Origin of the sequence: Mumia sp. zg.B53 (genome assembly GCF_019550935.1) — a bacterium.
Classification (GTDB): domain Bacteria; phylum Actinomycetota; class Actinomycetes; order Propionibacteriales; family Nocardioidaceae; genus Mumia.
Genome location: NZ_JAHWCK010000002.1, coordinates 449,782 through 538,823, shown reverse-complemented (window position 1 = coordinate 538,823; position 89,042 = coordinate 449,782). Strand labels below are relative to the sequence as shown.

Annotated in this window: 92 protein-coding genes and 4 tRNA genes (1 of these 96 running past the window's edge); 34 read left to right on the top strand and 62 right to left on the bottom strand. The window is 70.7% G+C overall.

Features of this window, described 5'->3' with window-relative positions; all coding sequences use genetic code 11:
* The first annotated feature begins 144 nt into the window (after positions 1–144).
* Together KV102_RS13770 and KV102_RS13765 are read left to right on the top strand one after the other, a co-directional pair.
* Positions 145–402 (top strand): acyl carrier protein, encoded by a 258-nt coding sequence (locus tag KV102_RS13770; protein ID WP_220346597.1) that lies wholly within the window; start codon positions 145–147, stop codon positions 400–402.
* An 80-nt stretch (positions 403–482) separates the two neighbouring features.
* Complete coding sequence (locus KV102_RS13765; protein WP_220344260.1) at positions 483–1,028, top strand: hypothetical protein; 546 nt, start codon at positions 483–485, stop codon at positions 1,026–1,028.
* Between the two features lie 11 nt (positions 1,029–1,039).
* Here the strand turns inward: KV102_RS13765 and KV102_RS13760 are convergent, their stop codons facing one another.
* Entirely contained in the window at positions 1,040–1,537 is a 498-nt protein-coding gene (locus KV102_RS13760; RefSeq protein ID WP_220344259.1) for a DUF3145 domain-containing protein, read from the bottom strand.
* 161 nt (positions 1,538–1,698) lie between these two features.
* Between KV102_RS13760 and KV102_RS13755 the strand changes: the two genes are divergently transcribed.
* The gene (locus KV102_RS13755) at positions 1,699–2,364 is read left to right on the top strand and encodes an NAD(P)H-binding protein (protein ID WP_220346596.1); all 666 of its coding nucleotides are present in this window, start codon (positions 1,699–1,701) and stop codon (positions 2,362–2,364) included.
* 18 nt (positions 2,365–2,382) lie between these two features.
* Here the strand turns inward: KV102_RS13755 and KV102_RS13750 are convergent, their stop codons facing one another.
* Positions 2,383–2,649, bottom strand: coding sequence for a hypothetical protein (locus tag KV102_RS13750; protein WP_220344257.1), 267 nt, complete (start codon positions 2,647–2,649; stop codon positions 2,383–2,385).
* A gap of 96 nt (positions 2,650–2,745) precedes the next feature.
* Positions 2,746–2,820, bottom strand: a tRNA-Ile gene (locus tag KV102_RS13745).
* 64 nt (positions 2,821–2,884) lie between these two features.
* On the opposite strand from KV102_RS13745, the gene KV102_RS13740 reads away from it, so the two are divergent.
* Entirely contained in the window at positions 2,885–3,640 is a 756-nt protein-coding gene (locus KV102_RS13740; protein ID WP_220344256.1) for a PIG-L deacetylase family protein, read from the top strand.
* 66 nt (positions 3,641–3,706) lie between these two features.
* Here the strand turns inward: KV102_RS13740 and KV102_RS13735 are convergent.
* The 5 genes from KV102_RS13735 to KV102_RS13715 all read right to left on the bottom strand — a co-directional run bounded on the left by KV102_RS13735 (position 3,707) and on the right by KV102_RS13715 (position 8,639).
* A tRNA-Asn gene (locus KV102_RS13735) sits at positions 3,707–3,779 on the bottom strand.
* Between the two features lie 62 nt (positions 3,780–3,841).
* Positions 3,842–4,357 carry a hypothetical protein gene (locus KV102_RS13730; RefSeq protein WP_220344255.1) on the bottom strand — a complete coding sequence of 172 codons (516 nt, stop codon included), beginning with the start codon at positions 4,355–4,357 and terminating at the stop codon, positions 3,842–3,844.
* Between the two features lie 18 nt (positions 4,358–4,375).
* Positions 4,376–5,239 carry a sigma-70 family RNA polymerase sigma factor gene (locus KV102_RS13725; RefSeq protein WP_220346595.1) on the bottom strand — a complete coding sequence of 288 codons (864 nt, stop codon included), beginning with the start codon at positions 5,237–5,239 and terminating at the stop codon, positions 4,376–4,378.
* Positions 5,240–5,357: 118 nt separating this feature from the next.
* The gene (gene dnaG, locus KV102_RS13720) at positions 5,358–7,298 is read right to left on the bottom strand and encodes a DNA primase (protein WP_220346594.1); all 1,941 of its coding nucleotides are present in this window, start codon (positions 7,296–7,298) and stop codon (positions 5,358–5,360) included.
* A 54-nt stretch (positions 7,299–7,352) separates the two neighbouring features.
* Complete coding sequence (locus tag KV102_RS13715) at positions 7,353–8,639, bottom strand: deoxyguanosinetriphosphate triphosphohydrolase (RefSeq protein WP_308290335.1); 1,287 nt, start codon at positions 8,637–8,639, stop codon at positions 7,353–7,355.
* 138 nt (positions 8,640–8,777) lie between these two features.
* Between KV102_RS13715 and KV102_RS13710 the strand changes: the two genes are divergently transcribed.
* The gene (locus tag KV102_RS13710; RefSeq protein WP_220346593.1) at positions 8,778–9,755 is read left to right on the top strand and encodes an alpha/beta hydrolase fold domain-containing protein; all 978 of its coding nucleotides are present in this window, start codon (positions 8,778–8,780) and stop codon (positions 9,753–9,755) included.
* Between the two features lie 24 nt (positions 9,756–9,779).
* Here KV102_RS13710 and mutM read toward each other — a convergent pair whose 3' ends face one another.
* The 9 genes from mutM to KV102_RS13665 all read right to left on the bottom strand — a co-directional run bounded on the left by mutM (position 9,780) and on the right by KV102_RS13665 (position 17,969).
* Positions 9,780–10,631 carry a bifunctional DNA-formamidopyrimidine glycosylase/DNA-(apurinic or apyrimidinic site) lyase gene (gene mutM / locus KV102_RS13705; protein ID WP_220344251.1) on the bottom strand — a complete coding sequence of 284 codons (852 nt, stop codon included), beginning with the start codon at positions 10,629–10,631 and terminating at the stop codon, positions 9,780–9,782.
* A gap of 15 nt (positions 10,632–10,646) precedes the next feature.
* A complete protein-coding gene (rnc, locus tag KV102_RS13700; protein ID WP_220344250.1) occupies positions 10,647–11,483 on the bottom strand; it encodes a ribonuclease III in 837 nt (278 codons plus the stop codon).
* 10 nt (positions 11,484–11,493) lie between these two features.
* Positions 11,494–11,679: a 50S ribosomal protein L32 gene (gene rpmF, locus KV102_RS13695; protein WP_220344249.1), complete on the bottom strand. Its 186-nt coding sequence runs from the start codon at positions 11,677–11,679 to the stop codon at positions 11,494–11,496.
* A gap of 2 nt (positions 11,680–11,681) precedes the next feature.
* On the bottom strand, positions 11,682–12,269 hold the full coding sequence (locus tag KV102_RS13690) for a DUF177 domain-containing protein (protein ID WP_220344248.1): 588 nt from the start codon (positions 12,267–12,269) through the stop codon (positions 11,682–11,684).
* A gap of 125 nt (positions 12,270–12,394) precedes the next feature.
* Positions 12,395–12,877 (bottom strand): pantetheine-phosphate adenylyltransferase, encoded by a 483-nt coding sequence (coaD, locus tag KV102_RS13685; protein WP_220344247.1) that lies wholly within the window; start codon positions 12,875–12,877, stop codon positions 12,395–12,397.
* Positions 12,870–13,436 (bottom strand): 16S rRNA (guanine(966)-N(2))-methyltransferase RsmD, encoded by a 567-nt coding sequence (gene rsmD / locus KV102_RS13680; protein WP_220346592.1) that lies wholly within the window; start codon positions 13,434–13,436, stop codon positions 12,870–12,872. Before rsmD ends, coaD begins: the two co-directional genes overlap by 8 nt.
* The gene (locus KV102_RS13675; RefSeq protein ID WP_220346591.1) at positions 13,433–14,146 is read right to left on the bottom strand and encodes a DinB family protein; all 714 of its coding nucleotides are present in this window, start codon (positions 14,144–14,146) and stop codon (positions 13,433–13,435) included. Before KV102_RS13675 ends, rsmD begins: the two co-directional genes overlap by 4 nt.
* Positions 14,143–16,356, bottom strand: coding sequence for an ATP-dependent DNA helicase RecG (recG, locus tag KV102_RS13670; protein WP_220346590.1), 2,214 nt, complete (start codon positions 16,354–16,356; stop codon positions 14,143–14,145). Before recG ends, KV102_RS13675 begins: the two co-directional genes overlap by 4 nt.
* Positions 16,356–17,969: a DAK2 domain-containing protein gene (locus KV102_RS13665; RefSeq protein WP_220346589.1), complete on the bottom strand. Its 1,614-nt coding sequence runs from the start codon at positions 17,967–17,969 to the stop codon at positions 16,356–16,358. The genes recG and KV102_RS13665 overlap by 1 nt, the downstream gene beginning before the upstream one ends.
* A 126-nt stretch (positions 17,970–18,095) precedes the next feature.
* Here KV102_RS13665 and rpmB point away from each other — a divergent pair, with 126 nt between their 5' ends.
* A complete protein-coding gene (rpmB, locus tag KV102_RS13660) occupies positions 18,096–18,281 on the top strand; it encodes a 50S ribosomal protein L28 (RefSeq protein ID WP_220344242.1) in 186 nt (61 codons plus the stop codon).
* 115 nt (positions 18,282–18,396) lie between these two features.
* On the opposite strand, the gene KV102_RS13655 is transcribed toward rpmB, so the two are convergent.
* On the bottom strand, positions 18,397–19,365 hold the full coding sequence (locus KV102_RS13655; RefSeq protein WP_220344241.1) for a thiamine-phosphate kinase: 969 nt from the start codon (positions 19,363–19,365) through the stop codon (positions 18,397–18,399).
* Positions 19,366–19,506: 141 nt separating this feature from the next.
* Between KV102_RS13655 and KV102_RS13650 the strand changes: the two genes are divergently transcribed.
* A complete protein-coding gene (locus KV102_RS13650) occupies positions 19,507–19,743 on the top strand; it encodes an Lrp/AsnC family transcriptional regulator (protein ID WP_220344722.1) in 237 nt (78 codons plus the stop codon).
* A complete protein-coding gene (locus tag KV102_RS13645) occupies positions 19,722–20,204 on the top strand; it encodes a DUF3515 domain-containing protein (protein WP_308290334.1) in 483 nt (160 codons plus the stop codon). The genes KV102_RS13650 and KV102_RS13645 overlap by 22 nt, the downstream gene beginning before the upstream one ends.
* Positions 20,205–20,225: 21 nt before the next feature.
* Here KV102_RS13645 and KV102_RS13640 read toward each other — a convergent pair whose 3' ends face one another.
* Complete coding sequence (locus KV102_RS13640) at positions 20,226–21,350, bottom strand: D-alanine--D-alanine ligase family protein (RefSeq protein WP_220346588.1); 1,125 nt, start codon at positions 21,348–21,350, stop codon at positions 20,226–20,228.
* Between the two features lie 37 nt (positions 21,351–21,387).
* Between KV102_RS13640 and KV102_RS13635 the strand changes: the two genes are divergently transcribed.
* Positions 21,388–22,455 carry a PLP-dependent aspartate aminotransferase family protein gene (locus KV102_RS13635; RefSeq protein ID WP_220344239.1) on the top strand — a complete coding sequence of 356 codons (1,068 nt, stop codon included), beginning with the start codon at positions 21,388–21,390 and terminating at the stop codon, positions 22,453–22,455.
* 28 nt (positions 22,456–22,483) lie between these two features.
* Here KV102_RS13635 and KV102_RS13630 read toward each other — a convergent pair whose 3' ends face one another.
* Positions 22,484–23,485, bottom strand: a complete 1,002-nt coding sequence (locus tag KV102_RS13630) for an NAD(P)H-dependent glycerol-3-phosphate dehydrogenase (RefSeq protein WP_220346587.1) — start codon at positions 23,483–23,485, stop codon at positions 22,484–22,486.
* A gap of 5 nt (positions 23,486–23,490) precedes the next feature.
* A complete protein-coding gene (locus tag KV102_RS13625; RefSeq protein ID WP_220346586.1) occupies positions 23,491–24,261 on the bottom strand; it encodes a 1-acyl-sn-glycerol-3-phosphate acyltransferase in 771 nt (256 codons plus the stop codon).
* 32 nt (positions 24,262–24,293) lie between these two features.
* Between KV102_RS13625 and cofC the strand changes: the two genes are divergently transcribed.
* Together cofC and KV102_RS13615 are read left to right on the top strand one after the other, a co-directional pair.
* Positions 24,294–24,956: a 2-phospho-L-lactate guanylyltransferase gene (gene cofC, locus KV102_RS13620; protein WP_220346585.1), complete on the top strand. Its 663-nt coding sequence runs from the start codon at positions 24,294–24,296 to the stop codon at positions 24,954–24,956.
* 5 nt (positions 24,957–24,961) lie between these two features.
* Positions 24,962–25,153 carry a hypothetical protein gene (locus KV102_RS13615; protein ID WP_220344235.1) on the top strand — a complete coding sequence of 64 codons (192 nt, stop codon included), beginning with the start codon at positions 24,962–24,964 and terminating at the stop codon, positions 25,151–25,153.
* Between the two features lie 51 nt (positions 25,154–25,204).
* On the opposite strand, the gene KV102_RS13610 is transcribed toward KV102_RS13615, so the two are convergent.
* From KV102_RS13610 to leuC, 3 genes are all read right to left on the bottom strand, one after another.
* On the bottom strand, positions 25,205–25,990 hold the full coding sequence (locus tag KV102_RS13610) for an HU family DNA-binding protein (RefSeq protein ID WP_220346584.1): 786 nt from the start codon (positions 25,988–25,990) through the stop codon (positions 25,205–25,207).
* A gap of 194 nt (positions 25,991–26,184) precedes the next feature.
* Positions 26,185–26,784, bottom strand: coding sequence for a 3-isopropylmalate dehydratase small subunit (leuD, locus tag KV102_RS13605; protein ID WP_220344233.1), 600 nt, complete (start codon positions 26,782–26,784; stop codon positions 26,185–26,187).
* A 23-nt stretch (positions 26,785–26,807) separates the two neighbouring features.
* A complete protein-coding gene (gene leuC / locus KV102_RS13600) occupies positions 26,808–28,214 on the bottom strand; it encodes a 3-isopropylmalate dehydratase large subunit (protein WP_220346583.1) in 1,407 nt (468 codons plus the stop codon).
* Between the two features lie 105 nt (positions 28,215–28,319).
* Between leuC and KV102_RS13595 the strand changes: the two genes are divergently transcribed.
* Positions 28,320–29,039 carry an IclR family transcriptional regulator gene (locus KV102_RS13595; protein WP_220344231.1) on the top strand — a complete coding sequence of 240 codons (720 nt, stop codon included), beginning with the start codon at positions 28,320–28,322 and terminating at the stop codon, positions 29,037–29,039.
* A gap of 35 nt (positions 29,040–29,074) precedes the next feature.
* Here KV102_RS13595 and KV102_RS13590 read toward each other — a convergent pair whose 3' ends face one another.
* On the bottom strand, positions 29,075–29,776 hold the full coding sequence (locus KV102_RS13590) for a VOC family protein (protein ID WP_220346582.1): 702 nt from the start codon (positions 29,774–29,776) through the stop codon (positions 29,075–29,077).
* Between the two features lie 78 nt (positions 29,777–29,854).
* On the opposite strand from KV102_RS13590, the gene KV102_RS13585 reads away from it, so the two are divergent.
* A complete protein-coding gene (locus KV102_RS13585) occupies positions 29,855–30,076 on the top strand; it encodes a hypothetical protein (RefSeq protein ID WP_220344229.1) in 222 nt (73 codons plus the stop codon).
* A 39-nt stretch (positions 30,077–30,115) separates the two neighbouring features.
* Here KV102_RS13585 and KV102_RS13580 read toward each other — a convergent pair whose 3' ends face one another.
* The 11 genes from KV102_RS13580 to KV102_RS13530 all read right to left on the bottom strand — a co-directional run bounded on the left by KV102_RS13580 (position 30,116) and on the right by KV102_RS13530 (position 38,242).
* Positions 30,116–30,595 carry a methylated-DNA--[protein]-cysteine S-methyltransferase gene (locus KV102_RS13580; RefSeq protein WP_220344228.1) on the bottom strand — a complete coding sequence of 160 codons (480 nt, stop codon included), beginning with the start codon at positions 30,593–30,595 and terminating at the stop codon, positions 30,116–30,118.
* Positions 30,592–32,082 (bottom strand): DNA-3-methyladenine glycosylase 2 family protein, encoded by a 1,491-nt coding sequence (locus KV102_RS13575; protein WP_220346581.1) that lies wholly within the window; start codon positions 32,080–32,082, stop codon positions 30,592–30,594. The genes KV102_RS13580 and KV102_RS13575 overlap by 4 nt, the downstream gene beginning before the upstream one ends.
* A 76-nt stretch (positions 32,083–32,158) precedes the next feature.
* Positions 32,159–33,067: an SDR family NAD(P)-dependent oxidoreductase gene (locus KV102_RS13570; protein WP_220346580.1), complete on the bottom strand. Its 909-nt coding sequence runs from the start codon at positions 33,065–33,067 to the stop codon at positions 32,159–32,161.
* A 106-nt stretch (positions 33,068–33,173) separates the two neighbouring features.
* Positions 33,174–33,246, bottom strand: a tRNA-Glu gene (locus KV102_RS13565).
* A gap of 44 nt (positions 33,247–33,290) precedes the next feature.
* Positions 33,291–33,362 (bottom strand) — tRNA-Gln (locus KV102_RS13560).
* Between the two features lie 262 nt (positions 33,363–33,624).
* A complete protein-coding gene (gene gltX / locus KV102_RS13555; RefSeq protein WP_220344225.1) occupies positions 33,625–35,118 on the bottom strand; it encodes a glutamate--tRNA ligase in 1,494 nt (497 codons plus the stop codon).
* Positions 35,111–35,890: a fumarylacetoacetate hydrolase family protein gene (locus KV102_RS13550; protein ID WP_220344224.1), complete on the bottom strand. Its 780-nt coding sequence runs from the start codon at positions 35,888–35,890 to the stop codon at positions 35,111–35,113. The genes gltX and KV102_RS13550 overlap by 8 nt, the downstream gene beginning before the upstream one ends.
* A 57-nt stretch (positions 35,891–35,947) precedes the next feature.
* Positions 35,948–36,310: a YchJ family protein gene (locus tag KV102_RS13545; RefSeq protein ID WP_220346579.1), complete on the bottom strand. Its 363-nt coding sequence runs from the start codon at positions 36,308–36,310 to the stop codon at positions 35,948–35,950.
* Entirely contained in the window at positions 36,307–37,026 is a 720-nt protein-coding gene (locus tag KV102_RS13540; protein ID WP_220344720.1) for an isoprenyl transferase, read from the bottom strand. Before KV102_RS13540 ends, KV102_RS13545 begins: the two co-directional genes overlap by 4 nt.
* A gap of 62 nt (positions 37,027–37,088) precedes the next feature.
* On the bottom strand, positions 37,089–37,817 hold the full coding sequence (recO, locus tag KV102_RS13535) for a DNA repair protein RecO (RefSeq protein WP_220344222.1): 729 nt from the start codon (positions 37,815–37,817) through the stop codon (positions 37,089–37,091).
* A gap of 35 nt (positions 37,818–37,852) precedes the next feature.
* Positions 37,853–38,242 (bottom strand): helix-turn-helix domain-containing protein, encoded by a 390-nt coding sequence (locus tag KV102_RS13530; RefSeq protein WP_220346578.1) that lies wholly within the window; start codon positions 38,240–38,242, stop codon positions 37,853–37,855.
* 104 nt (positions 38,243–38,346) lie between these two features.
* Between KV102_RS13530 and KV102_RS13525 the strand changes: the two genes are divergently transcribed.
* Together KV102_RS13525 and KV102_RS13520 are read left to right on the top strand one after the other, a co-directional pair.
* The gene (locus KV102_RS13525; protein ID WP_220346577.1) at positions 38,347–39,234 is read left to right on the top strand and encodes an alcohol dehydrogenase catalytic domain-containing protein; all 888 of its coding nucleotides are present in this window, start codon (positions 38,347–38,349) and stop codon (positions 39,232–39,234) included.
* 36 nt (positions 39,235–39,270) lie between these two features.
* Positions 39,271–40,902: an MFS transporter gene (locus tag KV102_RS13520; protein ID WP_220346576.1), complete on the top strand. Its 1,632-nt coding sequence runs from the start codon at positions 39,271–39,273 to the stop codon at positions 40,900–40,902.
* Positions 40,903–40,952: 50 nt separating this feature from the next.
* Here KV102_RS13520 and leuA read toward each other — a convergent pair whose 3' ends face one another.
* Positions 40,953–42,668 (bottom strand): 2-isopropylmalate synthase, encoded by a 1,716-nt coding sequence (gene leuA, locus KV102_RS13515; protein WP_255560952.1) that lies wholly within the window; start codon positions 42,666–42,668, stop codon positions 40,953–40,955.
* 193 nt (positions 42,669–42,861) lie between these two features.
* Here leuA and KV102_RS13510 point away from each other — a divergent pair, with 193 nt between their 5' ends.
* The 3 genes from KV102_RS13510 (at position 42,862) to KV102_RS13500 (ending at position 45,244) form a co-directional block, all read left to right on the top strand.
* Positions 42,862–43,362: an NAD(P)H-dependent oxidoreductase gene (locus tag KV102_RS13510; protein WP_220346575.1), complete on the top strand. Its 501-nt coding sequence runs from the start codon at positions 42,862–42,864 to the stop codon at positions 43,360–43,362.
* A 34-nt stretch (positions 43,363–43,396) separates the two neighbouring features.
* Positions 43,397–44,248 carry a septum formation family protein gene (locus KV102_RS13505; protein WP_220346574.1) on the top strand — a complete coding sequence of 284 codons (852 nt, stop codon included), beginning with the start codon at positions 43,397–43,399 and terminating at the stop codon, positions 44,246–44,248.
* A gap of 84 nt (positions 44,249–44,332) precedes the next feature.
* On the top strand, positions 44,333–45,244 hold the full coding sequence (locus KV102_RS13500) for a septum formation family protein (protein WP_220346573.1): 912 nt from the start codon (positions 44,333–44,335) through the stop codon (positions 45,242–45,244).
* A gap of 13 nt (positions 45,245–45,257) precedes the next feature.
* On the opposite strand, the gene era is transcribed toward KV102_RS13500, so the two are convergent.
* The 7 genes from era to hrcA all read right to left on the bottom strand — a co-directional run bounded on the left by era (position 45,258) and on the right by hrcA (position 51,624).
* The gene (gene era, locus KV102_RS13495; RefSeq protein WP_220344215.1) at positions 45,258–46,175 is read right to left on the bottom strand and encodes a GTPase Era; all 918 of its coding nucleotides are present in this window, start codon (positions 46,173–46,175) and stop codon (positions 45,258–45,260) included.
* Entirely contained in the window at positions 46,172–46,528 is a 357-nt protein-coding gene (locus KV102_RS13490) for a cytidine deaminase (RefSeq protein ID WP_220344214.1), read from the bottom strand. The genes era and KV102_RS13490 overlap by 4 nt, the downstream gene beginning before the upstream one ends.
* Positions 46,529–46,551: 23 nt before the next feature.
* Positions 46,552–47,859: a hemolysin family protein gene (locus KV102_RS13485; RefSeq protein ID WP_220344213.1), complete on the bottom strand. Its 1,308-nt coding sequence runs from the start codon at positions 47,857–47,859 to the stop codon at positions 46,552–46,554.
* Positions 47,856–48,350 (bottom strand): rRNA maturation RNase YbeY, encoded by a 495-nt coding sequence (gene ybeY, locus KV102_RS13480; protein ID WP_220346572.1) that lies wholly within the window; start codon positions 48,348–48,350, stop codon positions 47,856–47,858. The genes KV102_RS13485 and ybeY overlap by 4 nt, the downstream gene beginning before the upstream one ends.
* A complete protein-coding gene (locus KV102_RS13475) occupies positions 48,331–49,323 on the bottom strand; it encodes a PhoH family protein (protein ID WP_255559410.1) in 993 nt (330 codons plus the stop codon). Before KV102_RS13475 ends, ybeY begins: the two co-directional genes overlap by 20 nt.
* Positions 49,324–49,441: 118 nt before the next feature.
* Positions 49,442–50,587, bottom strand: coding sequence for a molecular chaperone DnaJ (gene dnaJ / locus KV102_RS13470; protein WP_220344211.1), 1,146 nt, complete (start codon positions 50,585–50,587; stop codon positions 49,442–49,444).
* A gap of 17 nt (positions 50,588–50,604) precedes the next feature.
* Positions 50,605–51,624 (bottom strand): heat-inducible transcriptional repressor HrcA, encoded by a 1,020-nt coding sequence (gene hrcA / locus KV102_RS13465; RefSeq protein WP_220344717.1) that lies wholly within the window; start codon positions 51,622–51,624, stop codon positions 50,605–50,607.
* Between the two features lie 122 nt (positions 51,625–51,746).
* On the opposite strand from hrcA, the gene KV102_RS13460 reads away from it, so the two are divergent.
* On the top strand, positions 51,747–52,601 hold the full coding sequence (locus KV102_RS13460) for a DUF3097 domain-containing protein (RefSeq protein ID WP_220346624.1): 855 nt from the start codon (positions 51,747–51,749) through the stop codon (positions 52,599–52,601).
* Positions 52,602–52,613: 12 nt separating this feature from the next.
* Here the strand turns inward: KV102_RS13460 and KV102_RS13455 are convergent, their stop codons facing one another.
* From KV102_RS13455 to KV102_RS13445, 3 genes are read right to left on the bottom strand one after another with little or no spacing between them, the layout of a single operon-like run.
* Positions 52,614–53,666, bottom strand: a complete 1,053-nt coding sequence (locus tag KV102_RS13455) for an ABC transporter permease (protein WP_220346571.1) — start codon at positions 53,664–53,666, stop codon at positions 52,614–52,616.
* Positions 53,663–54,562 carry an ABC transporter ATP-binding protein gene (locus tag KV102_RS13450; RefSeq protein WP_220344209.1) on the bottom strand — a complete coding sequence of 300 codons (900 nt, stop codon included), beginning with the start codon at positions 54,560–54,562 and terminating at the stop codon, positions 53,663–53,665. Before KV102_RS13450 ends, KV102_RS13455 begins: the two co-directional genes overlap by 4 nt.
* Positions 54,559–54,951, bottom strand: a complete 393-nt coding sequence (locus tag KV102_RS13445) for a GntR family transcriptional regulator (protein ID WP_220344208.1) — start codon at positions 54,949–54,951, stop codon at positions 54,559–54,561. The genes KV102_RS13450 and KV102_RS13445 overlap by 4 nt, the downstream gene beginning before the upstream one ends.
* A 92-nt stretch (positions 54,952–55,043) precedes the next feature.
* Here KV102_RS13445 and hemW point away from each other — a divergent pair, with 92 nt between their 5' ends.
* Positions 55,044–56,270, top strand: coding sequence for a radical SAM family heme chaperone HemW (gene hemW, locus KV102_RS13440; protein ID WP_220346570.1), 1,227 nt, complete (start codon positions 55,044–55,046; stop codon positions 56,268–56,270).
* A 69-nt stretch (positions 56,271–56,339) separates the two neighbouring features.
* On the opposite strand, the gene KV102_RS13435 is transcribed toward hemW, so the two are convergent.
* The 5 genes from KV102_RS13435 to lepA form a co-directional block, all read right to left on the bottom strand.
* Positions 56,340–58,175, bottom strand: a complete 1,836-nt coding sequence (locus KV102_RS13435; RefSeq protein ID WP_220344206.1) for a long-chain fatty acid--CoA ligase — start codon at positions 58,173–58,175, stop codon at positions 56,340–56,342.
* Positions 58,176–58,326: 151 nt separating this feature from the next.
* The gene (locus tag KV102_RS13430) at positions 58,327–59,256 is read right to left on the bottom strand and encodes a TIGR01777 family oxidoreductase (protein WP_220346569.1); all 930 of its coding nucleotides are present in this window, start codon (positions 59,254–59,256) and stop codon (positions 58,327–58,329) included.
* Positions 59,253–59,909 carry a TetR/AcrR family transcriptional regulator gene (locus tag KV102_RS13425; protein WP_220346568.1) on the bottom strand — a complete coding sequence of 219 codons (657 nt, stop codon included), beginning with the start codon at positions 59,907–59,909 and terminating at the stop codon, positions 59,253–59,255. Before KV102_RS13425 ends, KV102_RS13430 begins: the two co-directional genes overlap by 4 nt.
* 77 nt (positions 59,910–59,986) lie before the next feature.
* Positions 59,987–60,487, bottom strand: coding sequence for a GNAT family N-acetyltransferase (locus KV102_RS13420; protein WP_220344203.1), 501 nt, complete (start codon positions 60,485–60,487; stop codon positions 59,987–59,989).
* Between the two features lie 6 nt (positions 60,488–60,493).
* On the bottom strand, positions 60,494–62,368 hold the full coding sequence (gene lepA, locus KV102_RS13415) for a translation elongation factor 4 (RefSeq protein WP_220344202.1): 1,875 nt from the start codon (positions 62,366–62,368) through the stop codon (positions 60,494–60,496).
* 93 nt (positions 62,369–62,461) lie between these two features.
* Between lepA and KV102_RS13410 the strand changes: the two genes are divergently transcribed.
* From KV102_RS13410 to rpsT, 3 genes are all read left to right on the top strand, one after another.
* On the top strand, positions 62,462–62,836 hold the full coding sequence (locus KV102_RS13410) for a YccF domain-containing protein (RefSeq protein ID WP_220344201.1): 375 nt from the start codon (positions 62,462–62,464) through the stop codon (positions 62,834–62,836).
* A gap of 101 nt (positions 62,837–62,937) precedes the next feature.
* Entirely contained in the window at positions 62,938–63,162 is a 225-nt protein-coding gene (locus KV102_RS13405; protein ID WP_220344200.1) for a DUF6458 family protein, read from the top strand.
* 210 nt (positions 63,163–63,372) lie between these two features.
* On the top strand, positions 63,373–63,633 hold the full coding sequence (rpsT, locus tag KV102_RS13400; protein WP_220344199.1) for a 30S ribosomal protein S20: 261 nt from the start codon (positions 63,373–63,375) through the stop codon (positions 63,631–63,633).
* Positions 63,634–63,707: 74 nt separating this feature from the next.
* Here rpsT and holA read toward each other — a convergent pair whose 3' ends face one another.
* The 4 genes from holA to KV102_RS13380 all read right to left on the bottom strand — a co-directional run bounded on the left by holA (position 63,708) and on the right by KV102_RS13380 (position 69,133).
* Positions 63,708–64,688 (bottom strand): DNA polymerase III subunit delta, encoded by a 981-nt coding sequence (holA, locus tag KV102_RS13395; protein WP_220346567.1) that lies wholly within the window; start codon positions 64,686–64,688, stop codon positions 63,708–63,710.
* Positions 64,689–64,731: 43 nt separating this feature from the next.
* Positions 64,732–67,101 (bottom strand): ComEC/Rec2 family competence protein, encoded by a 2,370-nt coding sequence (locus KV102_RS13390; protein WP_220346566.1) that lies wholly within the window; start codon positions 67,099–67,101, stop codon positions 64,732–64,734.
* Between the two features lie 5 nt (positions 67,102–67,106).
* On the bottom strand, positions 67,107–68,186 hold the full coding sequence (locus KV102_RS13385; protein WP_308290333.1) for a ComEA family DNA-binding protein: 1,080 nt from the start codon (positions 68,184–68,186) through the stop codon (positions 67,107–67,109).
* 89 nt (positions 68,187–68,275) lie between these two features.
* On the bottom strand, positions 68,276–69,133 hold the full coding sequence (locus KV102_RS13380; protein ID WP_220344195.1) for a DegV family protein: 858 nt from the start codon (positions 69,131–69,133) through the stop codon (positions 68,276–68,278).
* A 520-nt stretch (positions 69,134–69,653) separates the two neighbouring features.
* On the opposite strand from KV102_RS13380, the gene KV102_RS13375 reads away from it, so the two are divergent.
* The 8 genes from KV102_RS13375 to araA all read left to right on the top strand — a co-directional run bounded on the left by KV102_RS13375 (position 69,654) and on the right by araA (position 79,211).
* Positions 69,654–70,628 carry an ABC transporter substrate-binding protein gene (locus tag KV102_RS13375; protein ID WP_301021690.1) on the top strand — a complete coding sequence of 325 codons (975 nt, stop codon included), beginning with the start codon at positions 69,654–69,656 and terminating at the stop codon, positions 70,626–70,628.
* A gap of 79 nt (positions 70,629–70,707) precedes the next feature.
* Positions 70,708–72,288, top strand: coding sequence for a sugar ABC transporter ATP-binding protein (locus KV102_RS13370; RefSeq protein ID WP_255560947.1), 1,581 nt, complete (start codon positions 70,708–70,710; stop codon positions 72,286–72,288).
* On the top strand, positions 72,281–73,309 hold the full coding sequence (locus KV102_RS13365; RefSeq protein WP_301021688.1) for an ABC transporter permease: 1,029 nt from the start codon (positions 72,281–72,283) through the stop codon (positions 73,307–73,309). Before KV102_RS13370 ends, KV102_RS13365 begins: the two co-directional genes overlap by 8 nt.
* The gene (gene yjfF, locus KV102_RS13360) at positions 73,306–74,322 is read left to right on the top strand and encodes a galactofuranose ABC transporter, permease protein YjfF (protein ID WP_220346564.1); all 1,017 of its coding nucleotides are present in this window, start codon (positions 73,306–73,308) and stop codon (positions 74,320–74,322) included. Before KV102_RS13365 ends, yjfF begins: the two co-directional genes overlap by 4 nt.
* Entirely contained in the window at positions 74,319–75,347 is a 1,029-nt protein-coding gene (locus KV102_RS13355) for a LacI family DNA-binding transcriptional regulator (protein ID WP_301021687.1), read from the top strand. The genes yjfF and KV102_RS13355 overlap by 4 nt, the downstream gene beginning before the upstream one ends.
* Complete coding sequence (gene araB, locus KV102_RS13350) at positions 75,344–77,023, top strand: ribulokinase (RefSeq protein ID WP_220346563.1); 1,680 nt, start codon at positions 75,344–75,346, stop codon at positions 77,021–77,023. The genes KV102_RS13355 and araB overlap by 4 nt, the downstream gene beginning before the upstream one ends.
* Positions 77,020–77,718: an L-ribulose-5-phosphate 4-epimerase gene (locus tag KV102_RS13345; RefSeq protein ID WP_220344191.1), complete on the top strand. Its 699-nt coding sequence runs from the start codon at positions 77,020–77,022 to the stop codon at positions 77,716–77,718. Before araB ends, KV102_RS13345 begins: the two co-directional genes overlap by 4 nt.
* Entirely contained in the window at positions 77,715–79,211 is a 1,497-nt protein-coding gene (gene araA, locus KV102_RS13340) for an L-arabinose isomerase (RefSeq protein WP_220346562.1), read from the top strand. Before KV102_RS13345 ends, araA begins: the two co-directional genes overlap by 4 nt.
* Here araA and KV102_RS13335 read toward each other — a convergent pair.
* Complete coding sequence (locus KV102_RS13335) at positions 79,187–79,846, bottom strand: MerR family transcriptional regulator (RefSeq protein WP_220344189.1); 660 nt, start codon at positions 79,844–79,846, stop codon at positions 79,187–79,189. The genes araA and KV102_RS13335 overlap by 25 nt on opposite strands.
* 106 nt (positions 79,847–79,952) lie before the next feature.
* On the opposite strand from KV102_RS13335, the gene KV102_RS13330 reads away from it, so the two are divergent.
* Entirely contained in the window at positions 79,953–80,366 is a 414-nt protein-coding gene (locus KV102_RS13330; RefSeq protein ID WP_220344188.1) for a hypothetical protein, read from the top strand.
* On the opposite strand, the gene leuS is transcribed toward KV102_RS13330, so the two are convergent.
* The 3 genes from leuS to KV102_RS13315 form a co-directional block, all read right to left on the bottom strand.
* Complete coding sequence (leuS, locus tag KV102_RS13325; RefSeq protein WP_220346561.1) at positions 80,367–82,844, bottom strand: leucine--tRNA ligase; 2,478 nt, start codon at positions 82,842–82,844, stop codon at positions 80,367–80,369.
* Between the two features lie 168 nt (positions 82,845–83,012).
* Positions 83,013–83,297, bottom strand: a complete 285-nt coding sequence (locus tag KV102_RS13320; RefSeq protein ID WP_220344186.1) for a hypothetical protein — start codon at positions 83,295–83,297, stop codon at positions 83,013–83,015.
* 12 nt (positions 83,298–83,309) lie between these two features.
* Entirely contained in the window at positions 83,310–85,025 is a 1,716-nt protein-coding gene (locus KV102_RS13315; protein WP_220344185.1) for a sodium:solute symporter family protein, read from the bottom strand.
* A gap of 148 nt (positions 85,026–85,173) precedes the next feature.
* Here KV102_RS13315 and KV102_RS13310 point away from each other — a divergent pair, with 148 nt between their 5' ends.
* Positions 85,174–86,304, top strand: coding sequence for a sorbosone dehydrogenase family protein (locus tag KV102_RS13310; protein ID WP_220346560.1), 1,131 nt, complete (start codon positions 85,174–85,176; stop codon positions 86,302–86,304).
* A gap of 10 nt (positions 86,305–86,314) precedes the next feature.
* Positions 86,315–87,295, top strand: a complete 981-nt coding sequence (galE, locus tag KV102_RS13305) for a UDP-glucose 4-epimerase GalE (RefSeq protein WP_220346559.1) — start codon at positions 86,315–86,317, stop codon at positions 87,293–87,295.
* Between the two features lie 52 nt (positions 87,296–87,347).
* Here the strand turns inward: galE and KV102_RS19615 are convergent, their stop codons facing one another.
* On the bottom strand, positions 87,348–88,022 hold the full coding sequence (locus tag KV102_RS19615; RefSeq protein WP_220344182.1) for a TrkA family potassium uptake protein: 675 nt from the start codon (positions 88,020–88,022) through the stop codon (positions 87,348–87,350).
* 13 nt (positions 88,023–88,035) lie between these two features.
* Positions 88,036–89,042, bottom strand: the 3' portion of a protein-coding gene (locus KV102_RS13295) for a TrkH family potassium uptake protein (protein ID WP_220344181.1). Its footprint extends 337 nt past the window's final position; only the last 1,007 of its 1,344 coding nucleotides appear in the window; its start codon lies off the right edge, out of view; its stop codon occupies positions 88,036–88,038.

The window sequence follows — 89,042 nt, the reverse complement described above, 5'->3', positions numbered from 1 at the left end:
GTTGGTGTTGCCGCGATCCGCGCACCCCGCGCTGGGGGGTTGGGGGGGCCCCCTTGTAGAGTCGTCGGCCGCGTCCGCACCGGGCGCGGCCGACGATCCCGACCGGCGTCTCGTGCCGGTGCCACCCGAACCCCTGAGGTCACCATGCACGCGCCCAACGTCCCTGTGATCGACGAGCTCGCCGCGATCCTCGAGCAGATCGCACCCGGATCGACCACGGCTCCGCTCAACCCGTCGTCGTCGTTCACCGAGGACCTCGGTCTCGACTCGCTGTCCCTGGTCCAGCTGGCGCTCGCCATCGAAGAGCGTCTCGGTGTGCGTATCCCCGACGCCGACCTCGCGACGTTGCGTACGGTCGGGGACGCGGTCGCCTACGTCGAGCGGCGTCTCGCCTCCTCCTGACGCACCCCGCCCGACGGCCCCGTGTGTGGCCCCTCGTGTCGTTTGTCATGATGGAGACCGATCACCGAGGAAGGGCCTTGATGGATCTCAGCAGGGAGACGGCGGACGGCGCGCGCAATCGTCTTGTCCTCAAGATCGTGCTCGGGCTCGTCGCGGCAGGGATCACGATCGGGCTCCTCATGGGGATCGCGGGTGCCTCCGCGATGCGGGCGCTGGGGTTCAAGGCGGACGACGCTCCGGCGGAGCCGGCCGCAAGTTCTCCCACCACCACGCCCAGCGCACCGGACACGGAGCCGACGACACCCGCGCCGACCGCGCCCAGCGCGACGCCCGAGGCGACTCCGAAACCGAAGAAGGAGCCCGCGTTCCGCGCCAGCAGCAGCCGGGTCAGACCCGGGGAGCGCATCGAGTTCCGAGGCCGCGCACCCGGCCTCGGAGCAGGCGCCACCCTGACCATCCAGCGCAAGGGCGACGGCGGCGGGTGGTCGGACTTCCCGGTCCGCCTCGAGACCCGCAAGGGCGGAACGTTCTCGACCTGGATCGTGACGAGCCGGTCAGGGCGTTGGGAGTTCCGCGCGGTTGGTGACGGCTTCTCGTCCCCGTCCGCGACGGTAGAGATCGGCTGAGCGGGAGGCACTCAGCCGACGTGCAGCCAGCGAACCGGCGCCCCGTCCCCGGCGTACCGGAACGCCTCGAGCTCGTCGTCCCACGGACGACCGAGAAGCAGCGCCACCTCCTCCTCGAGTGCCGCGGCCCCCAGCTCGGCCTTGGCCATCGCCGCCTTCAGCCGCTCTTCGGGGACCATGATGTCGCCGTGGAGGCCGATCGCCGCGTGGAAGACGCCCAGCGACGGCGTGGACGAGAACCGCATGCCCTCGCTGCGCGCTGTCGCCTCCTCGGTGACCTCGAAGCGCAACCGGTCCCAGCTGCGCAGGGTCGACGTGAGCGTGGCCGCGAGACCGACCGGCCCCTGCCAGGACAGCTCGCAGCGGTAGGTGCCCTGCTCGGCCGGCTGCGGCGACCACGCCAAGGTCGCGGGCATGCCGACGACGCCTGCGACCGCCCACTCGACGTGTGGGCACATCGCCGACGGTGCGGAGTGAACGTACAGAACACCCCGGGTGGCGTTGCTCATCAGTGCCTCCTGGATCGAGATCCGCCTTCCCCAACGTCCTCGACGGCAGGCACTTCCCTCATTGTGCCGCATCGGGGGGCGACGCACCACGCCTGTTGTGGGTCGTGCCGCTCCGCGTGCAAGGATCGGATGGAACCGTCCCACGCTCGAAGGAGGATCCTGTGAAGGTCGCCATCGCCGGAGGACACGGCAAGATCGCCCTGCTGCTGGCCCGCCAGCTCACGGCAGCCGGTCACGAGGCCGTGAGCCTCATCCGCAAGCCCGAGCAGTCCGACGACGTCCGCGCCACCGGGGCGACGCCCGCGGTCCTCGACCTCGAGCACAGCACCGCGACGCAGGTCGCCGAGACCCTCACGGGATGCGACGCCGCCGTCTTCGCCGCCGGCGCCGGGCCCGGCTCGACCATCGAGCGCAAGTGGGCGGTCGACCGCGACGCTGCTGTCCTCCTGGCGGCGGGAGCGCAGCTCGCAGGTGCCTACCGCTTCGTCGTGGTGTCGTCGATGGGCGCGGGCGAGGGCGATCCCGACAGTGACGACGTCTTCCAGGTCTATCTCGCCGCCAAGGGCCAGGCCGACGACGCCGTTCGAGAGAGCGGTCTCGACTGGACGATCGTGCGTCCCGGCGGGCTCACCGACGACCCCGGCACGGGCCGGGTCGCGGTGGGCGACCACGTGGGACGCGGCACGATCCCGCGGGCGGACGTCGCAGCGGTCCTGGTGGCGGTGCTCGAGGCCCCGTCCACGGCACGCACCACCTTCGAGCTCATCGGGGGTGACGTCCCGATCGACGAGGCGTTGGCCTCGCTGCCGCCGGGCCCGCCGGTCTGACGAGGTCTCCGTCCGGCCTCAGCTGCGGATCGTCGCGATGGCGGAGACGACGTACTCGCGCGGCCGGCTCTTGCCGGTGAAGGCGACCCGCATGCTGCTGTCGTCATCACCCGACCCGACGACGGTCACGTCGTGGCTCACCGCGACGATCTCTCCGCCGCCCTCGGCGGCGACGGTGTCCTGCAGGCGAACCGACACCTCGGCCATGGCGGTCTGGATGCTCGTGCTGGCCGACGAGACGGCATAGACCAGAGCCGTGCCTGCAGCGGTCGGTTCGTTCGACATGGATCGCGTCCTCCGGCAGGGTGAGGGCCCATCTCGGGGCCGCGTTGGTCACGCGCGGACGTCGGGCGTGTTGGCGCACCACCCTCGCGTCGCACGTGGGGCGGGTGGGGCTCGAACCCACGACCTGACGGATTATGAGTCCGCTGCTCTAACCGGCTGAGCTACCGCCCCGGGAAGGACAGCCTAGTGCGGCGAGGGAGGGCGCGAACAGCCCGGACAGGCCTACGATCGCGGGATGACAGACCTCCAGCGCGACGTTCCGCAGGCGCTCGAACCGCTCGACGAGAGCTGGTCCACCGCGCTCGCCGTCGTGGCCCACCCCGACGACATGGAGTTCGGCGCAGCCGCCGCCGTGGCGCGCTGGACCGGTCAGGGCAAACGTGTCGTCTACTGCATGGCGACCGCGGGCGAGGCGGGCATCGACGGCATGGAGCCCGAGACCACGAAAGAGGTCCGGACCGCCGAGGAGATCGAGTCCGCCCGGATCGTGGGCGTCGACACCGTCGAGTTCCTCGGTCTCCCTGACGGGACGATCGAGTACGGCGTGCCGCTGCGTCGTCTGATCGCCCAGATGGTCCGGACCCACCGACCGGAGATCGTGATCACCGGCAACTTCGACCAGTTCTTCCCCAACGGCATCCTGAACCAGGCAGACCACATCGCCGTCGGGCGGGCGACCCTCGACGCGGTGCGAGACGCCGGCAACCGCTGGGTCTTCCCCGAGCCAGGGCTGGAACCCTGGGGAGGCGTGCGTCAGGTCTGGGTGTCTGGCTCGCCGGGCGCTCGCCACGGCGTCGACATCACTGACACCTTCGATGCCGGTGTGGCGTCGTTGCGAGCGCACCAGGCCTATCTGGACGGGCTCGGCTGGGTGGACTTCGACCCGGCGGCATTCCTGGGGAGCATGGCCGAGCCGGCCGGCGCCCTCATGGGCACCCGGTATGCGGCGTCGTTCGAGGTGTTCTCCCTGGGGTTCCCCGACGACGACTGACGGAGGCTCCGGGACACGAGAAAGCGGCCTGACTGCGGAAGTCTCCGCCTGTCAGGCCGCTGCTTGCTCCCCCGACTGGACTCGAACCAGTAACCTGCCGGTTAACAGCCGGCTGCTCTGCCAATTGAGCTACAGGGGAACGCCCCGAAGGCGCGACCGCTAGCCTACCAAGCACGTCGCGGGCCGCCCAAACCGGGGTCGTCAGTCGTCGGACGCGAGCCCGAGGTCGGAACGCACCACCGCCAGCGCTCGGGCGGTCGCCTCCTTGACCGCGGCGTCCTCGGAGGAGAGGCCCCGGTCGAGCAGGTAGGAGAAGGTGACCGGACCCTGCCGGGTCGGGGATCGCCGTGCCACCACCGTCACCGCGTCGCGACCGTCACCGACCCGCTGGTGCGCGCGAGCGAGGATGCTCGCATCGACGCGCTCCCGGGCCAGCTCGACCAGCCGCCCCGACCCTTCCAAGGTGACGACGTCGCGTCGCAGGGCTCCCTCGTCCGCGGTGAGGACGGTGACGGTGGACGCCTCGGCGTCCCACGCGAGCGACTCCACCCGCTCCCACGGGATGCGCCGCCGGTCACCGTCACCGAGGTCGAGGTGCAGGGCGGCGTCCGTGCCCAGCTGCCAGGCGCCACGTAGGTCTTGCTGGGCAGCGAGCACCCGCTCACCGTGCTCGCGGGCGATGTCACGGCGGACCTGGCGGGGCAGGGTGGGGGCCATGTCCCCCATCATCGACCATCACCCTCCGAGCCCGGACACGGCGGGATGCGTCCGCAGCGCTCGCAGCACGCGTCGCTCGGTCGCCCGGACCCAGGCGGTGGTGCGCCCGAGCTCGTCGGCCACGGCGCGGGCCGTACGAGGACCGCCTCCGTCGAGCCCGAACCTGCGCTCCACCACCTCACGGTCGCCTTCGGGAAGCGTCCTCAGCGCCTCACGCACCGCTGCCTCGGCGGTGAGGTCACGGCTGGCGGCCCCCCCGACCACGGCCACGTCGAGACCCGCGGCGTCGAGAGACACGACTGGGGCATCGGCAGCCATCAGGCGCTCGACGACCGACACCGCGAGGCCCGTCCGAGCGGCGATCGCGGCAGGCGCGGGCACACGTCCGGCCTCGTGGACCAGCGCCTCCGCCGCCTCGCGGCACGAGACCGCGTCACGCTCAGCCCTCGGAGGCAGGCGCACGGCACGCCGAGTGCTCATGCCGTCGGACACGTGGCGGCGCACCCATGCGACGGCGTACGTCGAGAACCGCGTGCCGTGTGAAGGATCGAACCGGTCGACCGCGGCGATGAGACCCAGCGTCCCCTCCTGGACCAGGTCACCGAGAGGCACGCCACGGTGCTGGTGGGACCGTGCGAGCGCCACCACCAGCCTCATGTTGGCCAGGACGAGGTGCGAGCGTGCCCGCAGACCGATGTCGACGGTCTCCTCGAGGGCGACACGGTCGCCTGGAGGATCCTCGAGCGAGGTCAGCCGCGCAGCAGCGCGCCGCCCGGCGGCGCAGGCCTCAGCGAGGCGGCGTTCGTCCTCGGCGCTCAGCAGCGGTGTGCACGTCAATGCGCGCACCGGATCGAGTCTCAGCGGCACGGGGGCAGGAGGCATGCCCACAGTCTCGTGCCGGGGTCGCCGCCGTCGCGGGCCCGCGCACGGCCGCTGTGGACGGCGCCTGTCATGGCGACAGTGGGGACGAGGTCGCCGCGGGCTCGAGGGTGCTGGCGACTCAGGCCAGCGAGCCGCCGATGGCCCTCTCACGCAGCTGGCGGCGCTGCTGCTCGAGCGCCACCAGGTCGCCGAACATCGCGTTGTAGTCGGCCGTCGACTCCAGAGGATCGGTGCGCTGCAGCCTCGACTTGACCGCGGCGATCCTGCGCAGGATGGCGAGCTCCTGGACGCGGGCGGCGAGGGCGACGACGAGCGCGGCGTCAGGGACGCCCGACACCGGCAACGGGTCGACCGACAGATGGGCGAGCGTGCGCTGTGCCTGCGGGTCCCCGAGGCGGTCGCGAACCCGGGCGGCCCAGGCGTCGTCGGGCTTCGACGGCAGCCCTTCCGCCTTCGCCGCCGACCAGATCGCCGTCGCGTACGGGTGCGTGAAGACGTCGTCGTCGAGCGCGTCGGCGTACGGGGCGAGGAGGTGAGGGTGCTGGACGAGCACCTTCAGGAGCTCGCGCTCGTCGGTGAACCGCTGCTCCCCCAGGCTCGGCACCGGCGCCACAGGCTCGTCGACCGCAGGACCCGACGTCGGGCTTGCGCCGTCGGTCGCCCCTGCCTCGTCGGACCGGCCTGCGCCACGGCTGCTGCTCGTGCGCGTGGCGGGGCGCGGAGCGGGACGGCGGCGGGCCTCACCCAGCTCGCGGCGGACCTCGTCGAGCTCGACGCCCACCGTGGAGGCGATCTCGCGGACGAACTGCTCGACCTTGCCCTGGTCGCGGACCGCCGAGACGAGCTCGACCGCCGATCGAAGGGCGTCGACCCGTTGGTCGGCGTGGTCGAGGTCATAACGGGCGACGACGTTGCGCAGCACGAAGCGGTAGAGCGGGATCCGGGACGCGACCAGCTCCTGCACCGCCGCGTCGCCCTGGTGGAGCCGTACGTCGCAGGGGTCCAGGCCGTCGGGCTGGACGGCTACGTAGGTCTGGGCGACGAACTGCGCGTCGCCCTCGAACGCGCGCATGGCGGCCTTCTGGCCCGCCTCGTCCCCGTCGAAGGTGAAGATCACCTCGCCGCGCATCGCCTCGTGGTCGAGGAGCAGCCGCCGGAGGACACGGGCGTGCTCCTCCCCGAACGCCGTGCCGCAGGTCGCCACCGCCGTGCCGACGCCGGCCTCGTGACAGGCCATGACGTCGGTGTAGCCCTCGACCACCACCGCCTGGCTGGACTTGGAGATCGCCTTGCGTGCGAGGTCGACCCCGTACAGGACCTGGCTCTTCTTGTAGAGAGGCGTCTCCGGGGTGTTGAGGTATTTCGCCTCGATCCGGTCGTCGTCGAAGAGGCGGCGCGCGCCGAAGCCCACCACGTCGCCGGACGCGTCGCGGATCGGCCACATCAGGCGGCCACGGAAGCGGTCGTACGGTCCGCGGTTGCCGCGGGCGACGAGGCCGGCGGCCACCAGGTCGTCGTCGGCGAACCCGCGCCCGCGGAGGTGCCGGTAGAGCGCCTCTCCGTCGCGAGGGGCGAACCCGACGCCGAAGCGTTCGGCCGCGTCGCGGGAGAACCCTCGCTCGGAGAGGAACTGGCGCCCCTTCACGGCGACCTTGTCGGACGCGAGCTGGTCGGAGTAGAACTCCTCTGCGGCGGCGTTGGCCGCGACCAGTCTCCCCCGCTGGGCGAAGTCCCGCTGCGGGCCTGCTGGACCATCGACGTAGGTCAGGGTGATCGCGTACTTGGCGGCCAGTCGCTCGACGGCCTCGCTGAAGCTGATCTGGTCGATCTTCTGGAGGAACGTGAAGACGTCACCGCCCTCTCCGCAGCCGAAGCAGTAGTACATCCCGCGCGACGGAGTGACGTTGAACGACGGCGACTTCTCGTCGTGGAACGGGCAGAGGCCCTTGCGGGAACCACCACCGGCGTTGCGCAGCGTCACGTACTGCTCGACGATCTCGTCGATCCGCGCACGCTCGCGCACTGCTGCGATGTCGTCCTCGCGGATCCGGCCTGCCACGCAGGCGAGTCTACGGTGCTCCCACGAGCCGGCCGCCGCCGTGCACGACGATGCCTAGAGCAGTCGTCGTCCCCAGGCGCGGGCCGAGTCGTCGGTGAGCGACGCCACCTGGTCGACCACCACGCGAAGCCGCGCCTCGTCGGAGTCGGCCAGCCGCAGGTCGGCCGCGAACGGCGCCTCCAGCAGCTCCGGCCCCTTGGTGACCAGGATCTCGACGAGACCGGTGAGGAGGGTGCGCTGCTGCGCCAGCAGCTCGACCCTGGCGTCGTCACGCATGACGTAGTGCGCCGCGACCGCCTTCAGGACCGCGATCTCGTCGCGTGTCTCGTCGGGGACGACCAGGTCGGCCTCGTAGCGGGTCAGCGGGACCGACCCGTACGACGCACGGGTCGCGTCTCGCGCAGCCGCCGCGAAGCGTCCGACGAGCGCGCTCGTGAGTCCCTTGAGCGCGCCGAGCGAACGGCGGCTCCCGTCGTACGGCGAGGTGGGCCACTCGGGCATCGCGGTGAGCCGGGAGTACGCCGCGTCGAGCCGGCGGTCGGACGCGTCACGGACGTACCACTCGCGGACGGTCGACCAGATCACGTCGCGGTCGTCGGGGATGGCGAACAGGTCGACGCTGCCGGCGACGATCCCGTCCTCGACGTCGTGGACGCAGTAGGCGATGTCGTCGGAGAGGTCCATCACCTGGGCCTCCACGCAGCGGCGGTCGCCCGGGGCGTCGCGGCGGATCCAGCCGAAGACGGCGAGGTCGTCGTCGTAGACGCCGAACTTGCGCACCAGCCGCGGAGACCCGTCGCCGTGGGTCCCCTCCGGGACGGGCGCGGCGTCGCGGGTCCACGGGTACTTCGTGCAGGCGTCGAGCGTCGCCCGCGTGAGGTTGAGGCCGACGCTGACGCCGTGCGGGTCGAAGGTCTTGGCCTCCAGCCTGGTGAGGATCCGCAACGTCTGAGCGTTGCCCTCGAACCCCCCGCACGCCGCCGCCACCTCGTCGAGCGCGCGCTCGCCGTTGTGCCCGAACGGGGGATGACCGAGGTCGTGAGCCAGCGCGGCCGAGTCGACCACGTCGGGGTCGCAGCCCAGCGACTTCCCGAGCTCCCGGGCGACCTGCGCGACCTCGAGGGAGTGCGTCAGACGGTTGCGCACGAAGTCGTCGGTGCCGGGTCCGACCACCTGGGTCTTGGCGGCGAGACGACGTAGCGCCGCCGAGTGGAGGATGCGTGCCCGGTCACGCTCGAACGCGCTTCGGCCGGCCCGCTTGGGCGGCTCCGGCACGACCCTCTCGCGGGCCGATGCGGGGTAGGGCTCGCGCGAGGGGGCGGGCACGTCGGGCGGGGTCACGTCCACGAGCCTAGCGATCCGTCAGACCCTCTTGCGCATGCGTGCGGGAGGCCATACGTTTCGGAACGCCGTTCCACCGTCCTCTCGGGAACGCGTCGGTCGGTGCCGTGTCCATCACCTCACGCACCAGGAGCACCGTTGAAGAACTCGTCACCGCGGCGTCTGCCGCGCCTGCTCGCCACTGCCGCCGGAGCCGTCGGCGCGATCGCCGCACTCCTCGTCGGCTCGCCGCCTCCGGCGTCGGCCGCCGTCGCCTGCTCGGGCTACTCCTCCTCCACCACCACCTGTGTCAGCTCCCCGATCACGGTCGGCGGCACGTCGTACGCCGCCGACTGGTACCTGCCCAACGGGACCGCCACCGGGCTGATGCTGGTCGAGCACGGCTTCAGCCGCAGCTGCAAGCACCTCCGCGGCACCAGCAAGGCGATCGCGCAGAAGGGCCTGATGGTCGTCTGCCTGAACGAGGACATGACAGCCGGCAACCCCGGGCTCGCCACGATCATCGGCAACGCCCTGGCCGACAGGGCCGTCGTCCCACCCAACGGCAAGCCCCTCCCCACGGCCTACATCGTCGGAGGCCACTCCGCGGGCGGGCACTTCGCCGCCCTCGTCGGGCAGCGACTCGCTCAGCGCGGCTACGCCGGGCTCAAGGGCGCCGTGCTCTTCGACCCGGTCGCGGCCGACGGGTTCACCGCCGCGCTCCAGGCGGTCTCTGCCGGCGGGTCGCGCCCGGTCCTGAGCATCGCTGCGCGCCCGAGCGTCATCAACCTCTTCAACAACTCGTTCGGTGCACTCACCTCGCTCGGCGCGGACTTCGTCGGTATCCAGCTGGTGTGGTCGAAGATCTCCCTGGGCACCCCGAGCGGCGGCAGCTGTCACATCGACAGCGAGGGCGAGAACACCGACTTCATCGGCGTGGCGGGAGCGCTCTGCAGCCCCAACGCCACGCAGACCGCTCGGCTGCGTGACTTCGCCTCGACCTGGGCGAAGGACCTCGCGACGGGCACACGCACGGCGTCGCACTACTGCACGGACGCCGACGTGGTCGCCACCTGCGGGTCGGTCGTGAGAGACCTCGTCGACCGGTCGCTGCCGCTCGCGGCACCGATCCGATGAGGTGACGTGTCCCCGCTGTCGGCCTCACCAGCGCCCGTTGCGCGGCCGGGGCTGGCAGCGGGGGCACGTGTACGACGAGCGGTTCATGAAGGAGTCGCGCCGGACGGGTGTCCCGCAGCGCGAGCACGGCTCGCCCTCCTGCCCGTACACCTCCAGCGACCGCGAGAAGTAGCCGCTCTCGCCGTTCACCGCGACGTACAACGCGTCGAACGACGTACCGCCTTGCGCGAGCGCCGCGGTCATCACCTCCCGTGAACCCTCGAGCACCCGCTGCGCCTCGGCCCGCCGGAGGGTGTCGGTGGGCCGGGCGTAGTGCAGCCGCGCGAGCCACAACGCCTCGTCGGCATAGATGTTGCCGATCCCCGAGACGAGCGTCTGGTCGAGCAGCGCACGCTTGAGCCCCGTCCGACGACGGCGCAACCGATCGACGAACTCCGCGTCGTCGAACGAGTCGTCGAGCGGGTCTCGCGCGATGTGCGCGATCTCGGAGGGCAGCTCGGCCCCGCCGTTACTGAGGGCCAGCCCGCCGAACATCCGCTGGTCCACGAACCGCAGCTGCACGCCGTCCTCCAGGTCGAGCACGACCCGGAGGTGTCGCTCTGTCGGGGCGTCCGGCGGCTGCACCAGGAACTGGCCGCTCATCCCCAGGTGCGCCAGGACTGCGTCGCCGGACTCCAGCGGCAGCCAGAGGTACTTGCCGCGACGTGAGGCTCCCAGCACGCGGTCGCCGGTGAGGCGCAGCGCGAAGTCCTCGGGCCCGGCGAGGTGGCGACGCACGGGGCGGGGGTGGAGCACCTCGACCCGCTCGATCCGGCGTCCCGACACGTGATCGGCGAGGCCACGCCGGACGACCTCGACCTCGGGAAGCTCAGGCATGGCTGGCCGACCGGCTCAGGAGTCGGCGCGTGACCTGGACGTGCCGGCGCCAGAACCTGCCGCGGCGGCCTCGGCCGACTCCGCGGCATCGACGACCTCGGCTGCCGGGGCGACGGTGCCGTCCTCGTGATCGACCGCGTCGACGGTCGCCTTGATGGCCCGCCAGGCCGTCTCCGCGACCTGCTGCTCGGCTTCCTTCTTGGAGTGGCCGGTGCCCTCGCCGTAGACCTGCCCGCCCACGCGGACGTGGGCGGTGAAGGTCTTGTCGTGGTCGGGACCCTCCTCGGTGAGGCGGTACTCGGGCACGCCGAGGCGTCGGTCGGAGGAGAGCTCCTGAAGACTCGTCTTCCAGTCGAGGCCAGCGCCGAGCTCGGCAGCGCGCGCCATCACCGGGTCGAAGAGCCGGTGCACGACCGTGTCGGCGCCGCTGAACCCGTCCTGGAGGTAGACGGCCCCGATCACCGCCTCGACGGTGTCGGACAGGATCGAGGACTTGTCGCGACCACCGGTCGCCTCCTCGCCCCGCCCCAGCCTCAGGTAGGCGCCCAGCCCGAGCGTGCGAGCCACGTCGGCCAGCGCGCGGGCGTTGACGACCGCAGCTCGCAGCTTGGCGAGGCGGCCTTCGGGAAGGTCGGGGTGCGCGTTGTAGAGCGTGTCGGTGATCACCAGACCGAGAACGGCGTCCCCCAAGAACTCGAGCCGCTCGTTGTTGGGGATGCCGCCGTTCTCGTACGCGTACGACCGGTGCGTCAACGCCTGCGTCAGCAGCCCCGGCGCGAGGCCGGGCACGCCGAGGCGCTCCAGAAGGGCAGCGTTCGCTGCCCCGTCACCGTCGTCGACGACGTCGGACACGAGAGGCTTCTCAGACGACCTGGCGCAGCTCGCCGCGGGGACCGTACTGGCCGCAGTCCGGGCAAGCGCGGTGCGGCAGGTGCTTGGCGCGGCACGCCGGGTTGGCGCAGATCACGAGCTGAGGCGCGGAGGCCTTCCACTGCGAACGACGGTGGCGGGTGTTGCTGCGCGACATCTTGCGCTTCGGGACTGCCACTTCTACTCCTCGTTTGGGCCGGACTCACGCCCGGTCTGGTCCGTACCGCCCGCGGGGCGGTCGTTGCCTTGCTTCAGCTGGCTGAGCGCCGACCACCTCGGGTCGACGGCCTCGCCGTGTGTGTGCTCTGGGTCGTCCGCGAGCCGTGCTCCGCACTCGGCGCACAGTCCCGGACAGTCCGGGGCACACAACGGGTTGTGCGGAAGTGCGAGCACCACCGCGTCCCGCAGGACAGGCTCCAGGTCGAGCAGGTCTCCCTGGAGTCGGGCGATATCGTCCTCCTCGCCCTCGTCGTCATACACGTACAGCTCCTGAAGGTCGACGGTGACCTCACCGTCGATCTCCTGCAGGCAGCGTACGCACTCACCAGAGGTGTGCACCGAGGCGGTCCCTGTCAGCAGGATGCCTTCCATGACCGACTCGAGCCGGAGATCGAGATCGACGTCACTTCCCTCGGGCACGCCGAGCATGTCGACACCCATGCCCGCCGGAGCCTTCGCCGAGTAGGTGAACTCGCGCTGCGTTCCGGGTCGGCGCGCGATCTCGTGCGTGTCGAGAACGAACGGCGCCCGGGAGTCGAGCGTGGTCACACGTACTCCTTAAAGGCATGGCGAGGTGCGGCCCAGTTGCAGGCCACGGACCAGGATAGCGAACCCACCCACGCGAGCGCGAACCCGCATGCGCGGGTGGCCCGCCGGGCGCCAGGCCCCGCGGGCTACCCCTCGGCGGCGAGCTTGCGCTCGAGTGCCGCGAGGACCACCGGCGGCACGTGCGGAGACACGTCTCCCCCGTGTCGCGCGACCTCCTTGACGAGGCTGGAGGCGAGGAAGGAGTATTCCGGGCTGGTCGGCATGAACAGCGTGTCCACCCGGGCCAGCGTGGAGTTCATCTGGGCCATCTGGAGCTCGTAGTCGAAGTCGGAGACCGCCCGGAGACCCTTCACGACCGCCTGGATGCCGTGGGCGGTGCAGAAGTCGACGAGCAGCCCGGAGAACGTCATCACCCGGACGTTGGCGAGATCGCCCAGCACCTCCTCGAGGAGCGCGACCCGCTCGGCCGTGTTGAACATCACCCGCTTGGAGTCGTTGATCCCCACCGCGACGACAACCTCGTCGAAGAGATGGGACGTGCGGGCGACGATGTCGACGTGCCCGAGCGTCACCGGGTCGAAGGATCCGGGGCAGACGGCCCTACTCATGCGGCCGACCGTACCAAAGCGTCGTCTCGCCATAACGGCGGTCTCCGAGCGGCTCGACGGCCTCGGGCCACGCGAACGCGCCGTCGCGGGTGGAGCGCTCGACGACCACGATGCCGTCGCTCGACCACCATCTCTGGGACGTCACCACCGCGACCACGGCACTGACCTCGTCGTTCGGCACGTCGTACGGAGGGTCGAGGACGAGGAGGTCGTACGGCGCCGGCGGCGGCGTCCGGACGAACGAGCGCACCTTCTCCGCCACGACGTCGACGGCGCCGGAGACCCCCAGCTCACGCGCGTTGCGGCGGATCACCTGCGCCGTACGCCGGTCGGCCTCGACAAGCGTCGCGTGGACCGCCCCACGCGAGACCGCCTCGAGGCCGAGAGCGCCCGACCCGGCGTACAGGTCGAGCACCCGTACGCCGTCGAACCCGCCGAGCCGCGTCTCCAGCGCGGAGAACATCGCCTCGCGCACACGGTCGGAGGTCGGCCGCGTCGCGGAGCCGGGCGGGGTCGCCAGCCGCCGGCCGCCGAGCGCGCCCGCGATGATCCGTGTCATGAACGCCCTCGCTCGTCGATCTCCAGGTCCCGCAGCGCGAACCGGAGATGTTCCCACTCCTCGTTGAGGACGACGTGCAGGCACTGCAGCACGCTCACCCTGACCGTCGGCCTCCACGGGTCGACGCGTGGCTGGGCGAGGAGCTCGTGAGTCACGTGGTCGAGGAACTCTCTGACCAGCGCCTGGTGCTCGCCACGGACCGCGAGGATCTCCTCGTACGAGGTCGGCTCGCGGAAGATCGTGACGTCGCCGCCGGTGTCGGCGAACTCGGCGAACGGCTGGCCGATCGGGTGGTACGGCTGCTGCTCCCCGAAGATCGCGCCCTTCAGCCAGACGTCCGTCGCCATGACGAGGTGGCGGAGGGTCTGGGCGAACGTCCACTCGCCGTCGACCGAGACGCCCTCGCGCCCGCGCGCCGTGACGAGCGCCCCGGCCCACGCGGCCTCCACGGCCGACCAGGCCTCGCGCAGCCCGTCGGCGTCGGTCGCGTCCTTGAGCTCACGACCGGGGAAGCGCTTGGCAAGCTCGCTCTCAACGTAGGGCGCGACGTCGATCCCGTTGACGAAGAGCGGACCGTCGGCGAGGTCGGGCGTGTCGAGATCCATCCCCGCGACGTAGACCCCGCGCATCACCACATCGGCCAGGTCGGAGCGGACGACCCTCGCCCCCGACAGGTCTTCGTCGACGAACTCCCTGCGCTCACCCGTCATGTCTTCTCCAGGTAGTCGGCCTGCGTGCTGTCCTCGAGCTCGCGCACCACCGCGGCCAGCGCCGCGTGGGCCGCGAGCGACGGGTCGTCGGCCACCACCTCGGCCGCGTCCTCTCGCGCGTCGGAGATCACCTGCTCGTCGCGCACGACCGAGAGCAGCCGCAGACTCGACCGGACCCCGGACTGGCGAGCCCCGAGCACGTCTCCCTCGCGCCGCATCTCCACGTCGAGGCGCGACAGGGCGAAGCCGTCCGACGTCGCGGCGACGGCGTCGAGGCGCTCGCGCGCGGCGCTCCCGGCGGGCGCGCCCGTCACCAGCAGGCAGAGCCCGGCGTGCGCGCCGCGGCCGACGCGTCCGCGGAGCTGGTGGAGCTGAGAGACGCCGAAGCGATCGGCGTCCATGATCACCATCGCGGTCGCGTTGGGGACGTCGACGCCGACCTCGATCACCGTGGTGGCGACGAGGACGTCGATCTCACCCGCTGCGAAGGCGCGCATCACCGCCTCCTTGTCCTCGGCTGCCATGCGGCCGTGCAGCGCCGCGGTCCGCAGACCGGCCAGCGGCCCGTCTCGGAGCAGCTCGTGCAACGCGAGGACGGAGGTCAGGGGGCGTGCGGACTCGTCCTCGGCGGGCTCGAGCTCCGCGCCGTCCTCGGAGGCGTCCGCGCGGTCGCCGCCGTCGCCGATACGCGGACACACGACGTACGCCTGGCGTCCGTCGGCGACCTCCTCACGCAGTCTCTCCCACGTCCGGTCCACCCACGCCGGCCTCTCCGCGACCGGCACCACCGTCGTCTGGATCGGCTGCCTGCCCCGCGGCAGCTCGGTCAGGGTGGAGGTGTCGAGATCTCCGAAGACGGTCATCGCCACGGTCCGCGGGATCGGTGTCGCCGTCATCACCAGCAGGTGCGGCGCATCGACGCCCTTGGCGGTCAGCGCCGCTCGCTGCTCCACGCCGAACCGGTGCTGCTCGTCGACCACGACGAGCCCGAGCTCGGCGAGCTGCACCTTGTCCTCGAGCAGAGCGTGGGTGCCGACGAGGATCCCCGCCTCTCCCGACGCCGCGTCGAGGAGCGCCTCACGTCGGGCCTTCTGGCCCATCGAGCCGGTCAGGAGACGCACCCGGGTCGCGGCGTCGGCCGACCCCAGCATCCCCGCCTGAGCCATCGGTCCGAGCATCTCCACCATCGACCGGTGGTGCTGCTGTGCGAGCACCTCCGTCGGCGCGAGCAGCACTGCTTGTCCACCGGTGTCGACCACCTGGAGCATCGCGAGCAGCGCCACGACCGTCTTGCCGGAGCCGACCTCGCCCTGAAGCAGCCGTTGCATCGGCTGGTCGCGGTCGAGGTCTGCCTCGATCTGGGCCGCGACCTCCTGCTGCCCGGCGGTGAGCGCGAACGGCAACTGCGCCTCGAACCGGTCGCGGAGCCCGTCGGCCACGTGCGGGCGCCTGGTCGCCGGCGCCGACGACAGCGCGTGCCGGCGGACGGCCAAGGTGGTCTGGAGGACGAACGCCTCCTCGTACTTCAGGCGCTCCCGCGCCCGCTGGTAGTCCTCGAGCTCGCGGGGACGGTGGACGTCCTCGTACGCGGTCCTCAGGTCGACGAGCCCGCGCCGGCGGCGTACGGGCTCGGGGACGGGGTCGTCGACCTCGTCGAGCGCGTCCAGCACGATCGCCACCGTCTTCTCGATCGTCCACGACGACACCGCCTGGGTGGCGGGATAGATCGGCACGATCGTGCCGGCGTACTCCTCGGCCTCGTCCCGCGCCTCCTCCTCCGACCCGGTGGGACGGATCTCCGGGTGCAGCAGCTGCTTGCGGCCACGGAACTCGCCGACCTTGCCCGCGAACATGCCGAGGGTGCCCGGGCGCAGGCGTTGCGCGATCCACGGCTGACGGAAGAACGTGAGCACGAGCTCGCCGGTGCCGTCGGTGACGACGACCTCGGTGCGGACGTTCTTGCCGCCGGGCCGCCCGCCCCCTTTGGGCCGGAACGGGTACTCCTTGACGTGCACCACACGGGCGAGGACGGTGACGTGCTCGTCGACGCGCAGCGCGGCGAGGTCTGTCAGCGACCCCCGCTCGGCCAGACGTCTCGGGTAGTGGCGGAGCAGGTCGCCGACGGTCGTGACGTCGAAGCTCCGCTCGAACGCGTCGGCGGTGCGCGCGCCGACGACGTTGGCGAGCCTGGTCCGTGGTCCGACGCCCACTACTCGACCGCCACCAGCAGCGGGTAGCGCTCCTGCCCGCCGTCGTACACGACCAGCTCGACGTCGGGTCGCCGCGCCCGCAGCCAGCGTTCGACCCGCGGCACCACGTCGTCATCGAGCCCGGCGCCGGTGACGAGCGTGACCAGCTCGGCGCGCCCGGTGATGAGGCGGTCGAGCACCTGGCGTACGACGTCGGCCTGCTCGTCGCCGATGATCGAGAACTCGGCGTCGACGACGCCGAGCACGTCACCGACCAGGCAGGGACCTGCCATCGTCATCCCGGACTCGGTCGCGACCGTGATGGCGCCGTGCTGGGTCCCGCGGGCCGCACTGGTCATCGCCACCACGTCGTCGTCGAACGGGTGACCCGGCTCGTGGACGGCGACCGCGGCGAGCCCCTGCACCTGCGTCCACGACGGGATCACGGTGGCATGCACGCCAGCCTCGCGGGCCTGGGAGGCGGCCGCGTCGCAGACGGCACGGAAGTCGCGGCTGTTGGGCAGCACGATGACGTCGTCGGCCCCGCAGTCGAGGATCGTGTCGAGGACGGTGCTGACAGCGAGCGGACCGCCGGGCACCGTGGTGACCACCACCGCGCCGGCATCGCTGAACAGGGAGGCGAGTCCTGGCCCGGCCGCGACGGCGACGACGGCCCGGCTGCCGGAGGTGCTCGCACGGACGCCAGCCTGCTCGGCGAAGTGGGTGACGGCGATCCGGTACGGCCGTCCGGCATCGAGCCCTGCCTCGATCGCCGCACCGACGTCGTCGACGTGGACGTGGACGTTCCACAGACGGTCGCCGCCGACCACCACGAGACAGTCCCCCAGGCCGTCCAGGCGCGAGCGCAGCGCGGGGACGGCCGCGTCGTCGGCCTCCAGCAGGTACATCACCTCGTACGACGGCCCCGCGCCGTCGAGGGTGTGGGGGCCGGTGTCGTCGACGAGCGGTCGCGGGAGGTCGGCCGCCGGCTCGGGGTCGGGGACGAAGCGGCCGGTGATCAGGTGCTCGGTGGTGTCGAGCACGACGACCAGCGCACGTCCCCCGGCATCGACCACGCCGGCACGGGCGAGGCGGTCCAGCTGCTCGGGCGTCCGAAGCAGCGCCTCGCGAGCCGCCGCCGCGGACGCGCTGACCATGGCGGCCAGGTCTCCCTCGGCCGCGACGACGTCCTGCGCCGCCTCGGCCGCCCGACAGGCGACGGTGAGGATCGTGCCCTCGACCGGGTGGCCGACCGCCGCGTACGCCGCCGCCGAGGCCTTGCTCATCGCATCGGCGAGGCTGGCTGCCGACACCTCCGCACCCTCGGAGTCGGCCAGCACCGGCAGCGCGGCGCGGAGCAGCTGGGCCATGATCACGCCGGAGTTGCCCCGCGCGCCGAGCAGCGCACCGTCGACGTAGTCGCGCACGACCGTCGGGAGTGGCGCGTCCTGGTCCAGGGCGGAGACGATCGCCTGCGCCGCGGCCTCGAAGGTGACGTAGACGTTGGTCCCCGTGTCCCCATCGGGGACCGGGAAGACGTTGAGCGCGTCGATCTCGGCGCGCGCTGCGCCGAGAGCCTCGGTGCAGGCCCGCGCCCAGGTGGCGAAGGACTCCGAGGAGACGTGCGTCGTCATGGTCTGAGAGACTATCCCTGGGCAGGCCCGCACCGTGAGCGACGAGGCCGATTGGCTCCGGCCTTGCTCGATCAGATAATCTTGATCTTTGGTATCCCCCCTTCGACTCAACCGGGAGTGTTCGCTGTGGCTGCAGTCTGCGACGTGTGCGGCAAGAAGCCGGGTTTCGGCAACAACAAGCCGTGGTCGCGCAAGCGCACGCGGCGTCGTTTCGACCCCAACATCCAGCGCGTGCGTGCGGTCGTCGGTGCGACTCCGAAGCGCATGAACGTGTGCACCGGATGCCTCAAGGCCGGCAAGGTCAGCCGCTGACCGGATCGCCGGTCGGTCGCCGCTGACGCTGCGACCCCGCGTCCTCGCACGACGAGGCGGGCAACACCCTCTGGGTGGGCCCGCCTCTTTGGCGTCCCCCTCGGCGCGGGGCGCCTCAGCGGTAGTGCTCGTGTCCTTCCGGGCCGTCCCACGCAGCACCGTCCACCGTGACGTCACCCTCGCCGTCCACGACCCGCCCGACGATGGTCCAGCCCTCCGGCGCACCCCGGTCTGCAGGAAAGGTCGCGGCCAAGGTGTGGTCGTCTCCACCGGTGAGCAGGAACCCCAGCGGATCGGCGTTGGTCGCCGCCGCCACGTCCGCGATCGGGTCCGGGACATCGAAGGCCGAGCCCACCAGCGCGATACCGACGCCGCTCGACGTCGCCACGTGGCCGAGGTCTGCCAGCAGGCCGTCGCTGACGTCGATCATCGCCGTCGCTCCGTGCGCCGCGGCACGCGGTCCCTCGTCGTACGGGGGCTCGGGCCGCCGGTACGCCTCGACGAGCACCCTCGGGGACCGGAACCCACGCGCGAGGACGTGGAGACCCGCCCCCGCCCACCCGAGTCGGCCCGTGATCGCGACGAGGTCGCCGGGGCGAGCTCCCGAGCGGAGGACCGGCGCCTGCGCGGACTCCCCCAGCACCGTGATCGCCAGGGTGATGGCGTCGGCAGCAGTCACGTCGCCGCCGACGACCTCCGCGCCCACGAGCGCGGCCTCCTCGACGATCCCCCGGGTCAGGTCCTCCGCCCACACGGTCTCGAGGTCTCCGGGAGCGGCGAAGCCCACGGTGAGCGCCGTGGCGACACCGCCCATCGCCATGACGTCGGCGAGGTTGGCCGCGGCCGCCCGGCGGCCCACGTCGTAGGGCTCGGCCCAGTCCCTGCGGAAGTGACGGCCCTCGACGAGCATGTCGGTCGAGACGAGCACCGAGCCCGCCCCGACGCGGACGAACGCGCAGTCGTCCCCCGGCCCGACGATGACCCGGCTCGACAGTGGTTCACGGGCTACCCGGGCGATCAGCCCGAACTCGCCGAGCTCGCCGATGGTCCGCCCGCCGCTCGTCTCCGCGCGTGTCGTGTCCATCTGCCCATCCTGTCATCGCGGTCACACCGCCACCCCGCCGCCGCGGCCGCGGCCGCGCGATCCCTCAGCGTCACGACGCCGTCACGATCCTGTAGCGTGTCGGAGGCGGTGAACGTTGTCGAGCCACGGAGGAAGCCCAACATGGTCGTGCAGGCCTACATCCTGGTCCAGACCGAGGTCGGCAAGGCTGCCGACGTCGCCACCGCGATCGCTGAGGTCAGCGGCGTGACGCTCGCCGAGGACGTGACCGGACCGTACGACGTCATCGTCCGCGCGGAGGCCAAGCACGTCGACGAGCTCGGTGAGATGGTCGTCGCGCAGATCCAGCGCATCGACGGCATCACCCGGACCCTCACGTGTCCCGTCGTGCACCTCTGACCCACCCCCGGCGGACCGCCCTCGCCCTCGGACTGGTCGCTCTGGCCGCCCTGACGCCGGCCTGCGCGGACACTGTCGCGATCGACCCTCCCACTCCGTCCGACGACGTGGCGGCGATCTGCTCCGCCATGCTCGACGACGCGCCGGCGACGGTCGCCGGACAGGACTCGGTCCGTGTCGCACCGGCCGGCTCGGGACGTGCGTGGGGAAGCCCGGCGATCGTGCTCCGGTGCGGCGTCGAACGCCCTGCCAGCCTCGAGCGGACCTCGCGCTGCGACGTGGTCGACGACGTCGGGTGGTTCAGCCAGAAGGACGACGAGCGCTACGTGTTCACGACCATCGGCCGCCAGGCGTACGTCGAGGTCGCGGTCCCGCGTCGCTACGACCCGCCCGCCGAGGCGCTCAGTGACCTGGCCGCCACGGTGGCCGAGCACGACCCGGTCGTCACGCCCTGCGTGTGAGGGGTCGAGCGCCGCCAGCGGTCAGCGCAGGTCGGTCGGACGCGCGAGCGCGTGCGCGATCAGGCGCTCGACCAGCTCGCGGTAGCCGAGCCCCTTCGACTCCCACACCTGGGGATACATCGAGTACGGGGTGAACCCGGGCATCGTGTTGACCTCGTTGATGTAGAGCGTTCCGTCGAGGAGGAAGAAGTCCACCCGGGCGAGCCCTTCGCAGCCCAGGGCCTCGAAGGCGCGAGCGGCCTTGGCGCGCACGCGCTCGACCAGGATGTCCTCGAGCGGAGCGGGGATCAGGTTCTTGGAGGTGCCGTCGAGGTACTTGGCGCTGAAGTCGTAGAACTCGTGCCCGGAGCCGAGGTCGACCGCGATCTCGCCCGGCGCGCTGACCTCCAGGGAGCCGTCCGGGTTCTGGAGAACCCCACACTCGATCTCGCGCGCGTCGGCCGCGGACTCCACGATGACCTTGGGGTCGTACTCCTCGGCGAGCGCGATCGCCGCGGCGAGGCCGTGCTCGTCGTGGACGAGCGTCCCGCCCATGCTCGAACCCGCACGGGAGGGCTTGACGAACACGGGGTAGTGGAGAGACGCGACGGTCTCCCTCACGGCCGCGGCATCGGTGCGCCACTCGTCGGCGGTCACGACGGCGTACGGCAGCTGAGGGAGCCCGGCAGCGGCGAAGAGCTGGTTGGCGACGGCCTTGTCCATGGCGACCGCGCTCGCCAGCACGCCGGAGCCCACGTAGCGGATCCCGGCCATCTCGAAGAGCCCCTGGATGGTCCCGTCCTCGCCCCACGGGCCGTGAAGCAGCGGGAACGCCACGTCGACGCGCGCCAGCACGCGGCTGGACCCGTCGGGCTCGAGGGCCAGCAGGCGCTCGCCGGCGAGGGCCACGGGCGTGCCGGTGGAGTGGACATCGGGGAGGCCGTCGGCGTCGGTGGTCATCGCGTCGTCGGCCAGAACCCAGAGGCCGTCACGGGTGATCCCTACGGCGACCACGTCGTAGTGGTCGCGGTCGATCACCCGCAGGACCTCTCGAGCGGTCATGCAGGAGACCGCGTGCTCGCTCGACCGGCCGCCGAACACGATCAGGACGCAGGGGCGACCGGACGTGGGCGCCAGGGTGGACGTCTCGGAAGTCGTATCGCTCATCGGGGCGACCCTATCGTGAGGCTCCACAATGGTCGGCATGGCTCGCTCACACACCTTCAGCCCAGAGACCCTCGTCGTCGCCGCCGGGCGCCCCGCCCGCACCCCCGACTCGCCCCTCAACGTGCCGCTGACACCCGCGAGCACCTATGTCGCCGGGGGCGAGCTCGAGTACGGAGGCTTCGGCAACCCGACCTGGGCGGCGTTCGAGGACGCCGTCGGTGCGCTCGAGGGCGGACAGGCGGTGATGTTCGCCTCGGGGATGGCTGCCGCGAGCGCCACCCTGTCGCTGGTCCCCGACGGCGGCGTCGTCGTCGTTCCTCGCCACGCCTACAACGGTGTGCTGGGCCTCCTCTCGGAGGCGGAGAGGCGCGGGCGGATCCGGTTGCGGACGGTCGACGTCACCCTGCCCGGTGCGATGGTCGACGCCGCGGAGGGGGCGGCGATGGTGTGGATCGAGTCGCCGACCAATCCCGCCCTGGAGGTCGTCGACATCGTCGAGGTCGCGACCGCCGCGCGGGCTCGCGGCGCCCTGGTCGTCGTGGACAGCACCTTCGCGACGCCGCTGGTCCAGCAGCCGCTCGCGCTCGGCGCGGACGTCGTGGTCCACTCTGCGACCAAGCTGCTGGCCGGTCACAGCGACGCGCTCGCTGGTGTGGCGGTCGTCGCGGACGACGCGACGTACGCTCTGCTCAAGTCGTACCGCCGGATGCACGGGGCCGTGCCGGGGACGCTCGAGGCGTATCTCGCGACCCGTGGGCTGCGAACCCTCGCCGTACGGTTCGAGAGGGCCCAGGACAACGCTCGGCGGGTCGTCGACGCCCTGCGGTCCCACCCGGCCGTCAGCGAGGTGCGCTATCCCGGGTTCGGGACGATCTTGACGTTCGAGCCGGTCGCCGGTGCGGACGCGGCGCACCGGGTGGTGACCTCGAGCCGGTTGGTCGTCTGCGCGACCAGTCTCGGCGGCGTGGAGTCGACCTGGGAGCGCCGCAGGCGGTGGTCCGGCGAGCCCACCACGGTGCCTGAGGCGCTCATCCGGATGTCGGTGGGCATCGAGGGGTTCGACGACCTGTGGGACGACGTCGAGACAGCGCTCGGTCACGCCTGAGGCGTACGCCGCCTCGTCCGGGCACGCGTCAACGGACCTCAGGCTGCGGCGTACGCGAGACCAGCGCCGCGACGAGCTCCTTCGGCGTGGTCTCCCCGCGGATCAGAGCGGCGACCTGCTCCACGATCGGCATGTCGACACCGTGGAGGCTGGCCAGCTCCGAGAGCGAGTCGCTGGACTTGACGCCCTCGGCGACCTGCCGGGTGGAGGAGACGATCTCGTCGATGCTCATCCCCCGGCCGAGCTTCTCTCCGAAGGTCCGGTTGCGCGACAACGGTGAGCTGCACGTCGCCACCAGGTCGCCCATGCCCGCGAGCCCCATCATCGTCATGGGGTCGGCTCCCATCGCCATGCCCAGCCGTGCGGTCTCGGCCAGTCCACGCGTGATCACCGACGCCTTGGCGTTGTCGCCGAACCCGAGACCGTCGGCGACGCCGACAGCCAGGGCGATCACGTTCTTGGTCGTGCCCGCCAGCTCGCAGCCCACGACATCGGTGTTGGTGTACGGCCGGAACGCAGGGCTGTGGCACCAGGACTGCAGACGCTTGGCGACCGCCTCGTCGGCACAGGCGACCACCGCGGCGGCCGGCTCGCGCTGGGCGATCTCGCGCGCCAGGTTGGGTCCGGTCACGACCGCGACGCGCTCGGGTCCGGCGCCGGTGAGCTCGGCGATGACCTCGCTCATCCGCAGGTGCGTCCCCAGCTCCACACCCTTCATGAGGCTCACGACGACCGCGTCCTGGGGGATGTGGCGGGCCCAGTCGGTGAGGTTGGCGCGCAGCTGCTGCGACGGCACCGCCAGGACGACGACCTCCGCGCCGGACAGGACGATCTCCGGGTCGTGACTGGCCTTGATCGTCTCCGGGAGCAGGATCCCGGCCAGGTACTCCGGGTTCTCGCGCGTCTGGTTGATCGCGTCGCAGACCTCCGTCCGTCGCCCCCACAGGTGCACCTCGTTGCCGGCGTCTGCCAGCACCAACGAGAAGGCGGTCCCCCAGGAACCGGCGCCCAGGACAGCGGTCTTCGCCATGCGTACTACTCCTTCGTGGCGTTCAGGCGTCGCGGTCGCGGACGCTCTCTGACCCGCGGATCGTCCAAGGACATGCGCTGCGTCGGCACCGGCAGGTCGCGGAGCTTCGCGAGCTGCTCGGTGACGGCATCCATGATCCGATCCGTGGCCGTCGCGAGGATAGCCGCCGAGACCTCCTGAGCGCGAAGGTCGTCCAGATCGACCGGCGGACCAGCCGAGATCTGCATGGTCTTGCGAGGCAGCAGGTGCGGCCGGCCGTACGGCTCGAGGAGCATGTTGGGACCCCACTGCGCGATGGGCACGACCGGCTTCCCGGTCGCGAACGCGACGCGAGCCGCGCCTGTCTTGCCCGACATCGGCCACTCGTCGGGGTCTCGGGTGATGGTCCCTTCGGGATAGAAGATCACTCCCTCACCGTCAAGGACCGCCTGCTTCGCGGCGGCGAACGCGTCCGTGGCCGTGGTGGTGCCGCGGTAGACCGGGATCTGTCCCGTGGCGCGCAGGATCTTGCCCACGACCGGGAGATCGAGGATCGCCGCCTTCGCGAGGTAGCGCGGGGGGACACCGTTGTCGTACAGGAAGTGCGCCAGCATCACCGGGTCGATGTGCGAGACGTGGTTGCAGGCGATCACGAACCCGCCATGAGAGGGAAGGTTCTCGACGCCGCTCCACTCCCGGCCCACCATCGCCGTCACCGGCACGCGCAGCGCCGCGACGATCGTCCGGAGCACCATCCCCGGGTCGCGCCCGGGGGACGCGGTGGCAGCGGTCTTCACCGGCCCGAGCCTAGTTCATCCCGGCGGGTGCGATGACGCTCTTCTGGGCCCGTTGGGGCAAGATCGATCCCGTGGCAGGACGGTGGGCCCTGGTGGTCCCGGTGAAGGACACCGCGGTGGGCAAGTCCCGGCTCGCGCCGCTCGGCGCGCAACGGCCGGCGCTGGCGCGCGCCATGGCGCTCGACACGCTCGAGGCCGTCGTCGGCAGCCCGCTCGTCGCCCGTGTGGTCGTGGTGACCTCCGACGGCGCGCTGGCCGATGCCGTCCTGTCCGAGGTGAGCACCGACGTGGAGGTGGTGCCCGATCCCGGCGCAGGTCTGCGTGCCGCGGTGCTGGCCGGCGCGGGCGTCGCGGCCGACAGCGGTCTGCACCTCGCGGTCGTGACGGCCGACCTGCCGGGCATGCGCCCGGAGGACCTCGACGCGGCCCTGACCGAGGCCGATGGATACGAGATGTCGATGGTCGCCGATGCCGACGGGGTGGGGACGACTCTGCTCGCGGTGACCGATCCGACGACGCTCGATCCCCGGTTCGGCGAGAGGTCGCTCGACGCGCACCGCGCAGCCGGGGCGGAGTCGCTCCCCGCCGCACTCGGGCTGAGGCGCGACGTCGATCTCCCCGTCCACCTCGACGAGCTTCGGGCGCTGCTCGGCCCGCGCACGGCCGCCGTCGTCGCCCGGCTCGCGATAGGGTGAGCGCCGTGCAGGCGACCATCGCGAGCTACGACGCCGACCAGGGCGGCACGCTCGTCCTCGACGACGGGGTCACCATGGAGTACGCGGCGGACGTGGTCGTGGCGTCGCCGGTCCGCCACCTCCGTCCGGGGCAACGGGTGATCGTCGAGCTCACCGACGGGGCCGACGCGACGGTGCGCGCGCTGCGGATCCACTGAGGCGGGCACAGGTGCGGCCCCAGCGATGGCCGGGGCCGCTCCTGTGGCTCGTCAGACGCGTGCGGTTGCCCGCGCGGGCGCCCTCTTCGCGGTGCCGGAGGCCTTCTTCGCCGCCGTCTTCTTGGCGGTGGACTTCTTGGCGGCGGTCTTCTTGGCGGCCGCCGCCTTCTTGGCTGCGGTGGTCTTCTTGGCGGCGGGCCGCTTTGCCGCGGTCGTCTTCTTGGCGGTGGACTTCTTGGCCGTCGACCTGGTGGCCGCGGTCGTCTTCTTCGCCGTGCTCTTCTTCGCCGTGCTCTTCTTCGCCGTGCTCTTCTTCGCGGTGCTCTTCTTCGCCGCGCTTGTCTTCTTCGCCGGCGACTTCCTCGCCGTGCTCTTCTTGGCCGCGGTGCTCTTCTTCGCCGTGCTCTTCTTCGCGGCGCTCTTCTTGGCTGCGGTCGTCTTCTTGGCGGCCTTCTTCGCCGTCGTCTTCTTCGCCGGCGACTTCGCCGTCCTCACACCTGCCACCACGTTCTTCAGCTCCCCTCCGGGTTTGAACTTCGGGATGGTGCGATCCGCGATCACGTGGATCTCCCCCGTCCGCGGATTCCGAACCTCACGGCCGGTGCGGATGGACTGGTGAAACACTCCGAACCCGCTGAGCACGACGCGCTCTCCCCCGGAGAGCCGTTCGGTCAGCGTCGTGATCACTGCGTCGAGAGCGCGGCGTGCCTCGGCGCGGTTCCCCTCGAAGGAGACCGCGAGTGCCTCGACGAAGTCGCTCTTGTTCAACGGTTCCTCCGTGAGCGGTTCGGTATTTCGCTTTTGACGGTAAGCATTCCGCTTGTCCGTCTCAAACACCGTAGGGGTATTTGACCGAACGTGTTGCGTCGTGCCGCGGCGACGGTGTCGCGCCGTGTGGCGCCACCGGTCCGCGAACGCGCACCGAGGCAACGACGACGAAGCCCGGAAACCACCGTGGCTGCGTGGTTTCCGGGCTTCGTCGAATCGACACTCTCCGCGACGTCACCTCGTCTGGGCGACGTCGCGCTCTGTCACATCGTCACGGGCTTGAAGGACGGTCGCGACGACTCGTACGTGCTGATCGCGTCCTCGTGCGAGAGCGTGAGGCCGATGTCGTCGAGACCCTCGAGCAGTCGCCAGCGGGTGTAGTCATCGATGTCGAACGAATCCTCGACGCGGTCGATGCCCTCGCCGGCGACGACAGTGCGCGCGACCAGATCGACGGTGACGGTCGTGCCCGGCTGCGCCTCGATCAGGTCCCAGACCTTCTGCACCGTCTTCTCCTCGACCTGTGCCGCCAGGAGGCCGGCCTTGCCCGAGTTGCTCCGGAAGATGTCACCGAAACGCGGCGAGATCACCACGGCGAACCCGTAGTTCTGCAAGGCCCACACCGCGTGCTCGCGCGACGACCCGGTGCCGAAGTCCGGTCCGGCGACGAGCACGGTCGCGCCGGCGTACGCCGGCTGGTTGAGGACGAATGCCGGGTCCTTGCGCCATCCGGCGAACAGCCCGTCCTCGAACCCGGTGCGCGTCACGCGCTTGAGGTACTCGGCAGGGATGATCTGGTCGGTGTCGACGTTGCTGCGTCGCAGCGGCGCGGCCACACCGGTGTGCGTGCTGAACTTCTCCATGAGGTTCTCCGTCCAGTCCGGGGTCAGGCGTGCGCGAGGTCGGCGGGTGAGGCGAGGTGACCGAGGACGGCCGTCGCCACGGCGACCTCGGGTGAGACCAGGTGCGTTCGTCCGCCCTTGCCCTGGCGTCCCTCGAAGTTGCGGTTCGACGTCGAGGCGCTCCGCTCCCCCGGCATCAGCTGGTCGGGGTTCATGCCGAGGCACATGGAGCAGCCCGCGCCGCGCCACTCGGCTCCTGCCTCCTTGAAGACGACGTCGAGCCCTTCCTCCTCGGCCTGCAGCCGGACCCGGACCGATCCCGGGACCACGAGAAGGCGGGTGTCGTCGGCCACCGTGCGACCCTCGATCCACCGAGCCGCCGTCCGCAGGTCCTCCATGCGGCCGTTCGTGCACGAGCCGATGAAGACCGTGTCGACGGGGATGTCGCGCATCGGCGTGCCGGCCGTGAGACCCATGTAGTCGAGCGCGCGCTGCGCGGCGATCTTGTCGCTCGGGTCGTCGAAGTCGTCGGGCGAGGGGACCACGGCCGAGAGCGGAACGCCCTGACCCGGGTTGGTGCCCCAGGTGACGAACGGGGTGACCGTCGAGGCGTCGATCGTCACGACCTTGTCGAACTCCGCGTCGTCGTCGGTGGCGAGGCTCCGCCAGTGCTCGACCGCAGCGTCCCAGTCCGCGCCCTTCGGCGCGTTGGGCCGGCCCTGGAGGTAGGCGAAGGTGGTTTCGTCGGGAGCGATCATGCCGGCCTTCGCACCCCACTCGATGGACATGTTGCACACCGTCATCCGCGACTCCATCGAGAGCGAGCGGATGGCCTCTCCGCGGTACTCGACGATGTAGCCCTGGCCGCCGCCGGTCGTCTCCTGCGCGATCAGCGCAAGGATCAGGTCCTTGGCGGTGGAGCCCTCCGGCAGCTCTCCGACGACGTCGACGGCCATCGTCTTGGGCGTGGCCTGCGGCAGCGTCTGGGTGGCCAGCACGTGCTCGACCTCGCTCGTGCCGATGCCGAACGCGAGGGCGCCGAACGCACCGTGGGTCGACGTGTGGGAGTCGCCGCACACGATGGTCATGCCCGGCTGGGTCAGACCCAGCTGAGGACCGACGACGTGGACGATGCCCTGCTCGATGTCGCCCATCGGGTGCAGCCGCACTCCGAACTCCGCGCAGTTGCGGCGCAGGGTCTCGACCTGGGTCCGCGACACCGGGTCGGCGATCGGCTTGTCGAGGTCGGTGGTCGGGATGTTGTGGTCCTCGGTCGCCAGCGTCAGGTCAGGGCGGCGTACGGCACGGCCCGCGAGCCGTAGACCGTCGAACGCCTGCGGGCTGGTCACCTCGTGGATGAGGTGGAGGTCGATGAAGAGCAGGTCCGGCTCTCCGTCGGCACGCCGTACGACGTGCTCTTCCCACACCTTCTGTGCAAGGGTCTTGCCCACTGCTCTCTCCTCCACCACCATGGCCCACGACGGACCTTTCTCGGCGAGCGGCCTCACGCTCGGCCCCTGCTTGCATTTCACAATGCGAGACGGCAATATCAAGGCATGGACAACTCTAGCGGAGTCGGCGTTCTCGACAAAGCCGCCCTCGTCTTGTCGGCGCTCGAGGCCGGGCCCGCCACACTCGCCGGTCTTGTCTCGAGCACCGGGCTCGCCCGGCCGACCGCGCACCGACTCGCGGTCGCGCTCGAGCACCACCGCCTGGTGGCCCGCGACATGCAGGGAAGGTTCGTGCTCGGACCACGGCTGCTGGAGCTCTCCGCCGCGGCCGGCGAGGACCGCCTCCTCGCGGCTGCCGGACCAGTGCTCGCGAGGCTGCGGGACATCACCGGCGAGTCCGCCCAGCTCTTCCGGCGCCAGGGCGACTACCGGGTCTGCGTCGCCGCCGCGGAGCGACCCACCGGCCTCCGCGACACCGTGCCGGTGGGCAGCCAGCTGACGATGCGGGCAGGCTCTGCGGCTCAGATCCTCCTCGCCTGGGAGGATCCCGAGCGGATGAACCGCGGCCTCCAGAACGCTGCGTTCACCGCGGCCGCGCTGTCGCAGGTACGCCGCCGCGGCTGGGCGCAGAGCGTCGGTGAGCGGGAGCCCGGCATCGCGTCGGTGTCGGCCGGAGTCCGCTCGCCCTCCGGCAAGGTGATCGCCGCCGTCTCGGTCTCCGGCCCGCTCGAGCGGCTCACGCGCCAGCCGGGACGGATGCACGCGCCCGCCGTCGTCGCCGCCGCCGAGCGTCTCTCACAGTCGCTGCGTCGCAGCGGCGAGTAGGCGCTGACGACCGCGAGCGCGGCAGCGCGTGGGAATCATCCGGCGCGGACCCAGAACTCGTTGCCGTCCGGATCGGCCATCACGACGACACCGTCTCGGCCGGCCTCGAGCCGGGTGGCACCGAGGGCGACCAACCGATCGATCTCGCGCTCCTGAAGGCCCGGGGCGGCGAGCAGGTCGAGACGCTGCCGGTGCGGCCGGGTCTCTGCGGTGACCGGCGGACCTCCCCAGGCCACCTTCGTCCCGCCTCCGAGCGACTGGATGGTGGTCTCCTCGTCCTGGTCCCACACGAGCGGCCATCCCAACGCCTCGCTCCAGAAGGCCCCGACCGCCCGGGTGCCCTCACACGCCAGCTCGCCGAGGAAGCCACAGCCGGCCAGGTACGCGTTGTCGGGCTCGATCACGCAGAGCGCATTGCCCTCCGGGTCTGCGAGGACGATGTGTCCCTCCTCGGGACGCTGACCGACGTCGAGGTGCGCTCCGCCGAGAGAGAGCGCCTTCGCCACCGTCGCGCGCTGGTCGTCGGAGTCTGCGCTGGTCAGGTGAAGATGCATGCGGCGGGGGCCGGTGGTGACGGTGGGGCTGGGCGCGAACCTCAACCCGAGCTGGCCGTCCTCGCCCGGCAGCAGCGCGGCGTCCACCTCGTCGACGACGTCGCGCTCCAGCAGCTGGGCCCAGAACCGTGCCAGCCGAGTCGGGTCGTGCGCGTCGAAGGTCGCTGCTTGCAGGGTGACCATCGTTCGAGGTTAGGTGTCGGCCATCGGCGACGTCGAACGACTTTCGGGGCGCCACGGAGGTGCCGTAGAGTCCGCGGGATGGGTGGTCAGGCAGCGGGATTCGAGTACGTCATGCGCGCCGACGGCAGCGTGATCATCACCCACCACGGCCGGGTGGCGGCAAAGCTGCGCGGCGGCCGCGCCGCCGAGTTCCTCGCGGAGGTCGAGAACGATCCGCAGCTCGTGATGGCCCGCTGGACGGGCAACTACCGGCACGGCAACGAACGGACGGCGCGCCAGCACCCTCGCAACCGCCGCTGAGTACGGGAGCGACCGCGGTGGTCGCTGCCCCACCCACACTCAGAACAGAGCAGGCCCCTGCTCGAGGTCGAGCAGGCGCTGCTTGCGGTCCAGCCCGCCGGCGTACCCCGTGAGGGTGCCGTTGGCCCCGATCACGCGGTGGCACGGGACGACGATGGGGATCGGGTTGGAGGCGTTCGCGGACCCGACCGCACGCGCACCGAACGCCCCGAGCTCGAGCAAGGCCGCCAGCTGACCGTAGGTCACGGTCTTCCCGTACGGGATGTCGCAGAGCGCCTGCCAGACCGCGCGCTGGAACCTCGATCCCTTCTGCGGACCCAGCGGAAGGTCGAACGTCGTCCGCTCTCCGGCGAAGTACTCCTCGAGCTGGGCCACCGCGACGTCGAGCACCGCGTCGCGGGGCGAGTCCGGCTCCGCGGGGTCGGCACCGAAGTCGATCGCGACGACGGCCGAGCCGTCGCTGTGGACGCGGAGCCCGCCGATGGGGCTGTCGAGGTAGGCCGTGGTGGTCGTCGTCATGAGTGCCTCTCAGTGGTCGAGGTGTCGGGAAGGCGCCAGAGGTGCATCGCGGCGTACGAGCGCCACGGGCTCCAGCGGGTCGCGGGATCGGCAGCGCCGGTGCGTACGAGGAGCGCGTCGAGCCGTCGTCGGATCACCAGGTCCGTGGCCAGCAGGACGTCAGGGTCGCCCGCCGCGCGCATGAGGACGTAGTCCGCGGTCCACGGGCCGATCCCTCGCAGCTCGAGCAGCTGCGTCCGGAGAGCGGCACGGTCGGCGCTCGGCCCGATGTCGAGCTTGCCGACGGCGACGGCGTCCGCGAGTCCGGCGACCGTCGACGCACGCGAGCGTGGCATCCCCAGCGCCGCGGGGTCGACGGCCGCGAGGACGTCCGGCTCAGGGAAGACGTGAGTCAGCGCGTACGCCGCTGCGAGCGGGTGCGCCTCGGGGTCGAGGACGGCACCGTGCGCGCCGACGATGCGGGCCAGGGTCGTGCGGGCTCCCGCCACCGACACCTGCTGCCCGACCACGGCGCGGACCGCCAGCTCGTAGCCGTCGACATGACCGGGCACACGGATCCCGGGCGTCGCTCGGACCCTGTCACCCAGCAGGGGGTCCGCACCGAGGACCTCGTCGACGGCAACCGGGTCGGCATCGAGGTCGAGCATGCTCCGACAGCGAGCCACCGCCGCCATCGTGTCGCGCAGGTCGCTCAGCTCCAGGACGCACTGCACGTGGTCGTCGGCCGGCGCGAGTGCGACGACGCCGGGACCGTGCGGGAGACGGAGCGTGCGGGCATACGTGCCCTCGCGCACCGTCTCCAGCCCGGGCACTGCACGCGCTGCGAGGAAGTCGAGCAGCGGACCGTGCGCGAAGGGGCGGCGGACCGCGAGCCTGAGCTCGATCCGGGCGGAGGAGGACGTTCGCGGGGTACGGCGGCCGCGGCGACGCGCGCTCACGCGCAACCCGCTCGGTGTCGCGTCGTACACCGTCCGGAGCGTGTCGTTGAACTGGCGGACCGAGGAGAACCCCGCGGCGAAGGCGACGTCGGTGACCGGGACGTCGGTGGTCTCGAGCAGGATGCGCGCGTGGTGGGCACGGTTGCTGCGCGCGATGGCGAGGGGTCCCGCGCCGACCTCGTCGACCAGCATCCGGTGCACGTGCCGGGTGCTGTAGCCGAGCCGGCCGGCGAGCCCCGGCACTCCGTCGCTCTCGACGACGCCCTCACGGATCAGGCGCATGGCGCGACCGACCGTGTCGGTGCGCACGTCCCACTCCGGCGACCCCGGCACCGCGTCGGGGCGGCATCGGCGGCACGCCCGGAACCCGGCGTCGTGGGCCGCGGCAGCGGTGGCGTAGAAGCGGACGTTGCGGCGCAGGGGGGTCCGGGCGGGACACGACGGTCGACAGTAGATCCCGGTGCTGGTGACCGCGGTGAAGAAGACGCCGTCGAACCGCGCGTCCCTGGAGCTCACCGCCCGGTAGCGGCGGTCGTCGTCGATCCTCATGGGTCCAGCATGCCTCGCGGGACCGACGGGTTACTCGCGGGAATCGGACACGACGGTCCGGGCGTCCGCCATCGTGTCAGGACGTCAACCCGGCGAGCCGCGCGCTGTCAGCCCACAGGGCCGCTCCCGTGGCGGCGTCGCGGGCACGCACCGACGGCTCCGGCCATGTGATCCGTCCGCGGCGGAGTGCGGCGTACGTGCGCCCGGCAGGGGGGCGCGTTCGCCCGAGGGCGAGGTCGGCGAGCGCGTCACCCGCCGCCTCGCGCGTGTTGTGGGTCGCGTTGACCGCGCGCAGCGGCCGCCCCAGCACGGGTCCGCCCAGCGCGGACCAGGCCGCCCGCATGGGCAGCGGCAGGCTCCTCGCCAGCCCTGTCCCGAAGACCTGGCCCGGACAGAACGCCACCGCCGTCACACGGCGTTGACGGACGTCGGGGAGCACCGAGAGTGCCCGCACCGTGAGGACGACGCAGAGCTTGGACGCCGTGTAGGCGTGCTCGGCGGCCTTTCGGGCGCGATCGTGGGTGCCGGGATCGCGGTCGGGATGCGCGAGGAGCACGGCGTCCGCGTGTCGAGGAGCCTCGAGCCCCGCTCCGGTCGCCGGGTCGTGCGACCCGCTCGTGGTGATGACGACGGCCCCGTCCTCCGCGACGCGTGGCACCAGCCGCCGCAGCAGGAGGTAGTGCGCGAGGTGGTTCATCGCGAACGTCGTCTCGAACCCGTCTTCGGTCCGTCCCGCGACGTCGCGGCCGATGCCGCCGGCGTTGAGGACGAGGGCGTCGATCGGCGCCTCGCCCAGCAGATCCTCGACCGCCGAGGCGAATCTCCGGGTCGAGGCGAGCCGGGTGAGGTCGAGCGGAAGCACCTCTCCGTACGGCGCCGTGCCCCGGGCACCGACGAGCAGGCGTGCGTCGTCGGACTGCGCAAGCTTCTCGGCGGCGGTCGCACCGATCCCGGAGGAGCCGCCTGTCATCACGATCGTCGGCACGCCAGTCCTCCGGACGTCGTCGCTACCCTCGCACCACCGTAGCGGAGACGCGGAGACCCTCGGAAACACCAAGGCGCCCGAGTCCTGAGGACTCGGGCGCCTGTTGTAGCCCCGACGGGATTCGAACCCGCGCTACCGCCTTGAGAGGGCGGCGTGCTAGGCCGCTACACAACGGGGCCTGGTGGTGAAAGAAACCTACCGGACGTGCCGGTGGACTCTCTCGCTGGGGTACTAGGACTCGAACCTAGACTAACGGTGCCAGAAACCGACGGGCTGCCAATTACCCCATACCCCATGGCTGTGGTCCGGATCCTTGCGTCCCCGAACCGAGAAGAACATTACCGGACGGCTTCGTGGCGCCCAAATCCGGGGGCCGCCTTGATGCCGTCTTCGCAGGTCAGCGCGCCGTTCTCGGGTCGCGACGCCGTCCCTGGCTGCCGCCGCGCCCGTCAGCGCCGAGCGCCGCGGCGGCGGGACCGCGACGACACCTCCGGGCGGCGGGGTCGCGCAGCGTAGGCAGAGCGCGACCCCGACGTGAGAATGTTCACGTCACCCGATCAGCCGACGGAGGTGAGGGCGCTGTCGAGGCGCGTGAGCGTCCGCTCCTTGCCGAGCAGCTCGATCGACTCGAACAGCGGTGGCGAGATCCTCTTGCCCGACACCGCGACTCGGACCGGCCCGAAGGCGTGGCGCGGCTTCAGGCCCATCCCGTCGACGAGCGCAGAGCGCAGCGCACCCTCGATCGACGCCGTGTCGAACGAGTCGAGCGCCGCGAGCGCGTCACGCGCGGAGCGGACGACGGCGAGGCCGTCCTCGGTGAGGACCTTCGCGGCGTCGTCGGGATCGATCGAGAACGTGGCCTCGGAGACGAAGAGGAACGCGAGCATGTCGACCGCCTCGCTGAGCACGGTGATCCGCTCGTTGACCAGCGGTGTCGCGGCAGCCAGGAGGCCGAGGTCCTGCTCCGAGGGCTCCGCCGCGACCAGACCGGCGTCGACGAGGTACGGGAGCAGCCGCGTGGCCAGCTCCTCGACCGGCAGGTCGCGGATGTGCTGAGCGTTGACGGCCTCGCACTTCTTGGGGTCGAACTGCGCAGGGTTCGGGTTGACGCGGGCGATGTCGAACGCCTCCGCCATCTCCTGGAGCGAGAAGATCTCGCGGTCGCCGCCGATCGACCAGCCGAGCAGCGCGAGATAGTTGAGCAGTCCCTCCGGCAGGAAGCCGCGCTCGCGGTAGCCGGCGAGACCGCCGCCGGGATCGCGCTTGGACAGCTTGCGGTTGCCCTGCCCCATCACGAACGGGAGGTGCCCGTACTCGGGGACGACTCCCTCACCGACGCCGAGCTCCACGAGCGCACGGTGGAGCGGGATCTGACGCGGCGTGGAGCTCAGAAGGTCCTCGCCCCGGAGGACGTGGGTGATGCCCATCATCGCATCGTCGACCGGGTTGGTGAGGGTGTAGAGCGGCTGGCCGTTGGCGCGCACGATCACGTAGTCGGCGACGTGCTCGGGCTCGAACGTCACCTCTCCTCGCACCAGGTCGGTGAAGGTGATCGCCTCGTCGGGCATCCGGAACCGGACGACCGGCTTGCGACCCTCCGCCTCGTACGCAGCCCGCTGCTCTGCCGTGAGGTCACGGTGCAGCCCGTCGTACCCGCTGGAGCGTCCCTCCGCTCGTGCGGCCTCGCGCCGCTGCTCGAGCTCCTCAGGGGAGTCGTACGCGTAGTAGGCGTAGCCGGCCGCGACCAGCTTCTCGGCGACCTCGGTATAGAGGCCCATCCGCTCGGACTGCCGGTAGGGCCCGAAGTCGCCACCGACCTCAGGGCCCTCGTCCCAGTCGAGCCCGAGCCACCGCAACGAGTCGAGCAGACCCTGGTAGGACTCCTCCGAGTCGCGGGCGGCGTCGGTGTCCTCGACGCGAAAGACGAACGTGCCGCCGTGGTGGCGCGCGTACGCCCAGTTGAACAGTGCGGTCCGTACGTTGCCGACGTGCAGGTTGCCCGTCGGGGACGGGCAGAAGCGCACACGGACAGCGCGGTTGGACTCAGTCACGGGAAACCACCTTGTTGGTCAGCGTTCCGAGGCCCTCGACGGTGATGCTGACCTCATCACCAGGGTTCATGGGTCCGACACCCTCAGGGGTGCCGGTGAGGATGACGTCGCCCGGGAGCAGCGTCATGAAGCTGGACGTGTACGCGATGAGGTCCGGGATCTTGTGGACCATGTCGGAGGTCCGACCGTCCTGGACGACCTCTCCGTTGACGGTCGTGGTGAGCCGCAGGTCGGACGGGTCGAGGTCGGTCTCGATCCACGGGCCGAGCGGACAGAAACCGTCGGCCCCCTTGGCCCGGCTCCACTGCCCGTCGGTCTTCTGCCGGTCACGCGCCGTCACGTCGTTGGCGACCGTGTAGCCGTGGATCACCCTCGCGGCGTCCTCGGCGGGCACGTCCTTGCAGATCCGGCCGATCACGACCGCGAGCTCACCCTCATAGCTGAGGAGCTCGGTGAAGCTTGGATAGAGGATCGGGTCGCCGGGCCCGGTGACGCTGGTGTTGGGCTTGAAGAACACCAGCGGCTCGTCGGGCACCTCGTTGCCGAGCTCGGCGGCGTGGGCGGCGTAGTTGCGGCCGATCCCCACCACCTTGCTCCGCGGCAGCACCGGGGCGAGCAGCCGGACGTCGTCGAGCGGGATCCGCTCCCCCGTCAGCTGGATGCCTGCATAGAGAGGATCGCCGGTGATCACCGCGATCACGGAGACGCCGTCGGCCTCGCCGACGACGCCGAACCGGGGGTCCTCGTCGGTCGTGAATCTCGCGATACGCACAGGGCTCAGCCTAGCCCCGGCGTGCAGGGCGAGACCGACCGCGCCGGGCGACGCCCCCTACGCCTCGCCCGCGTAGACCCACCGGCCGGTGCGTCGCTCGAACCTGCTGCGCTCGTGCAGGACACCCGGCCCCGACGCGGTCGTGCAGTGCGCTCGGAACTCGACCTCGTCACCGACGGCGTCGACGATCTCGAGGCCGACCCACGTCACCCCGGGCGTGTTCGCCACGTCGTCGGGCCTGGTACGGGGATGCCAGGTACGGAAGACGTGGTCGAGGTCGCCGACAGCGTACGCCGCGTAGCGCGAGCGCATCAGCTCCTCCGGCGTCTCCGCCTCGGCCTCCCCGCGGTGCAGCCGCCCGCAGCAGCGGTCGTACGAGATACCCGAACCGCACGGGCACGTGCGCTCGAAGACGCTCATGCCGAGCCGTAACGACGGTTGCGGCGGGCGTACTCCTCGATCGCCTCCCACAGCGCACGCCGGTCCACGTCCGGCCATGCGATGTCGGAGAACACCATCTCCGCGTACGCCGACTGCCACAGCAGGAAGTTGCTCGTCCGCTGCTCGCCGGAGGTGCGCCAGAAGAGGTCGACGTCGGGCATGTCGGGCTCGTCGAGGTAGCGGGCGAGGACGCGCTCGTCGATCTTGCCCGGCTTGACGCGTCCGTCGGCCACGTCACGCGCGAGCGCCGCGGCGGCGTCGGCGATCTCCGCGCGCCCGCCGTAGTTGACGCACATGGTCAGCGTGAGCACGTCGTTGTCCTTGGTGAGCTCCTCGGCGGTCTCGAGCTCGTTGATCACGCTGCGCCACAGCCGCGGTCGGCGACCCGCCCAGCGGACCCGGACGCCCAGGGCGTGCATCTCGTCGCGACGGCGGCGGATGACGTCGCGGTTGAAGCCCATCAGGAATCGCACCTCGTCCGGCGAGCGCTTCCAGTTCTCGGTCGAGAACGCGTAGGCGGAGATCCACTTCACACCAGCCTCGATCCCGCCCTCGACCACGTCGAACAACGACGACTCGCCGGCCTCGTGCCCCGCGGTCCGCGGCAGACCGCGTTCCTTGGCCCAGCGCCCGTTGCCGTCCATGACGATCGCGACGTGTCGTGGGACCTGGTCGGGCGGCAGAGCGGGCGGCATCGCGCCGGAGGGATGCGGGGTCGGCCGTCGTACGGGGTGGCTCACGTGCTCATTGTGTCCGGTCAGCGATCGACGTAGTCCAGCGACCGCAGTCCACGCTCGAGGTGCCACTGCAGGTATGCCGCGACGAGAGCGCTGGCTTCGCGCCGCGCCCGGTCGCCGGCCGCCTCGGCCTGGGGCCACGCGCCGCTGAGGAGGAAGCCGAGCAGCGCGACCGTGTCCGGCGCGGGATTCGCCGACCCCGGGACGCGGCAGTCGGCGCACAGCATGCCTCCGGAGCCGGGGTTGAACGAGCGGTGCGGACCACCGACGCCGCATCGCGCGCAGGCGTCGAAGCTGGGGGCGTAGCCCGCGATCGAGAGGGAGCGGAGGAGGAACGAGTCGAGGATCAACCCGCTGGGGTGGCGCCGGTCGGCCAGTGCGCGCAGCGCTCCGACGAGCAGCAGGTACTGCTGTGACGCCGGGTGGCCGTCCTCGCCGACGAGCCGGTCCGCGGACTCGAGCATCGAGGTGCCGCAGGTGTAGGCGCCGTAGTCGTTGCCGAGGCGTCCGGCGTACGCGTCGAGCGTCTCCACCTGCGTGATGACGTCGAGCGTGCGGCCCTCGGCGAGCTGGAGGTCGACGTGCATGAACGGCTCGACGCGTGACCCGAAGCGCGAGCTCGTCCGGCGTACGCCTCTGGCGACCGCTCGGACACGACCGTGGCGCCGCGTCAGCAACGTGACGATCCGGTCCGCCTCGCCCAGCTTCTGGGTCCGGAGGACGACAGCCTCGTCACGGTAGAGCGCCACGGACCCATTGTGCCCGGCGGCGCGCGGTCGTGGCGCTAGCGCGGGGTGGCGTCGTAGGCAGCCCGGGCTGCATCGACGGCGGGCATGTGGAGCTCGGCCCACTCCTTGAGCTCGCAGACGACCGCCAGCAGCGACCGACCCAGGTCAGTCAGCGAGTAGTCGACCCGGACCGGGACCGACGGAGTCACGCGACGGTGGACGAGGCCGTCACGCTCGAGGTTGCGCAGCGTCTGGGTCAGCATCTTCTGGCTGACGCCCTCGATCGTCGCGGCGAGCTGGGAGTAGCGCAGCTCGCCGTGGACCCCCAACGCCGCGATCGTCAGGCTGGCCCACTTGTCGCCGATCGTGTCCAGCAGACGCCGGCTCGGACAGTGGGCGCCGAACGCGTCGAACCGGGGCGCCTCGGGCGCGGCATCTGCGGTCATGGCATACCTCCGGGTGCGTTGACCACCGAAAAGTCGGTACTTCCGGATAGAGAGTAGGTCTCCGATAGTGAGAGGGACAAGCCTCAAACCATCAGGAGTCCTCGATGAACGTCCTCGTCTCACGCACCGGCAACCCCATCCCGACCTGGGAGGCCGCTTCCCCCAGGTCTCTGGCTCCGCACGACGTCCGCGTCCAGGTCGCGGCGGCGGGGTACACGTTCTTCGACAGCTTCGTCGCCGCAGACCACGCGACGCTCGGACTGCCCGATCTCATCGGCCTCGGCTTCGACTTCTCGGGCACCGTGGTCGAGGTCGGGCCCGGGGTCGACGCCGTCACCGTCGGTGACCGCGTGGCAGGTCTGCACGCCGACCCGACCGCGCCGGCTCGCGCCCACGCCGAGCAGGTGGTCGTCCCCGTCGACGACCTCGCGCGGGTGCCGGACGGCCTCGACCTGGAGACCGCCGCGGCCGTCCCGCTCAACGCTCTTGCGGCCCTCCAGGCGCTCGATCTGCTGCGTGTCACGGACGGGTCGCTCCTGGTGACCGGTGCCGCGGGCGGCGTCGGGACGTGGGCGACGGTGCTCGCAGCGCGCGCAGGGTGGGCCGTCGACGCACTCGTGACGCCGGGGACCGAGCACCTGGCGGACTCGCTCGGAGCCAAGCGCGTCCTCACGGAGGTGCATGGGCGGGGCTATGACGCCGTTCTCGACGCCGCCGGCCTGCAGCAGGCCGCGCTCGCGCCTGTGGTCGATGGTGGGCAGCTTGTGGGGTTCAAGCCGGGATGGCCGGTTCCGCCCGAGCGGGACATCACCGTCACCGCGGTCACGACCCGTCCGGACGGGCAGGCCCTCGCCGACCTGCTGCCCCTCGCTGCCGACCAGACCGTGCCCGTACGGATCGCAGCCCGACGCCCCATGAAGGACGCGGCCGCCGCCTACGCGGAGGCCGGAGCGGCCCGTGGATCCGCAGGTCGTTGGATACTCGTCCCCTGAACCCATCCCCGGTGGAACGCTGTTACGATCCGCCGGATGAGCACCACTCCGATCACCCCGCGCCAGTGGTTGGCGATGCTGACGCTGTCCCTCGGCGTCTCTCTCGTCGTGATGGACATGACCATCGTCAACGTCGCCGTCCCCGTGATCATCGAGGACCTCGGCCTGACCGCAGCGGGCGCGCAGTGGATGAACGCGATCTACCTGCTGATGCTCGCCTCGCTGCTGCTGGCGGCGGGCCGCCTGGGTGACCGGATCGGACGCCGCCGGGTGTACGCCGCCGGTCTGGTGCTGTTCATGGTCGCGAGCCTCAGCGCCGGCGCGGCCCAGAACCAGGAGATGCTGATCGCGGCCCGCTTCGTCCAGGGTCTGGGCGCCGCCATGATCGTCCCGGCCAGCCTCTCGACCCTGAACGCGACCTTCCAGGGCCGTGCCCGCGGGATCGCGTTCGCGATCTGGGGATCGACGGTCGGCGGCATGGTCGCGGTGGGACCGCTGCTCGGCGGATGGCTCGCGACCGAGTCGACGTGGCGGTGGGCCTTCTGGATCAACCTGCCGTTCGGGTTGCTCGCCTTGGTCGGCATCGTGAAGGTCCTCGACGAGACACGGGACGACGACATCCGGCCCGGCATGGATCTCCCCGGGCTCCTTCTCTCGACGCTCGGCCTCGGCGGCGTGGTGTTCGGCCTCATCGAGGGTCAGTACTACGGATGGTGGCGCCAGGAGTCCGGGGCGCTCTCCCCCGTCCCGTTCGCCCTCGCACTCGGTGCCGTGCTCCTGTCCGCGTTCATCGTCGTCGAGGCGCGCCGCGCCCGGGCCGGCGCGGTGACGCTGGTCGACCTCACGCTGATGCGCTTCCGCTCGCTGCGCTACGGGTCGATCGCCGCCATGGTGGTCGCGCTCGGCGAGATCGGGCTCATCTTCACCCTTCCGCTGCTCCTGCAGGGTGCCCTCGGCTACACCCCGCTCGGCACCGGAGTCCTCGTCCTGTGGCTGGCGATCGGCACCTTCCTCGCCTCGGGCGCCACCCCTCCCCTGACCCAGCGTCTCGGTCAGCGCGCGGTCATCCGGATCGGACTCGCCCTCGAGGTCGTGGCGATCGCAGGGACGGCGCTCGTCATCGCCGAGGACGTCAGCGGGCCCGTGATCGCGGCGCTGCTGTTCGTGTACGGCGTCGGCGTCGGCATGGCGACCGCACAGCTGACCAGCGCCATCCTCGTCGACATCCCGGTGGGGTCGAGCGGACAGGCCTCAGGGTTCCTGACGACGGTCCGACAGCTCGGCTCCGCACTGGGGATCGCTGTCCTCGGTGGGCTGCTCATCTCCACCCTGGCGGCGCAGACGGCCGACGAGCTCGCGGACACCGATCTTCCCGCCTCCCAGCAGGACGAGGTCGTCGCGCTCGTCCGCGACAGCGCGGGTGCGGTGATCCCCACGCTCGTCGAGGACCCGGCGACGGCCGAGGCCGGGCAGGCCGCCGAGGCCTCGATGATCACGGCCAGCAAGATCACCACCGGCGTCGCGGCCGTCATCCTCGTCGGTGGGCTCGCAGCAACGCTCGCGATGCCCGCCGCACCGATCGGACCGGTTGCCCCGTCGCCGTCAGCCCCCGGGTCGACGCCAGGCCGACCGACGGCAGAAACGAGCCGACCTCCCCGACGCGGGTGACCCCGTCACCGCTGGGGCGCCAGGAGGCGGCCCCAGCGGTGCACCACGAGTCAGTCGCGGGCGGCGGCCGCGCGGTTGGCTGCTGAGACGACGGCCTTGAGCGACGCCGTCACGATGCTCGGGTCGACACCGACCCCCCAGACGATCTGGTCGCCGATCTCGCACTCGACGTACGCCGCCGCGGCCGCGTCGCCGCCGGAGGACAGCGCGTGCTCGGCGTAGTCGAGGACGCGGATGTCGCCGTTGACCGCCGCGATGGCGTCGACGAACGCGGCGACCGGGCCGTTGCCCTCGCCCTTGAGCGACTGGACCGCGCCACCGACCCGGACGTCGACGACGAGCTCGTCGAGGCCGTCCTGGATCGTCGACGAACGGAACGCCTCGAGGGCGTACGGTGACGTCCGCTCGAGGTACTCCGCCGAGAACGCCTGCCAGATCCCGTCGACCGACATCTCACCGGCCTCGCCCTCGGTCATCGACTGCACGACCCGGCTGAACTCGATCTGGAGCCGGCGCGGGAGGTCCATCTTGTGCTCGGACTTCATGATGTACGCAACGCCGCCCTTGCCGGACTGGCTGTTCACCCGGATGACGGCCTCGTACGACCGACCGACGTCGTGCGGGTCGATCGGCAGGTACGGCGCCTCCCACGGCATCTCGGAGACCGGGATGCCACCCTCGGAGGCCTGACGGTCCAGGTCCTCCAGGCCCTTCTTGATGGCATCCTGGTGCGAGCCGGAGAACGCCGTGTAGACGAGGTCGCCGGCGTACGGGTGGCGCGGGTGCACGGGCAGCCCGGTGCAGTACTCGACGGTGCGGCGCACCTCGTCGATGTCGGAGAAGTCGATCTGCGGGTCGATGCCCTGGCTGAAGAGGTTCATGCCCAGCGTGACGAGGTCGACGTTGCCCGTGCGCTCCCCGTGCCCGAACAGGCAGCCCTCGACCCGGTCGGCACCGGCCATCATCGCCAGCTCCGTGGCGGCCACCGCCGTACCGCGGTCGTTGTGGGGATGCAGCGAGATCGCGACGTGCTCGCGACGGCTGATCGCACGACCGAACCACTCGATCTGGTCGGCGTAGGTGTTGGGGGTGGCCATCTCCACGGTCGCCGGCAGGTTGAGGATGATCTCGCGACCGTCCTCGGGCTGCCACACGTCCATCACGGCCTCGCACACGTCGACGGAGAAGTCGAGCTCGGCGGCGGTGAAGATCTCGGGCGAGTACTGGAAGCCGAAGTCGGTGCCCTGCAGGTACTCCTCGGCGTACTTCGTGACGAGCTCGGTGCCACGGACGGCGATCGACCGGCACTCGTCGCGGTCGACGCCGAACACCACGCGCCGAAACAGGGGGGCGACCGCGTTGTAGAGGTGGATGGTGCCGTTCTTGGCGCCAACCAGCGACTGTGCCGTCCGGTCGATCAGGTCCTCGCGAGCCTGGGTCAGGACGGAGATCGTGACGTCGTCGGGGACCAGGTCGTCCTCGATCAGGTGGCGGACGAACGCGAAGTCGGTCTCGCTCGCGCTCGGGAAGCCGACCTCGATCTCCTTGTAGCCCATCCGTACGAGCATGTCGAACATCCGCCGCTTGCGGGCAGGCGTCATCGGGTCGATCAGGGCCTGGTTGCCGTCACGGAGATCGGTCGACAGCCAGCGGGGGGCCTCGGTGACGGTCTTCGCCGGCCAGGTGCGGTCGGGCAGGTCGATCGGCGGGAACGGACGGTATCGCTCGTACGGCATACCGCTCGGCTGTTGCGGGGAGATGGCCATGGTGGTTCCTCGTTCGGTGCGGTGGGTTCGACGGTCGAGACGGGCGCCGCGGTGCGGCAGACGGTCGGCCATGACGAACCCCGCGACGAGGGGGTCCGACCTAGAGCGAACCCTCGCCGCGGCACCGAAGGAGGAGGCGCGCGAAGTACATGGCTACCGGCAGCATAGCCCACGCCGACGCTAGTCTCGCCAGGTGGCAACCCTGCTCCTCGTGCACCACGCCCCGACCCCCACCGTCTGCACCCTCGCCGACGCGGTCATCGAGGGCGCGCGCGACCCGAGCATCGAGGGCGTCGACGTCGTGGTGCGGCCCGCGCTCGAGGCGTCGGCGTCCGACGTTCTCGCCGCCGACGGGTACGTCCTCGGGACGCCGGCCAACTTCGGCTACATGTCAGGGGCGTTGAAGCACTTCTTCGACACGATCTTCCTGGAGGCTGGAGGAGCGCTGACCGACGACGGCTCGGCGGGTGGCGCCACCTCCGACGGCCCTCCCCGACGGACCAAGCCGTACGGCCTGTGGGTCCACGGTCGCTACGACACCACCGGCGCCGTCCGAGCCGTGCAGTCGATCGTCGGGGCGCTGCCCTGGTCGCAGTCCGCCGCGGTCCTCGACGTCATGGGCGACGTGGGCGAGCGGGAGAAGGGTCAGGCGTACGAGCTGGGCGCGACCGTGGCCGCGCTGCTCTCGGCGTGATGCCGGGAACGGCCCCGGCTCCTACGGTGGAGGGGTGCCCGCTCGGACGCCCGTCGCCGGTCGTGCCGTCGTCGCTCTGGTCGCGGCGTCGGCCATCACCCTGTCGGCATGCACCGGGGGCGACGCGTCCGACGACCCGGGATCGCGTGCGACCGGCGACTCCCCGAGCGCGTCGCCGAGCCCGACGACGGCGCCCGAGCCGATCGCCGGCGCCTGCTACCGGCTCTCCGCCCCCCAGCTCGCCGAGGCCCAGGTCGGGGTCGCCCCGGTCCCGTGCACGCAGCCGCACACCACCGTCACGTACCTCGTGACGAGCCTGTCAGGCATCACCGAGCCGATCGACGCGACCGCCCTCGCCGCCAACGCCGAGCGCCGGTGCCGCGCTGCGCTGCGCACGTTCGTCCGCGCCACGCCGGCACGGCTGGCGCTGTCTCGGGTCCGGTCGGCGTGGTTCGTCCCGAGCGACCAGGACCTGGACGCCGGCGCACGCTGGTTGCGCTGCGACCTCGCCGTGTCCCGGACGGACACCACCCTCATGAGACTGCCGGCCCAGGCCGCGGGCCTCCTGCGGCGCGACAGCGCACTCGACCGCTACGGCCGGTGCGCGCGGACCGATCTGGCCGGGGTCCGGGCAGGACGGGGTGGCCGGGTGTGTGCCCTCCCCCACACGTGGCGCGCCGTCGCGGCCCGCCGGCTAGGAACGGCCCGCACGCCGTTCCCCGGCCCCTCCATCCGCGGTGAGGTGCTCGGTCGCTGCGAGGGCGCTGCCCGTGCGTTCACCGACAACAGCACCCGTGACATCGAGGTCGGCTGGCTTCCACCCGACCGCGCGGCCTGGGCCCAGGGGCAGCGCTTCGGACTCTGCTGGACCCGTACGCGCAGGTGAGTCACCTCGCAACGGACGGCTCGGGTGCCCCACCCCCGTAGACTGGCACCCGTCGTGCCGTCGAACCCCCCGGAAGGACCTCCCGTGACGGCTGCCCGCCGCCTCCGCACCCGCGACCTCGCGCTCGCCGCGCTCGGCGCCGGAGCGCTCGTCCTCGTCACAGCGTGCGGGTCGGCGACCGACCTCGCGACCGACGGAGACTCCACGAGCGTGACCTCGCCCGAGGATCCGCCACTGCGCACCTTGCCGCCGACCACTGGGACCCCGGCCCCTTCGGCGACGCCTTCGACGCCGGCGGTGGTCCTGCCCAAGATCGGTGAGTGCCGCAAGCCGGGTCCGGTCGACGCCGCCCTCCGCGTGAGCGACGACGACGTCGCTCCGGTCTCCTGCTCGGGAGCCACCTCCGTCACCTACCTCGTCCGCTCGATGCCGACGGCGGTCCGCTCCGCGGTCACCGCGTACGACACCACCCGCATCCTGGGGTCGGCGCGGGGCATCTGCGAGAAGGCGGTGATCGCTCACCTCGGGGCCGACCAGTCGACCTTCAAGCGGTCCCAGTTCGACTTCATCGTGGGCGTGCCCAGTGCGGCCCAGACCGCCGCCGGGGCCGGCTGGATGCGCTGCGACCTCGTGCTGCCCGCCTCCCCGACCCGGCTCGCTGCCGTCCCGGGCAAGACCAAGGGGGCGTTGAAGGGGCGCGCGTCGTCGCGCTACATGCAGTGCGTCCGAGGCGACATCCGCGTGGCAACAGGGACCGTGCCGTGCACGACCAAGCACCAGTGGCGCGGGGTCGACAGCGTCAAGCTCGGCGCCCCCAAGGCCAAGTACCCCGGCGCCAAGAAGGTCCAGGCCACCATGCGCGACCGTTGCCCGGCCGGGGTTCGGCGCTACCTCGACACCAGGGGATCCTTCGACTACGGCTACATCTCGCCCAGTCGTACGGCCTGGCAGCGCGGAGAGCGCTGGGGCGTCTGCTTCGCCAAGACCCGCAAGTAGGCGGCGAGCCGCCTCAGAAGCCGAGGCGCCGCAGCTGCTTGGGGTCGCGCTGCCAGTCTTTTGCCACCTTGACCCGCAGGTCGAGGAAGACCGGGGTGCCGAGGATCCGCTCGATCTGGCCGCGCGAGTCCGACCCGATCTGACGCAGCCTCGATCCGCCCTTGCCGATCACGATGCCCTTCTGGCTGTCGCGTTCGACGAAGATGGTCGCGCGGACGTCGACGAGCGGCCGGTCCTCCGGGCGGTCCTCGCGGGGCACCATCTCCTCGATGACGACCGCGATCGAGTGCGGCAGCTCGTCTCGGACGCCCTCGAGCGACGCCTCGCGGATCACCTCGGCGACCAGAGTCTCCTCCGGCTCGTCCGTCAGCTGACCCTCCGGATACAGAGGGACACCCTCGGGCAGCTCGTCGATCAGCAGGTCACGAAGGTGCGCGACCTGGTAGCCCGACTTCGCCGACACCGGCACGATGTGCCGCCACTCCACGCCCAGCTCCTCGCCGGTCGTGGCGATGTCGGCGAGGTGTGCCATGAGCCGCTCGGGGGCGACCTTGTCGGTCTTGGTGGCGACCGCGATCATCGGCGTCCGGCGGATCTTGGCCAGCTCGCCGATCAGGTAGCGGTCGCCGGGGCCGATCTTCTCGTCGGCGGGCAGGCACACGCCCACCACGTCCACCTCGCCCCACGTGCTCCGAACGAGATCGTTGAGGCGCTCGCCCAGCAACGTGCGCGGCCGGTGCAGGCCTGGGGTGTCCACCAGGATCAGCTGCGCCTCGGGCGTGTGGACGAGACCTCGGATCACGTGCCGGGTGGTCTGGGGACGCGATGAGGTGATCGCGACCTTGTCACCGACGAGCGCGTTGGTGAGGGTCGACTTGCCGGCGTTGGGCCGCCCGACGAAGCAGGCGAAGCCGGACCGGAAGGCGCTCACGACTGCACCACACGCTGGGCCGAGCCCTGGGCGTCGGCGACCAGGACCGGCACGCCGCTGCCCGCGAGGTCGCGGACGACGGCGAGGTCCTCGTCGCGTACGCCGTCGGCGTCGGTGCTCACCGCCACCGCCTCGAGACCGGTCGCACCCGACGACACCGCCATCGCGACCGCGAGACTCAGCGCGGACAGCTGCAGCGACGGGAGGTCGACGGTCGAGGCAGCGTAGGTGCGTCCGTCACGGTCGCGGACCGAGGCGCCCTCTGCCGCCCGGGTGCGGGCGCGGGTGGCGCGTGCGAGGGTCAGGATCTTGAGGTCCTCGGGGTCGTCGACGCCAAGCGGTGCGGATGCCATGGAGCCAGGGTATCGGCGAGCCCTCAGCCGGACGCGGCCGCGCCGACCGACTCCGCGGAGTCGTCCTCGGTCTCCTCGCGGCTGACCAGGACCGTGCCGATGCGGTTGCGGCGTCCGCGAGGCGCCTCGGCGACGAAGCGCAGGCCGTCGAGCAACACCTCGCTGCCGGCGATCGGGACCTTGCCGAGGTGCTTCGCCATGAGACCACCGACGGAGTCGACGTCGTCGTCCTCGATGGGGACGCCGAAGAGGTGCTGAAGATCGTCGACGTCATAACGAGCGCTGATCCGCACCGAGCCGTTGGAGAGGTGCTCGACGTCCTCCGGCGGCGCGTCGTACTCGTCGGTGATCTCACCGACGATCTCCTCGAGGATGTCCTCGATCGTCACCATCCCGGCGGTGCCGCCGTACTCGTCGACGACGATCGCCACGTGTGTCCGCTCCGACTGCATCCCGCGCAGCAGGTCGGCCGCGGGCTTGGAGTCGGGCACATAGGAGCACGGCCGCATGACCGACTCCACCCGCTCGGTGGTCTCGGCGTCACGGTTGTCGAAGACCCGCTTGGTGATGTCCTTGAGGTAGGCCATGCCGACGACGTCGTCGAGGCTCTCGCCGGTCACCGGGATGCGGGAGTAGCCGCTGCGCAGCGCGAGCGACATGGCCTGGCGAAGGGTCTTGGTGCGCTCGATGAACACCACGTCGGTCCGAGGCACCATCACCTCGCGCACGACCGTGTCGCCGAGCTCGAAGACCGAGTGGATCATCTGACGCTCGTCGGACTCGATGAGCGCGCTCTGCTCTGCCAGGTCGACGAGCTCGCGCAGCTCGGCCTCGGAGGAGAACGGTCCTTCCCGGAACCCCTTGCCCGGCGTCAGCGCGTTGCCGACCATGATCAGCAGCCGCGGCACCGGCCCGAGGATCCGGGTGATGGCGGCCAGCGGTGCGGCGGACAGCAGCGCGACGCGTTCGGAGTTCTGGCGCCCGAGCGTGCGCGGACCGACTCCGATCGCCACGAACGACACGACCGCCATGACCAGGGTCGCGACGACCACCTGCTCCCACTGCCCGTCGAGAGCGTGGACGAAGACGACCGCCACCATCACGACCGCGCCCGTCTCGGCGAGGATGCGGAGGAACAGCGCGGTGTTGATGTACGGGGCGGGATCGCGGACGATCTTGGCGATCCTCGCCGCTCCGGAGCGGCCCTCGGCGACGAGCTCGTCGGCGCGCGCCTTGGAGAAGGTCGAGATGGCGGCGTCCATGCTCGCGAGGAGCCCCGCGAGGACCACCAGCACGATCGCCGACACCACGAGCCACACGTCGGAGCTCACGACTGCGCCTCCTCCGTCGTGCGTCCGCCGTCGCGCCAGCGCGCGAGCAGCGCGTCCTGCAGCGCGAACATCTCCTCGTACTCCTCGGGCTCGGCGTGGTCGTAGCCCAGCAGGTGAAGGATCCCGTGCACCGTCAACAGCTCGAGGTGGTCGGCGAGGACCAGGCCCTCGGCCTCGGCGTCGGCCGTGGCGACCTCGGGGCACAGCACCATGTCGCCGAGGTATCCCTCTTCGGCCTCCAGGTCGTCGGTGCCGGGTCGGAGCTCGTCCATCGGGAAGGACAGGACGTCGGTGGGGCCTGTCTTGTCCATCCACTTCTCGTTGTACTCGGTCATCGTGCCGGCGTCGACGACGATCATCGTCATCTCCGTCGCGGGCGCCAGTCGCATCTGCTCCATCACGAACCGCGACAGGCGGGTCAGGCGCTCGATGTCGACGGGGGCCCCGTCGGCATCACGAAAGCTCGACTCGTCAAGAATGTCGACGTTCACGACTCTCGCCCTCACCCTCGTACTCGTCGTAGGCGGCGACGATACGGCCGACCAGCTTGTGACGAACCACGTCGGCCGAGGTCAGCACCGGGAACGAGATGTCCTTGACGCCGTCCAGGATCTCGCGGACGATCCTCAGCCCGCTGCGCTGGCCGTTGGGGAGATCGATCTGGGTCACGTCGCCGGTCACGACCATCTTGGAACCGAATCCCAGGCGCGTGAGGAACATCTTCATCTGCTCCGGCGAGGTGTTCTGTGCCTCGTCGAGGATGATGAAGGCGTCGTTGAGGGTCCGCCCGCGCATGTACGCCAGCGGTGCGACCTCGATCGTCCCGGCCGCGAGCAGCTTGGGGATCGTCTCGGGATCCAGCATGTCGTGGAGGGCGTCGTACAGCGGCCGGAGGTAGGGATCGATCTTCTCGCTCAGCGTGCCCGGCAGGAAGCCGAGGTTCTCGCCGGCCTCGACGGCAGGACGCGTGAGGATGATCCGGTTGACCTCCTTCGCCTGCAGGGCCTGGACGGCCTTGGCCATGGCGAGATAGGTCTTGCCCGTACCCGCCGGACCGATCCCGAAGACGATCGTCTGTCGGTCGATCGCGTCCACGTAGCGCTTCTGGTTGAGCGTCTTGGGGCGGATCGTACGGCCGCGGTTGGAGAGGATATTGAGGCTCAGCACGTCGGCGGGGCGCTCCTCGGTCTCAGCCCGGAGGATCGCGATGCTCCGCTCGATCGTCTCGGGCGTCAGGCCCTGACCGGTTCGGATCATGGTCACGAGCTCCTCGAGGAGACGCTCGACCATCGCCGACTCCGCGGCCGTCGCGCGGATGGAGACCTGGTTGCCGCGGACGTGGATGTCAGCGTCGAAGCTGGCCTCGATCAGGCGCAGGAACTCGTCGGTGGGGCCCAGCAGCGACACCATGGGGATGCTCGCCGGGATCGTGACCATGTGCTGCAAGGGTTCAGGCGTAGTCATCGGCGCTCCCGCGGGAGCAGTTCTCCTTCTGTGAGTTCGGACTCGTCCATCGTAGGCGGCATCGGCGGTCGCACGAAAGCACGATCTCGACCGCCGGGTGCCGCCTCGGTGGCTCCGATCAGCGGAAGGCGTCCCGGATGCGGTCGAACACCCGCCGGTGCGGTGCGGCGAACTCGCCCTCGACCAGCTCCTCGCCCCGCTCGGTGGCGAGGAGGCCGAGCAGCTCGCGCTGCCGGTCGTCGAGCTTGGTGGGTGTCTCGACGACCACGCGGACCTTGAGGTCACCGCGTCCGACCCCGCGCAGGTGCGGGACGCCGCGACCGCGGATCGTGACCGTCTCGCCGGACTGGGTGCCGGGGACGATGTCGAAGCCGATCGTGGCCTCCTCGGCCGGGACACCGGTGTCGGCCTCGAGCGTCGGCAGGTCGATCTGAGTGCCGAGCGCCGCAGCGGTCATGGGGACCCGGACGTCGCAGTAGAGGTCGTCGTCGGAGCGGGTGAAGACGTCGTGCGGCTCCACCTCGACCTCGACGTACAGGTCGGCGGCGGGACCGCCGCCGGGCCCGACCTCACCCTCGCCGGTCAGCTGGATCCGAGTGCCGCTGTCCACGCCGGCGGGCACCTTGATGGTCAGCGTGCGACGGGCGCGGACCCGGCCGTCACCGGAGCACTCCTCGCACGGGTTCGCGATCACGGTGCCGTAACCCTGGCAGGTCGGGCAGGGGCGGGCCGTACGGATGTCTCCGAGGAACGACCGCTGCACGTGCTGCACCTCGCCGTGCCCGCGGCACGTCTGGCAGGTGATCGGCTCCGCGCCGTCGGCCGAGCCGTTGCCGTGACAGGTCGAGCAGACCACGGCGGTGTCGACCTTGAGCTCGCGCGTGGTCCCGAAGGCCGCCTCGGCCAGCTGGACGCCGATGCGGATCAAGGCGTCGTTGCCGCGCCGGGCACGACCACGTGGGCCGCGCTGGGTCTGCTGCCCGAAGAACGCGTCCATGATGTCGTTGAACGAGAAGCCGGCGCCGAAGCCGCCGCTGGCACCCGCACCGGCGAGGGGATCGCCTCCGCGGTCGTAGAACGACCGCTTGTCCACGTCGGAGAGCACCTCGTAGGCGACGGTGACGGTCTTGAACCGCTCCTGCGCCTCAGGGTCTGGATTCACGTCCGGGTGCAGGCTGCGCGCCAGCCTCCGGTACGCCTTCTTGATCTCCTCCGGAGTCGCGTCGCGACTCACACCGAGGGTCTCGTAGTAGTTCTGGCTCATGCGTCGTTGTCTGTCTCTCAGTCGCTGAGGGTCTGGCCGACATAGCGTGCGACGGCGCGTACCGCCGCCATGGTGCCGGGGTAGTCCATCCTGGTGGGCCCGACGACGCCGAGGGTGGCGAGCGGCTCGTCGTCGGTGCCGTACGCGGTGGCCACGAGGGAGGTCGCCGAGAGCTCCTCGTACGGAACCTCCGTGCCGATGCGGACGGTGAGCGTGGTCGGAGAGGTGGCCTCGCCGAGGAGCTTGAGCAGCACCACGTGCTCCTCGAGCGCCTCGAGGACCGGCTTGATCGAGGTGTCGAAGTCGGTGCCGAACCGGGCGAGGTTGGCGGCCCCGCCCACGGCAACGCGTTCGTCGGCCCGCTCGTCGGAGAACGCCCGGGTGAGCGTCGCGACGACAGCGGTGGCGATGGGCTGCTCCTCGGGACGGAAGGTCGTGATGAGGTCGGCCACCGATGCCGAGGCGTCCGGCAGCCGCTGCCCGACCGCGGCGCCGATCATCCGCGCTCGCAAGTCCGCGAGGAGCATCTCGGACGGCTCTTCGGGGAGCTCCACGATGCGCTGGTCGACACGTCCGGAGCTGGTGATCAGCACCAGCAGGATGCGGCCGCGCTCCATCGGGACCAGCTCGACGTGACGGACGGTCGAGCGGGTCAGGGAGGGGTACTGCACGAGCGCGACCTGGTGGGTCAGCTGAGAGAGCAGCCGGACACTTCGCTGGACGACGTCGTCGACGTCGACCGCGCCGTCGAGGAACGACTCGATCGCACGGCGTTCGGGAGGACTCAGCCGCCGGACGGAGGCAAGCCGGTCGACGAAGAGGCGGTAGCCCTTGTCGGTCGGGATCCGGCCCGCGCTGGTGTGCGGCTGGGCGATGAACCCGTGCTCCTCGAGGATCGCCATGTCGTTGCGGACCGTCGCCGGCGACACACCCAGCTGATGGCGGTCGACGAGCGCCCGCGAGCCCACCGGCTCCTGGGTCGCCACGTAGTCCTCCACGATGGCGCGCAGGACCGCGAGCTTGCGTTCATCGAGCACGACGTCAGCCACGGTCCCTCCTCGTGTCGATGATCTTTGGCACTCCGGTGCCCTGAGTGCCAGTCTAGCCAGCCTCACCAGTCGCGTGTGGCTGCGAGGTGCCGCACGTTCTTTCGGCTAGTTTGCTCCTCGTGGCTCACGACCGATACGGATCCGATGTCCTGGCCGGCGACTGGCGCGTCCCCAAGCGAGGGCGGTCCACCGAGGTGGAGGCGGAGGTGGGGATGGTGCTCGAGGAGGTCCAGACCGACTTCTGCGGCGCCGTGACGCGCACCGACCGAGATCTCGACACCGTCGAGCTGGAGGACCGTCGCGGGAGGCGGCGTACCTTCCCCCTCGGGCCGGGCTTCCTCCTCGAGGGCAAGCCGGTCGTGCTCAAGGCGCCGGTACGACACGCCGCGCCCGCACGCGCGACGCACACCGCGTCCGGCTCGGTCGCCGTCCACGACGCGAAGGCACGGGTCGCACGCGCGAGCCGCATCTACGTCGAGGGACGTCATGACGCGGAGCTGGTCGAGAAGGTGTGGGGTGACGACCTGCGGATCGAGGGGGTGGCGGTCGAGTACCTCGAGGGGGTCGACGACCTCCCGTCGGTCGTCGACCGCTTCAAGCCCGGTCCGGGACGCCGCCTGGGCGTGCTCGTGGACCATCTCGTCCCGGGGTCGAAGGAGTCGCGCATCGCCGCCTCGGTGCTGCGCGGACCGCACAAGGAGCACGTGCTCGTCGTCGGGCACCCGTACGTCGACGTCTGGCAGGGCGTGAAGCCCGAGCGCCTCGGGCTGGAGAAGTGGCCGGTGATCCCACGCTCGATGTCGTGGAAGCACGGCATCTGCCAGTCGCTCGGGTGGCCCCACCGGAACCAGGCCGACATCGCGCACGCCTGGAAGCGCATCCTCGGGTCCGTCCGCTCCTACGCCGACCTCGAGCCGGCGCTGCTCGGGCGGGTCGAGGAGCTCATCGACTTCGTCACGACCTGACCGCGCCCGCCCTTACGGTGCGTCGCCGCGGATCCGCCAGAAACACAGCCCGCCGAGGCCGAGCGCGAGTACGAGGAGCAGCGCCGTCTCGCGCCACTGCAGAGTCCAGAAGGCGCTGGACGGGTGCCACGTGACCTGCTGCCGATAGCCCTCGTCCGCCAACCGGTCGAAGCACGCCGCCCGCGCACCCGCCTGCGCGCTCTCCCCCGGTGGCGGCCCGCCGCAGTCGGCCACCCACGCCGGCAACGACCGCATGCGCTCGCCGTCGGCATCGAGCGTGACGTTCGACAGCTCCCACGTGCCGGTGCGACCCGTCTCGACACGGATCTCGGAGACGTTCTCGATCGGGTCTCCTGGACCTGAGGCTCCTTCGACCATCAGACCGACGAGGTTCTCCTGCGTGATCGAGCTCGTGGCCTTCTCGGGTTCGACGAGCTGGGCCCGCACGACGACCCCGACGAACAGCTGGACGCCAAGGACGAGGACGAGCGTCACTGCCATCGCCGCGACTGTCCGTCGCACCACGAGCCCAGCCAGCACGCCGATCGCGAGCGCCAGCACGGCGTACCCGATCGGGACGAGGCCCCGGGCTCCGAAGACTGCGGGCTCGATGCGCGAGACCATGAACGGCCCCGTCCCCTCGCCGGTCGCGATCGCGCGCTCGATCGGTCCGGCCCACCAGGTCACACCCCACGACAGCAGCCCAGCGACCGACACCGTGACCAGGGCGGCGCCGAGGAGTTTGACGGCGAGCCACCGTGTGCGCGTGACCGACTGGCTCCACGCGAGGCGGTGCGTCCGCGCCTCCAGCTCGCGCGCGACCATCGGCGCCCCCCAGAACGCCCCGACGACGAGCGGGAAGACGTACGCCGCCGCGATGCCGACGTAGTAGAGCGTGACCTTGAACGCGTCGGCGCTCAGTCCTGTCAGGAACGAGCGTGCGCCGTCCTCTGCCGCGTCGACGATCCCAGGCCCGGTGATGGCCAGTGCCACGAGCAGCAGAGCGACGGCACCCGCGACCGGAATCGCCTGGACACGCAGCTGGCGCCATGTCAGCCAGATCATCGGATCACCTCGACGGTCGGGCGCGGGCGCTCGTACGAGGCGTCGCCGCGCAGGTAGGCGAGCACCAGATCCTCGAGCCCGAGAGGGGTCACGTCCCAGGAGGGATCGACCGCGGGTCCGCCGGTGCGGACGACGAACGTGCTCTGGCGGTCGGTATGGCTCGCCGTCACGACGTGGTGGCCGGCTGGGCCTGCGTCGGAGGGACGCCGCGCGCCGGTCATGCGGCGGTGCGAGGCCAGCAGATCGTCGAGGTCGCCCGCGACCCGGACCTCGGAGTCCACCAGCACGACGAGGTAGTCACAGGCGCGCTCGAGGTCCGAGACGAGGTGCGAGGACAGGACGACCGTGAGGTCCTGCTCGGCGACCGCCTCCATCAGGTCCTGCATGAACTCGCGTCGGGCGAGCGGGTCGAGGGCCGCGACGGGCTCGTCGAGGATCAGCAGCTCCGGCCGCTTGCCGATCGCCACCGTGAGCGCGATCTGGGCGCGCTGGCCTCCCGAGAGGCTGCCGGTGCGGCGCCGCAGGTCGATGCCGAGCCGGTCGATCCGGTCCCGGACGAGCACGTCGTCCCATCGCGGGTTGAGGTGCGAGCCAATCCGGAGGTGGTCGGCGACACTCATCCCACGATAGGTCGGCGCATCCTGACTCACGTAGCCGACGCGCGCCTGGTGCTCAGCGCCGGACGACGGCCCCTCGCCCAGCACCTCGATGCGACCGACGGTGGGCACGAGCATCCCGGCCGCGAGGCCGAGCAGCGTGCTCTTGCCGGCGCCGTTCGGCCCGACGAGACCCACCACGCGGCCGGCCGGGAGCTCCAGCGTGCAGTCCTTCAGGGCCCAGTGGCGACTTCGGCCGTATCTCTTGCCGAGCTCATGCGTTCTCAGTGCTGTGGTCATGCGATGTCCTCCTCGGAGGCGGCCCGAAAGGTGGTCATGAACAACGCCTCGATGCTCTCGTCGTCGAGGCCGGCGCGGCGGGCCTTGGACAGCCACCGCTGGAGGTCGGTACGCAGCGGGCCGTGCGCCGCCAGCGTGTTGTCGGTGAGGGTCCGCGTGACGAACGTGCCGACACCCGGACGCGGAGCAACGAGGCCGTCGCGCTCGAGGTCGCGGTAGGCCTTCAGGACGGTGTTGGGGTTGATCGCCAGCGCACGCGCGACGTCCTTGACGGTCGGGAGCTGGTCGCCCTCGTCGAGGAGCCCGAGGCGGAGGGCGCGGCGTACCTGCTGAACGAGCTGCAGGTACGCGGAGACGCCCGACCGGGAGTCCAGGTGGAACTCGATCATTCGATACTCCTAATGTGCTATCTGAATAGCACTATAGGTAGCAGCGGATCCGACCGCAAGAGTCCTTGCAGCCGCCCTGCGACACTGGAGGCATGCCGTCCACGCTTCCCGAGGGACAAGCCGTCCCCGCTGACGGCGCCCTCCCTGCAGCCTCGCTCGACGCCCTCGGGGGCGCGCCCTTCGGCGTGTACGTCCACGTCCCGTTCTGCGTGACGCGGTGCGGCTACTGCGACTTCAACACCTACACGTCGTCCGAGCTCGGACCGGGCGCCTCGCACGACTCCTACGCCGACACCGTGCTCGCCGAGATCGCGCTGGCGGCTCAGGTGCTCCAGCGTGCCGACCGCCCGTTGCCGGAGGTCGAGACGGTGTTCATCGGCGGCGGCACGCCCACACTCCTCGCCTCCGACGACCTCGGACGCATCCTCGAGGGGATCGACAAGACCTTCGGGCTGGCGGCCGGCTACGAGGCCACCACGGAGGCGAACCCCGACAGCGTGACCCCCGCGTCTCTCGCCACGCTCCGCTCACGCGGTTTCACCCGCATCTCGTACGGCATGCAGTCCGCGGTCCCTCACGTTCTCGCAACGCTGGACCGCACGCACGACCCGGCCAGACTGCCTGACGTCGTGCGGTGGGCCCGCGACGCCGGCTTCTCGCAGGTGAGCGTCGACCTCATCTACGGCACGCCCGGAGAGTCGCTGGCGGACTGGGAGCGGTCGCTCGACACGGCACTCGCACTCGGTCCCGACCATGTCAGTGCCTATGCCCTCATCGTCGAGGAGGGGACCGCGCTCGCACGCCGCGTCTCCCGCGGCGAGGTCGCAGCTCCCGACGACGACCTGATGGCCGACATGTATCTCGCCGCGGACGCGCGGCTCAGCGCCGCCGGCCTCGGGTGGTACGAGCTGTCGAACTGGGCCCGCGACGACGCCGCGCGGTGCCGCCACAACGAGCTCTACTGGACCGGTGCCGACTGGTGGGGCTTCGGGCCGGGGGCGCACAGCCACGTCGCCGGCACCCGCTGGTGGAACGTCAAGCACCCCGCCGCCTACGCCCAGCGGCTGGCCGAGGGCCGATCCCCCGGGCACGGGCGCGAGATCCTCGACCTCGAGACCCGTCGTGTGGAGCAGGTGCTGCTCGAGTCGCGCCTGCACGACGGCATGCCGCTCGTCCGGCTGGATGCCGCGGGACGTGCCGCCGTGCCGGGGCTCGTCTCCGACGGGCTCGTCGAGCTCTCCGACGACAGCCACCGTCTCGTTCTCACCGTCCGCGGCCGCCTCCTCGCGGACGCGGTCGTGCGCCGCCTCCTGCCGTAGGCGACCCCGCTCTCACGCAGAGGAGGGCCGCACCCCGACGGGGTGCGGCCCTCCTGAGACAGCTGCCGGTCAGGTGCCGGCGTAGAACTCGTCCAGGATCGGGCGGTACTTGTCCTCGACGAACTTGCGCTTGAGCTTGAGGCTCGGCGTCATCTCGCCCTCCTCGACCGACAGGTCGCGGTCGAGGATCTGCCACTTCTTGATCGTCTCCCAGCGGTTGAGCTTGGAGTTGAGCTCCTCGACGTAGCCCTCGATCGCCTTGTGCATCTGCGGCGACGTCACGATCTCGGCGTACGACTTGCCCGCCAGGCCGTGGTTCTCGGCGAAGAGCGTCGCGGCGTCGGGATCGATCGTGATGAGGGCGCTCACGAAGTTGCGGTTGTTGCCGTGCACCACCATCTGGCTGGCGAGCGGGCACACACCCTTGAAGACGCCCTCGACGTGCGACGGCGCGACGTACTTGCCGCCCGAGGTCTTGAAGAGGTCCTTCTTGCGGTCGGTGATCCGGAGGAACCCGTCCTCGTCGATCTGGCCGATGTCGCCCGTCGCGAGCCAGCCGTCGTCGGTCACCGTGGACGCGGACTCGGTCTCGAGGTTGTGGTAGCCCTGCATGACACCGGGACCCTTGATGAGGATCTCGCCGTCCTCCGCGATCTTGACCTCGGTGCCAGGCATCGGCAGGCCCACGGTGCCGAGCTTGTACTGGTCGGGGTGGTTCACGAAGGAACCGGCCGCACTCTCGGTGAGGCCGTAGCCCTCGAGGATGAGGATGCCGGCAGCCTCGAACCACTCGGCGACCTCCTGCGACAGCGCGGAGGCTCCGGAGATGAAGAAGCGGACGCGTCCACCGAATCGGTCCCGCACCTTCGAGAGGACGATCTTGTCGGCGAGCCGGTGCTGGAAGGCCAGCCCGGCGGGGACCTTCTTGCCCTCTCGCTCGAGAGCCTTGACCTGGGCCGCCACCTTGGTCGCCCAACGGAAGAGCTTGAGCTTGGCGCCGCCCTCCTCCTCCATCATCCCGACGATGCGGCCGTAGGCCTTCTCGAAGATGCGCGGTGCCGCGCCCATGAACGTCGGCTTCACGACGGCGAGGTTGTCGACGATCTTGGGGATGGCGCCGTCGACGGCGGTCGGGAAGCCGATCTGCAGCTGCGTCGACAGGAGCACCTTGCCGAAAGAGTGTGCCATCGGGAGCCAGAGGTACTGGAGGTCGTCGATGGTGATGTAGCCGCCCGCGGCGACCGCTGCTCCCTCGTACGTCCACGAGTCGTGCGTGAGCCGGACTCCCTTGGGACGGCCGGTCGTGCCGGAGGTGTAGATCAGGGTCGCGAGCTGGTCCGGCGAGATCGCGGCGACGCGCTCCTCGACGACCGACGGCTGCTCGGCGAGCAGCTTGTCTCCGAGCTGCTCGAGGTCGGAGAGGGTGATCACCCAGTCGCTGTCGTGGTCACCGTCGAACAGCACGACCTTGATCACGTCGGGGAGCTCGCTGCGCTTGTCCTGGAGCTTCGCCAGCTGGACGGCGTCCTCGGCGAAGACGATCCGGCTCCCGGAGTCCGCGAGGATGTAGGCGACGTCGTCGGTCACGGTCGTCGGGTAGACGGTGGTCGTCGCAGCGCCCGCCGCCATGATGGCGAGGTCGGCGAGGATCCACTCGTAGCGGGTCCCGGACGCGATCGCGACGCGCTCCTCCGGCTTGATGCCGAGCGAGACGAGACCTGCCGCGATCCGGGAGACGACGTCTCCGGTCTCGCCCCAGGTCAGGGAGCGCCAGTTCTCGCCGACCGGGTAGCGGTAGGCCTCACGAGTGGGGGTCTCGCGTACTCGGGCGAAGAACATCTCGCCGACGTTCTTGGCACGGGACTCGACAATCTCCAGATGCTCGGGTGTCGGGGCGTTGGCCATGAAGGGTGCACCTCATCGTTAGGGGTGGTGATGGCGATCACAGGATGGCTCGAATCGTACGTGATCGACGTGATCCGAGGCACATCCACCAGATAATCGTTATCGATCAGCACCCCTGGTGACGCAGGGTGCCCGTCGGCCGCGGACCAGGTCAGCCGAGCGCGACCGGAAGGAGCCCTCGCCGCGTGCGCGACGCGATCTCGTCGAGCGCCCCGTCGAGGTCGGGATGGGCGAACGCGAACCCGGACCCTCTCAGGGTCGCCGGGTCGACCCAGCGGCTCTTGAGCACGAGCTCGGCCTCGGTCCTGATGAGCCGCGCTCCAGCTTCGAGCGCCCAGGTCGGCAGCGGGACACCGTGCGAGCGGCCGAACGCCCGGCGCACCGATCGCATCATCTCCGCGTTCGTCACCGCGTCAGGGGCGGCCACGTTGACCGGTCCGGCGATCTCGGGGTGCTCGGCGAGATGGTCCACCACGCGCACGACGTCGTCCACGTGCACCCAGCTGAACATCTGACCGCCGTCCCCCATCGGTCCACCGAAGCCGAGGCGGGCCAGGTTGATGAACGGGTTCACGGCACCACCGCCGGCACCGAGGACGATCGCCATCCTCAGCGCCACCTTCCGTACGGCCGTGGGCGCGTCGAAGAGCTCGTGCTCCCACGCCCGCGCGACGGCCACGGAGAACCCGGCGCCACGCTCTCCTGTCACCTCGTCCATGGGACGGTCTCGCGCATCGCGGTAGATCGTCGCCGTGCTCGCGTTGACCCACAGCGACGGCGGGGACGCCGACGCGGCGAGGACCCGGCCGAGTAGTGCGGTGGTCTCCGTACGTGAGGCGAAGATCGCGTCAGCGTTGGGCTTGGAGTAGCGGCAGCTCACCGAGCGCCCGGCGAGATTCACGAGGATGTCGGCACCGCCGAGCACGTCGGCGAGCCCCGCCGCGTCGTCCCAGCTCGCGTCCGCGTCCGGACCGCGCCCGATCGTCCGCACCACCGCCCCGTGGCGCGACCAGGCGCGAACCAGGTGCTGACCGATGTATCCGGAGGCTCCGGCGACGACGGCGACCGCACCGCGCCTCATCGCAGCGAACCGGAGGACGGCTGGGTGAGCGCCACGACGTCGTCGACCAGGCCCCGCGCCACCGGGAGTCGGGACAGGGCGACCGCCTTCGAGACCACCGGTGCGAGCCGATCCACGAGCAACCGTGTGCGCTGCTGCTCCGGCGACGGATCGACGACCCAATGGAGCGTCACACCGAGGTAGAGCAACCAGAGCAGGTCCGGGAGCCGGTCGCGTAGTCCGCTCGGCACTCGCACCTTGGAGGTGGCGACCACGTGCTCCATGAGGTCGACCGCCATTGCCCTCGCATTCCCCGACTCCGCGGAGAACGGGCTCGCCGACGACGAGGCGGGGAGCGCCTGCTGCACGAACGTGGTGCCGAAGCCGTGGTAGGGCGTCATCACGTCGAGGCCGGCGTGCAGGGCCGCGCGCAGGTTGTCCGCGAGTGGAGCCCTTTCGACGAGGCGCGGGAGCGCAACGTCACGGTGCTCGCGCTGGACGCTGACGTAAAGCTCGTGGACAAGCTCGTCCTTGCCCGAGAAGTAGTAGTAGGCGTTGCCGAGCGACAGCCCGGCCTCGTCCGCGATGCGGCGCATGGTCGTCGCCTGGTAGCCGTCGTCGCGGAACAGCCGTAGCGCGGCAGCGGTCAGCCGGTCGCGGGTGTCCTTGGCCATCAGAGAGCGCCATCAGGAGACTTGAACATGTTCGAATCTAGCATCAGCCTTCGAACGTGTTCAAGAGTCGGCGCAGATCAGCGCAACGGCCTCGCCATGACGATCCGTGGCCAAGGGCGGAAGTACGCCGACTCGGCGACATGACGCTCACGCAGACCCGCGCTCCACCGCGCCTCGGGCACCACCTCGAAGCCGAGGCGCCGGTAGTACGGCGCGTTCCACGGCACGTCGGCGAAGGTCGTCAACGTCAGCTCGGCGTGCCCGCCTGCGAGTGCCCACCCCGCGACCACGTCGACGAGCGCTGCACCGATCCCCTGTCGGCCGTGCTCCGGGAGGACGGAGAGCTGCTCGAGGAAGGCCCGGCCGTCCAGCACGTCTGCGAGCGCGTACGCCACCGGCGCGCCGGCGTCCCCGACCTCGACCCACGCCCTGCCGCGACCGACCGCCGCGGCCACCGTCTCGTACGGCGCGGGTTCACCGTCCGCGACCAGGTCCCGGCCGATCTCCCGGAACCGCTCGTCCGCCGCTCGCTCGATGTCTCTGAGGAGCTCGACGTCGGCGAGCGTGGCGGCCCTCACGGGAGGCTACTTCTTGCCCTTGTCACCCGAGTCGCCGGTGGAGAGCGCGGCCACGAACGCCTCCTGCGGCACCTCGACGCGGCCGACCATCTTCATCCGCTTCTTGCCTTCCTTCTGCTTCTCGAGCAGCTTGCGCTTGCGGCTGATGTCACCGCCGTAGCACTTGGCGAGGACGTCCTTGCGGATCGCGCGGATGGTCTCGCGGGCGATGACCCGAGCACCGATCGCCGCCTGGATCGGCACCTCGAACTGCTGGCGCGGGATGAGCTCCTTGAGCTTCTGCGCGAGCGCGACGCCGTACGAGTAGGCGTTGTCGCGGTGCACGATGGCGCTGAAGGCGTCGACCGGGTCGCCCTGGAGCAGGATGTCGACCTTGACCAGGTCGGCGGCCTGCTCGCCGGTCGCCTCGTAGTCGAGCGAGGCGTAGCCCTTGGTGCGGCTCTTGAGGTTGTCGAAGAAGTCGAAGACGATCTCTCCGAGCGGGACGGTGTAGCGGATCTCGACCCGGTCCGCCGAGAGGTAGTCCATCCCGAGGAGGGTGCCGCGTCGCGTCTGGCACAGCTCCATCACGGGTCCGATGTAGTCGGTCGGCGTCAGGACGGTCGCCCGCACCACCGGCTCGTAGACCTCGGAGATCTTGCCCGTCGGATACTCGCTCGGGTTGGTGACCCGGTGCTCGCTGCCGTCCTCCATGACGACCCGGTAGACCACGTTGGGAGTCGTCGAGATGAGGTCGAGGTTGAACTCGCGCTCGAGCCGCTCCCGCACGATCTCCATGTGGAGCAGGCCGAGGAAACCGATGCGGAAGCCGAACCCGAGGGCTCCGGACGTCTCCGGCTCGTACTGCAGCGCGGCGTCGTTGAGCTGGAGCTTGTCGAGCGCGTCACGCAGCGTCGGGTAGTCGTCGCCGTCCATCGGGTAGAGGCCGGCGAAGACCATCGGGTTGGGGTGCCGGTAGCCGCCGAGCGCCTCGGTGGCCGGCTTCTGCGCCGAGGTCACGGTGTCGCCGACGCGGGACTGGCGCACCTCTTTCACCCCGGTGATGAGGTAGCCGACCTCCCCCACGCCGATCCGGTCGGCCTTGTTCGGCTCCGGCGAGATGACGCCGACCTCGAGCAGCTCGTGCACGGCACCGGTGGACATCATCTTGATCTTGTCGCGGTGCGACAGGTGGCCGTCGATCACCCGGATGTAGGTCACCACGCCGCGATAGGTGTCGTAGACGGAGTCGAAGATCATTGCGCGGGCCGACTCGTCGGGCTTCCCGACGGGCGCGGGGATCTGGTCGACGACCGCGTTGAGCACCGCCTCGACGCCGACCCCGGTCTTGGCCGAGACCCGCAGGACCTCGTCGGGCTCGCAGCCGACCAGGTGCGCCAGCTCCTCGGCGAACTTGTCCGGCTGCGCGCTCGGGAGGTCGATCTTGTTGAGCACGGGGATGACCGTCAGGTCCGCGTCGAGCGCGAGGTAGAGGTTGGCCAGCGTCTGGGCCTCGATGCCCTGCGCGGCGTCCACCAACAAGATGGCGCCTTCGCACGCCGCGAGGCTGCGACTGACCTCGTACGTGAAGTCGACGTGGCCGGGGGTGTCGATGAGGTTGAGGACGTACGTCGTCCCCGCGTCCTCACCGGTCGACTTGGTGAACGGCAGCCGTACGGCCTGGCTCTTGATCGTGATGCCGCGCTCGCGCTCGATGTCCATCCGGTCGAGGTACTGCGCGCGCATCGCGCGACCGTCGACGACGCCCGTGTGCTGCAGCATCCGGTCGGCCAGCGTCGACTTGCCGTGGTCGATGTGGGCGATGATGCTGAAGTTGCGGAGGATCGCCGGATCGGTCGCCCCGGGAGCGGGCGCCGAGGAGGCAGGAGAGGTCTTGGCCATGGTGCCTCCCATCCTCCCATGACGGCCCCAGGTTCCCGAATGCATGAGGGCACAGGTCGTACGTCGCCACGCAATGCGCCTTACAGTTCGAGCGTGAACGTGATCCTCAACGTCATCTGGCTCCTGCTCAGCGGGATCTGGCTCGCGATCGGCTACACGCTCGCCGGTGTCCTGCTCTGCATCACGATCATCGGCATCCCCTGGGGGATCGCGTCGTTCCGCATCGCCTCCTACGCGCTGTGGCCCTTCGGGCGCACCATCGAGCCGAACCCGTCCGCCGGGGTGGCGTCGATGATCGGCAACGTGATCTGGATCGTCCTGGCCGGAGTCTGGCTCGCGATCGCCCACCTGGTCAGCGGGATCGCCCTCTGCCTCACCATCATCGGCATCCCGCTCGGTCTCGCGAACTTCAAGATGATCCCGATCTCGCTGATGCCGCTGGGCTACCGGATCGTGCCGGTGCGCTGACGCCCCGGGCTTTTCTCGCCCCGGCGGCGGCCGCGGTGGCCTGACGGCCGGGACCAGGCCGGGTACGTTGAGCGCCACCATCCCCCAGAGAAAGGACTGTCGTGGTCATCGGACTCGGCATCGTTCTCATCGTCCTCGGCCTGATCTTCGCCCTGGACGTCATCAACATCGACACGACCGTGGTGGACACGGGGACGCTCGGCTGGATCCTGCTCCTCGCGGGCGTCGCCGCCATCGTCGTCTCGCTGATCGTCAACCACCAGCGCACGCGCTCGACGCACGTGGTCGAGGAGCGCCGCGACGGCGGTTATCCGCCGCCGCGCTAGTACGGAGGCGACCCGACGCGGCCCTCGTCCACTGCACGCGTGCGGTGGACGAGGGCCGCTGGCTTCGGCCATCCCGCTCGTCGTCGGACGGCTCCCGGCAGGATCGAGGCGCGTTTTGGCCGACCGGTCTGCCGCTGATACAGTGGGTGGTCGCGTGTCCGTGTCCGCGCGCGCACCCATCCACTTCGACAGAACAACGAGGCTTGCCCCGTGGCAAACATCAAGTCGCAGATCAAGCGCAACCGGCAGAACGAGCGTGCGCGTGAGCGCAACAAGGCCGTGCGCTCGGAGCTGAAGACCGTCGTCCGCCGGTTCACCGACGCCATCGACGCCGGCAACACCGACGAGGCGCAGCAGCTCGCGAGGGCAGCGACCCGCAAGCTCGACAAGGCTGCGTCCAAGGGCGTCATCCACAAGAACCAGGCGGCTAACCGCAAGTCGTCCATCGCGAAGAAGTCAGCAGCGCTCTGAGCGCCTGACCTCACCGACGCAACGGCACCTCCCGGCGGGGGGTGCCGTTCGTGCGTCCGGGCGAGATCGCGCCGTCACTGGACGCGCGAGGCGGCGACGGTGAGGACCATCCGCTCCAGCGCGTAGTGCGGGTCTGACGCTCCCTTGACGTCGAGGTCTGCTCGGGCGACGGCGCCGATGGCCGTCGTGAGCCCTGCGGTGTCCCACCCCCGCAGCTGCGCACGCAGCCGCTTGAGCCGGAACGGCGGCGCACCGACCTCGCGCGCCAGCTCGGCCTCACGGAGGCCCTTGCTCGACGCCACGCCGTAACGGGCGAGCGAACGGAGCCCTGTCGCGAACGCCGAGGTGATGAGCACGGGGGCCACGTTGTTGTTGAGGGCCCACCTCAGCTGTTCGAGCGCGCGAGCCGTCTCACCGTCGATCGCCGCGTCGGCGATGTCGAAGCCCTTCACCTCCGCACGTCCACCGAAGTATTGACGGACGAGCTCGAGGGAGATCGGTGCGCGCTTGCCGTCGGCACCGGTCGCGGCGTCGACGAGCTGGTCGGCGGCCGCGGCGAGGGAGCGAAGGTCGTGCCCCACCGCGTCGACCAGGTAGCCCGCCGCCTCCTCGGAGATGGAGGCGCCGAGGTGACGGACCTCTGCAGCGACCCAGCGCGAGACCTCCCAGGGCTTGGGTGCCGTGGTCGTGACCTCCTTGACGGCCGCGAGCTTGCGGAGCTTGTCGAGGACGCCCTTGCCCTTCTGGCCCCCGCCATGGGTGAGCACGACCGCGACGTCGGGCGCCGGCGCTGCGGCGTAGGCGAGCAGCTCGTCGGCCGCGGTCGCGTCGAGGCTCTCGATCCCGCGTACGACGACCGCGCTGTGGGAGGAGAACAACGATGGACTGGTGAGCGCGGCCAGCTCGCCCTGCCCGATCGTCGAGCCCTCGACGTCGGAGACCGACACCTCGGGGTCTTCGTCGTGGAGCTGAGCGAGAGCACGTCTCATCGCGCGGTCGGTGAGGAACTCGACACCGCCGGTGACGAGGAGCACGGTGCTGAACAAGGACGCCATCGCCGCTCAGCATGCCACGTCGCGAGGACACCGCCGACGACGGTCAGCGAACGACACCGGACACCTGGCCGTCGCGTACGACGACCGCGACGTCACGACCCGGATCGGTACGCAAGATCGTGGCCCCGGCGTCTCGGAGGTGCTGCAACGTCTCCGGTGCCGGATGGCCGTAGGTGTTGCCCTCCCCCGCGCTGACCGTCGCCCAGCGCGCGCCGAGACCTGTCAGCCACGCCACCTCTTGGTGCGCGCTGCCGTGGTGCGGAACCTTGAGGACGTCGACCTGGAGTGTGGGGTAGGCCGCGGCGAGAGCCCGCTGCGCGGGGGGCTCCACGTCCCCGGTCAGCAGGACCCGGACGCCCGAGGTCTCCGCGAGCAGGACGAGGCTCGCGTCGTTGGCGGTGTCCTCGGTCACCGCCGTGGGGACGACGCCAGAAGGCCCGGGGCGGGCAAGAGGCCCGAGAACGGTCAGCGTGACCTCCCCAGCGCGCCAACGGTCTCCGGCCGTCAGCTCACGCACGGGCACGTCCGTGACGTCGGGGCTGCTCGGACCGGCGCCGATCCAGGCGAGCGAGCGGCGACGCGTCACGCCGGGCAGGCCGTCGACATGGTCGGCGTGGTCGTGCGTCACGAGCATCGCGGGCACGTTGCGTACGCCGAGGTCGCGGAGACAGCGGTCGACCGAGCGCGCGTCGGGGCCGGCGTCGACGACGACCGCTGAGCCGGGACCGGCCTTCAGGACCGTGGCGTCCCCTTGCCCCACGTCGCAGGCCACCATCACCCACCCCCGAGGGGGCCAGCCCGGGCGAAGGGGGGCGACGGTGACCGCCGTGACAGCGGCCAGGACCAGGCAGGTGAGAACGGGTCGTCGTAGGAGACGGTGGCCGGTCACGGCGATGGCAGCACTGACGACCACCAGCGCGCTCACCGCCACCGGCCCGTCACCGACGGTCGCGGCGGCACCGGGGAGGTCAGCCGCACGACGACCCACCAGGACGATCCAGCCGGCGGGGAGCGCGGTCACCAGGCCCACCGCAGCACCCGAGGGCGCCCACACGAGCCCGAGCAACCCACCCGAGAGACCCAGCACGGTCGCGGGTCCGACGGCGGGTGCGGCGAGGAGGTTGGCGACGACGGCCACGACCGAGACCTCCCCGGACAGCGCGGCGACGGGTGCGGTGCAGGCGAGCTGCGCGGCGGCTGGGACCGCCACCGCCTCGGCGAGCCAGCGCGGCATCCACCGGGCCAGGGCATCGCGCCAGACAGGCGCGAGCAGGAGGATGCCGCCGGTCGCGACCGCCGAGAGCAGGAATCCGGCCGACGTCGCCAGCCAGGGGTCGAGAACCACCACGGCGACGACGGCCCAGGCGAGGCAGCGGGCACCACGCCTGCGTCCGCCGGTGCTCAGCCCAGCGACCCCGACCAAACCCATGATCGCGGCGCGGACGACCGACGGCTCCGGACGCGCCAGCAGCACGTACGCGACCGTGGCGAGCACGGCGAGCACTACCCGGCTCCTCGGGCCTGCACCGAGGGGTCGTGCGAGGGCGAGCAGGAACCCGACCAGCAAGGTCAGGTTGGTGCCCGAGACGGCGAGGAGGTGGGTGAGTCCGCTGGTCTGGAACGCCGCCCTCAGGTCGTCGGGCAGAGCGTGGTCGTCGCCGTGCACGAGCGCCGGGACCAGCGCCGACACGTCGTGCCCCCGGGATGCGACCGACGCACTCACCGCCGCGCGCGCGGATCCGGCAGCGTCCCACCACCACGCGGGGTCGCCCCCGGGACGAGGACGCACGCTCGTCGCGGACAGCGTGGCGGCGTGGGCGGAGTCGTCGGCCGGACGCGCGCGGCCGACGACCTCGACCTCCTCGCCGAGGCCGATGATGGGTGGGTCTCCGCGCACCCACACCGTCACGGGCGCGCGCAGGGTGACCGCCCGGCCCCGTGCCTCAGCCCGCACCAGCGTCGCCGCGAACACCGTGGCCGAGCCGAAGGTGCCGCGGACCACCCGAGGGTCCGTCGTCACCCGTGCGACAGCGCGGACCGTCGCTCCGTCCTGAGCGAGCTCGGCGACGAACGACCGCCGGTGGGACTCCGTCCGGACCGACCCCAGCACCACGGAGGTGAGGAGCAGCACCAGCGTGAGCCCGACCCACGCCGAGCGCCGGCGCAACGGCGTGAGCACCCGGGACAGCACGAGACACACGAGAACGGCCGCCGTGGTGACGGAGACGGCGGTGACCAGCTCGAGCCGCGTCGCCACCACCGCACCGGACCACGCACCCAGAGCGGGCCCGAGCATCCGCAGGTCGACCTCGTCGTCACGGTCGACCGCGACAGCGGCACGGGGCCGAGGTGCAGGCGCACGCGGCGACCGGTGAGGGTCGCCCGTCCCGGGGTGGGGCGTACGAGCCGACACCGTGCTCAGACGGTGACGAGGTCGCGCAACCGCGCCAAGGTGGCGTCACCGATCCCCCGGACCTCGAGGAGCTCCTCGACCGCGGTGAACCGTCCGTGCTCCGTCCGCCAGTCGAGGATCGCCTGCGCGGTCACCGGGCCGACCTGCGGCAGCGTGTCGAGCTGCTCGAGCGTCGCGGTGTTGAGGTTGACGACCCCGCCAGGGCCTGACGGACCTCCGCCTGGCGCCGTCTGAGGAGCCGGCGCGGGAAGGGCGGTGACGGCCGGGAGCCCGACCACGACCTGCTCGCCGTCGACGAGCACGCGCGCCAGGTTGACCGACGACAGGTCGGCGCCGCGCCGCGAGCCGCCCGCCGCCGTGATCGCGTCGGCGACGCGCGAGCCGGACGGCAGCGTCACGATGCCGGGCCGCCGGACGCGCCCGGTGACGTCGACGACGACCTGCGCCGGCGCGGTCGCGCTGGGCACTGCGGCGCCGGCAGCCGGCTGTCCGTCCGCCTGGGGCACCGCGACGTCCGAAGGGCTCCCGGACGCCCCTGGCGCGACCGGCTCGGCGACGACCGCCTGCGGCTGCGCGCGCAGCACCCACCAGATCACCGCCCCGGCCGCAAGGAGCACGACCACGATCGCGACCCCGACGTGACGAGGCGTCACCCCGTCGCCGAGCACGCTCAGGCGAGGAAGGGGTGGTCGACTGCCCTCGACCGGTGACTGCCCGGTCGCTCGCACCGTGCCCGAGCGGTGACGCCCCCACCCCCTCTCGTCGAGCTCGGTCGAGTCACTGGACGGTCCGAGCGATCTGCGCGACGACCCGGTCGCCGGACCCGGGATCCGGGTCGCCGGAAGCATCCCGGTCGGCCAGAGCTCGTCCAGACCGTCGCCTGCCGCGTCCGTCCCCACCTCGTCGAACTGGTCATCGAGCTGGTCACCGAACCGGTCACCGAACCGGTCACCGAGCTGATCGCCGGCGGTCGCGGCGGTGTAAGGGGCGTCCCACGCGCCCCCGCGATGGTCGAGCTCGCGCGCCAGCAGCTCGAGGCGCCGCCTCGCCGCCTCGCTCGCTCTGTCTGCTCCCCGTCGCTCCACACGACAGACGCTAGAGCGGCGAACCGTCGCCGCGTCGTCTCCGGGCGCTCACCTGTGGACAAGCAGCAGGGACACCAGCCTGGGGGCGTTCACCCCAGCGAAGGCATGCGCGCGGAGACCGTGACGGCCAGCAGACCCGGACCGACGTGGGCGCCGATGACCGCCCCGACCTCCATGACGTCGATCGACTCGCGCCCCAACGACTCCCCGAGACGCTCAGCCAGCGCCCGCGCCTGCGCGTCCGCATCGAGGTGCTGCACCGCGACGTCCACCTCGTCACCGTGGCTCGCGACGGCCTGTGCCGTGAGCTCCTCGAGACGGGCGATGGCGCGCGTCGAGGTCCGGACCTTCTCGATCGGCCGCACCCGTCCGTCCTTCACCCCGAGGATGGGCTTCACCGACAGGGCGGAGCCGAGCAGCGCGGATGCCGTCCCGATGCGACCGCCTCGGCGCAGATAGTCGAGCGTCGCGACGTAGAAGTACGTCGTCGCGCGTTCCGACCGGTCGCGGGCAGCCTTGGCGACGTCGTCGGCGGACTTCCCCGCGTCGCGCGCGTCCGCGGCAGTCAGCACGGCGTACCCGGTGGCCATCCCGACCTGGAGGCTGTCGACGCAGGTGACCGGCACGGTGCAGTCCTGCGCGGCCAGCTGCGCCGACTCCAGCGTCGCGGAGACCCGGGAGCTGAGGTGCACGGAGACGATCGCCTCCGCACCCCGTTCGGCCAGGCCGGCGTAGACGCGGGAGAAGCGCTCCGGCGCGGGCCGCGAGGTGCCGACGGCGCGCCCCGCACGAAGCGCCCGCGCGAGGTCGGCCGACGTGACGTCGAGACCCTCGGTGTACGAGCGGCCGTCCACGACGACCTCGAGCGGCACGACCGTGACGTCACGCGCCGACGCGATGTCGACCGACAGCGATGCCGTCGAGTCGGTGACGATGGCGAGGGTCATGGGGGTGAGGGTAGTCGGACTCTCTCTGAAGCACCCCCGGTCCGGTGCCGGGCTCCCCTGACCGGATGTCATCGAAGCGACGGGACGCGAGCCCAGGAGGAGCACCAGCGCGGCGCCTCGCGATGTGATCGTTAACACCCGAGAGGTTGTCCTGACACGGCCCGCCCGCGCGGGCGGGCACCGCCGCCAGGACGGCCACCTTGCGCGGCAGCGCGTGTGACCGCGTGTGCCGAGGCGAGAGGCGGACGGCGGTGACGGCCATGACCTGCGCTGATGCCGTGATCGAGCCAGCTCGCACCCTCCCCGTACGGACTGCAGCCGGGACCGCCGCGCGCCCGTCGGGCGACGGCGAACTGCCACGCCTCTTGACGGCAGCGAATGTGAGCGTTAACAATCTCTTCTTATCAGTGTGGCGTCCGTCACATTGAGAGCGACTGGGGAGCAGTTGTCCGCCTGCGCCCCTGGCCCGCACCAGAGCCGGTGCCGGCCCCGTAGACGGAGGAACCTCATGATCAGGAGAGTGAGCGCAGCCGCCGTCGGCGCCGTGCTCGTCGGCAGCCTCGCCGCGTGCGGGGGCGGCGACAGCAGCGACGCGTCGGACGACGACAGCATCACCATGGGCTTCGCCCAGGTCGGCGCCGAGAGCGGGTGGCGCACAGCCAACACGAAGTCCATCAAGGACACCGCGAAGCAAGAGGGCGTGACCCTCAAGTTCTCCGACGCCCAGCAGAAGCAGGAGAACCAGATCAAGGCCATCCGGTCCTACATCCAGCAGAAGGTCGACGTGATCGCCTTCAGCCCGGTGGTTGAGACGGGGTGGGACACCGTCCTCCAGGAAGCCAAGCGGGCCAAGATCCCGGTGATCCTCACCGACCGCTCGGTCGACTCCGACGACACGTCACTGTACGAGACCTTCCTGGGCTCCGACTTCGTCCTCGAAGGCGAGAAGGCCGGCGACTGGCTCGTCGAGAACGCCGACGCAGCAGACACCGACACCAACGGCTCGATCAACGTGGTCCAGCTCGAGGGGACGACCGGCGCGGCACCCGCGATCGATCGAGCCGACGGATTCAAGGAGAAGATCGGCGCGGACCCGAGGATCGAGGTCACTGCGTCGCAGACCGGTGACTTCACCCGCGACGGGGGCAAGAAGGTCATGGAGTCGTTCCTGAAGTCGCAGCCGGACATCGACGTGGTCTATGCCCACAACGACGACATGGGGCTCGGCGCCATCGAGGCCATCGAGGCGGCCGGCAAGAAGCCCGGGACCGACATCAAGATCATCACCGTCGACGCCGTCAAGGACGGGATGACGGCGCTGTCCCAGGGCAAGATCAACTTCATCGTCGAGTGCAACCCGTTGCTCGGCCCGCAGCTGATGGACCTCGCCCAGAAGGTCGTCGCCGGCGAGGAGGTGCCCGAGCGCGTGGTCACCGAGGAGACGACGTTCGACCAGGAGCAGGCCAAGGCTGCGCTGCCCGACCGTCAGTACTGAGCGCTGACAGCCGGTCGGCGCCACCGCCGACCGGCTGCCCGGCCGCCACACCCGTCCCGACACGAGGCGAGGACTCGAGATGACCCACATGTCCGCCGACGCGTACCCCTCCTCGGGGACGTCGCCCCGGGGACGGACGCCGGTCGACCCGGTGGTCCAGATGACCGGGATCACGATCAGGTTCCCCGGGGTGACGGCGCTCGACGACGTCGACTTCCGGCTGTTCCCGGGAGAGGTGCACGCACTGTTGGGCGAGAACGGCGCGGGGAAGTCGACGTTGATCAAGGCCCTCACCGGCGTGTACGCGACCGACTCGGGCACGATCTGGGTCGGTGGAGCCGAGCATGCCTTCACCGGGCCCGCGGCTGCGCAGGACGCAGGGGTGAGCACGGTCTACCAAGAGGTCAACCTCTGCACCAACCTGAGCGTGGCCGAGAACATGCTCCTCGGTCGGGAGCCTCGTCGGCTGGGGCGCATCGACCACCGGCGGATGAACCGTCGCGCGAGCGAGCTGCTCGGCCGGCTCGGGCTCGACATCTCGCCCCGTTCCCGCCTCGGTGACCATCCGATCGCCGTGCAGCAACTGGTCGCGATCGGTCGTGCGGTGGACATCGAGGCCCGCGTCCTCGTGCTCGACGAGCCGACGGCAAGCCTCGACAGCGAGGAGGTCGCCAAGCTGTTCGAGGTCGTCCGGTCCCTGCGCTCCCAAGGTGTCGCGATCCTCTTCGTCTCCCACTTCCTCGAGCAGGTCTTCGCGATCTCCGACCGGATGACCGTGCTCCGCAACGGTCGCATCGTCGGTGAGCACCTCACGCGTGACGTCACGCGCCTGGAGCTCGTCGAGGAGATGCTCGGGCGCGAGCTCGAGGTCCTCGAGCGGCTGCACCGTGAGCCCTCCCGCCAGCCGGACGAACGCCGTACGCCCGTCCTGCGCGCGAGGGGTCTGGGGCGCAAGGGGTCGCTCGCCCCGACCGACCTCGACGTCTACGACGGTGAGGTGATCGGTATCGCGGGCCTGCTGGGCTCGGGCCGCACCGAGCTGGCGCGGCTCCTGTTCGGTGCCGACGCCTCGGACAGCGGAAGCGTCGAGGTTCGCGGGCGCCGGGTCGCGCTTCGGTCACCGCGTCGGGCCGTGGACCACAAGATCGGCTTCTCCAGCGAGAACCGCCGTTCCGAGGGGGTGATCGGCGACCTCACGGTCGCCGAGAACATGATGCTCGGTCTGCAGGCCGCTCGCGGCTGGCTCCGTCCGGTGCCACCACGTACCCGCGACCAGCTCGTGATCAAGCACCTCGAGATGCTCGACATCCGCCCGGCGAACCCGGACGCGCTGATGCGCAACCTCAGCGGTGGCAACCAGCAGAAGGTGCTGCTCGCGCGGTGGTTGATCATGCAGCCCGACGTGCTTCTGCTCGACGAGCCCACCCGCGGCATCGACGTGGGCGCCAAGGCACAGATCCAGCAGGTCGTCGACGATCTCGCGTACGAAGGGATGGGCATCGTCTTCATCTCGGCCGAGCTCGAGGAGGTGCTGCGGCTGAGCGACCGGCTGGTGGTGATGCGCGACCGTCACAAGGTCGATGAGATCCCGAACACCGGGGTGACCACCGACGACCTCATGGCGATCATCGCGCGTGAGGAGGAGTCCGCCCGTGCGTGACCTCGCCCGGCACCGCCTCTTCTGGCCCGTGCTCGCACTGGTCCTCCTGCTCGCCGTCAACGTGGCCGCCACGCCGTCGTTCCTCCAGATCCGGATGCAGGACGGCCACCTCTACGGGAGCCTCGTCGACATCGCCCGCAACGGCGCGCCCGTGCTCCTGGTCGCCCTGGGCATGACCCTGGTCATCGCGACCCGCGGCATCGACCTGTCGGTCGGGGCCATCGCGGCCATCGCGGGCGCGGTCGCGTGCGTCCATCTCGCCGGGTCCCCCGCCCCCGCGTCGACCGGGACCGCGATCACCGCGGTCACGCTCGCCCTCGCCGTGTGTGTCCTCCTCGGCCTCTGGAACGGCTTCCTCGTGTCGGTGCTCGGGATCCAACCCATCATCGCGACGCTCGTGCTCATGACCGCCGGGCGCGGCCTCGCGATGCTGGTCACCGGAGGCCAGATCACCACGGTGAACAACTCCTTCTTCCGAGGACTCGGCGCCGGCTACCTCCTGACGCTCCCGATCGCGGTCCTCATCGCCATGGCGGTGTTCGCGGTCACCGCGCTGGTCACCCGCCGTACCGCGCTCGGGATGCTGGTCGAGTCCGTCGGGGTCAATCCCGAGGCGAGTCGGCTCGCCGGCGTGCGCTCACGGACGATCCTGTGGACCGTCTACGTCTTCTCTGCGTTCTGCGCCGGCCTGGCCGGACTGATGATCGCGGCCAACACCAGCGCGGCCGACGCGAACAACGCCGGTCTGTGGATCGAGCTCGACGCGATCCTCGCCGTCGTCATCGGGGGTACGTCGCTGGCCGGCGGGAGGTTCTCGCTGGCGGGGACGTTGGTGGGCGCCTTGTTCATCCAGACGCTCTCGACCACCATCCCGACCATCGGCATCCCGGCGGAGACCAACTACCTCTTCAAGGCCGTCGTCGTCATCGCGGTCTGCCTCCTCCAGTCGCCCAAGGCACGGGCTGCGGTCTGGCGTCGTCGACGCGACCGATCCGCCCTCGTGAGAGCAGGTCGAGCATGAGCACCGTGACCAGGCCGGAGGTCGCCACGCGCTCCCTCGCCGACCGGGTGAAGGGCTACTCCCCTCCGTCCCAGCTGCTCCCCGTCCTGGCGACGTTCGCCCTGCTCGTCGGGATGTTCGGAGTCGGTGCGGTCCGCTACGAGGGCTTCGCCTCGCCTCAGGTCGTCCTCAACCTCTTCGTGGACAACGCGTTCCTCATCGTGCTCGCGGTCGGCATGACGTTCGTCATCCTCACCGGCGGCATCGACCTGTCGGTCGGCTCAGTCGTCGCCCTGTCGACGATGATCGCGGCGGCGACGTTGCGCGCCGGCTGGCCGCCGGCGCTGGCGATCCTGGCGGTCCTGCTCACCGGGACCGCGCTCGGGCTGGCGATGGGCCTGGTCATCCACTACTTCGAGGTGCAGCCGTTCATCGCGACGCTGGCGGGGATGTTCCTGGCCCGCGGGCTCTGCTACCTCATCAGCGTGAAGTCGATCCCGATCAGGGACGAGACGTTCCAGTCGATCTCCGCTGCGTCGATCACGCTTCCCGGGGAGCTCTACGTGACCCCGACGGTGTTGATCGCGCTCGCCGTGGTGCTCGCCGCGGCGTGGGTGCTGCACCTGACCCGCTTCGGGCGCAGCGTGTACGCCGTCGGCGGGAGCGAGGCCTCTGCGGTGCTGATGGGTCTGTCCGTCGCACGCGTGAAGGTGGGCGTGTACGCGATCAGCGGCTTCTGCTCCTCGCTCGGCGGCCTGCTCTTCTCCCTCTACATGCTCTCCGGCTACAGCCTGCACGCGGTCGGCATGGAGCTCGATGCCATCGCCGCGGTCGTGATCGGTGGCACGCTGCTGACCGGTGGGTACGGGCTGGTGATCGGCTCGCTCCTCGGGGTGCTGGTGCTCGGCACCATCCAGACGTTCATCTCCTTCGACGGGACACTGAGCTCGTGGTGGACGCGGATCTCGATCGGCGCGCTGCTGCTCGTCTTCGTCGTCCTGCAACGCTTCTTCAACCGCCGGGAGATCTCGTGAGCACCGATCGTCAGAGCCCACCGGTGATGGCGGACGTGGCCCGGGCTGCGGGGGTCTCCCACCAGACCGTCTCCCGCGTCATCAACGGCTCCCCCAACATCCGCCCGTCCACCCGTGAGCGCGTCGAGTCGGTGATCCGCCAGCTGGGCTACCGACCCAACACCGCCGCGCGGGCACTGGTCACTCGACGGTCCTCGACGATCGGCATCATCAGCACCGGCAGCGGCCTGTACGGGCCCAACAGCATCCACCGCACGGTCGAGGACGCCGCCCGCGGTGCGGGATGGTTCGCCGGGTCCGTGAGCCTCGCGTCGGTCACCGAGTCCACGCTCACCGACGCGATCGACCACCTGCTGCGCCAAGCGGTCGAGGGGATCGTCATGATCGCCGGGCAGGTCGAGGCCCTCGAGCTGGTGAGCCGCCAGGACTTCGGAGTGCCGTTCGTCGTGGTCGAGGGCGACCTCTCGAAGGCGCCGAACGTCGTCGGGGTCGACCAGCGTGCGGGGGCGTACGCAGCCACGTCGCACCTGGTCGAGCTCGGTCACACGCGGATCGCCCACGTACGGGGTCCCCGCAGCTGGACGGAGGCCGACGGACGTGAGACCGGATGGCGGGAAGCCCTCGCCGACGCGCGGCTCGACCCGGGCACGCTGCTGCTCGGCGACTGGTCGGCCCGCAGCGGCTATGCCGCAGGCAGGACGCTCGTCGCCGCCCAGGAGACGACGGCCGTCTTCGTCGCCAACGACCAGATGGCGATCGGCCTGCTTCGCGCCTATCAGGAGGGCGGACGCCCGGCACCGCAGCACGTCAGCGTGGTCGGCTTCGACGACACTCCAGAGGCGGAGTACCTGCAGCCACCCCTCACGACGGTCCGGCAGGACTTCGCCGAGGTCGGCCGTCGGGCGATCGCGTTCCTCGACGCCGGCATCAAGGGGGTCGAGCCCCCGCTCGAGCGCCTCGTCTCCCCCGACGTGATCCTGCGCGCGAGCACCGCGCGCCCGTACCGGCCGGAGGTGTCCTCGTGAGCAGGGCAGAGTACGTGGTGGGGGTCGACTTCGGGACGCTGTCAGGTCGCGCGCTCGTCGTCGCGGTCGAGGACGGCCGAGAGGTGGCGAGCGCGGAGTCCGTCTACGCCCACGGGGTCGTCACCGACGCGCTGCCGGGACGACCGGAGCGGCGGCTGCCGCCCGCCTGGGCGCTCCAGGTGCCGTCCGACTACATCGACGTCCTTCGGACGGCCGTGCCCGAAGCGATCCGGCAGGCCGGCATCGACCCCGCCGACGTGATCGCGATCGGCACCGACTTCACCGCGTGCACGATGGTGCCGACCACCGCCGACGGCACCCCGCTGTGCGAGGTGGAAGGGTTCGAGGACCGCCCGCACGCGTACGTCAAGCTCTGGAAGCACCATGCGGCGCAGCCGCAGGCCGACCGCATCAACGCGTTGGCTGCCGAGCGCGACGAGCCGTGGCTGTCCCGGTACGGAGGACTGATCTCGTCCGAGTGGGAGTTCGCCAAAGGGCTCCAGGTGCTCGAGGAGGATCCGGAGGTCTACGCCGCGATGGACCGGTGGGTGGAGGCGTCGGACTGGATCGTCTGGCAGCTCTGCGCGACGTACGTGCGCAACGCGGGCGCCACCGGCTACAAGGCGATCTATCAGGACGGGCGCTATCCGGACACAGACTTCCTCACGGCCCTCCATCCCGCGTTCGGTGGGTTCGTCGACGACCACGTCGATCAGCCGGTCGCCGAGCTCGGAGAGGCGGCGGGCACGTTGACGGCCGCCGCGTCGGCGTGGACCGGCCTGCCGGAGGGCATCGCCGTCGCCGTGGGCACCGTCGACGCGCACGTGAGCGCGCCGGCGGCACAGGCGATCGACGACGGTCAGATGGTCGCGATCATGGGGACCTCGACGTGCCACGTGATGAGCTCGTCGGTCCTCCGCGAGGTCCCGGGGATGTGCGGCGTGGTCGACGGCGGCATCGTGCCGGGACGCTGGGGCTACGAGGCGGGCCAGAGCGGCGTCGGTGACATCTTCGCCTGGTTCGTCGACCACGGGGTGCCGCCGTACGTGCACGAGGCTGCGGCCGCGGCGGGGGTCACCGTCCACGAGCACCTCAGCGCGCTCGCGGCGGAGCAGGCCGTCGGTGAGCACGGTCTCGTCGCGCTCGACTGGCACAGCGGCAACCGCTCGGTCCTCGTCGACCACGACCTCTCCGCCGTCGTGCTCGGCCAGACCCTCGCGACGCGTCCCGAGGACGTCTACCGCGCGCTCGTCGAGGCGACCGCGTTCGGGACGCGCACGATCATCGATGCGTTCGGGCGCAGCGGGGTGCCCGTCGAGGAGCTGGTGGTCGCGGGTGGTCTGGTCCGCAACGCGATGCTGATGCAGATCTACTCCGACGTGACCGGGCTCCCGCTGTCCGCGGTCGGGTCGGCACAAGGCCCCGCCTTGGGCGCCGCACTCCATGCCGCCGTCGCGGCCGGCGCGTACGCGGACATACGCGCTGCCGCGAAGGCGATGGGGTCGGTGCGCAAGGCGGTCTACGTCCCCGACGAGGAGCGTGCGCGTGCGTACGACCGGCTCTATGCCGAGTACGTCACGCTGCACGACTACTTCGGTCGGGGTGGCAACGACGTGATGCACCGGCTGCGCACCCTGCGAGACGACGCCTCACGATCACGCGGAGGTGCCCGATGACGGTCGCCGATGAGGTCCGCCGGACCATCGAGAGGCTGCGCCGCGAGGTGTGCGACCTGCACGCCGAGCTGACGCGCTACGGCCTCGTCGTGTGGACGGCTGGCAACGTCTCGGCGCGGGTCCCCGGCGAGGACGCGTTGGTGATCAAGCCCAGCGGGGTCGCGTACGACGCGCTGACCCCGGAGTCGATCGTCGTCACGGACCTGCACGGCCGGCTGCTCGACGGTGACCTGGCTCCGTCCAGCGACACGGCCGCGCACGCCTACGTCTATCGCCACCGACCGGACGTCAACGGCGTCGTGCACACCCACTCGACCTACGCGACGGCGTGGGCGGCGCGCGGCGAGCCGATCCCGTGCACGCTGACGATGATCGCCGACGAGTTCGGCGGGGAGATCCCGATCGGTCCGTTCGCGCTGATCGGCGACGACTCGATCGGTCGCGGCATCGTCGTCACGCTGGCACGGAGCCGGTCGCGCGCGGTCCTGATGCGCAACCACGGCGTCTTCGCGGTCGGCGCGGATGCGTTGGAGGCGGTGAAGACCGCCGTGATGTGCGAGGACGTCGCTCGGACCGTCCACATCAGCCGCCAGATCGGGGAGCCGGTGCAGATCGCCCCTGCGGACGTCGATCGCCTCTACGAGCGCTACCAGAACGCCTACGGCCAGGGGGCCGGAGAGAGAGAACACCGATGACCGATCGCGTCCTGTGGTTCCTGACCGGCAGCCAGACCCTGTACGGCGAGGACACCCTCCGCCAGGTCGCCGCCCAGTCGCGCGACATCGCCGACGCGCTCGACCGCACCGACGACCTGGCGCTCCCGGTGGTGTGGAAGCCCGTCCTGACCTCGTCCGACGCCATCCGCCGCCTCGTGCTCGAGGCCAACGCCGACGACGCCTGCGCCGGCCTCGTGGCGTGGATGCACACCTTCTCGCCGGCGAAGATGTGGATCTCCGGCCTCGACGCGCTCGCGAAGCCGCTCCTCCACCTGCACACGCAGCACCACGTCGAGATCCCGTGGGCGACGATCGACATGGACTTCATGAACCTCAACCAAGCGGCGCACGGCGACCGCGAGTTCGGGTTCGTGCAGACCAGGCTCGGCATCCCCCGCAAGACCGTCGCCGGCCACGTCACCGATCCCGCCGTCGGCGCCCGGGTCGCGACCTGGGCGCGCGCGGCGGCGGCGTTCGCCGACCTCCGCTCCCTGCGGCTGGCGCGCTTCGGCGACAACATGCGTGACGTCGCTGTCACCGAGGGCGACAAGGTGGAGGCCGAGCTGCGCCTCGGAGTCTCGGTCAACACCTACGGCGTGAACGACCTGGTCGCCGTCGTCGACCAGGTCGGCGACGAGGAGGTCACCAAGCTCGTCGCCGAGTACGACGACCTCTACGCCGTCGCCCCCGCTCTGCGCGCCGACGGTGAGCAGCGCGCCGCACTGCGGTATGCCGCTCGGCTCGAGGCCGGCCTACGGGCCTTCCTCATCGAGGGCGGATTCGGTGCGTTCACCACCAACTTCGAGGATCTTGGAGGTTTGCGGCAGCTCCCGGGCATCGCCGTCCAGCGGCTGATGGCCGACGGCTACGGCTTCGGCGGCGAGGGCGACTGGAAGACGGCGGCGCTGGTCCGGGCGACCAAGGCGATGGCGGCCGGCCGGCCGGGCGGCACCTCGTTCATGGAGGACTACACGTACAGCCTGGCGCCGGGCCGGATGAAGTCCCTCGGCGCCCACATGCTGGAGGTCTGCCCGAGCCTCACCACGGAGCGCCCGACCGTCGAGGTGCATCCGTTGTCGATGGGAGGGCGGGAGGATCCGGTGCGCCTCCGCTTCGTGGCCGATCCCGGCGAGGGCATCGTCGTCGGTCTCTCCGACCAGGGCGACCGGTTCCGCCTGAGCGCCAACGACGTCACGCTGGTGGAGCCTGACGAGCCGCTCCCCCGGCTCCCCGTCGCCTGCGCGGTGTGGGAGGCCCACCCGTCGCTGACGGCGGCGGCCGAGGCCTGGCTGATGACGGGCGGGCCGCACCACACGGTCCTCACGACCGCGGTCGGGTTCGAGGAGTTCGACGACCTGGCCGAGATGCTGCGCACCGAGATCGTCCACATCGACGCCTCGACCACGACGCGCGGGCTGCGCCACGAGCTGCGTTGGAACCAGGCCTACTACCGGCTCGCCGCAGGGTTCTGACCGTCGTCACCAGCGGCGTGGCGTTCGCGGAACAGCGCCGCGTGGACGATGCGTCGCAGCGCGAGGATGACGGGCTCGACGAGCACCGTCCCGAGCACGACGTCCTGGACCACGGTGGCCACCGGATCGTCGTGGACGCCGCTGCCGTCGGGCTCGACCGACGCGACCTCGCGACGAGCGATCGCCGCGACCTCCTCGGCGTACCGGCCGACCGCCTCGGCGTCGAGCGGCCGTCCCGCCGCCTCGAGACCGGCGAGCGCCGCTTCGAGCTGGGCCACCGCCGCTGATCCGGGATCGTGGGCGAGGCCGATGGCTTCGAGCGCAGCCGTGGCGCGGGCGTACGGTGGTTCGTCGCGGACGTAAGGCGGCAGGGCCGCGAGCGCGTCACCCACCGCCGCGTACGGGTCGGGACCTGGGTCGTCGATGACCGCCAGCACGGCGCGGACCTTGGCCAGCGGAAGCCCGCCGACCTCGACGAGCGAGCGGATCAGGCGGAGCCTCTGGAGGTGGCCCTCGTCGTACGTCGCCTGCGTCGCGCTCGTCGATCGACCGGGCGGGAGCAGGCCCTCGCGCAGGTAGTACTTGATCGTCGCGACGGCGACGCCGGATGCGTGGGCGAGCTCGGAGATCCTCACCACGTGTCCCCTTCGAGAAGTCCCTTGACGTACTGGAGAGTATCACTATCTAATATTGGATAGTCGCACTCTCCAAAAACGGAGGGTTCCCACGTCAGGAGACCGTATGAACGCCGCATCCACGCTCACCGCGGGCATCGTCGTGCTCACGGTGATCACCATCGAGTCGGGCGGGGTGTTCCTCCTGCGCGTCGTGGGCGGTCGCAAGCCGGCCAACGCCCTGCAGACGTCGTTCTTCCGGGCGGGCCACGCCCACGCGGGCGTGCTCGTGATCCTCGGGCTCGTCACCCTCCTGCTCACCAGCGCCGCCGACGTCGCCGACCCATGGGCGTGGCTCGGCCCGCTCGGCGTCCTCGTCGCGGCGATCGTGATGCCCGCCGGCTTCTTCCTGTCGGTCCTGGGGCACGACCCGCAGCGCCCCAGCCGACTGGTCGCCCTGATCTGGACGGGCGCCGCGATCCTGACGCTCGGCCTGGCCACCACGGGGATCAGCCTCGTGGTGACCGGCGCGACCGCGTGATCAGACGACGATGTTGACGAGCTTCGGAGCGCGGATGATCACCTTGCGGATCACGGCGCCCTCGAGGTGCCGTGCGACGTTGGGCTCGGCCAGTGCGAGCGCCTCGAGCTCGTCGTCGGAGATCGAGGGCGCGACCTCGAGCTTGCCGCGCACCTTCCCCTTGACCTGGACCACGCACGTGACGGTGTCGTCGACCAGCAGGGCCGGGTCGACCGTCGGCCACGGCTGCTGCGAGACCGAGGGAGCGTGGCCGAGCTCCGCCCACATCTCCTCGGCGACGTAGGGCGCTGCCGTGCTGAGCAGGATCGCCGTGACCTCTGCCGCCTCGCGGACCGCGGGATCGGCCGCACCCGCACCGGAGTCGATCGTCTTGCGCGTGGCGTTCACGAGCTCCATCACACGCGCGATCACCACGTTGAAGCGCTTGGACTCGTAGAGCTGCTCGGCGTCGGCCACCGTCTTGTGCGTGACCCGACGCAGCGCGACGTCACCGGCGGTGACGTCGGCACCCGGATCGCTCGCCACCTCGTGCGCAACGCGCCACGCCCGCTGCAGGAACTTCGACGAGCCTGTCGGTGACACGTCGGCCCAGTCGATGTCGTCCTCGGGTGGCCCGGCGAACAGCAGCGTCAGGCGCACCGCGTCGACGCCGAACTGCTCGATCTGCTGACCGAGGTCGACGCCGTTGCCGAGCGACTTGCTCATCGCCTTGCCCTCGTTGATGACCTGGCCCTGGTTCATCAGCGATGTGAACGGCTCGACGAAGTCCACCAGGCCCATGTCGTGGAGCACCTTGGTGAAGAAGCGGCTGTAGAGCAGGTGCAGGATCGCGTGCTCGACCCCACCGACGTACATGTCGACCGGCATCCACCGGTTGACGTCCTCGGGGGCGAACGGCGCGTCGGTCCGGTCGGGCGAGCAGTAGCGCAGGAAGTACCACGAGGAGTCGACGAACGTGTCCATCGTGTCGGTGTCACGCTGCGCGGCGCCACCACAGCGGGGGCAGGTGGTGTTGACCCAGTCCGTCGCGGCGGCCAGCGGGGAGGTGCCCTTCGGCGCGAGGTCGGCGCCGGTCAGGTAGGGCAGCTCGACGGGCAGCTGCTCGTCGGGCACCGCGACCTCACCGCAGTCGGGGCAGTGCACGATCGGGATCGGGCAGCCCCAGTAGCGCTGACGGCTGAGCAGCCAGTCGCGCAGCCTGAAGTTGACCGTGCCCTCGCCCAACCCCTTCTCGGTCAGCGTCTCGATCGTCACCTCTATGCCCTCGGCCTTGTCGGTGACGCCCTCCAGCACCGGCGAGCCGACGTACGCCCCGTCACCGGTGGTCGCGACGCCGGTCTCGGCCGGGTCACCCTCCCCCGGCACGTCGACGACGCGGCGGACCGGCAGGTCGTACGTCCGGGCGAAGTCGAGGTCGCGCTGGTCGTGGGCCGGCACGGCCATCACGGCGCCGGACCCGTAGTCGGCCAGGACGTAGTCGGCGGCCCACACCTGCATGGGCTCGCCCGTCAGCGGGTTGGTCGCGTGGACGCCCAGGAACACCCCGGTCTTCGGACGGTCGGTGGACTGGCGCTCGATCTCCGTGGCCTGCTTGGTGCGCTCGAGGTACGCCTCGAAGGCGGGCCGCTGATCGTCGGACACCAGCTCACCGGCCAGCGTGGCGTCGGGGGCGACGACCATGAACGTCGCGCCGTACAGCGTGTCGGGCCGGGTGGTGAAGACCCGCACGGGCTCCTCGCGCCCCTCGACCACGAACGACACCCACGCACCCTCTGAGCGTCCGATCCAGTTGCGCTGCATGGTCAGCACGCGCTCGGGCCACCGGCCCTCCAGCTGCTGCATGTCGTCGAGCAGCCGCTGGGCGTAGTCGGTGATCTTGAAGTACCACTGGGTCAGCTCGCGCTTGGTGACCACGGCGCCGCAGCGCTCGCAGAACCCTTGGACGACCTGCTCGTTGGCGAGCACGGTCTGGTCGTTGGGACACCAGTTGACGTAGGACGCCTTGCGGTAGGCCAGGCCCCGCTCGAACAGCCGCAGGAACAGCCACTGGGTCCAGCGGTAGTACTCGGGGTCGGAGGTGTGCAGGCGACGCGTCCAGTCGAAGCTCACGCCGTAGCGCCGGATCGACTCGGCCTGCGTCTCGATGTTGTCGTACGTGAACGTCGCTGGGTTCTCGTTGCGCTTGATGGCAGCGTTCTCGGCGGGCAGCCCGAAGGAGTCCCAGCCGATCGGGTTGAGCACGTCGTAGCCCTTGAGCCGCCAGTAGCGCGCCAGCATGTCGTGCAGCGCGAAGACCTCGCCGTGGCCCATGTGGAGGTCGCCGGACGGGTAGGGGAACATCGTGAGCGCGTAGCGCCGCTCGCGACCGGGGTCGGTGCCGTCGGCGTCGTACGGCCGCAGCTCGTCCCACACCGCGCGCCACTTGTCCTGGACCGCGCGGACGTCGTACGACGCCGCCTCGCCCTGCTGGGTGCTCACCTGGGTCTCCTCCGCAATGACGTCCTCGTACGACCGGGTGATCTGCGACACCGAACCGTGCCCGTACACAGAACAGCCCCTCTGGGCAGAGGGGCTGCCACGCTGACGGGGTCGGGATCAGCGTGGCTCGACAAGGTGCAGGTCGTACACGGCTCCCATGCTAGCGCGCTACTCGGCGCGCTGGTCGCGGTCCTCCAGCGCCTCAGGCGGCACGTCCTCGACGACCAGCGGCCGCAGGATCGCCCAGATGATGAACACGGCCGAGACGCCGAGCAGGATCAGCCCGTTGACGAGGTTGACGTTGAAGCCGTCGGCCTTGCTCAGCTCGGCGTCGGAGGCGTTGAAGATGCCGAGGAAGGTCAGGATCACGCCATAGATGCCCATCAGGGCACCGATGATCGTCCGGATGTCGAACGCCGACGCGATCTTGAAGCGGCTCTTGCCCTCAGCCATCGTTGCTCCTTCTCACCAGAAGATGATGTTCAAGGCGATCACCATGACCAACGAGATCGCGGCGAGCACGGTCGGGCGCTGGTACCACGGGAGCAGGTGCGCGAGCGGGTCGCGCAGCTGGTCCTTGGGCGTCAGCGAGTAGACGAAGCCACGTAGCGAGGCGGCCGGCTTCGGCTGGGTCATCAGGCTCACGACGTAGCTGACCACGATGTCGACCACGAACGCTGCGCTCGCCGCGACGAAGCTCGCACCCTGGCCCCCGAGCGGGATGACGCCCACACTGGCGCTGCCGAAGGCGTCCTCGCTGAGGAAGGCGACGACGACCGCTGCTGCCGTGCCGGACACGAGACCGACCCAACCGGCGGTGGCGGTCATCCGCTTCCAGAACATGCCGAGGATGAACGTCGCGAACAACGGGGCGTTGAAGAACCCGAACAAGGTCTGGAGGTAGTCCATCAGGTTCGAGTAGCTCGACGCGATCAGCGCGGTGAAGATCGCCACCACGGTCGCACCGACCGTGGCCCAGCGGCCGACGCTCGTGTAGTAGCCGTCCGGCTTGTCCTTGCGGACGTACTGCTGCCAGAGGTCCACGCTGAAGACCGTGTTGAACGCCGAGATGTTGGCTGCCATGCCGGCCATGAACGACGCGAGGAGGCCTGCGATCGCGAGTCCGAGCATGCCGTTGGGCAGCAGGTCGCGTATCAGGAGGAGGATCGCGTCGTTGTACGCGACCCCGGAGCTGTCGTCGCCGGCCTTGAGGTCGATCATCTCCGGGATCAGCACGGCGCAGATCATGCCGGGGACGACGACGATGAACGGGACGAACATCTTGGGGAAGGTGCCGATGATCGGGGCGCTGCGCGCGGCCGACATCGACTTCGACGCCATCGCCCGCTGCACCTCGACGAAGTTCGTCGTCCAGTAGCCGAACGACAGCACGAAGCCGAGTCCGAACACGATCCCCACGACGGACCAGAACGGGTCGTCGATGCCCGTGAGGTTGGTGCCGGGCCAGGACGAGAGCTGTTCGCTGCCGCCCGGGGTGGCCGAGATCTTGTCGGTGAGCCCGCTGACCCCGCCGACCTTGTGCAGAGCCACGAGCGTGAGCGGCAGCAGCGCCGCGACGATGACGAAGAACTGGAGGACCTCGTTGTAGATCGCCGCCGACAGGCCACCGAGGGTGGTGTAGGTCAGAACCACGATCGCTGCGGCGATCAGCGACACCCACAACGGCCAGCCGAGGATGACGTTGACGATGCGCGCGAGCAGATAGAGGTTGACGCCGGCGATCAGCAGCTGGGCCACGGCGAAGCTCAACGCGTTGACCAGGTGCGCGCCCGTCCCGAACCGCATCCGCATGAACTCCGGCACGCTGCGGACCTTGGAGCCGTAGTAGAACGGCATCATCACGACGCCGAGGAACAGCATCGCCGGCACCGCGCCGATCCAGAAGTAGTGCATCGTCGGCAGACCGTACTGCGCACCGTTGGCCGACATGCCCATGATCTCGACCGCGCCGAGGTTGGCTGAGATGAAGGCCAGACCGGTCACCCACGCGGGCAGCGAGCGCCCCGACAGGAAGAAGTCGATGCTGCTGGAGACCTGGCGCTTGGCGAGGAGGCCGATGCCGAGGACGAAGGCGAAGTAGATCAGGATGATCAGGTAGTCGGAGAAGCCGGTGTCCAGACGAAGCCTCTCGTCTGCCGCCCAGACCACGGTGCCGTCCATCCGCCCTCCCGGTCGTCGGTGGTGTCGGGTCAGAGGTCTGTCCCGAACGGCACGTTACTCCCGAAGCGCGGCATCGGCAGGGCAGAAGATGACGTCGTCGGAGGTCGTGCCACCGGTCCCGTCACCACCGGTGGGCCACACTCTCCCCATGACGCTGACTCGCCGCGAGCTTCTCGTTGCGCTCGCCGTCGCCGGAGCCGGCCTGGCCACCGGCTGCCGCGGAGACGGCTCCACCGACCCGGCTCCGACGACCGTTCCCACCACCGACCCGTCGTCGGTGCCCCCGACGACGCCCGCTCCCCGCGGCCCCGACGACCCGACCCGTCTCCGGATCGACGGTGTGGTCGCCGACGGACTGACGGTGCCGTGGGGGCTCGCGTTCCTCGATGCTGGCCAGGCCCTCGTGACCGAACGAGACACCGCGCGGGTGGTCAAGGTCGGGGGCGGCAACGCGACGACGATCGGTGAGGTGCCCGACGTCGACACCGACAGCGGCGAGGGCGGGCTCCTGGGGATCGTCCTCGTCCCCGGCGGCGACGCCGTGATCGCCTACCTCACGTCCCCAGACGACAACCGGATCGTGCGGATGTCGTACGACGGACGCCGCCTCGGACGCCCGCAGGTGCTGCTCGACGGGATACCGCGAGCGTTCAACCACAACGGCGGCCGCCTCGTGATCGGACCCGACCGGATGCTCTACGCCAGCACCGGTGACGCCGGCGAACGCGACCGAGCCCAGGACGTCGACTCACCCTCGGGCAAGGTGCTGCGGATGACCCTCGACGGCCGTGCCGCCGAGGACAACCCCTTCGGCAACCGCGTCTGGTCCTACGGCCACCGCAACGTCGAAGGGCTCGCGTTCGATGCACAGGGCAGGCTGTGGGCGGCCGAGTTCGGCGACCAGACCACCGACGAGCTCAACCTCGTCGAGCGTGGCGGCAACTACGGGTGGCCCCAGACGGAGGGGCCCACGGACGAACGCGGTCTCGTCGGGCCGAAGGCGTGGTGGAGCACCGACGACGCGTCGCCTGCGGGCGTCGGCGTCGCGTACGGGACGGCGTACGTGGCTGCGCTGCGTGGTCAGTGCGTGTGGGCGGTGCCGCTGTCCGGGGCCGACGCCGCCCGACCGCGCCGCCGCCTCGGCGACGCCGGCCTCGGGCGCGTGCGCAACGCCGTGCCGGCACCCGACGGAAGCCTGTGGGTGACGACCAGCAACACCGACGGTCGCGGGGAGCCGGGAGCCGACGACGACCGGATCCTGCGCGTCGTGGTCGGTTAGGGTCGATCGCATGACCTGGCTCGTGACCGGCGGCGCCGGCTACATCGGTTCCCACGTCGTCCGCGCGTTCACCGACGCCGGGATCGGCGTCGTCGTGCTCGACTCGCTCGAGTCGGGCCACCGCGAGTTCGTCCCCGCCGACGTCCCGTTCGTCGAGGGCAACGTCACCGACACCGAGCTCGTCCGTACGGTCCTGCGCGAGCACGGGGTCGTCGGGGTGGTGCACCTCGCTGCGTTCAAGTACGCAGGCGTGTCGGTCCAGCGTCCGATCCACACCTACGAGCAGAACGTCACCGGCACCGTCCACCTGCTGCAGGCGCTGGCCGAGGTCGGCGTGAACTCGGTCGTCTTCTCGTCCTCGGCCGCGGTCTACGGGACGCCCGACACCGACCTCGTCACCGAGTCGACGCCGACGGCTCCGGAGTCGCCGTACGGCGAGAGCAAGCTCGTCGACGAGTGGGTGCTGCGGGCGCAGGCCCGAGCCACCGGGCTGCGGCAGACCTCGCTGCGCTACTTCAACGTGGTCGGCTCCGGCGACGACGACCTCTACGACTCCAGCCCACACAACCTCTTCCCGAAGGTCTTCAAGACGTTGACCGACGGCGGCGTCCCTGTCATCAACGGCGTCGACTACCCGACGCCGGACGGCACCTGCGTGCGCGACTACGTCCACGTGTCGGACCTCGCCCACAGCCACGTCGTCGCCGCGCGCTCCCTCGCGGAGGAGGCCTTGCTCGAGGACGTGTACAACCTCGGGAGCGGCGAGGGCGTCTCGGTGCGCCAGATCATGGACACCATCGCGCACGTCACCGGTGTCGACTTCGTCCCCGAGACCGGTCCACGACGCCCCGGCGACCCTGCGCGCATCGTCGCCTCGGGCGACCTCGCCGCTCGGGACCTCGAATGGCGGATGCGTCACTCTCTCGAGGAGATGGTCCGAAGCGCCTGGGGGTCGTGGGTTCACGTTCTCGGCCAGGACGTGCCGGACTGACCCGCGAGCGCCAGAGAGTGACCCGCGGGCGCAAAAGAGTGACCCGCGAGCGTCAGGAGAGGCCGGCGAACCGCTCGACCTTCTTGGTCGGCCCCGAGACGATCAGCTCGTCGAACTCACCGAGGAACGTCTCGGGCCGCGCGTAGGTGAAGTCCGACCCCGGTCGCTTCACGCCGACCACGGTGATGCCGTACTGGTGGCGGAGCGCGGACTCCGCGAGCGTGCGACCGACCGCTCCCGACGGTGCCGCCGTACGCGCGATGGCGAAGCCGTCGTCGAACTCGATGAAGTCGATCATCGACCCCGAGACCACGTGAGCGACCCGCTCGCCCATCGCCGACTCGGGATACACGACGTGGCGCGCGCCGACGCGCTCGAGGATCTTGCCGTGCTTCTTGTTGATCGCCTTGGCCCAGATCTCGCGAACGCCGAGCTCGGTGAGCGTCAGCACGCTGAGCACGCTCGCCTCGATGTCGGTGCCGATGCCTACCACGGCGCGGTCGAACTGGTCAGCACCGATCTGGCGCAGCGCCTCCTCGTCGGTGGAGTCGGCCTGGACCGTGTGGGTGAACTCCGTCGCCCACTTCTGGACGAGCTCCATGCTCTCGTCGATCGCCAGCACCTCGTGTCCCAGGCGGGTCAGAGACGACGCGACGGCGGTGCCGAAGCGACCGAGGCCGACGACGAGCACGGGGGCGTCGGGCGGAGGGGTCGAGTTCTTGGGCACGGGTCATCTTCTCCTAGCCGATGATCGGTCGCTCTTCGGGCAGGTGGAAGCGACGCGGGCGGGCACGCAGGGCGAGTGCTGACGCCGTCGCGACCGTACCGACACGGCCGATCAACATCAAGAACATCAGCACCGCCTGGCCGGCGGGCGGGAGATCACCGGTGACGCCCATGGAGAGACCGGCGGTGGCGAACGCCGACGTCGCCTCGAACAACGCCTCGTCCAGGCTCACCTCCGCCACCACGAGCAGCGCCAGTGTCGAGGTCACGACGAGCATCACCGCCAGCAGGGCGACGGTGAGCGCCTGCCGCAGGGTGCTGACCCCGATCCGCCGCGAACCGATGGTGACGTCGGGGTCACCACGCACCTCCGCGAGGATCACGTAGCCGAGCAGGAGAAACGTCGTGATCTTGATGCCACCGGCGGTGCTGGCCGACCCGCCGCCGATGAACATCATGATGGTTGTGATCAGGGTCGTCTCGGACCGGGCCTCCCCGTAGTCGATGGAGTTGAACCCACCCGAACGCGGCATGATGCCGCCCTCGAACGACGTGACGAGCTTCTCGCCGAACGACTGGCCGCCCATCGTCGCGGGGTTCGACCACTCCACGACCCCGAACAGGACCGTCCCGGCGCCCAGCAGGAGGAACGAGCCCCACACGGTGAGCTTGGTGTGGATCGACCAGCGGTCGGGGCGCCTCCACCGGCGTGACAGCTCCGCGAGGACGGGGAAGCCCACCGCCCCCACGAAGACCGCGATCGAGATCGGCAGGATCAGCGCGGCGTCGCCGACGTACTGGACGAGGCTGTCGGGTGCCAGCGCGAAGCCGGCGTTGTTGAACGCCATCACCGAGTAGAAGATCCCGTGCCAGATCGCCTCGCCCCAGCCTTCGTCGTGACGCGACTCGAACCCGAAGGTCAGCACCACGGCGACCACGGCCTCGAAGCCCAGCATCGTCACGAGGATCCGCCGGACGAGCGGGATCACCTCTCCGAGGTTGACGAGGTGGAGGTCCATCT

Excerpts from the sequence above, each read along its gene's own strand:
- KV102_RS13750 (WP_220344257.1), bottom strand. The coding sequence starts at position 2,649 with ATGTCGAACGAACCGACCGCTGCAGGCACGGCTCTGGTCTATGCCGTC.
- KV102_RS13430 (WP_220346569.1), bottom strand. The coding sequence starts at position 59,256 with ATGAGGCGCGGTGCGGTCGCCGTCGTCGCCGGAGCCTCCGGATACATC.
- KV102_RS13435 (WP_220344206.1), bottom strand. The coding sequence starts at position 58,175 with ATGGCCAACGCCCCGACACCCGAGCATCTGGAGATTGTCGAGTCCCGT.
- cofC (WP_220346585.1), top strand. The coding sequence starts at position 24,294 with ATGACGCTCTTCTGGGCCCGTTGGGGCAAGATCGATCCCGTGGCAGGA.
- KV102_RS13345 (WP_220344191.1), top strand. The coding sequence starts at position 77,020 with ATGACGGTCGCCGATGAGGTCCGCCGGACCATCGAGAGGCTGCGCCGC.
- KV102_RS13370 (WP_255560947.1), top strand. The coding sequence starts at position 70,708 with ATGACCCACATGTCCGCCGACGCGTACCCCTCCTCGGGGACGTCGCCC.
- lepA (WP_220344202.1), bottom strand. The coding sequence starts at position 62,368 with ATGGCCAAGACCTCTCCTGCCTCCTCGGCGCCCGCTCCCGGGGCGACC.
- KV102_RS13450 (WP_220344209.1), bottom strand. The coding sequence starts at position 54,562 with ATGACCACAGCACTGAGAACGCATGAGCTCGGCAAGAGATACGGCCGA.
- holA (WP_220346567.1), bottom strand. The coding sequence starts at position 64,688 with ATGGCGTCCTTGTTCAGCACCGTGCTCCTCGTCACCGGCGGTGTCGAG.
- KV102_RS13725 (WP_220346595.1), bottom strand. The coding sequence starts at position 5,239 with ATGCCTCCTGCCCCCGTGCCGCTGAGACTCGATCCGGTGCGCGCATTG.
- yjfF (WP_220346564.1), top strand. The coding sequence starts at position 73,306 with ATGAGCACCGTGACCAGGCCGGAGGTCGCCACGCGCTCCCTCGCCGAC.
- KV102_RS13760 (WP_220344259.1), bottom strand. The coding sequence starts at position 1,537 with ATGAGCAACGCCACCCGGGGTGTTCTGTACGTTCACTCCGCACCGTCG.
- KV102_RS13630 (WP_220346587.1), bottom strand. The coding sequence starts at position 23,485 with ATGGCGAAGACCGCTGTCCTGGGCGCCGGTTCCTGGGGGACCGCCTTC.
- KV102_RS13525 (WP_220346577.1), top strand. The coding sequence starts at position 38,347 with ATGAACGTCCTCGTCTCACGCACCGGCAACCCCATCCCGACCTGGGAG.
- KV102_RS13590 (WP_220346582.1), bottom strand. The coding sequence starts at position 29,776 with ATGGTCACCCTGCAAGCAGCGACCTTCGACGCGCACGACCCGACTCGG.
- KV102_RS13475 (WP_255559410.1), bottom strand. The coding sequence starts at position 49,323 with ATGACTACGCCTGAACCCTTGCAGCACATGGTCACGATCCCGGCGAGC.
- leuA (WP_255560952.1), bottom strand. The coding sequence starts at position 42,668 with ATGGCCATCTCCCCGCAACAGCCGAGCGGTATGCCGTACGAGCGATAC.
- KV102_RS13320 (WP_220344186.1), bottom strand. The coding sequence starts at position 83,297 with ATGGCTGAGGGCAAGAGCCGCTTCAAGATCGCGTCGGCGTTCGACATC.
- KV102_RS13635 (WP_220344239.1), top strand. The coding sequence starts at position 21,388 with ATGGCTCGCTCACACACCTTCAGCCCAGAGACCCTCGTCGTCGCCGCC.
- KV102_RS13380 (WP_220344195.1), bottom strand. The coding sequence starts at position 69,133 with ATGACCCTCGCCATCGTCACCGACTCGACGGCATCGCTGTCGGTCGAC.
- KV102_RS13445 (WP_220344208.1), bottom strand. The coding sequence starts at position 54,951 with ATGATCGAGTTCCACCTGGACTCCCGGTCGGGCGTCTCCGCGTACCTG.
- KV102_RS13730 (WP_220344255.1), bottom strand. The coding sequence starts at position 4,357 with ATGGCCCCCACCCTGCCCCGCCAGGTCCGCCGTGACATCGCCCGCGAG.
- KV102_RS13765 (WP_220344260.1), top strand. The coding sequence starts at position 483 with ATGGATCTCAGCAGGGAGACGGCGGACGGCGCGCGCAATCGTCTTGTC.
- KV102_RS13740 (WP_220344256.1), top strand. The coding sequence starts at position 2,885 with ATGACAGACCTCCAGCGCGACGTTCCGCAGGCGCTCGAACCGCTCGAC.
- KV102_RS13520 (WP_220346576.1), top strand. The coding sequence starts at position 39,271 with ATGAGCACCACTCCGATCACCCCGCGCCAGTGGTTGGCGATGCTGACG.
- KV102_RS13585 (WP_220344229.1), top strand. The coding sequence starts at position 29,855 with ATGGGTGGTCAGGCAGCGGGATTCGAGTACGTCATGCGCGCCGACGGC.
- hemW (WP_220346570.1), top strand. The coding sequence starts at position 55,044 with ATGCCGTCCACGCTTCCCGAGGGACAAGCCGTCCCCGCTGACGGCGCC.
- KV102_RS13655 (WP_220344241.1), bottom strand. The coding sequence starts at position 19,365 with ATGGACACGACACGCGCGGAGACGAGCGGCGGGCGGACCATCGGCGAG.
- KV102_RS13770 (WP_220346597.1), top strand. The coding sequence starts at position 145 with ATGCACGCGCCCAACGTCCCTGTGATCGACGAGCTCGCCGCGATCCTC.
- KV102_RS13330 (WP_220344188.1), top strand. The coding sequence starts at position 79,953 with ATGAACGCCGCATCCACGCTCACCGCGGGCATCGTCGTGCTCACGGTG.
- KV102_RS13530 (WP_220346578.1), bottom strand. The coding sequence starts at position 38,242 with ATGACCGCAGATGCCGCGCCCGAGGCGCCCCGGTTCGACGCGTTCGGC.
- araA (WP_220346562.1), top strand. The coding sequence starts at position 77,715 with ATGACCGATCGCGTCCTGTGGTTCCTGACCGGCAGCCAGACCCTGTAC.
- KV102_RS13545 (WP_220346579.1), bottom strand. The coding sequence starts at position 36,310 with ATGAGCGTCTTCGAGCGCACGTGCCCGTGCGGTTCGGGTATCTCGTAC.
- rsmD (WP_220346592.1), bottom strand. The coding sequence starts at position 13,436 with ATGACACGGATCATCGCGGGCGCGCTCGGCGGCCGGCGGCTGGCGACC.
- KV102_RS13425 (WP_220346568.1), bottom strand. The coding sequence starts at position 59,909 with ATGGCCAAGGACACCCGCGACCGGCTGACCGCTGCCGCGCTACGGCTG.
- dnaJ (WP_220344211.1), bottom strand. The coding sequence starts at position 50,587 with ATGAGCCAGAACTACTACGAGACCCTCGGTGTGAGTCGCGACGCGACT.
- KV102_RS13575 (WP_220346581.1), bottom strand. The coding sequence starts at position 32,082 with ATGAGGATCGACGACGACCGCCGCTACCGGGCGGTGAGCTCCAGGGAC.
- KV102_RS13540 (WP_220344720.1), bottom strand. The coding sequence starts at position 37,026 with ATGCCGCCCGCTCTGCCGCCCGACCAGGTCCCACGACACGTCGCGATC.
- KV102_RS13315 (WP_220344185.1), bottom strand. The coding sequence starts at position 85,025 with ATGGACGGCACCGTGGTCTGGGCGGCAGACGAGAGGCTTCGTCTGGAC.
- coaD (WP_220344247.1), bottom strand. The coding sequence starts at position 12,877 with ATGAGTAGGGCCGTCTGCCCCGGATCCTTCGACCCGGTGACGCTCGGG.
- KV102_RS13675 (WP_220346591.1), bottom strand. The coding sequence starts at position 14,146 with ATGACGGGTGAGCGCAGGGAGTTCGTCGACGAAGACCTGTCGGGGGCG.
- KV102_RS13595 (WP_220344231.1), top strand. The coding sequence starts at position 28,320 with ATGGACAACTCTAGCGGAGTCGGCGTTCTCGACAAAGCCGCCCTCGTC.
- KV102_RS13490 (WP_220344214.1), bottom strand. The coding sequence starts at position 46,528 with ATGGCATCCGCACCGCTTGGCGTCGACGACCCCGAGGACCTCAAGATC.
- KV102_RS13580 (WP_220344228.1), bottom strand. The coding sequence starts at position 30,595 with ATGACGACGACCACCACGGCCTACCTCGACAGCCCCATCGGCGGGCTC.
- KV102_RS13455 (WP_220346571.1), bottom strand. The coding sequence starts at position 53,666 with ATGATCTGGCTGACATGGCGCCAGCTGCGTGTCCAGGCGATTCCGGTC.
- leuD (WP_220344233.1), bottom strand. The coding sequence starts at position 26,784 with ATGGAGAAGTTCAGCACGCACACCGGTGTGGCCGCGCCGCTGCGACGC.
- KV102_RS13650 (WP_220344722.1), top strand. The coding sequence starts at position 19,507 with ATGGTCGTGCAGGCCTACATCCTGGTCCAGACCGAGGTCGGCAAGGCT.
- mutM (WP_220344251.1), bottom strand. The coding sequence starts at position 10,631 with ATGCCTGAGCTTCCCGAGGTCGAGGTCGTCCGGCGTGGCCTCGCCGAT.
- KV102_RS13665 (WP_220346589.1), bottom strand. The coding sequence starts at position 17,969 with ATGACGACGCACGTCTCCTCGGAGTCCTTCGCCACCTGGGCGCGGGCC.
- KV102_RS13640 (WP_220346588.1), bottom strand. The coding sequence starts at position 21,350 with ATGAGCGATACGACTTCCGAGACGTCCACCCTGGCGCCCACGTCCGGT.
- galE (WP_220346559.1), top strand. The coding sequence starts at position 86,315 with ATGACCTGGCTCGTGACCGGCGGCGCCGGCTACATCGGTTCCCACGTC.
- KV102_RS13310 (WP_220346560.1), top strand. The coding sequence starts at position 85,174 with ATGACGCTGACTCGCCGCGAGCTTCTCGTTGCGCTCGCCGTCGCCGGA.